The sequence below is a fragment of the Pseudoxanthomonas sp. genome (genome assembly GCF_027498035.1).
GTDB lineage: Bacteria > Pseudomonadota > Gammaproteobacteria > Xanthomonadales > Xanthomonadaceae > Pseudoxanthomonas_A.
On sequence record NZ_CP114978.1, the window covers coordinates 1,437,724 to 1,551,954 of the forward strand.

Genomic DNA, 114,231 nt, shown 5'->3' on the forward strand with positions numbered 1-114,231 from the left:
TCCGATCAAGAAGGGCAAATCGGCCTGGGTGGTCGATTCCAACTACATGCCGACCGATCGCTGGACCCTGGGCGGGTCGTACCAGTACGACGCCAAGAACAGCCGTGCCGACCTGATCAGCTTCCGTTCGCGCTACATGATCGGCGGCGATGGCGTGATCAACCTGACCTACCGCTATCGCCGCGACGTCCTCAAGCAGGCCGACTTTTCCTTCCTGTATCCGATCACCCCGGTCTGGAGCGTGGTCGGCCGCTATTACTACTCGTTCCAGGACAAGAAAACCCTGGAAGCTATCGCCGGCGTGCAGTGGGACAGCTGCTGCCTGGCCGTTCGTCTGGTCGGCCGCCATTACGTGCGAAATCTCGAAGGTGACCAGGACAACCAGATCCAGGTCGAATTTGTCTTGAAGGGCCTTGCATCGCTAGGCCAGAACACCGACAAAAACCTGCGCCGTAGTATCCTCGGGTATTACCGAGACGACCTTTACCTGGTCCCTCCCAGTGTCGCCACGCCGGATACCGACGACGACAACGACGACACCAGCTCCGATTCGTTCTGAAGACTCCCATGACCATTCGATCCCTTTTTGCCGCCGGCCTGCTGGCCGCTTCCACCATTGCCGCGCCGCTGCATGCGCAGAATGCCCAGCCACTGGACGGCATCGCCGCCGTGGTCAACGAGGATGTGGTCCTGCAGAGCGAGCTGAATCGCGCCGTGGCCAACGTCAACGCCCAGTACGCCAGCAATCCCGGCCAGCTGCCGCCGCCTGACGTCCTGCGCCGGCAGGTGCTGGAGCGCCTGGTCCTGGTCAAACTGCAGGTGGGCCGCGCCACCGACAACGGCATCCGCGTCACCGACGACGAGGTCAACAATGCCGTGGCCAGCGTGGCCCAGCAGAACAACACCACCGTCGATGGCCTGCGGCAGCGCCTGGCCGCCGAGGGCCTGTCCTTCGATGAATTCCGCAACTCGCTCAAGGACGAGATCACCGTTCAGCGCCTGCGCCAGAGCTACGGCCAGAGCCGCATCCGCGTCAGCGAGGCAGAGGTCGACGCCGCGCTGAAGGCCCAGGCCACCAGCGGCGTCCAGTACCACCTGGCCCATATCCTGATCGGCCTGCCCGAGGGCGCCACCGCCGACCAGATCGCGACCGCGCAGAAGAAGGTCGAAGGCGTGAAGGGCCTGCTGGACCGCAACGAGATGGATTTCGCCGCTGCCGCGGTGCGCTATTCGGACAGCCCGAATGCGCTGGAAGGCGGCGACCTGGGCTGGCGCAGCGCCGATGAAATTCCGGTCGCGTTCGTCGACACGCTCAAGGGCATGCAGGCCGGCCAGGTGGTTGGCCCGATCCGTGGCCCGAGCGGCTTCCAGCTGCTCAAGCTGGTGGAAACCCGTGACGCCTCACAAGCGCCGACCCAGATGGCGACCGAATTCCACGCCCGCCATATCCTGGTGCGGATCACCGCGGTGCAGGATGCCACCGCCGCCAAGGCCAAGATCGACACCCTGCGCGCCCGCATCGCCGGCGGCGCCGATTTCGCGACCCTGGCCAAGGAGTCGTCCGAGGACGCCAACACCAAGAACGATGGTGGCGAACTGGGCTGGTTCACCGCCGACCAGTTCGGCCCGGACTTCGGCCAGCGCCTGACCGCGCTGCAGGATGGCCAGGTCAGCGAGCCGTTCCGCACCGAAGCGGGCTGGCATATCGTTCAGCGCGAAGGCACCCGCCAGACCGACGTGACCGACCAGAACAAGCGCGCCCAGGTGCGTGACACCATCGGCCGCCGCAAGCTGGAAGAGGAATACAACCGCTACCTGCTGGAGCTGCGCGGCGAAGCCTATGTCAGCTTCCGCACCGGCGACGCTGCGATCGACAGCGCCACCCCGGACACGATGATGAGCGCCCCGGGCGCCGCCGAAGAAGCCGCCAAGGCTGGCAACAAGCATCGCGACAGCAGCGAGCCCATGCCGGGTTCGGCTGCGACCAACGACCGCCTGTAAACCGCGCCCATGACGCCCGTCCTCGCACTGGTCCCTGGCGAACCGGCGGGGATCGGGCCGGAGCTCTGCGTCCGCCTGGTGCAGGCGCTGCGTGAGGATTGCCGCCTGGTCGCCTTCGGCGACCCGGACACCTTGCAGGCCGCCGCTGCTGCGCTCGGCCTGCCGCTCCAGCTACTCGATGCCGATGCGGTCGCCACGCAAGCTGGCGACCTGCCGCTGATCCCCGTCCCCAACGCGGTGCCCGCGCACTTCGGCGTCACCGATCGGCGCAATGCGCCAGCGGTGATTGCCGCGCTGACGCTAGCCGCAGATGGCTGCATCGCCGGTCGCTTCGCCGGCGTGGTCACCGGCCCGGTGCACAAGGCCGTGATCAACGAAGGCGGCATTGCCTACACCGGCACCACCGAACTGCTGGCCCGGCATGCCGGCCGCGAGGTGGTGATGATGCTGGCCAACGACATCGTCCGGGTTGCCCTGGTCACCACCCACCTGCCCCTGCGTGCCGTCCCCGACGCGATCACGCCGCATGCCCTGCGCCACGCTGTCACGACCACCGCGGCCGCGCTGCAGCGCGACTTCGGCATCGCAAGCCCGCGCCTCTGCGTCCTCGGCCTGAATCCGCACGCGGGCGAAGATGGGCACATGGGCCGCGAGGAGCTGGACCTCATCATTCCCGTCCTCGACGTCCTGCGCACCGAAGGCCACGACCTGATCGGGCCACTGCCTGCCGATACCGCGTTCCTGCCGGACAAGCTGACCGGTTTCGACGCGGTGCTGGCGATGTATCACGACCAGGGCCTGCCGGTGCTCAAGTACAGCGGCTTCGAACAGGCCGTGAACCTGACCCTGGGCCTGCCGTACCCGCGCGTCGCCGTCGACCACGGCACTGCGCTGCCGCTGGCTGGCAAAGGCGTCGCCGATCCCTCCAGCCTGTTTGCCGCGGTGCGCACCTGCGCGGCGATGGCCGCGCACCGTGGAGAGCGCAGCTTGCTGCGCTGAGGTCTTTCCGGCTATCGGCCAGGAAGGTCGCCGAGCAAGCTCGGCGCTACACTGTCGCGATGACTGCTTCCCCCAACTTCAACGCGCCAGCCAAGAAATCGCTCGGCCAGCATTTCCTCCACGAACGCCACTACATCGACAGCATCGTGCGCGCCGTGGACCCCAAGCCCGATGACAGGCTGGTGGAAATCGGCCCCGGCCAGGGCGCGATCACCTTCCCGCTGCTGCGCCGTCATGGCGCCCTGACCGCAATCGAATTCGACCGCGACCTGATCGCGCCACTCACCGAGGCGGCCAAGGGCGTAGGCGAACTGACCATCATCCATCGCGACGTGCTGTCGGTGGATTTCACCGAACTGGCGGCCGGTGGAAAGCTGCGCCTGGTCGGCAACCTGCCCTACAACCTGTCCTCGCCGATCCTGTTCCACGCGCTGGACCACGCCGCGGCGATCACCGACATGCACTTCATGCTGCAGAAGGAAGTCGTCGACCGCATGGCCGCCGGCCCCGGCAGCAAGGTCTACGGCCGCCTGAGCGTGATGCTGCAGGCCTACTGCGATGTCACCCCCTTGTTCGTGGTGCCGCCGGGCGCGTTCCGGCCACCGCCGAAGGTCGATTCGGCCGTGGTCCGCATGGTGCCCAAGGACCCGTCACGCATCGACGTGCGCGACCCGCAGCGCCTGACAGCCGTGGTCCGCGCCGCCTTCGGCCAGCGCCGCAAGACCCTGCGCAACGCGCTGTCCAGCGTGTGCGATACCGACATGATCGAGGCCGCCGGCATCCGCCCCGATGCGCGCGCCGAACAGGTCGATGTGGCCGACTTCATCGCGCTGGCGAACCTGCCCTACGGCGATGCGGTCGAACAGCCCTGAGCCTTTGAAATACACTGTCACCCATGAGCACCACCGATTACGCCATCGATGTCGATGTCGCCACCCGTTTCCTGGAAGAGCGTTCCGAGCCGGATAGCGGCCAGTACGTCTTCGCCTACACCATCGTGATCCACAACCGCGGCACCCAGCCCGCGCGCCTGGTCGCGCGCCATTGGGTGATCACCGACGGCAACGGCAAGGTGGAAGAAGTCAACGGCGACGGCGTCGTCGGCGAGCAGCCGCGGCTGCGTCCCGGCGAGCAGTTCAAGTACACCTCCGGCGCGGTGCTGGAAACCGATCACGGCACCATGGCCGGCAGTTACGACATGGTCGCCGACGACGGCACGTTCTTCGATGCACCGATCGCGCCCTTCGCGCTGTCCGTGCCGCGCACCCTGCACTGATCCATGGCGGTCTGGGCCATTGGCGACCTGCAGGGCTGTTACGACGCCACCGCACGGCTGCTGGAAAAACTGAACTTCGACCCCGCGCGTGACCGCGTGTGGTTCTGTGGCGACCTGGTCAACCGTGGTGGCCAGTCGCTGGAAACCCTGCGCCTGGTGTATTCGCTGCGCGAGAGCTGCGAGGTGGTCCTGGGCAACCACGACCTGTCGCTGCTGGCAATCGGCGCACGCACCGAAGCCGAACAGCGCAAGGTCAATCCGGACCTGGCCCGCGTGGTCCAGGCCGAAGACCGCGACACCCTGCTGGAGTGGCTGCGCCACCGCGAACTGGTGCATGTGGACCGCGAACTGGGCTGGATGATGCTGCACGCCGGCCTGGCGCCGCGCTGGACCTGCACGCTGGCCGAAGGCTACGCACGCGAAGTGGAAGCGCAGCTGCGCGGCCCGAACTTCGGCAAGCTCATGCGCAGCATGTATGGCGACAAGCCCAACTGGTCGACCGGCTTGAACGGCCCGGACCGCTGGCGCGCCATCATCAACGTGCTCACCCGCATGCGCTACTGCACCCCGCGCGGACGCATCGCCGTGGAAGAAAAAGGCACGCCCGGCACCCAGCTGCAGGGCCTGTATCCGTGGTTCGACGTGCCCGGCCGCGAGATGCGCGAGCTCAAGATCGTCTGCGGACACTGGTCCACGCTGGGCCTGATGATCGGCCACGGCGTGCATGCCATCGACACCGGCGCGGTCTGGGGCGGCAAGCTCACCGCGCTGCAGCTGGACACCGATGAGTTGCGCCTGGTGCAGGTCCCCGGCCGCGACGCCGAGGCCATCGCCGCCTCGCAACCGCGTCGCGCCTGATGGCTCAGCCCTTGCGGGCGTAGTCCACGAACGCGAACGCGAACGCATGCCGCGCATCGGCGGCATGTGCTTCACGCGCAGTGATCGTCCAGTCGTCCGCATTGAACGCCGGGAAGAACGCATCCGCGTTGGCGACCTCAGTCTCGACATGGGTCAGGTGCAGCACATCGGCCTGTGCCAGCAGCAGCGCGTAGAGCTCACCACCGCCGATCACGCACAGTTCGTCGGCAGCCTGCGCTTGGCCCTGCCGCACGGCTTCATCGAAGGACGCCACCGCGACCATCCCTTCGAACGGCACCACGCCGCTGCGGGTCAGCACCAGGTTCAAACGCCCGGGCAGCGCGCGGCCCAGCGACTGCGCCGTCTTGCGCCCCATCAGCACCGGCTTGCCCAGCGTCAGCGCCTTGAAATGCCTGAAATCGTCCGGAAGGTGCCAGGGCATGGCGTTGCCACGACCGATGGCGCGGTTGCTGTCGAGCGCAGCGATCAAGGAAATTTTCATCGTGGCCATTGCTCGTCGTTCCCGCGCAGGCGCGAATCCATGCCATGAAACCCACCGCTGCAGGCAAGCAGCCCAGCATGGCCTGCAAGCGTGCGCGCATGGATCCGCGCCTGCGCGGGAATGACAGGATTCACACCGCCACCGGCGCCTTGATCGCAGGCGCGGGATCGTAGCCGTGGATCTGGATATCGTCGAAGGTGAAGGCGAACAGGTCGGTCACCTCCGGATTCAGGTGCAGCATCGGCAATGCGCGCGGTTCGCGTGAGAGCTGTTCGCGCGCTTGCTCGAAGTGGTTCGAATACAGGTGCGCATCGCCCAGCGTATGTACGAAATCACCCACGCCCAACCCGGTCGCCTGGGCCACCATATGGGTCAGCAGTGCATAGCTGGCGATGTTGAACGGCACGCCCAGAAAGATGTCGCCGCTGCGCTGGTAGAGCTGGCAGCTGAGCTTTCCGTCGACCACGTAGAACTGGAACAGGCTGTGGCACGGCATCAGCGCCATCTGCGGCAGCTGCGCCACGTTCCAGGCACTGATCACTAGTCGGCGCGAATCCGGGTTGCGCTTGATCTCTTCGACCAGCCATTGCATCTGGTCGATGGTCTGGCCGTTGGCACCTTCCCAGCTGCGCCACTGCTTGCCGTAGACCGGGCCGAGGTTGCCGTCGGCATCGGCCCATTCATCCCAGATCCCGACCTTGTTGTCCTTGAGGTAGGCGATGTTAGTGTCGCCTTTCAGGAACCACAGCAGCTCGTGGATGATCGAGCGCAGGTGCAGCTTCTTGGTGGTGACCAGCGGGAAGCCCTCGTTCAGATCGAACCGCATCTGCCAGCCGAACACGCTGCGCGTGCCGGTGCCGGTGCGATCGGACTTCTCGGCGCCCTGCTCCAGCACATGGCGCAGCAACTCCAGGTATTGACGCATCAGCGGGCCTCGGCAGAGGTAGTGGCGGCCGGCAACACCGGCTGCAGGACGGGGGCGCGGCGTGAGAGCCACAGCAGGAACAAGCCCAGCGCCACCAGCGGCAGGCTGAGCAGCTGGCCCATGGTCACCCAACCGAACGCCAGGTAGCCCAGTTGCGCATCGGGCACGCGGACCAGCTCGACCAGGAAGCGCGACAAGCCATACAGCAGCGCGAACAGGCCGGACACGGCGTAGCGCGCACGCGGCTTCATCGAGAACACCCACAACGCCACGAACATCACCAGGCCTTCCAGCAGCGCTTCATACAGCTGCGAAGGATGGCGGGCGTACTGATTGAGCGCACCGGCGGCGTACTGGGCCTGCAGCTGCGCCTGGTCCAGGTGCAGCTTGATCACGTCCGGATCGGTGCCGGGAAACACCACGCCCCAGCTGCTGCCGGTGTGCTTGCCCCACAGCTCGCCGTTGACGAAATTGGCCAGCCGGCCCAGGCCGAGCCCGGCCGGTACCAGCGGCGCGACGAAATCCATCGTGTCGAAGAAATGCAGGCGGTGCTTGCGCGACCACAGCCACGACGCCACCAGCACGCCCAGCAGGCCGCCATGGAAGCTCATGCCGCCTTCCCACACCTTGAACACCTTCAGCGGGCTGTCCAGGTATACCGGCAGGTCGTAGAACAGGATGTAGCCCAGCCGCCCGCCCAGGACCACGCCCAGCATGGCGTAGAAGGCCAGGTCGGAGAAATGCTCCAGGTTCACGCCCGGCAGGCGCCCGGCCAGGATCCGCCTGCGGCCCAGGCCCCAGGCGGCGAAAAAGGACAGCGCGTAGGCGATGCCGTACCAGTGCACGTCGACCGGGCCGATCGAAAAGGCGATGGGGTCGAACTGGTCCAGAAAGATCATGCGTCACAAAGCTTGCAGCGAAACAGCCGCCATTCTGCCGCACCCGGGCCGGCACCGCATGATCGGTGGCGCAACAGTCCGCCCTGTAGAGCGGAGCTTGCTCCGCTGGGGCCTTCCTCATGCATCGAACCAGGAGCAGCGGAGCAAGCTCCGCTCTACAGGAATACTCAGCCCAGGATCTGCGGCAGGTCCGGCAGTTCGTTCTGACCAGCCTCACCTGGAACGGCGGGAAATGCGCGCGCCAGCAGCGCCGACGCTGCCCGGACCCCGGCGATCACCGCCGCCTCGGGCTGGCCCTCGCGCATGCCCGCCTCAACCTGCATGCACACCGCCTGCCACGCCTCCGCGGTGACGTGCGGCTCCAGGCCGCGGTCGGCGACGATCTCGATCTGGTGGTCGGCCAGCAGCAGGTAGATCAGCACGCCGTTGTTGGCTTCGGTATCCCAGGTCCGCAGCCGGGCGAAGGCCGCCCGCGCGGCGGTACGCGCGTCGATGCCGGTGCGGATCGCGCCCAGGTCGAGCCCGGATTCGACCGCGAACATGACTTCCCCGCGATGCAGCCGCTCGCCTTCGGCAATGACCGCGGCAATGCGCTGCAGGCACGCCTGCGGGAACAGCCGGTGCGCGGACGGTGCGAACAGGTGACGGAGCCAGCGCATCACCAGCTCCCCGAGGCGCCACCGCCTCCCGAAGACCCGCCACCACCACCCCAGCCGCCAGCTCCGCCGCCGAAGCCACCACCGCCCCCACCAAACCCGCCGCCGCCCCAGCCGCCGCCGAAACCGCCAAATCCGCCGGGTCCGGCAAAGCGCCCACCGGCGCCGCCGAACAGGCCCATCAACAAGCCGACGATACCGGCCAGGCCGCCAACCAGCAGCAGCGAGGACAGCAGCCAAGCCACGCCGCCGCCGACCAGGCCGCCTGCCACCGCACGGACCGGCTTGGGCAGCCAGCGCAACACGGTGCGGACGAAACTGGCCGCGACCAGCCCGAACACCAAGCCGAAGATCCAGCCATCGCCGCCCTGGCGGCGCTCGGTCTGGTGCGTGCTCTGCGGCGCAGGCAGCGCCTCGCCGTCAACCAGCTTGACCAGCACTGCCGTGGCATCGACCAGGCCGCCGCCGTAATCGTTCTGGCGGAAGTGCGGCGCCATGTATTCCTGGATGACCCGATTGGCGACCGCATCGGGGATCGCACCTTCCAGCCCGTAACCCGGCTGGATGCGGACCCGGCGGTCGTCCTTGGCCACCACGATCAGCACCGCGTCGTCCACGCCCTTGCGACCCAGCTTCCACTGGTCGAACACGCGCTGGGTGTACTGCTCGATGGCCTCGGGCTGGGTGCTGGGCACCATCAGGATCTGCAGCTGGGCGCCTTTGCGCTGCTGCAGATCCAGCGCCTGCTGGCGCAGCTGGCTGGCTAGGCCAGCATCGAGCGTGCCGGTGGTGTCGATCACCGGCGAATCCAGCGCCGGGATCGCCGCGTCCTGCTGTGCCAGTGCCGGCAGCGCCAGCAGGCACAGCAGCAGCGCTCCAAGGCGCAGCAGGGCTTTCATCTCGGCGCGACCAGCTTGCCGCTTACTGGGCCGGCGTAGAGGAAGGCGGGGTCTGCGGCTGGGCCGGCGTGGACTGGGGTGCGGCGGCCGGCGGCTGGCTGAAGTCCACGGTCGGCGCCTGCGAGATCTGCGCTTCGTTGGCGACCGAGAAATTGGGCTTCTCCTTGGCACCGGTGACCTTGGCGGTCAACGCCTGCGGGAACTGGCGGATGTAGGTGTTGTAGTCCTGCACCGACTGGATGTAGCGGCCGCGGGCCACGGTGATGCGGTTCTCGGTGCCTTCCAGCTGCGCCTGCAGGTCGCGGAAGTTCTGGTCGGACTTCAGCGTCGGGTAGTTCTCGCTGACCGCCAGCAGGCGGCCAATCGAGCTGCCCAGCGCCTTCTGCGCCTCGGAAAACTGCTCCAGCGACGCCGCATCATCGGCATTGACCTGGATCTGGCCGACCCTGGAGCGCGCCTCGGTGACCTCGGTCAGCACCTGGCGCTCCTGCTGGGCGAAGCCCTGCACGGTGCGCACCAGGTTGGGAATCAGGTCGGCGCGGCGCTGGTACTGGTTGAGCACTTCGGACCAGCCGGCCTTCACCGCCTGGTCCTTCTGCTGGATGGTGTTGTAGCCACAACCGGCCAGCAGCGCGAAGACCGCGAGCAACAACGAGGAACGGATGAGGTTGCGCATGGCGTGCCATCTCCTGGGCTGGTAAGGGGCGCGGCCGCCGCAGGGCGGCCACATCGCGCGCACTATGAACAGGCGCGCATGAAGAAGCCGTTGTGTCGTTTCAGAACTCGCCGGCACCCTGGACGTGGTGTCGCGCCGCCCGGCGACGCATCAGCAGGTTCAGGATTTCCACCAACGCCGAGAAGCCCATTGCGAAGTACACGTAGGCCTTGGGCACGTGGATCTCCACGCCATCGAGCACCAGCACCACGCCGACCAGCACGATGAAGGCCAGCGCCAGCATCTTGACCGTCGGGTTGGCATCGATGAAGCGGCCCAGCGGGTTGGCCGCCAGCAGCATCACCGCCACGGCCAGCATGATCGCCGCGACCATGATCGGGATGTCCTTGGCGAAACCCACCGCGGTGATCACCGAATCCAGCGAGAACACGATGTCGATGATCGCGATCTGCAGGATCACCAGGCCGAACACCGAGGACACCTTGGTGGTGGTGGGGTCTTCGTCCTCACCGCCACTGACCAGTTCCCTGATCTCCATGATGCCCTTCACCACCAGGAACACGCCGCCCACGATCAGGATCAGGTCGCGGATGGAGATGCCCATGCCGGCCACGGTGAACAGGTCGTTGCTCATGCGCGACAGGTAGGCCAGCGACACCAGTAGCGCGATGCGGGTGATGCAGGCGACCGCGATGCCCAGCTTGCGCGCGCCGGGACGCTGCGCCTCGGGCAGGCGGCTGACGGCGATGGAAATGAACACCAGGTTGTCGATGCCCAGCACGATCTCCAGTGTGCTGAGCGTCAACAACGTCAGCCAGGCATTGGGATCGGCGAGGAATTCAAGATTCATGCGGGGGGATGTGTCCTAGAGCGAAGGGGAAAACAGAAAGAGGTACAGCCGCGGGCCCAGGATCAAGCCCCAGCACGCCAGCACGTTGAGCAGCATCATCAGCACCGCGGCCGAGCCCATGTCCTTGGCCCGTCCGGCCAGCTCATGGAATTCGGCGCCGTAGCGCTCGATCACCGCTTCCACCGCCGAATTGAGCAGTTCCATGCCCAGCACCAGCAGCAACGAGCCGACCAGCAATGCGCGCTGCACGCCATCGGCGCCCAGCCACAGGCCGACCGGCGCCAGGATCACGCAGAGCACCGCTTCCAGGCGGAACGAGGATTCATGCATCCAGGCCGCGCACAAGCCCTGCCAGGACCACTTGGCGGCTTTCAGCAGGCGCGCCGGGCCGCGCGGCGCATGTCCGTAGGTATCGGCCACGGTCAGCCCCTGGCCCGGTACGAAGTCGCCGGCGGGCAGATCCGGTCAGTGCGGAAATCAGGGGACATGGGGTGATTCGGTGGGATGAAGGCGTGTGATTTTGCCACACCCGGTACAAGGGCCGATTTGCCCGCTGCAGCGTGGGCTGATTCACTGGCAGTCTCAATCGAAGCCGGGAGGCATGTAATGGCGTTGGAATTTCGTTGTGGTTTGGCATCACTGCTCGTGGCCGCGCTCGCGGGCTGCGCACAGGCACCGGTGGCATCAGTGCCACCGGCCGCGCAGGTCACCCAGCCCGTAACCGTTGCGCCGGAAGTCGCCAGCGGCGCGGTGTCCAATGCCGCGTGGGCCAGGGACATGGATGATTTCGCCACCCAGGATGCGGCCAACCCGCCTCCACGCGATGCCGTGCTCTTCATCGGCAGCTCGTCGATCCGCAAATGGACTTCGCTGGCCCAGGACTTTGCGGGAACCCCCGTCATCAACCGCGGGTTCGGCGGTTCGGAAGTCCGCGACAGCACCTATTACGCCGACCGGATCGTGGTGCCGTACAAGCCACGAGAGGTGGTCTTCTACGCAGGCGACAACGACCTCAACAGCGGACGCAGCGTGCAACAGGTGGTGGATGACACCTTCGCCTTCATCGCCCGCGTGCGTCATGACCTGCCCGGCGTGCCGTTCGTGTACATCTCGATCAAGCCCAGCCCGTCGCGCGTGGAGCTGCTGCCCAAGATCCGCCAAGTCAACGCACAGATTGCCCAGCGCGCGGCGCAGCTGCAGGACGTGCATTACGTGGACGTGCTCACACCGATGCTGACTCCCGATGGCCAGCTGCGGCCGGAGCTGTTCCAAGCCGACATGCTGCACATGAAGCCCGAAGGCTACGCACTGTGGACGCGACTGCTGAAGCCCTACGTGGTCTCGAAGCCGCACTGACCAAATGTATGTAGCGCGTAGCTTGCTGCGCTGCCCTTCGGACGGATCATCGGGACGGCCCCAGCGGAGCAAGCTCCGCTCTACAGGAAGCCAAGCGTCCAGCTGACACACACTCCGCTCCCTGTAGAGCGTAGCTTGCTGCGCTTGCCCTTCGGACGGACCATCGAGACAACAGCGCGTAGCCCGGGTAAGGCCAGCAGGCCGCACCCGGGGAGTTTTCCCGGCGGGGCCTGCCCCGGGTGCGCTGCGCTTACCCGGGCTACGGATGCACTCGCGGTCAGTCGCGGAAGATCGCCGTCCCGCGACTGCCGTCGGCGGCGATCCATCCGCGGTACATGCCCGAGGTGTTGAACGGCAGTGCGATGTTGCCCTGTGCGTCGACGGCGATCGCACCGCCGTCGCCGCCCAGCGCCGGCACCGCCGCCATCACGACCGTGTTGGCGGCCTCCTGCAGCGAAGCGCCGCCGTAGGCCATGCGCGCGGCGATGTCGTGCGCCACGGCGCAGCGGATGAAGAACTCGCCCCAGCCGGTCCCCGACACCGCGACCCGGTCATCGGCCCAGTTGCCCGCACCGATCAGCGGCGAATCGCCCACGCGGCCGTAACGCTTGTTGGTCATGCCACCAGTGGACGTGGCAGCAGCCAGGTGCCCGTGCGTATCCAGCGCGACCGCACCGACCGTGCCGAAGTAGGCCCCTTTGAGCGACTCGGCCTGCTCGCGTTCGCGCAGCTGTTCCTGCAGCAGCTGCGCATGGCGGGTATCGGTATCGAACCAGTCGTTGTCCACGCGCATGATGTCATCGCGCGTGTCGGCGAAGCGCTCGGCGCCCTCGCCGATCAGCAGCACATGCGGCGAATGCTCCATCACCGCACGCGCCAGCTGCACCGGATTGCGTACGGTGCGCACACCGGCCACGGCACCGGCGCGCCGGGTGTGGCCCTCCATCAGCGAGGCATCCAGTTCGTGCGTGCCTTCGGCGGTGTAGACCGCGCCCTTGCCGGCGTTGAAGCGTGGCGATTCCTCCAGCACCACCACCGCAGCCTGCACTGCATCCAGCGCGCTGCCACCGGCCGCCAGCACCTGCCCACCGGCATCCAGTGCGGCCTGCAGATCGGCATGAATAGCTGCGGCATCACCAGCCGACAGCTGGTCACGCTCGATCACGCCGGCGCCGCCGTGGATGGCAAGGACAAAGGCAGAAGCAGGCTTGGACACGAGCATCGACCGCAGGCGCGTTGAAGAGGCGCGCAGCATAGCGATTCAATCCGGCAGGCGTTGCCGCGCGACAGCGCCTCGGGTCAGGGAGCGAACCGCACCGTCGCGGTGGTGCCCTGCCCCAGCACGCTGTCCAGCTCGACCTTCCAGCCGAAGCGCTGGCACAGGCGATGGACGATGGACAGGCCCAGGCCGGTGCTGTGCTGGCGTGATTCATCGGCGCGATAGAACGGCTCGAATGCGCGATGCATCGCGTCGGCGCTCATGCCGATGCCGCTGTCGTGCACCACCAGCTGGTCACTATCCACCGTGATGTCGATGCGGCCTTCGTCGGTATAGCTGCAGGCGTTGCGCAGCAGGTTGCTGACCACGACGTGCATCACCCGCGGCGGCGCGTGCAGGCGTGGCTTGGCGTTGCACACCACGTTGAGGTCCACCGGTTTGCCGATCAGCAGGTCGCGCGCGCTTTCAGCTTCGTCCAGGACGATCTCGGCCAGGTCGAAATCCTCGCTCTGCGGCTCGATGTCGGCCTCGCGCGCCAGGATCAGGAATGCATCGATCACCGCCTCCATCTCGCGACTGGAGCGTTGGATGCGTTGCAGCGAGCGCACCGCGCGCGGCGGCAGGTCGCTGGCCAGGGCCATGTCGCTGGCCACCCGGATCACGGTCAGCGGCGTGCGCAGTTCGTGGCTGGCATCGCGGGTGAAGTCGCGCTCGCGCGCGACCTGCATGGCCACGCGCTGGGACAGGCCGTGCAGCGCCTCGGCCAGTTGCCGGGCTTCGCCCTGGACCTCCTTGGGCAAGCGGTCTGGCGCCAGCCCTGACGTGTCCGGCTCGCGTGGGTCCCACTGCGCCACCTGGCGCGCCAGCCACGAGACCGGCGACACCAGGCGATGGAAGACCCGATAGGTGATGTACGAAGCGCCATACAGCGCCGCCAGGCACAGCAGCAACGGCAGCGCACCGGACCAGAAGAACAACCGCTCGGCCTGCCGCCCCTGCCAGACCAGCGACAGCCGGCCCGGTGCGCGGTCTTCGACCAGCACCAGTTCGTGGCCCACGGTGTGCGTGCCTGGCGCCAGGCCACGCAATTCTTCGGGCAGGCTCAGTTCGGACTGCCCGCGCAGCACCAGGTAACCGCGCAGGTTATGGGTATTGGGGGGAGGCTGCGCCGCCGAGGTGGCGTACAGGTCCCAGTAGTGGACTGCTTCTTCCTCGAGCATCGCCTGCACCAGGCCGTGCTTGATCACGGTCGAGACAACGAGCACCGTCGCGATCACCGCAAGGCTGGCCAAGGCCACCCTCAGGATGACGGCGATGCGGATGCTCCTTGGAAGTCCTTGCGGCACGTCTGCGTCAGGAAGTTGGCAAGCCCGTGTCGCGTGCGCCTCGCGGCGCGCGCGGCTCAGGCGATATCGGCAACGCGATAGCCGGCGCTTTGCACGGTGTGCAGCAGGGGCTTTTCGAATGGCTTGTCGATCACCTTGCGCAGGTTATACAGGTGGCTGCGCAGGGTGTCTGAATCCGGCAGGCCATTGCCCCAGATTTCGCGCTCGATCTCCTGGCGGGTGACCACCCGCGGCGACTCGCGCATCAGGATGGTCAACAGGCGCAGGCCGATCGGCGAAAGCATCAGCTCGGTGCCGCCGCGGGTGACGCGCATGCTCACCGGGTCCAGCACCAGGTCGGCGACCTTCAGCACTTCCGAACCCACCTGGCGGCGTTCGCGACGGATCAGCGCGCGCAGGCGCGCTTCAAGCTCCTGGATGGCGAAGGGCTTGGTGAGGTAGTCATCGGCACCGGTGCCCAGGCCGCTGAGCTTGTCGTCCAGCGTGTCGCGGGCGGTCAGCATCAGCACCGGCGTGGACTTGCGCGCTTCGCTGCGCAGGCGGCGACAGACTTCCAGCCCATCCATGCGTGGCAGCATCAGGTCCAGCACCAGCACGTCGTAGCTGTTCTCGGTGGCGAGACGATAACCATCCAGGCCATCGGACGCGTAATCGACCTCGAAACCCTTGCCCTCCAGGTATTCGCCGATCATTTCGGAGATGTTGCGGTTGTCCTCGACAACCAGCACCAGCCCCGCGGTTTCCTGTGCATGCCGCATGTTTGCGATCTCCGAAAACGCTAAAACTTCAGGTTTGTGAAGCTATCCATCGAACGGTGCACGATGCGTGAAGGCGCCCGTGTTCATGAAGAAGCGGGAGGCTCACAGCCCTAGACTCGCGCCTTTCCTTCCGCGAGTGCGCGCCATGCTTGACCGTGTCCTGCCCATCCTGATGCTGGTGGGTTCCAACATCTTCATGACCTTTGCCTGGTACGGACATCTCAAGCACAAGACCGCCCCGCTGCTGATCACCATCCTGGCCAGCTGGGGCATCGCGTTCTTCGAGTACAGCCTGCAGGTACCCGCCAACCGCATGGGCAGCGCGGTGTATTCGGTGGTCCAGCTCAAGACCATCCAGGAAGTGATCACGCTGGTGATCTTCGCCGGGTTCTCGGCGTGGTTCCTGGGGCAGCCACTGAAATGGAACCATTACGCGGCATTCGCGTTGATCGTGGGCGCCTCGTTCCTGATGTTCTACGAGCCAGGCGCCAAGCCCGCGGGCTGATGCCACGCCGGGACCTACCCTAGATCCGCACCCGCCCCAGCAGGATGTCGCGGAACATCACCCAGTCGCCCATCAGCGAATACAGCGGATGCTTGAACGTCGCCGGCCGGTTCTTCTCGAAGAAAAAGTGCCCCACCCACGCCAATCCGTAGCCACAGACCAACGCGGCCACCGCAAAACCCCAGCGCCCGGTCCACAGTGCCGCGACCAGCAGGCACAACACGCCGCAGCTGCCCAGGAAATGCAGGCGCCGCGAGGTGCGGTTGCTGTGTTCGCGCAGATAGAACGGATAGAACTCGTGGAAGCTGGCGAAACGGCGCATGGCGGCAACCAAGGGCGGCGGTGGCGAAGTCTCCCGCCACGGCGCGCGCGTGGTCACGCTGCGCTGCAGTGAGGCCTCAGCTGGCGCGCGGGGCGAACATGATCACCGCCATCCCGCACAGGCACAGTCCCGCGCCCAGCAGATCCCAGCGTGTGGGCCGCACGCCGTCCACGGCCCACAGCCAGCCCAGCGCCACGGCGATATAGACGCCGCCATACGCGGCATAGACGCGCCCGGAAGCCGCCGGATGCAGGGTCAGCAACCACGCGAACAACGCCAGGCTGGCCGCAGCCGGCAGCAGCAGCCATGGACTGCCATCGCGGCGCAGCCACAGCCACGGCAGGTAGCAGCCGGTGATCTCGGCCAGTGCGGTGGCCAGGAACAGCAGCAGCGTAGTCATGCGTTGCCGTCGCGTTCGGCCTGCTTGGCGCGTGCCCACAGCGCTTCCTGCGCCTCCAGGCCCAGCGCGCGCATCGTGCTGCCGTCAGCATCGGCCATCGCTTCCATCGCACGGAAGCGGCGTTCGAACTTCGCATTGGCATGGCGCAGCGCGCCGCCTGCATCGACCTGCGCCTGGCGCGCCAGGTTGATGCACACGAACAGCAGGTCCCCGATCTCGTCCTGCAGGCGCGCAGCGCGCAGCGGATCTTCGTCCGAACGGGCCAGCTCGACTTCGACCTCGGCGATCTCCTCGTGCAGCTTGGCGATCACCGGCGCCGGGCCGGGCCAGTCGAAACCGGTCCTGGCCGCGCGCGACTGCAGTTTCGCGGCACGTTGCCACTCGGGCATGCCACGCGAAATGCCGGCGAGCGCGGAAGTGTCGGTGTGGCCCTTGTCGGCGCGCTCCTGGCGCTTGATCGCATCCCAGTTCTCCAGGACTTCCCTGGCGTTTCCGGCCTGCGCCTGGGCGAAGATGTGGGGATGCCGGCGCACCATCTTGTCGTTGATCGCACGGGCCACATCGTCGAAACCGAATGCGCCCTGTTCCGAGGCCATCTGCGCATGGAACACCACCTGCAGCAGCAGGTCGCCGAGTTCGTCCTTCAAGTCATCCAGGTCGCCGCGATCGATCGCGTCGGCAACCTCGTAGGCCTCTTCGATGGTGTACGGGGCGATGGTCGAAAAGTCCTGCTCCAGGTCCCAGGGGCAGCCGCCATCGGGATTGCGCAACTGGGCCATGATGGACAGCAGGCGGCCTATCTCCGTATCGGGCGTGGTCACTGCATCACCTCGTTGCGATGTGGAAAGGTTCCGAAGGCAACCTGACCGCGCAGGAGCGCGGGCATCGCCCGCTCCTACGCATGCGCCAGGAGCCAGTCGCGCCACGGCAGCGCCGGATCGCCCAGCGCCATGAAGTCGCCATTGAGCAGGCTGTCACGCCGGTTGTAGCGGAATGCGCGGCCATCCGGGGCCAGCAGCACCCCGCCGGCAGCCTCCAGGATGCACTGGCCGGCGGCGGTATCCCACTCGCTGGTTGGACCGAAGCGTGGATACACGTCCAGCGATCCTTCGGCGATGTGGCAGAACTTCAGCGACGAGCCCAGCGGCACCGCTTCGGCACCGGGCAACTGCTCCAGCACCGCGGTCGTGCGCGGGTCGCGGTGCGAGCGGCTGGCCGCCACCTTGAGCGGCATCGACGCAGGCTTGCGGGTGCGCAGCTCGCGATCATTCTCGCCATCGCGGCGCAAGGCACCGCGACCGGCCTCGGCGTGCCAGATGGTGCCGGTCACCGGCGCCATGATCACGCCGAACACCGGCTGGTGGCCTTCGATCAACGCGATGTTCACGGTGAACTCGCCATTGCGCTTGACGAACTCGCGGGTGCCATCCAGCGGATCGACCAACCAGTAGGCGTGCCAGTCCTGGCGGGTAGCCCAGGGGATGCTGGCGCCCTCTTCGCTCAGCAGCGGCAGCTCGGGCGTGAGCCGATGCAGGCCATCGGCGATGATGCGGTGCGCAGCCAGGTCGGCGCGCGTCAGCGGACTATTGTCGGCCTTGTGTTCAACCGCGAAATCCTCGGCATAGACCTGCATGATGGCCGCCGAGGCATCGCGTGCAATGGCAATGACGGCCTCGTGCAGGTCCGCGGTGATGCGGCTCATGCCTGACCAGCCAACCACTCGCGGGCGATGAACAGCGCCGCCAGCGAACGTCCCTCCGAGAAGTCCTCGCGCAACATCAACTGGTCCAGTGCATCAAGCTTCCACGGCACGACTTCAAGCTCCTCGGGTTCGTCGCCTGGCAGGCGCTCGGGATAGAGATCGCGCGCCACCACCAGCCATGACTGGTGGCTCATGTAGGTGGGCGCGAGGGTCATGGCACGCAGCACATCCAGCTGCCGGGCGCCGAAGCCGGCCTCCTCCTTGAGTTCGCGGTTGGCCGATTCGATCGGCGTTTCCCCTGCATCCATGCGGCCCTTGACCAGGCCCAGCTCGTAGCGGTGCATGCCGGCGGCGTACTCGCGCACCAGCAGCACCGTTTCGTTGTCGATCATCGGCACCACCACCACCGCGCCGTGGCCACGGCCGACCTGGCGTTCGAACTGGCGGCGTTCGCCGTTGGAGAACTCCAGGTCCAGCCGTTCCATGCGCAACGGTCCGATCTGCTGCTCGGTGACGCCGTGGATGATGGGCAGCTTGCGACTCATGCGCGAGGCCTGCTGCCGTGGGTGGCAGTGGTCGATATCATGGGCGCATGCAGGAAGATCATCAGCCGCGAATGCTAGCAGAGCATGGCCACGATTCGGCACCGCTTTGCAGCAGACCTCGATGCCTCGACGCTGCACCGCCACACGCTGCCTGCGCCCATTCCCGTCCTGAAAGGAACCCCCCATGCGCCTGACCCGCGTCCATGTCGATGCGCCGCTCGCTGTCGGCGCACAGGTTGCACTGCCCGAGGACGCCGCCACGCACCTGTCCCGCGTGCTGCGCCTGCGCGAGGGCGACGCTTGCGTGCTGTTCAACGGCGACGGTCATGACTACGACGCGCAGCTGGCCAGCATCGGCAAGCGCGAAGTGCTGGCACGGATTTCCGGCGCACGCGTGGTCGACAACGAGTCGCCATTGCACATCACCCTGCTGCAGGGCATCGCCCGCGGCGAGAAGATGGACCTGATCCTGCAGAAAGCCACCGAGCTGGGCGTGGCCGCCGTGCTGCCGGTGGATTCGGAACGCTCGGAAGTAAAGCTGTCCGGCGAGCGCCTGCACAAGCGGCTATCGCACTGGCGCGGCGTGGTGGTGGCGGCCTGCGAGCAGTCCGGCCGTGCGCGCATTCCGGATGTCGCCGAACCTCAGGCATTGCTGGCCGCCGCATCGGCATTGCCGGCTGACGCACTGGGCCTGTTGCTGGACCCGCAGGGCCTGCACGCACTGAAGTCACTGTCCCCGCCCGCGTCGGCCCGGGTGGTGATCGCCATCGGTCCGGAAGGTGGCTGGTCGCCGCGCGACCGCCAGGCCTTGGAAACCCATGGCTTCCAGGGCCTGCGCCTGGGACCGCGCGTGCTGCGTACCGAAACCGCGGGCCTGGCCGCTATCGCCGCAGTGCAGGCGCAACTCGGCGACCTGTAAACAGCCGGACCCGGCCACTCCTACGAGAGGTCATGCGCGTTCCAGCACATCCTCGTTCAACGCAACCAGAACCGAACGCGGATAGCAGCTACCGCCACTGCGACAACTCTTCGGCGGTGATCTTGCCGTCGTGGTTCTTGTCGACCAGGCGGAATTCGCTGGACAGCGCATGGTTTTCCGGCACCTCGTCGCGGGTGATGACGCCATCGCCGTTCTTGTCCAACTGCTCCACGGTGACCTTGTAATCCGACGCGTTGGCCAGCGTGTTTTCCTGGCCCCAGTTGACCGTGACCGGTCCCTGCGGGGTCTGCACCGTCACGGTCTTGAAGCCCTGCGGAGGCAGCTCGGAGGTCAGCGTATTGGAGGCCGATGCCGGTGGCGGCGCCACGGTCTCGGCGGACTGCGTTGGCATGCTCGACTGCGCGTGGGTAACACCTGCCAGCATCAACAGGCCCGGCAACACACCGGAACGGAGCAGCGTCTTCATGCAGCAGGTCTCACCCAGGGGAATCTGCCGATGACCCTCGCATCGCGGCCGCGAATGAGGCGTGAACCCATCCGGCAAGCACGGATCACGCCCCGGCAGACGCAAGACTCAGGCCGGCTGGGCGATGGCCTCGGCGACCAGGCGCTCGATCATTTCCAGATCCGGCAGCAGCGCGGCTTCGTCACCCAGCAGCACGCGCATCTGCACGCCTTCGGGCAGCGATTCCTCGCTGGCATCAGCCAGCAGGCCATCGCGCGGCACCGTAATCAAGCGCGGGAACGAACGCGTCATCAGGCCGATGTACGGCATCGTCCCGCTGCCAGAGAGCGTCTTGAGCACCACGATCTTGCTGTTCGCGGTGACCGGCTCGTGGCCGAAGCCACCCAGGTCGACCATCGAGAACAAGGGCACCTGCCATCCCTGCCACTCGATCTTCCCGGGCATCCAGTGCGGTGTATCGGCGACCGGCTGCACCGGCACGCGCGACAGCAGCTCCGCCACGGTCGCGTTGGGAAGCAGGACGCGCTCGTCGCCAACCTGGACCAGGAAGCCGCGTATTTCGTCGTTTGAACGTGCCATGGCCCTAGCCTCCAATATGTTCGATCAGGCGCAAGGCCAGGTCTTCCGGCGAGGCGGTGGTGCCGCCCTTCCGTTCCAGTTCCTTGGCCGCGGCCCAGTCATAGCAGCCGTGCAGGGATTGCCCACTCACCAACGCACCGCGCGCGGCCAGCATCAACGCAGGCTCGGCCAGCGCGGCATCGGCGCCGCTCAGGAGCAGCACGGCAGTCCTGCCGGGCGGGAGCGCCGCCAGCAGGGCCAGCACATCGGTGCTGCCTTCTGCAAAAACCACCATGCCGCCATTGCCTGCCTCGGCAGCGACATCGTCAGGCACCACATAGACGTAGCCCGCGCGCGCCGCCATGCCAACACGCGCCAGCACCACTGGCAGCGGCGACACGCGCTGGATCTGCTTGGTCAGGTTGTCATAGCGACCACCGTCCAGGCGCAGGTGCACCAGCACCGGCAACTCCAACGATACCGGCAGTCCGGCCAGCACGCGGCGGACCGCATCGGGCCCGCCGATCCCGGCGAACAGCAGGGCCGCGCCAGGCACCTTGCTGCCTGTGGCATCGGGATCGGCCACCTCGGCTTCGGGAAGCTCCAGCGATTCCAGTTCCAGCGTCAGGCCGCCGAAACCCGGCGGCAGTGGCGGCGGGGCCATCGGCTCGCCACGCACCGGCGTCACCACCTCGAAATCCTCCACCAGCGACAGGTGCTGGAACGAGGAAGTCGCCGATGCATCCGACGCCGCGGGGACCGCGGCCAATGGAGGAATCGTCTCAGCGACGGCGGCAGATGCGTCATCGGCCGAATCCCCGACCGGCACGATGTCGTCCACCAGCGCAAGACGTGCAGGCGCCGGCGGCGGCGTCCAGCTTTCGGCATCGATCGAGAACGCACCCTCGGGCTGCGGTTCCATGTCTTCCCCGGCCACCGACGGCGCGGCGCCGAAGACATGCTGGTCCGGCAACGAGGCCGACTGGACCACGGCCTCGTCCAGATGCAGGTCAAGCGCGGCATCGTCCACGAGCGCCGGTGCCTGCGGGCGACCGGGTTCCGGTGACTGCGGCAGTTCAATCTCCGCGCCCGGCGGCAGTACGTTGCGATGTCCATGCAGCTTGGCGGCCAGGTGGCGCGCCCAGCGTTGTGCATCCCAGCCTTCGCGCGAAGACGCCAGGTCGGCTTCGTCGTAGATCACGACCAGGCCGGGATCGCCGAGGACTGGATCCAACCGCGCCAGCGCCTCCTCGATGGCCGGCTCCAGCGCCACCAGCACCGCGTGCGGCGCACTGGCGGCGAGTGCATGGACATCCAGCACATTGGGATCGTCCTCCAACGCGATCTGCGCACCGGCGCCGACCAGGGCGCCACGCAGCTGCTCGCGCGCGATGCCCGGCCGTGCCAGCAGCGCAACGCGCGGTGCACCGGGGTCACCGGAATCAATCGCGGACACGGGCAATCCCCAGCAGGTCGTAAACATTGCGCATCAGGTCAAGCTCCTGGTAGGGCTTGCCCATGTAGCGCTGCACCCCGATCTCCAGCGCGCGCTGGCGGTGCTTGTCGCCGGTACGCGAGGTAATCATCACAATCGGCACGTCGGCAAAACGTGGATCGGCCTTCATCGCGGTGGCCAGCTCGTAGCCATCCATGCGCGGCATTTCGATATCCAGCAGCATCAGGTCGGGGACGCGTTCTTCCAGGCGCTCCAGTGCTTCGACGCCGTCACGCGCGGTGCTCACCTCGAAGTTGTGGCGTTCCAGCACGCGGCCAGTGACCTTGCGCATGGTCAGCGAATCGTCCACCACCATCACCAGCGGCACGTGGCGCGGTTCGACCACTGCGGCGGCGGTGTTGGCCAGCGCCGGCTGGGCGATGTAGCGACGCACCAGCGGGGCGGCATCCAGGATGACGACCACGCTGCCATCGCCGGTGATCGTGGCGCCGTAGATGCCAGGGATTGAACCGATCTGCGGACCGACCGGCTTGACCACGATCTCGCGGTTGCCCAGCACCTGGTCCACGGCCACGGCGGCACGCAGTTCGCCGGCGCGGATCAGCAGCAGCGGGACCACCGACTGGCCTTCGGCCTTGGTCACGTCCTGGCCGACCAGCGTGCCCAGGTCGTGCAGCGCGTAGTCCTCGTCGGCATACACGTACACGGCGCCGGCCGCTTCGAAGCGCTCGCGACTGATCCGGCCGATGCCAGACACCGCAGCGACTGGCACGGCGAACTGGGTCTCGCCGCTGCGCACGAACACGGCCTGGGTCACCGCCAGGGTCTGCGGCAGGCGCAGGGTGAACGTCGTGCCCTGGCCCCGCGCAGAGGTGATTTCCAGCGACCCGCCAAGCTGGCGCACTTCGTTGTGGACCACGTCCATGCCGACGCCGCGGCCAGCCACCTGGCTGACCTCTTCGTAGGTGGAGAAACCCGGCTCCAGGATCAGGCGCTCCAGGTCGACCTGGCCCAGCTCGGCGCCGGGCTGCAGCATGCCGCGCTGCTCGGCGCGGCGGCGGATCGCGGCATGGTCGATGCCGGCGCCGTCGTCGGCCACCTGCAGCACCATTTCCGAACCTTCGCGACGCAACACCACGCGGACCACGCCCTCTTCCGGCTTGCCCGCCTCGCGACGGGCCCGCGGGCTTTCCAGGCCGTGGGCGACGGCGTTGCGCAGCAGGTGTTCCAGCGGCGCGGTCATGCGCTCCAGCACGTTGCGGTCCAGCTCGCCGTGCGCACCTTCCAGTTGCAGCTGTGCCTGCTTGCCGGTGTCGCTGGCGGCCTGGCGCAGCACCCGGCGCAGGCGCGGCACGCTGCCTTCGAACGGCACCATGCGCGCGCGCATCAGGCCATCCTGCAGTTCGGAACTGACCCGCGACTGCTGGCCCAGCAGGCCATCGTTCTGGCGGGCCAGCTCGTCCAGCACCGTCTGCAGGCCACTGATGTCGGCGGCCGATTCGCCCAGCGCGCGGCTGAGCTGCTGCAGGGTGGAAAAGCGGTCCAGCTCGAGCGGGTCGAACGCGGTGTCGCGGGTGTCCTGCTCGCGCTGGTAGCGGGCGACGATCTGGGCCTCGGTTTCCAGATCCAGGCGGCGCAGCTGGTCGTGCAGACGCGTGTTGGTGCGGTCCAGCTCGGCCATCGCCGAGCGGAAGGCGCCCATCTGTTGTTCCAGGCGGGCGCGGTAGATCGCCACTTCGCCGGCCTGGTTGACCAACTGGTCGAGCAGGTCGGCACGGACGCGGACCTGCTCCTGGCTGGTGCCGAGCGAGGAGTGTTCCTCATCGCCCGCCACCTGCATGTCGATCGGGGCCGACAGCGGTGCCAGCTGCGCAATCGGCTGTGGCACCACGACCGCCGCGACCGTGGCCGGTGCCACGAACACTGGGGCCGACGGCTGCGTGGGTTCGACGTCCAATGTGGGCGTGTCGCTTGCAGCGGACCCGGTCGAAACCGGGACCTCGAACGACACCGGCGCCGCTTCCACCGGCGTCACCTCGTCACTGAATGCCATCGCCTCAGGCGCATCGGCTTCGGTGGTGTCGTGCGCTGGCGCCGTGAGTGCGGCATCCAGCGCCGCCAGCAGTTCCTCGTCCAGGAATTCACCGGACGAGGGCTCCGAAACCTCGGAAAGCGAATCCGACTCCGCGACGAACGCGAACTCCGATTCGTCCGTCTCCGCCGAATGCCCGGACACCGGCAGCACGCTGAGCTCGTCGCCCTCCGCCAGCGGATCGGCAGCCACCAGTTCCGCCGATTCGGTATCGCCATCACCTGGCGCGACTGTCTCCAGCGGCGCGCCATCGGTTTCGAAGGCCGCTTCGGACGGCGGAACCAGCGCGATGCCGCCCAGCTGGCCCGCGTGATCGGCCGATGCATCGGAAGCCTGGCCGCCTGTCGTTGCGATGGTCTCGCCACGGGCGCGGGCGTCGAATTCGGCCACCAGCTCCGGTTGCGGCGTTGCCAGGTAGTAGGCAGCGGTGCGCGCCAACATGCCGTGCAGCACGTCGAAGCCGCGCTCCAGCAGGCCGATCACGCCGCGATCCACCTCGGCACGGTGTTCTGCCACCTGCTCCAGCAGCGATTCGATGGCATGGCCCAGGTCACCGATGGCATCAACGCCGGCCATGCGCGCGCCGCCCTTGATGGTATGCAGGTCGCGCTGCAGGCCGATCACCAGGTTGCGGTCATCCGGCGCCTCGCGCAGGCGCGCCAGCAGCCCGTCGGAGTGGTCGAGCAGATCGTTGCCTTCCTCCACGAAGATGTCGACCAGGTCGCGATCGACCTGGCTGAAGTCCAGCATGTGCTCGGCCATGGCCGGGGCTTCCGTCGGTACGTGGTCGGGAGGCAGGTCCACGCCACCATCCTGTGCGGATGGCTGGACCGGCTCCGCCTCGGGGGCGACGGGTTCGGGGAAGGTCACTTCGGACGCCGCGTCGGCAACCGTTGGGACGTCATCGGCCTGCGGCGCGGGCACCGCGGCATCGACCGGCGCGGCAGCGTCTTCGACGTCGGCATCGCCGTCATCGGACCCAACCGGCGCGTCGTCGGATACCACCATCGCCACGTCTGCGTCTGCGTCTGCGTCATCGAACGGCACCAGCGTTTCAACCGGTTGCGCATCGGCTTCCGATGCCTGGGCTTCGATCGCATTCGTATCGGCGTCGACATCGGCAGCGGCGGCCAGTGGCACCGCGTCGGCGTCGATGGATTCCACCTCGATGCCAGCGTCGTGCGTGGCATGGACTTCCTGCGCATCTGTTCCAGGCAGACCATCGCCCGTTGCGTCCGACGCCTGCTCGGAGCTGTCCGCCAGCAGGTCCGAGGCCACTGGTTCACCCAGCGTGATCGACGCATCCGTGCCAGGTGCGGCCGATTCGGACCACTTGGGCGTTGCCCGGTATTCGAGCTGGAGGTCGAACCAGGACGTGCTTCCGTCTTCCGGCAGGGCCGGTACGCCAGCTGCGTCCAACCCAACATCCGCAGTCGCTTCGACAGGCGCCTCGGGTGCCGGCTGGCCGTCGATGAAACGCGACAGGTCCATGGCACCGGTGAGCTCGACGCCGGGCACGAGATCCGGCGCAAAGTCACCCGTCGGCAGCTGGCCGGTGTAGGTGTTCTGGTTGCGATCGTCGACCACGGTGGAGACCAGCCGCGCGATGTGCGGCAGGTCGTCACACAACGCCCCCAGCTGCGCGCGCAACTCGGAGAACAACGGGATGCGCGGCTGCTCCGCCTGCAGGGCGGCGATGACGTTGCGGATCGCCGCGGAAGCCGCGGCCAGGGTCGCGATACCCGTCGCATCGGTCTGCGCGCCATTGGCCATCAGGCGCTTGACGTACTGCTCGGCGCGGCCGGTGACCTCGGTGATCTCCGGTACGTCCGCCATGGCAAACGCGCCATTCATGGTGTGGAACGCGCGCAGCAGCGGATCGGTCGCCATGGCGGTACCGGCAGCCAGCGCCGGTTCCAGCCAGGCATCGACGGTCTGCAGGTGGTTGCCGACCTCGGTTTCGAGGATCTCGCGCAGCACGCTGTCCACCGAAGCTGGCGTACCGGCAAGATCGGGCACGAAGGCCGGCGCGACCGAACCCGCGTCGGATTCGACCGGTTCGTCGGCGACCTGGGCCGACGGGCCAGGCGGACTGTAGTGGGCTTCCTCACCGGCAGCCAGGCGCTCGGCCAGGGCTTCGACACCTTCCAGGTCGGCCTGTACCCCTGCGCGGCCGCGCAGGGCCGCGTTGAGCAAGGGCAACGTTCCGGTCGCCTGTTCCAGCAGCGTCACCACGGCAGGCGTGGCCGGACGCGTGCCGTCCAGGACGCGGTTGAGCATGTTCTCGATCTTCCACGCGAACTCGCCCAACTGGCGCGCGCCGACCAGGCGGCCACTGCCCTTGAGCGTGTGGAAGACGCGACGGATCGGCCGCAGCCGGTCCAGGTTTTCCAGATTCGACGTCCACGCGGGCAGCATCTCGCGCAGGTTGTCGATCTCCTCGTCGAATTCCTCCAGGAACACGTCGCGGATCTCATCGTCGATGTCGTTGCCGCTGAGGTCGAAACCCGCGGCCAGCGTCTGGCCGCCGGCATTGCCAGGCGCCACGCGATCAGCTGCGTCCTCGACAACCGGGACCTGCGCCGCCTCGACCGTGACAGGCATGGCGACGTCTTCCGACAGCTCGGACGTCCACGCAGGCTGCGCGAACGCGGCCTCGATCAACGCCGCATCGTCGCCCTGGACGTCACCGAACTCGCTGGCAACCGGATCGAATGCACCTGCGGCTTCCGGCGCCGCGACGAACGCAGGCAACACGGGGCCACGTTCAATGGCCAGGCCCGCGTCGGCCACGGGACCATCGACGGCGTGCGTGGAATCGGACTCGAACGCCAGGGGCGCGGCCGCCGTCGGCACCGCGAACGCATCCTGGTCCGGCAACACGCCCTCTTCCGTCGCCGAAGGCAGCGGCCAATAGCGCAGCGCCTCCAGGCTGGAGCGGGTGATGCCAAGGATTTCGCCGCGATTGGGGCGGTGCTCGCGCAGCGCTTCCAGGTAGTACTCCAGGCTGGCCATGGCATCGGCCAGCGTGTCCAGTTGTGCGCCACCCGGGACGCGGCGGCGACCGATCAGCTCGGTGACGATGTAGCGGCGCACGCCTTCCACGTAGTCGGCGGGTTCGGCCAGTTCAAGCATCTGCAGCGCGCCGCCGACTTCGCCCAGCAGGCGCGGCATGCCGTGCAGCTGCGCGTGGTCCCAGCCTGTTTCGATGAAGGCAACGAACTGCTGGCGCGCTTCGGCGAAATTGCGGATGGCCTCGCCAGCCAGCGCCTCGAGCGTGAGCTGCGCATCGGTCGCCTGCATGTCGGGCGAGTGCGCATCGCCCAGGTGGGTCACCTGGTCGTCGAGCGAGGCATCCACATATAGCAGTGCCCCTGCGATATCCAGCAGCGTGCCCTCATCCGGCGCACGGCGGCCATCGACCAGTTCGGACAGCGAGTCGCGCTGCTGCAGCACCACGTTGCGCGCCAGGCCCAGGCCCATCATGCCCAGGGTGTCGCCGATGCTGCCCAGCTGGGCCACCTGCGGCGCCAGGCCAGCGATGGCCTCGTTGGTACGCAACTGCAGATCCAGTGCATCCTTGACCTGCATCAACTCTTCCTTGACCGCGCCACCCACCGTATCGAGCAACGCGCGATTGCGGCCGCTGATGCTGCTGCGGGCATGTTCGACTTCGGCCGGGCTGGGAGATGCGTCCTGCAGGTCGAATGCGTTGCGCAGGTCATCCAGCGCCGGATGCGCCTCGGTCGTCTGCGCCACCTGGTAAAGCAACTGGCGGGTCGGCTCCTGGCCGAGCACGGCTCCAGGCACCACGCCCTGCTTGATCTGACGGACCGCGCGCAGCACGCCGACAAAGCCCTGGTGCAGCGCGGGCGTCGGCGCCAGCGCGCCATCGCGCAGCGCTTCGGCCACGTTCACGGCGACCCACAGCATGCGCCGGGCGGCGGTGTGTTCGGCCAGGCGCTGCAACGGCATCAAGGCCGAGGCCAGTGCAGTGGCATCGAGCGGCGCGCCATCTTCCGGCCATGCGGCCAGCACCCGGTCCAGATGCTCGTGCGCCTGGGCCACGCGGGTATCGCGGGTGCCACCGGGCATCGGCTCGATCGCCGGCACTTCCTGCGGCAGCGGACGGTCCAGGTCGGGCGCGAACAGCACGCTCTCGCTCAGGCCGGCTTCGCCACGCGCGGCGCGGATGTCGTTGAGCAGCGGCAGCAGCACGATCGGGATATCGCGATGGCCGCTCTGCAGCCGCTCCAGGTAATCGGGCAGCAGCACGGTGCCGCGCATCAGCGTGGCGCAGGCTTCGTTGGCATCGCCCACCTGTCCGTCCTGCAGCGCCTGGGCGAGCTTTTCCAGCTCCTCGGCGACCATGGCCGGTGCGTACAGCTCGACCATGTGCAGCGTGCCCTGCACCTGGTGCAGGTAGCCCACGCACACCTGCATGCGCGCGGCATCGGCCGGGTTGTCGGCAAAGGTTTCGATTTCGTCGCGGACCAGGCGCAGGGTCTGGTCCAGCTCCGGCTTGACCCAGCCGAGCACGGCGTGGCTCATCGCCTCGCGCAGGGCACTCATGCGCGGCCCCGCAAGCGGGTGTCAGCCGTGTTGTCGCTGATGCACTTCATCCGTGTCGTTCCTCAGCCCGGCAGCTTGAAGTCGGCCACCGAACGGCGCAGGTCCGAAGCCAGCTGCGTCAGGTGTCCAATCGATTCGGCCGTCTGCCCCGCACCCTGCGAGGTCTGCGAGGTGATGCGCTGGATCACGCCCATCGTCTGGGTGATGTCCAACGCCGCGGTCGACTGCTGCTGGGCGGCGGTCGAGATGTTCTTGATGAGTTCGTTCAAGTCGCTGGACACGCGCTCGATCTCGCCCAAGGCGGTACCGGCATCCTCGGCCAGGCGTGCGCCGGACACCACTTCGGAGGTGGTCTGCTCCATCGAGCTGACTGCCTCGTTGGTGTCGGCCTGGATGGCCTGGACCAGCGATTCGATGCGCCGGGTCGCACCGGACGTGCGTTCTGCCAGGCGCTGCACTTCGTCGGCCACCACGGCAAAACCGCGACCAGCCTCGCCGGCCGAGGCCGCCTGCACCGCAGCGTTAAGCGCCAGGATGTTGGTCTGCTCGGAAATGTCGTTGATCAGTTCCACCACCGAGCCGATTTCCTGCGAGGACTCGCCCAGGCGCTTGATGCGCTTGGAGGTTTCCTGGATCTGGTCGCGGATCTGGTCCATGCCGCGGATGGTTTCACGCACCACGCCGGCACCTTCGGTCGCGATCAGCACCGAGCGCTGCGCCACTTCGGCCGAATCGGTGGAGTTGCGCGAGACTTCCTCGATGCTGACCGCGATCTCGTTGATGCGGTCCGAGGCGGTAGTGATCTGTTCGGCCTGGTGGTTGGCCGCTTCGGCCAGCTGCAGCGCGGTGGCCTGGGTTTCCTGGGTCGAAGCCGCCACCTGCACCGAGGTGTCGTTGATCGTGGTCACCAGGTTGCGCAGTTCGTCCACGGCATAGTTGATGGCGTCTGCGATGGCGCCTGTCATGTCCTCGGTGACCGAGGCCTTGACCGTCAGGTCGCCTTCACCCAACGAACTGATTTCGTCCAGCAACCGCATGATCGCCTGCTGGTTGCGGCTGTTGTATTCCACCTGGGTCTGGTAGCGGCTTTCCTGCTCGCGGCGGCTGCCGGCGTACAGGCTGTACAGCAGGGCGACCAGCGAGATGACCAGCAGCACGCCGCCGACGATGGTGTACCAGAGGTTCGGGAACAGGCGCGTATCGCGCACCGAACCAAACGCGGAGAAGGCGTTGAACAGCGCCTTGCTGTCGTCGAGCATCTTGCCCGAGCCATCGGTGATGGCAGCGGAGGCCGACTGCGCGGCAAACAGGTTGCGCGAGCTGCTCAGGATGGCATCCAGGTCACGCTTCATCCCGGTCCACAGGGTCTGCGATTGCTCCAGCGTCTGCAGCGCCGCGGGCGCCCGCAGCGGGGTGATGCCCAGCTCTTCGTTGCCGCTGCGCAGGCCTTCGAGGACCTGGCCGAACACCAGTGCATCGCGGGCCAGCGCATCGCCGGCCATGGCCGCGGTGCTGCCGCCGGCGCGCATTTCAGTCACGTTGCGGGCCATGCGCCCGGCGACCACCACTTCCTGCAGGGCGCTGTAGACCTGCGAGGCCGGCGCGCCGCTGGCGGACATGGCGCGCACGACTTCGTTGAGCTGCGCCTGCAGCTGCGGCACCTGTGCGCCGAAGCGATTGGCGTTGCCGGACAGGGCCAGCACGGCCGGCTCCGCGGTCACGATCTGGTTGGCACTGGCATCCAGCGGTTTCCAGGTGGTCAGCAGCTTGTCCAGCGCGCCCTTCACGCCCGGCTCCTGGCCGAAGCGCGACTGCAGCGTGGTGATGTTCTGGTTGATGCGCTCGCGCGTGGCCTTGAAGGCGGTGTAGGCCTTGGCGTTACCGCCGACCGCTTCGTTGCCCTGGTTGGCCAGCTGCTGCGACAGCACCTGCAGGTCGGCCGCGCCAGTGCCTGCGCTCGACAGGCGGCTGCCTTGGTAAGTCGACATGGCCGTGTTGGCCGCCACGACCAGGAACGACACGATCAACAGGATCGCCCAGAACGTGGTTCCCATGCCGCCGATCCTGGCCTTGGGAGTTTCCGCCGCAGTACTCATTCCTAATACCCCTGGAAAAATGCATCAATGAACACCGATCGTGGCTTCCCCAGCCTCGCGATCGTCGGCAGTGCGCGTTACTGCGCGGCGTGCCTGAACTCCGGCGTGCGCGCCAGCAACGACAGCGCGAACACCCCCCATTCCTGCCCATCGCTGGCAAAGGCCTGCGACACGAAATGCCCGAACCGGCCGTCGGCCAGCGCGCCCGGTTCGGTCGCCTGGCCGGTGTCGAAACTGCGCTGGCCGTACAACTCGTCGATGGTCAGCGCCACGTCGCCGCCGGCCTGGCGCACCACCAGCACGCGCTGGCCTTCATGCAGCACGGTGCGTTCGCCCTGCAGGAACTGCTTCAGGTCGATCACCGGGAACAGGTTGCCGCGCAGGTTGCCCACGCCCAGCAGCCAGGGCTGCGCGCCCGGCACCGGCGTGACCGGCGGGATCGGCACGATTTCCACGACTTCGTCGAAGCTGGACACCAGCCGGCGCGAGCCGATGCGGTAGGCCACGCCACGCCACTGGTCGGCGTTGGCATTCACTTCCGGCAGGACCACGGCATGGGCCAGGCTGCGGCGCTCGTAGTCGGCCAGGATGTCGAACGGGGTGCGGATCATGCCTGCGCCTCCAGGTGGCCGTGGCAGGCGCCGCGTCGCGCGGCGGATCGGGTGAGGGAAGCGGCATCCATGACGTTTCCCCTTGCTCAGGCAGCCACGTGGGTACGGATGGCGTCGAGCAGTTCCTCACGCGTGAATGGCTTGGTGAGGTACTGCTGGGAGCCGACGATGCGGCCACGCGCCTTGTCGAACAGGCCATCCTTGGAGGACAGCATGATCACCGGCGTGGTCTTGAAGACCTGGTTGTTCTTGATCAGCGCGCAGGTCTGATATCCATCCAGGCGCGGCATCATGATGTCCACGAAGATGATCTGTGGCTGCTGGTCGGCAATCTTGGCCAGCGCCTCGAATCCATCCGTCGCGGTCACGACGTCGCACCCCTCGCGCTTGAGCAGGGTTTCGGCCGTGCGCCGGATGGTCTTCGAATCATCGATCACCATCACCCGCAGGCCGCCGAAACTGCCGGCCTGGCTGTCATTGTCTGTCATCGCAGATCTTTCCCCTTGCGCGCGGCACTTCATGGATGGCGCCGCTGCGAAGCGCTCTATATCCCATCCGGCGGCGCAGCCTGTCAAGACGGCGCATCGGGTTCAGCACGCTGTGTGACGCGTATTGCAGAACGAAGGCCATTCGCCGCCTGTTACCATCGCCTGCCGATTGCCTCCCCCTGCACCGAATCATGAGCGCCGACGTCATCGTGGTGATGGACCCCATCGGGTCGATCAAGATCGCCAAAGACACTACTTTCGCCATGCTGCTGGAAGCCCAGCGCCGCGGCCACCGCCTGCATTACGTAGTGCCAGGCGGGCTGTCGCTGCGCGATGGCGCCGCCGTCGCCCGGGTCGCGCCGCTGACCGTGGCCGACGACAAGGCCGGCTGGTACACCCTGGGCGCGGAATCCGAGTTCAGCTTCGGCCCGGGCCAGGTGGTGCTGATGCGCAAGGACCCGCCGGTCGACGCCGAATACATCTACGACACCCAGGTGCTGGATGTGGCCCAGAACGCCGGCGCGCTGGTGGTCAACAACCCACAGGGACTGCGCGACTACAACGAGAAGCTGGCCGCGCTGCTGTTCCCGCAGTGCTGCCCGCCGACCCGGGTCAGCCGCAACGCGGCCGAACTCAAGGCCTTCGTCCTGGAACACGGCCAGGCCGTGCTCAAGCCGCTGGACGGCATGGGCGGGCGTTCGATCTTCCGCACCGGCACCGGCGATCCCAACCTCAACGTGATCCTGGAAACCCTGACCGACGGCAACCGCAAGCTGGCCCTGGCGCAGAAGTTCATCCCGGACATCAGCGCCGGCGACAAGCGCGTGCTGCTGGTCGACGGGCAGGTGATCGACTACTGCCTGGCGCGCATCCCGCAGGGCGACGAATTCCGCGGCAACCTGGCGGCCGGTGGCCGCGGCGAAGGCAGGCCCATCAGCGAACGCGATCGCTGGATCGCCCAGCAGGTCGCGCCGACCATGAAGGCCCACGGCATGCTGTTCGTCGGCCTGGACGTGATCGGCGACTACCTGACCGAAGTCAACGTCACCAGTCCCACCTGCGTGCGCGAGCTGGATGCACAGTTCGGCCTCAATATCGCCGGCCTGCTGTTCGATGCCATCGAGCGCAGGCTCGCAGCCTGAGCGCGCATCCCGCAGTCGAAGTGAAGTGCATTGGCTGCCAGCAGCGCGCAGCTGGCATCGCATCGCGCACGTCAGGCCATCAGGTCGCGGAGAAGCGCGCCCAACGCAACCTGGATGACGCGCACTAATCATGTCCGCGCAGCTGACCAGTCCCCGGATCGACGAAAACGCACGGCTGGGCGCGACCCTGGCGCTGTCGCTGCTGGTGCACGGCATCGTGCTGCTGGGACTGGGCTTTGCCCTGGATGACGACGCGCCGGTGATCCCGACGCTGGACGTGATCCTCAGCCAGACCAGCACGCCGCTCACACCCAAGCAGGCCGATTTCCTGGCTGCGGCCAACCAGCAGGGCGGCGGCGATCGCGACAAGTCGCAGCGCCCGCGCGAGGCCCAGGCCGGCTGGGTGCCGCAAGCCGAGGCCGGCGTGGCGCCGGAACCACTGCGCGCCCAGTCGCCCAACGCCGCACCACCGCCGCAAGCGCGGGTGATCACCACGCGGGATTCGGATCAGGCCGTGCCACCGCAGGAAGCCCGGCCGCAACCCGACCAGCCCGACCTGCCCCATGGCGAACAGAAGATCGAGCACGACATGGAGATGGCGCGGCTGGCCGCCGAGATCCACCTGCGCTCGGACCTGTACGCCAAGCGCCCCAAGCGCAAGTTCGTCTCGGCCAGCACCCGCGAATACGTCTGGGCCAACTATCTGCGCGCCTGGGTGGACCGTGCCGAGCGGGTCGGCAACCTCAACTACCCGGATGAAGCGCGCCGCAGGCGGCTCAGCGGACAGGTCGTGATTTCGGTGGCCGTGCGCCGCGATGGCAGCATCGAGCAGAGCAGCATCATCCAGTCCAGCGGCGTGCCGCTGCTGGATTCCACTGCCCTGCGCATCGTCACCCTGTCAGCGCCGTTCCCGCCGCTGCCGCCGAACGAAGAAAACATCGACGTCCTGCATGTCACCCGCACCTGGGTGTTCCTGCCTGGTGGGGAAGTCCGCGACCAGTAGGAGCGGCCCATGGCCGCGAAAGGCCGTACCGGTAATGCCCCTCGCGACCATGGGCCGCTCCTACGTGGCCTGCTTGGCCGCCCGCGCCGCCTGCTGCTCTTCCAGGGTCAAGGCAACGTTGTTGCGCAGATAGGCCGGCTCGACCAGCTCCGGCGCCGTGCGATCCCCGCGGGCATAAGCCGCCACAGCCAGCGTCGCCACATCGGCGGCATGCGGCAATGCCGCGAGCATCCACTGCCATCAGCCGGTCGCCGAACCGCGCCGCCAGCACGCCCTCGGCAGCACTGAAACCGGTGCCGACCGCATGCCAGCCGCCCAGCGTGTCCGCGAGTTGCACCACGTCGGGCGAGCCGACGATTTCGACATCCAGCGCGTCCAGCACATCGCCGTTGCGACGGAAACAGGCTGCATAGACTTCGCCCATCCGCGCATCGATCGCGGCAACCACCTTGCCTGCACCGGACGGCGCGCGCAGTACCAATGCCTGCAGGGTCGACACCGCCAGCAGCGGCCGATCCAGCGCCAGCGCCAGGCCCTGCCCCAGCGCGATCGCCAGCCGCACGCCAGTGAACGCACCCGGCCCGCGACCCACCGCAATCGCATCGAGTTGCGACTTGGCCACACCCGCTTCGTCCAGCAGCGCCTGCGCCCATGGCAGCGACAGCTCGGCATGGCGACGCGGCGCGATCTCGAAGCGCTCGCTCACCCGCCCATCGACGTGCAGGGCCACGGAACAGGCTTCGGTGGAGGTTTCAAACGCGAGCAGGCGCATGCGGTGGGCACGGAAGTCAAAACAGGCGCCATTTTGCCCCTTCCATGCGCCCGCCGAAACGCGCGCGTGACTTCTCCAATCGCGATGATCTGTAGGAGCAACTGTCTGTCTGCTCGACGCGTTTACCCCCTCTCCCCCATTTGTGGGGGAGAGGGGGCAAATCAGCGCGACGTAGTCTGGTAGGACATATCCGCCCCGCTCAAACGACAACGGGCCGCCCGAAGGCGACCCGCGTCGAACAACCGCTCAAGCCCGAAGGCTTGCGGCTTACTTCACCAGCTTGGCGATGGCCGCGCCCAGGTCGCCCGGCGAACGGACGGTGACAACGCCGGCCGCTTCCATCGCGGCGAACTTGCCTTCGGCCGTGCCCTTGCCACCCGATGCGATCGCACCCGCGTGGCCCATGCGCTTTCCAGCCGGGGCCGAGGCGCCGGCGATGAAGCCGACGACCGGCTTCTTGACGTACTGCTTGATGTACTCGGCACCAGCTTCCTCGGCGTCGCCACCGATTTCGCCGACCATGATGATGCCTTCGGTCTGCGGGTCTTCGTTGAACAGCTTGAGGCAGTCGACGAAGTTCAGGCCGTTGATCGGGTCGCCGCCGATGCCGATGCAGGTGGACTGGCCCAGGCCGACTTCGGTGGTCTGCTTGACCGCTTCATAGGTCAGGGTGCCCGAACGCGACACGATGCCGATCTTGCCCGGCTTGTGGATGTGGCCCGGCATGATGCCGATCTTGCACTCGCCCGGGGTGATCACGCCGGGGCAGTTCGGCCCGATCAGCACGGTGTCCGGATGCGAACGGGTCAGCACGTTCTTGACGCGCAGCATGTCCAGCACCGGGATGCCCTCGGTGATGCAGACGATGACCTTGATGCCGGCTGCGGCCGCTTCCAGGATCGCGTCGGCCGCGTACGGCGGCGGCACGTAGATCACCGACGCATCGGCGCCGGTAGCTCTGCACGGCTTCGGCCACGGTGTTGAAGACCGGCAGGTCGATGTGGGTTGTGCCGCCCTTGCCCGGGGTGACGCCGCCGACGACCTTGGTGCCGTACTCGACCATCTGGGTGGCGTGGAAGGTGCCCTGCTGGCCGGTGAAGCCCTGCACGATCACCTTGGTTTCTTTATTGATCAAAACGGACATTTCGTTGAGTCCTTCGTAATTTTATTGGGCCGGCTTCGGATGCCCGGGCATCGGTCTGACGCCGATGTCCGCGTTGCATGCCACCAGAACCCCATCACGTCGCTGTGCGACGTGCCCGCCCCTTGACTCAAGGGGCAAAACGGAGCGCTGCCAGCATCCCTCTACCGTGGACGGTTAGGCGGCGGCTTTGACCGCTTCAACGACCTTCTTGGCACCGTCGTTGATGTTGTCGGCCGGGATGATGGCCATGCCGCTGTCGCGCAGCAGCTGCTTGCCTTCTTCCACGTTGGTGCCTTCCAGGCGGACGACCACCGGGACCTTGACGCCCACTTCCTTGACCGCGGCAATGATGCCTTCGGCAATCATGTCGCAGCGGACGATGCCGCCGAAGATGTTGACGAAGATGCCTTCGACCTTGTCCGAGGACAGGATCAGCTTAAACGCCTCGATCACGCGCTGCTTGTTGGCGCCGCCGCCCACATCCAGGAAGTTCGCCGGCTCGCCGCCGTTGAGCTTGATCACGTCCATGGTGGCCATGGCCAGGCCGGCGCCGTTGACCATGCAGCCGATGTTGCCGTCCATGGTGACGTAGTTGATGTCCAGCTCCGAAGCGGTCACTTCGGTTTCGTCTTCCTGGGTCTTGTCGCGCAGGGCGACCAGTTCCTTGTGGCGGAAGCCGGCGTTGTCGTCGCTCTCGAACTTGCCGTCCAGCGCGTACAGGTTGCCGTCGTCCAGGATCGCCAGCGGGTTGATTTCAACCAGCGCCAGGTCCTTTTCGTTGAACAGGCGGTACAGGTTGACCATGATGCTGGCGAGCTGGCCGGCCTGCTTGGCGGTCAGGCCGAGCTTGAAGCCGAAATCGCGACCGTGGTAACCCTGCACGCCTTCGACGAAATCGACGTTGAGCGAATGGATCAGCTCCGGGGTTTCAGCAGCGACCTGCTCGATCTCCACGCCGCCTTCCGACGAGGCGATGTAGGTGATGGTCTTGGTGCCACGGTCGACCAGCACCGACAGGTACAGTTCCTTGACGATCTCGCCGGCGGTGGTCACCAGCACCAGGTTGATCGGCAGCTCGACGCCGGCGGTCTGGTAGGTGGCCATCTTGGTGCCGAGCAGCTTGGCGGCGATCGCCTTCACGTCATCGGTGGTCTTGCAGAACTTGACGCCGCCGGCCTTGCCGCGGCCACCGGCGTGGATCTGCGCCTTGACCATCCAGGGGCCTGCGCCCAGCGACTTGGCGGCTTCGACCGCCTCGTCCGGCGTGGCGGCGACTTTACCTGCCGGGACCGGGATGCCGTATTCGGCAAGCAGTTGTTTTGCCTGATATTCGTGGAAATTCATGCGTCACCGTATTAATAAGGTCAGTACGCATCGCGCGCCGGGGCACGTCCCACGATCGGGGACAGCCGGGTGCCGATGGGCCGCGCATTGTCACCCAAGGGTGTGTTGCGACGCAAAACCACCAGTTTCCGGAGCGCCCCCTATACTTCCATTCGTTCCATCCAGTGGAAGGATTCCCCCAGCTTGAGCACCGTGCCCGCAAAGACGCCCGTCCTGGCATTGGTCTCCGAACCGCGCCGCGAACTGTATTTCCTGGCCCTGTACCGCGTCCTGGAAGCCGGCATCCTGGCCGGACTGCTGTTCAGCCCGCTGTCCGATGTCCTGAGCGCCGGCGCGATCAATTCCCCGGCGCTGGCCACGGCCGTCACCGTGTTCTACCTGGTGTTCTCGCTGGCGATGCTGCTCTTTGGCCGCAGCGAGAACCGGCTGCTGCGGATCGTGATCGGTGGCGCCTGCGTGGATCTGACGGTCGCCAGCCTAATCACGTACGCCTTGCCGGACGCGGCGCCAGGCGTGGCGATGCTGCTGCTGTTCAACGTCGCAGCCGCCTGCACCCTGCTACCGCTGCGCTGGGGCGTCGGCGTGGCGGCGACGGCCACGCTCGCGCACTTCATCGAGTACCTGGTCGCCGTGTTGGCAAACAACGGACCGCCGCGCCCGGTTGCCGAAGTCGTCATGTTCTGCGTCAGCTACCTGGCCGTTGGCCTGCTGGCAGTCCAGGTCGGCCTGCGCGCCCGGCGCAGCCAGCAGCTGGCTGACGCACGCGGCGTCGAAGTCGCCAATCTGGTCGAAGTCAATGAACTGATCATCCGGCGCATGCGCACCGGCGTGCTGGTGGTGGACCTGGACGGCCGCATCCGGCTGTCCAACGAGGCCGCCACCGGCCTGCTGGGCGAAGCGGCCGGGACCGATGGCGGCGCACTACTGCAGGGCATCGCCCCTGAACTCGCCCGTCGCCTGCAGCGCTGGCGCAATGGCTGGCAGAACGACGAAACACCGCTGACCCTGACCCCGGACCAACCCGACATCCAGCCGCGTTTCGCCCGGCTGCTAGCCGGCAGTGAGCTGTCGCTGATCTTCCTGGATGACGCCACGGTCGTATCCCGCCGCGCCGAATCGCTGACGCTTGCGGCGCTGGGCCGCTTTTCGGCCAGCCTGGCCCACGAGATCCGCAATCCACTGGCCGCGATCAACTACGCGGTCCAGCTGCTGGAAGAATCGCGTGAATTCAATCCCAGCGACCGCCACCTGCTGGGCATCATCCACCAGCAATGCCAGCGCACCAACGGCATCGTCGAAAGCGTGCTGGGACTTGCGCGACGCGAACGCGCCACCCCCGAACACACCGACCTGAACGTGTTCGCGCGCCAGTTCGTCGACGACTACCAGCAATCGATGCCGATCGAGACCGACAGCCTGGAGGCAGTCACAGGCAACCGCCAGGTCACCGCCATGATCGACCCACGCCACCTGCACCAGGTCGTGACGGTATTGGTGCACAACGCCCTGAACTACGGACGCCTGCCGGGCGAACCTGCCCGCATCCGCCTGCGCGTGTTCCAGCTGGACCAGCGGGCGATGATCGACATCCTGGACCGCGGCCCGGGCATTCCCGCGGCCGTGGCCGCACAACTCTTCCGGCCCTTCTTCACCACCTCCGAGCACGGCACCGGCCTGGGCCTGTACATCGCCCGCGAGCTGTGCCGCGCCAACCAGGCGACGCTGGAATATGTCGCCGTGCCCGGCGGCGGTAGTTGTTTCCGGATTGCGATGCCCGGCCCCAACAGCCTACTGACTGCGTAGAAGCGACCGTCCCCTCGACACTGCAGGGCGCTCCCTCTCCCCCGCATGCGGGGGAGAGGGTCGGGGTGAGGGGGATGAGCGGTGATGACCATGCTCACGACGGTGATCGACATCCAAAGTCGATTGCATTGTTGGCATCGAGCGGAAAGCCCCCTCATCTGCCCTTCGGGCATCTTCTCCCCCGCTTGCGGGAGGGGAGAAGGAACAAAGCCAGATGCAACCCCGGCAAAGCCCCCACCGACCCAGCCCGCAGACACGTAGCCCGGGTAAGGCCGCAGGCCGCATCCGGGGCGGCGACCTCTGGAAAGCCCCCATCCAACCCACGGCCCTATTCAAACGATGTCGATCGGACACCCCGCTCGATGAGGCATCGATGTCGAGGCCTTTTCGTCAGCCCCACCCTCCCCCTTGCACCTGTTCAGCAGTTAGACTGGATCGCACGCAATGCGAGACCATGATGAGCGACCCCCGTAGCGCCCTGATCGTCGATGACGAACGTGACATTCGTGAGCTGCTGACCCTGACCCTGGGACGCATGGGTCTACGGATCGACGCCGCCGCCAACCTTGGCGAAGCACGCGAACTCCTGTCCAGGAACAGCTACGACCTGTGCTTCACCGACATGCGCCTGCCTGACGGCAACGGCATCGAACTGGTCAGCGAGATTTCCAGGAATTTCCCCAAGACGCCGGTGGCGATGATCACCGCCTTCGGCAACGTTGAACTGGCGGTCGAGGCCCTGAAGGCCGGCGCCTTCGACTTCGTCAGCAAGCCGGTGGATCTGAACGTCCTGCGCGGCCTGGTCCGCAATGCCCTGCAGTTGAACGACACCGAGCGCCCAGCACCGACGCCCGCCCCGGTCCAGCACGCCATGCGCCTGCTCGGGGACTCGCGCGTGATGGCCGAACTGCGCCAGACCATCGCCAAGGTGGCCCGCAGCCAGGCCCCCGTGTACATCCTGGGCGAATCGGGCGTGGGCAAGGAACTGGTCGCCCGCACCATCCACGAACAGGGCGGTCGCGCCAACGGGCCTTTCATCCCGGTCAACTGCGGCGCGATTCCGGCAGAACTGATGGAAAGCGAGTTCTTCGGCCACAAGAAGGGCAGCTTCACCGGCGCGCATGCCGACAAGATCGGCCTGTTCCAGGCCGCCAGTGGCGGCACCCTGTTCCTGGACGAAGTCGCCGAACTGCCACTGTCCATGCAGGTCAAGCTGCTGCGCGCCATCCAGGAAAAAGCCGTCCGCCCGGTCGGCGCCTCCGGCGAAATCCAGGTGGACGTGCGCATCCTGTCGGCCACCCACAAGGACCTGGGCGAACTGGCCCACGATGGCCGCTTCCGCCACGACCTGTACTACCGCATCAACGTGATCGAACTGCGCGTGCCGCCCCTGCGCGAGCGCACCGGCGACCTGCCCCAGCTGACCCAGGCCATCCTCACACGCCTGGCCGCGACCCATGACCGCGCAGCCCCCCTGCTGTCGCCGGTGGCCCTGGACGCGCTGGGCCAGTACCCGTTCCCCGGCAACGTGCGCGAACTGGAAAACATCCTGGAACGCGCCATGGCCATGGCCGACGAGGATGCCATCGACGCCGGCGACCTACGCCTGCCACAGATCGAACGTCGCACCCCTGCCGCACCCGCGCCCCAGGCAGCGTCACAGGACTACGACCCGTTCCGCTCCAGCCCCGCGCCGTTCGGCCAGCCAGCCGCACCCGTCGCGCACGAGCCACCCGCCAGCGAAAGCGATGCCCCGCTGCCGTCCTATATCGAACAGATGGAACGCGCCGCGATCCACAAGGCGCTCGAAGACAACCGCTGGAACAAGACCAAGGCCGCCGCGCAGCTGGGCATTACCTTCCGCGCCCTGCGCTACAAACTGAAGAAGCTCGGAATCGAGTAGGACGGGGCTCGACCCGCCCACTCACCGCACCAACGGAATGCCGCACCCGCGACCTCCCACACACCCCGCTTCGGCGGGGTGTGCCATTTGGGGGTGGCTTCGATTCACGGGCATTGGGAAGCGAACGTGCCGCAATGGCGGTCAAGACCCGCCTTACCTGGTCGCGGCGCACTTCCCAGGGCGTCATCCCCACACATGACGGCAACCGTGCACCAGCACACACTTGGCCTTTGCCATCCGTCATTCGGCCCCGAAACTGACAGCCAACGTCACCTAGTGACGCAGATCGTCAGGCCCTCGCGACACTCGATAAACACCCCGCGATGAACGACAGATATTTGGCGCTGTACGAAACCTGACCGAATTGATCAGGTTGGCACGCTTCCTGCTGAACACTCACCGCACGTGGGTTTCCACGGCACCCACGGTCCGCGTCAGTCCGGGGGCGCGGGGGAGACAGTGCCCCCAAGCAATACCATCCAGCCAATCCACCCAAGGAATTACTTCATGAAGAAGAACATGCAGGGCGGTTTCACCCTCATCGAACTGATGATCGTGGTCGCCATCATCGCCATCCTGGCGGCCATCGCGCTGCCGGCGTATCAGGACTACACCATTCGCTCCAAGGTTTCTGAGGCACTGGTGATGGCCGATGCGGCCAAGCTTGCTGTCACCGAAACTGCTGCAAGCCAAGGGGTCGTAGCTACCGAAGTAGCTGACAATGATGCGGCTGGCTATACCAGCAATGAGACCAAGTATGTCGCCTCGATTGAGATCGAGGATGGCGTAATTACCGTCACCACCCAGGATACCGGCGCAACCACCGCCCCCGTTCTGTTGATGACCCCCACCCAGGCAACCACTGATGTACCAGTCCAGTGGGTTTGCTCACTTTCAGCTGGCGATCCCAAGTACGTTCCGGCTAGCTGCCGCACTGCTGCGACACCCTAATACCGCAGGACTGTAGGGCGGGTCTCGACCCGCCACGCACGGACCCACTGGAGCGCTACTATTGCGGCCTCCCACAAACCCCGCTTCGGCGGGGTTTGTTGTTTTGAGCGACTTCGATCCATGGGCATTGAGGATGACGGGGCCCAATGGCCGGTCAAGACCCGCCCTACACCACCGCCGTCTTCGGCTGCTTGCTGATATCTTTCCCGCGAGCAAATCGAGGCCGTGACGGCCACCGGGGAATGCATCATGAATACGATGGCCGCCAACAGCGCCAATCTTGTCGGCATCACCGGCATTGCCCGTCGCCTGGTCATAGATGGGACCATGGAGGAGGCCGTCGCCCGCACGGCCATGGCAGAAGCCACCCAGGCCAAGATCCCGCTGGCCCAGTGGATCCAGGAGAAAAAATTGGTCGCGCCCGCCGGATTGGCCGCCGCAAATGCCATCGAATTCGGCATACCGTTGATGGATGTTGGCGTCTTCGATGCGTCCCAGAACGCGCTCAAGCTGGTCAGCGAAGAGCTACTGCAGAAGCACCAGGTCCTGCCGCTGTTCAAACGCGGCAACAAACTCTATGTAGGCGTCTCCGATCCGACCAGAATGCAGGCCCTGGACGAGATTAAATTCCACACCAACCTGGTGGTGGAGCCGATCCTGGTACCGGACGACCAGCTCAAGCGCACCCTGGAGGCCTGGCGTAATGCCTCCGATTCGCTGGGTGCGCTCGGCGGGGACGAGGAAGGCCTGGATAACCTCGATACGGCCAGCGGCGACGAGGACGGCACTGACAGCGGCGTGGATGCCAAGGGCGACGACACCCCGGTGGTGAAGTTCGTCAACAAGGTGCTGGTGGATGCGATCCGCCGCGGCGCCTCGGACATCCATTTCGAACCCTACGAAACCGACTACCGTGTGCGCCTGCGCATCGACGGCATCCTGAAACATGTCGCCAAGGCGCCGCACAAACTCAACCAGCGCATCGCCGCGCGCCTGAAGGTGATGTCGCAGCTGGATATCGCCGAGAAGCGCGTGCCACAGGACGGACGCATCAAGCTCAACCTGTCCAAGACCCGCCAGATCGACTTCCGCGTCAGCACCCTGCCGACCCTGTTCGGCGAAAAGGTCGTGCTGCGTATCCTCGATGGCAGCGCCGCCAAACTCGGCATCGACAAACTGGGCTACGAGCCGGACCAGCAGAAACTCTTCCTGGAGGCCATCCACAAGCCGTACGGCATGGTCCTGGTGACCGGCCCGACCGGCTCGGGCAAGACCGTATCGCTGTATACGGCGCTGGGCATTTTGAACGACGAGACCCGCAATATTTCCACCGCCGAGGACCCTGTCGAAATCCGCCTGCCGGGCGTCAACCAGGTCCAGCAGAACACCAAGCGCGGCATGACCTTCGCTGCCGCGCTGCGTAGCTTCCTGCGCCAGGACCCGGACATCATCATGGTCGGCGAAATTCGCGACCTGGAAACCGCGGAGATCGCGATCAAGGCCGCGCAGACCGGCCACATGGTGCTGTCCACACTGCACACCAATGACGCACCGCAGACCATCGCACGCCTGATGAACATGGGCATCGCGCCGTACAACATCACCAGCTCGGTGACGCTGGTGATCGCCCAGCGCCTGGCCCGACGGCTGTGCCCACGCTGCAAGAAGCCGCATGACATTCCGCCGCACGCGCTGCTGGCGGAAGGCTTCACCCAGGCGGAACTCGATGCAGGCTTCACCCTCTACGAGGCCGTTGGCTGCGACGAGTGCACCGAGGGCTACAAGGGGCGTGTCGGCATCTACCAGGTGATGCCGATGACCGATGAGATCAGCAGCATCGTGCTGGAAGGCGGTGGCGCCATCCAGATTGCCGAGGCCGCCCAGCGCTCAAACATCCGCGACCTGCGCCAGTCGGCGCTTTGGAAAGCCAAGCAGGGCATGACCAGCCTGGCCGAGATCAACCGCGTCACCAAGGATTGACCGCCGGAACAATGCTATTGGGGAATGGCTTTACTCATCTCCCCTGCTTGTGCGGATAAGCAGACTGCTATGCCCCTCTCCCCGCATGTGGGAGAGAGGGGTGACAGGCTGCGATTGTTTTGCCGGCCGAACCCGCTACCATGCGGGGGGTGAGCTACCCGGCATGGGGATGCCGGCAACTGGGGAACCAACATGGCCGTAACCCGTTCAGCCGCCCGGAAATCCGCCCCGGTCGCGCGCAACACCAAACAGCTGGTCACCTTTGTCTGGCAAGGCACGGACAAGCGCGGCATCAAGATGCAGGGCGAACAGGAAGCGCGCAACGCCAACCTGCTGCGTGCCGAGTTGCGGACCAAGGGCATCACGCCGACAGTCCTCAAGCCCAAGCCCAAGCCGCTGTTTGGCGCAGCCGGCAAACCGATCAAGCCTGGTGACATTGCCTTCTTCAGTCGCCAGATGGCGACGATGATGAAGTCCGGCGTCCCCATCGTGACGTCCCTGGAAATCATCGGCAGCGGCCATAAGAACCCGCGCATGAAGAAGATGCTGGAAGGCATCCGGGCCGATATCGAGGGCGGCTCCTCACTCTCTGAAGCCATCAGCAAATATCCCGTCCAGTTCGACGAGCTGTACCGCAACCTGGTGCGTGCAGGCGAAGGCGCAGGCGTGCTTGAGACGGTGCTGGATACCATTGCGAACTACAAGGAAAACACCGAAGCACTCAAGGGCAAGATCAAGAAGGCATTGTTCTACCCGGCAATGACCATCGCGGTTGCTCTGATCGTCAGCGCGATCCTGCTGATTTTCGTGGTGCCGCAGTTCCAGGCTGTTTTCACCAGCTTTGGCGCAGACCTTCCCGCCTTCACCAAGATGATCATCGCGGCGTCGGATTTCGCCATTTCCTATTGGTGGCTCGCGGCCATCATCCTGATCGGCGGCGGCATCGCCTTTGTCATGGCGTTCAAGCGGTCTTTGGCGTTCCAGCATTTCCTGGACCGCGTCATCCTCAAGGTGCCGGTCATCGGCCAGATCATGCACAACAGTGCAATCGCACGCTTCTCACGCACGCTGGCCGTGACCTTCAAGGCGGGCGTTCCACTGGTCGAGGCCTTGGACACGATTTCCGGCGCCACCGGAAGCACGGTCTACGAGAAGGCCGTGCTGCGCATCCGCGATGACGTGTCGGTCGGCTACCCGGTCAACATGGCGATGAAGCAGACCAGCCTGTTCCCGCATATGGTGGTCCAGATGACCGCCATCGGCGAAGAGGCTGGCGCGCTGGACACGATGCTGTTCAAGGTCGCCGAGTACTACGAGCAGGAAGTCGACAATGCCGTGGACGCGCTGAGCAGCCTGATCGAACCGATGATCATGGTGGTGCTGGGCGTGCTGGTCGGCGGCATGGTCATCGGCATGTACCTGCCGATCTTCAAACTCGGCGCGGTGGTCGGCTGAGCGATGGCATTTCTTGATCAACACCCCGGACTGGGGTATCCGGTCGCGGCCGCGCTTGGCCTGATGGTCGGCAGCTTCCTCAACGTGGTGATCCTGCGGCTGCCGCGCCGACTGGAGTGGCAGTGGCGACAGGATGCCAACGAGATCCTGGAGCAGCCGGACCTCTACGATCCACCCCCTCCCGGAATCGTGGTTGAGCCCTCGCACTGCCCGCATTGCAAGCACAAGCTGTCGTGGTTCGAGAACATTCCGCTGTTCAGCTGGCTGGCCCTGCGCGGTAAATGCCGGCATTGCCATACACCGATCTCGATCCAGTACCCGGCTGTCGAGTTGCTGGTCGGATTGCTGGCACTGGCCAGCGTCTGGCGCTTCGGCTTCGGCTGGCAGGGCTTCGGCGCGGCGCTATTGAGCTGCTTCCTGGTGGCGCTGTCAGGCATCGACCTGCGCACCCGGCTGTTGCCCGACACGCTGACGCTGCCACTGATGTGGCTTGGCCTGATCGCCAGCCTGGAACATCTCTACATACAACCAAAGCCCGCCCTGTTGGGTGCGATTGCCGGCTATGTCTCGCTCTGGTCGGTGTGGTGGCTGTTCAAGCAACTGACCGGCAAGGAAGGCATGGGCCACGGCGACTTCAAACTGCTGGCGGCCATCGGCGCCTGGACCGGCTTGGCCGGTATCCTGCCGACGATCCTTTTCTCATCCCTGGTCGGCGCCATCATCGGCACCATCTGGCTGGTCGCCAAGGGCCGGGATCGCTCGACCCAGATTCCGTTCGGCCCTTACCTGGCGATTGCCGGCTGGATCGTGTTCTTCTGGGGCAACGAGATCATCGAAGGCTATATGCGGATGTCAGGGCTGCATTGATTCCGCCCCTGACCTCAGCCCACATCAGGCCAGAATGGACAAACAAGAACGCCGGCTTTCGCCGGCGTTCTTGCATCTGACGCTGCAGGAAGCAATCAGCCTTCCCACTGCCCCAGTGCGGCCAGGCCGTTTTCGCGGGCGCGGTCGAACACGATCGACTGAGCCTTAGCGAAATTGCCGACCAGATCCTTGGACCAATGCGCCAGCGCTGCCTGCTGCATGGCGCGGCCGTAAGAGAAGCTCAGCGGCCACGGCAGGTTGCCCAGGCGGTTCATGGCATCCAGGTGCGCGGTGGAATCGCGGTCGGACTGGCCACCGGACAGGAACACGATGCCCGGCAGGATCGCCGGCACGGTGCTCTTCAGGCACATCACGGTGGATTCGGCCACTTCATCGACGTCCACCTGATCCTCGCAGCTCTTGCCCGGCACGATCATCGATGCCTTGAGGATGGTGCCTTCCAGCAGGACGTTCTGCTCGTACAGAGCGCCGAACAGCGAGCGCAGGGTCGCCTCGGTCACTTCATAGCAGGTCTGGATGTCGTGGTCGCCGTCCATCAGCACTTCCGGCTCGACCATCGGCACGATGCCCTGCTCCTGGCACAGCGCGGCGTAGCGGGCCAGCGCGTGGGCGTTGGCTTCGATGCAGGTGCCAGACGGAATGTCTTCGCCGATGTTGATGACCGCACGCCACTTGGCGAAGCGCGCGCCCAGCGTGTAGTACTCCTTCAGGCGGTCGCGCAGGCCGTCCAGGCCTTCGGTCACCAGCTCGCCCGGGCACCCAGCCAGCGGATGCGCGCCTGTGTCGACCTTGATGCCCGGGATCATGCCCTGGCTGGCCATGTACTTGGCGAACGGCACGCCGTCCTTGGTCTTCTGACGGATGGTCTCGTCGTACAGGATGGCGCCGGACACGTGCTCGCTCAGCTTCGGCGTGGTCAGCAGCAGCTCGCGGTAGCGGCGACGGTTTTCCTCGGTGTTCTCGATACCGACGCCAGCGAAACGCTTGGCGATGGTGCTCGAAGATTCGTCGATGGCGATGATGCCCTTACCGGGGGCAACCATGGCCTGTGCGGTTTCGGCGAGCTGTTCGATGCTCATGCGGATCCTGTAGCGGGACGGTGGGGACGGGAATTATAGCCACCCCATCCGTTAGCTCCGACTCACAACCGCCCATGCAAGCGCTTACATGCCATCAAGCGGAGCGACCAATCATCTTTGGCTTGGTCTCCCGCCAGGAACCTGCCGTCGTTCCCGCGTCCGCGGGAACCCAGAGCCTTTAGCTCTCAAAGGCTCAACGTCACTGGATCCCCCGCCTATGCGGGGATGACGGCATTGAAGGCTCAACGCGTCGCTGGATCCCCTCCCCGCCTTCGCGGGGGCAGGCTCTTCGGGGATGACGGCATTTCCAGCAGTCCCTACAACTCGCCGAGCCCGCTTGCGCGACCGTCTTCGCCCACTTCCAGCAGGCGCAGGGTGTTGGTGGCGCCATGCATTTCCATGTGCTCGCCGCTGGTGAACACGACTTTGTCGCCCGCCTTCAGGCGGCTGGTCTGGACCAGGTGCAGGATGCTGGCGCGCGCTGCCTCGCGCGGCACCATGCCACGGCTGTCGAAGGCGACCGGCGTGACGCCGCGCATCAGCGCCATACGTCGGCGCGCACCGTCATCGCGCGAGAACGCATACACCGGCACCGACGAACGGAACCGCGACAGGAAGTTCGCCGTTCCGCCCGACTCAGTCAGTGCGACCACGCCGCCCAGGCCGATGTGCTCGGACAGGAACATCGTGGCCATCGCGATGGCGTGGTCGGCGCGCTGCAGGTTGCGCTGGGCGGCCTCGAAATCGGTGTCCATCTTGAACGAGCGCTCGGCGCCGACGCAGATCCGCGCCATCGCCTCCACCGCGCGCACCGGGTAATGGCCCGCCGCGGTTTCGCCCGACAGCATCACCGCATCGGTGCCGTCGATCACGGCGTTGGCCACGTCCATGACCTCGGCACGCGTAGGCAGCGGGCTGTCGACCATCGACTGCAGCATCTGGGTGGCGGTAATGACCACTTTGTTCTGCTCGATGGCCTCGCGGATGATCCGCTTCTGCAGGCCGGGCAGCTCGGCATCGCCAACCTCCACACCCAGGTCGCCGCGCGCAACCATGACCACGTCGCTGGCGCCGACCACTTCCTTGAGATTGGTAATGGCCTCGGAACGTTCGACCTTGGAGACGATGTGCGCCTGGCTGCCATGCTTGCGGGCGCTGGCACGGGCTTCTTCCATGTCCGCGGCATTGCGGCAGAAGGACACGGCGATGAAGTCCACGCCGATGTCCGCGGCCACGGCGATCAGATCATGGTCATGCGGGGTCAGCGCACCCAGCGACAGGCCACCACCCTGCTTGTTCAGGCCCTTGCGGTCGCTCAGCGCGGCCTCGTTGAGCACCTCGGTGATGATGCGCTGGCCCTGAACTTCAACCACGCGCAGCTGCATCATGCCGTCGTCCAGCAGCAGCGTATCGCCCGGGGCGACATCACCCGGCAGGCCCAGGTAGCTGACGCCAACCTGGGTTTCGTCGCCCGGAGGCGCGTTTTCATCGGCGACCAGATCGAAGCGCGCACCGGCCTTCAGATACACCTTGCCGGCCGCGAAACGCTCGATGCGGATCTTCGGTCCGGGCAGGTCGGCGAGGATGCCGACCTCGGCACCCACCTTGGCAGCGGCGGCGCGCACGGCTTCGGCGCGCTCGCGCTGGCCGTCAGGCGAACCGTGCGAGAAGTTGAGTCGCACCACGTTGACGCCGGCGCGGATGAGGTCTTCCAGCACCCCGGGCGCGTCGGTCGCCGGGCCCAACGTGGCAAGGATTTTGGTACGGCGCTGATGTGTGCTGGTCATGGTTTTCTCCTGAGCTGCAAACGCTACCACAGGCATTGCGGTGGTCCGTTTGTGCAGTGCAACCAAGGCATGAACCCGGCAGGAAAAATTGCAGCAAAATCAACCCAAGCGATTGTACTTAAAGGAATTTTCAGGAAATCAAAGTCAACCCTGGATCGACCAAACTGGTATTTTCTTGGTATTGAGTTGCGCAATTGGCCTGTACCGTGCGGGCCAATGGCTCAGGCGAAACAGGCCTCGAGTTCGGCCGGCGTTTGCACGATGGCGCCCGCCCCTGCCGTGGTCAGCTCCTCGCGGTCGCCAAACCCCCAGAGCACCCCGACACAGCGCATCTGGTGATGCACGGCGCCTTCGATATCCATGCGGCGGTCGCCGATCATCACGCACGCCTCCGCCGACAGGGACAACCGGCGCAGTGCTTCGGCGATGAGATCGGACTTGAAGCGACGCTGGCCGTCATCGCTGGCGCCAACAATCTCCTCGAAGCTCGTCCCGAACGGCAGGTTCGCCAGGATCTGGCGCGCCGAACGTTCGTTCTTGGAGGTCACCACCGCCAGGCGGTGGCCGGCGGCTTTCAACGTGGCGATCAGCTCGGGAATGCCGGTATACACGGTCAGTTCGGTCCAGCCCAGCGTGTCGTAACGCTGGCGGTACAGCGCCAGCGCCTGGGCAACCTGCGCTTCCTCGCCGAAGACCGACTGGAAGCTGTCGCGCATCGGTGGCCCGATCCACGGCCGCAGCGATGCCGCGTCCGGGACCGGCTGCTGCATCGACGCGAACACATGCTGGATGCCGTTGATGATGCCCGGCTCCGAATCAATCAGCGTGCCATCCAGGTCGAAGAACAGCGTGGGTTTGCCGCTCACGAACCGCGCGCCTCCAGCGCGGCCACGGCCGGCAGGGTCTTGCCTTCCAGGAATTCCAGGAACGCACCGCCGCCGGTGGAGATGTAGCTGACCTCGCTGGCGATGTCGTACTTGTCCACCGCCGCCAGGGTGTCACCGCCACCGGCGATGGAGAATGCCGGGGAAGCGGCGATCGCACGCGCCAGGGTCTCGGTGCCCTTGCCGAAGGCGTCGAATTCGAACACGCCGACCGGACCATTCCAGACCACGGTGCCGGCCTTGGCGATCAGCTCGCTGTAGGCGGCGGCCGTGTCCGGGCCGATGTCCAGGATCAGATCGTCGGCATCCACGGCGTCGACCTGCTTCACCGTCGCTGCGGCATCGGGCAGGAACTGCTTGGCCACCACCACGTCGGTGGGCAGCGGAATCTCGGCGCCGCGCGCCTTGGCGTCGGCGACGATCTTGCGCGCGGTATCCAGCAGGTCCGGTTCGCACAGCGACTTGCCCACGCTGTAGCCGGCGGCGGAAATGAAGGTGTTGGCGATGCCGCCACCGACGATCAGCTGGTCGACCTTGCCCACCAGGCTGGACAGCAGCTCCAGCTTGGTCGAGACCTTGCTGCCGGCGACGATGGCCAGCAGCGGGCGTGCCGGCGCGGCCAGCGCCTTGTCCAGTGCATCCAGTTCGGCCATCAGCAGCGGGCCACCGGCCGCAATGGGGGCGAACCTGATCACGCCGTGCGTGGAGGCCTGCGCGCGGTGCGCGGTACCGAAGGCATCCATGACGAACACATCGCACAGCGCGGCGTACTTTTGGGCCAGCGCCTCGTCATCCTTGCCCTCGCCCAGGTTCATGCGGCAGTTTTCCAGCAGCACGATCTGGCCCGGCTCGACCTGTACGCCATCGACCCAGTCGCGTACCAGCGGCACCGGCACGTGCAGCAGTTCGGACAGGCGCTTGGCCACCGGCGCCAGCGAATTTTCCTCGCTCCAGCTGCCTTCCTTCGGGCGCCCCAGGTGCGAGGTGACCATCACCGCCGCGCCCTGCGCAAGCGCGGCCTTCAGGGTTGGCAATGACGCGGTGATGCGCTGCTCGGAGGTGATCCTGCCGTCATCGATCGGCACGTTCAGATCCTGTCGGATCAGCACGCGCTTGCCGGAAAGGTCGAGGTCGGTCATGCGGATGATGGTCATGGGGGCTTGAGCTCGTGAAAAGTCAGGAGGAAAGGAAAGTAGCGTCGGACACCGGACGCCGCGGAAATGTTGCCGTGGCAGGTCGCGCAGCACGGCAGGAGGAAGCATTGGCTGGCATGCAGGCCGCCGTGCGCTGGCCCGCGCCATCGCACGGGGCCGCACCGATCCGGGGATCGCAGTGCATCAACGACCGCATCGGCGGCCGGCAAGGCGGCAAACGTTCACGCAGAGGCGGGGCATGCGGCTTCCGTGGTGAAAACGGGCCCTTATTGTCCGGGCTTCATGTCCATGCGGCAAACCCGGAAGTGGCTGCACGTCAGGTTGAAGGTCCGTCAGGCGGTTGTTTCGCGCGCAACAAGCTGACCGCGAACCCACCGACCACCAGGGCGCCGATGACCAGCAACGCCCAGAGCAGCAGTTTTTTCCAGTCGGGCTTCTCGGCCACCGGCTGCAGCGCGGCTTCACCCTGCAGGGGTTGCGCCGTCGCTGCGAGTTCGGCCAACGCGGGCTGCCATTGCGCCCCACGGTCCTGGCGCAGGGCCGCGATCATCGGCTGCAGCGGCGCATCCGAACGCCGTGCATTGGCGCTGCCCGCGGCCAGCGCATACAGCGGCGTGCCCTGGGCCAGGAACACGATGACCTCGGGCCGGTAATCCAGGCGCAGCTGCGGCGCCGTGGCCGCCTTGCCCGCGCTCGGCAGCAGGCGCCAGTAACGATCCCGCGTGGTCACCGACAGTCGCTGCGGCGCCGAGCGTTGCGCGGCGCCGCCCACCTGGTACGCCAACCATGGGCCTGCACGCTGCACCCACGGCGCGTCGGAGGCATCGCGACTCTGCACGATCCATTCGACCGCCTCGTTGCCGCCGGACACCACGTCCACCTGCGCCACCGGGAAGCGGCCTGGCGAAGTGAATTCGAAACCGCGCTCCAGCGCCTTGCCGTCCAGCAGCACCGACTGCCACGGCTGCGCCGCAACCGGCGCCGCGACTTCGGCCTGGACGCTTTGCAACACTGGCACGCTGCCCGACACCGGCACGATCCGCAGGTAATGCGCGCTGGATGGCAACGCGATGCGTCGCTGGCTCAGGCGCTGCCGGCCGTTGTCCAGGTCGACCACGGTGACGCGCGGGTCGATCAGGAACCAGTCGCGCAGGTCATCGCTGCCTTCCAGGCGCAACTCCGCCTGCAGCTGCGGTTGCGCCTGCCATTCCAGCCATACCGCCTGGACCGGCGATTTCAGGGCGCTGGCATCCAGCAACCAGCCACCGGCGCGGGCGGCCTGCGTCGCACCTTCCGGCAGGCGGGTTTCCACCCGGGTCACCGCACCTTGTGCGTCGCGTTGCGCGATCAGCTGCAGGTCGCCGGACTGGCCCGCAGGACGCGCAGGCAGCTGGAACAGCGGCAGGCCCACGCGCTGTGGCGGCATGGCCAAAGGCGAGTCGGCCGCCATCAACGCGGCCGGTAGCGGCTGGCCTTGCGCATTGCGGGGCACAACATCGGCCAGCACCGGGGATTGCGCGGTGCGATAGACCGCATCGGACAACGTGACCCGGTAGGCACCGGCATCGGCGGTCGACAACTGCATCGGCCACTGCTGCACATAGTTGTCGCCGGAACCCGCGGCGGCGGCGGCCAGAGGCACCAGCAACATCAGGAACATCGCCTTCATCCCTGCACCTCCGCAGCCTGCTCGCCATCACGCGGCGGCGCCGGCGCGAAATACCCGACCAGCGTGCACAGCAATCCATAGGCGATGAACGAACCGATGCCCAGCAGGTTGCCCAGGTGCTGCCGGTCGACCAGCACCAGCTTGGCCAGTACCAGACCCATCAGCAGCGCACCACTGAGCCAGAGTCCACGCTGTCCACGCCGCGAACCGAACACCCAGGCGATCACGCCCAGCACGCTCCACACTACGGTCAGGCTGGTCTGCGCCACGCTGGTCCACAGCAGCTGCGCATTCCACGGCACCTGTCCCCAGTGATGGACCGAGTGCAGCGTTGAGCTGGTGATCAACACCATGCCCGCCACGGCCATCAGGAAGATGCGCCGCCGCTGCAGACCCGCTGGCACATTGGCGTGCCATAGCCAGCGCGCGAGCAGGGCCAGCACCGCAAGCTGACTCAGCTCGCCCGGATTGAGCAGCGGCAACCACGGCAACGGCGCGGCGCCAAGGCTGTCACCCAGCGCCACCAGCCAGCCCAGCAACAGCACCACGAACACCGTGGCCTGCATGCCCGGGCGGCACGCATCGAGCGCATCGCCACGCGGCCAGGCCAACCACGACCAACGCAGCAACGACACTGCCGCCAACGCCAGCCATGGCCAGGCCAGCAAGGCGAACACCCAGCCTCCCGCCAGCTGCGCATGGTCGGCAAGCCAGCTGCCAGCCATCGACAACATCAACGGCCAGACCAGCAGCCACACGAACTGCGCGCCCTGCGCACCAGGGCCTTCGGCCCCGCGCAGGCACCACAGCGCGCGCGTCCCCAGCGCCGCGAACACCCCCCAGGCCACCGCGCCACCGCCAGCAAAAGGCTGCGCATGTACGGCCATCTGCCAGCCTGCCACCGGCATGGCCAGGACGAATGCCAGCATCACCGTCCACAACAGCGCGACGGCCGGCCGGATGCGATGCACCTCGGCTGCCAGCCAGGCCGTGACGGCAAGCAGGACCAGCACCAGATCCGGCTGATCGGGGAGCGCGGCAAAGCGCTGGATTTCGGTCAATCCAGCACCACTCCACCAAGCCAGCGCCCACAGGTAGGCGATCGCAGCCAACGCTTTGGTCTTGCCTGCCTGCAGCATCCAGGCGCTGGCAAACCCGGCAAGCGCGATCAGCAGCGCGCTCATGAAGGCCGGATTGGCGACCGCAGTGAGGTCGTGCGTGCCGCCTTCGATCCCCAATGCAAAGCTGATCGCCGCGGCACACTGCAGCAGCACACCACTGGCCAGCGGCAGCCGGCGCTGCTGGCGCAGGCCCAGCCAGACCAGCCCTGCCCCTTCGAGCGCGAACACGCTTGCCGTGGCTTTCGCGGACAGCGCCAGCGGGACAGCGAGCGTCGCGAAACCGGCAGCCAGCAACGCGTGGGCACGCCCCAACAGCGCGGTGCGGGCATCACGCAGCAACCATGCGGCAAGGCCGGCGTAGATCACGGCGAGCGCCAATGCACACAGCGCCAACTGCATGCCATCGCCGCGCAGCAGGCCCGCCTGCAGCGAGAACGCCACCAGCGGCGTGCCGAACAGCAGGCTTCCGTCGATCACGCGCGTCTGGGTGTCGCCGTGCCGCGCATGCAACACCGGAATCAGCAGATAGAAAGCAAAGAACAGCAGCAGGAACGGCTCGGTGCTGGCGAACTTGTCCGGCTGGTAATCCAGCACGCCCCAGATCGTGCCGATGCCAAAGGTGAAGACAAACCCGAGCAGGTTCAGCACCCGCCAGGAACGCACCCACGCAATCGCAAACACGCCCGCGTTGAGCAGCGCGTAGTACGAGAACAACGCGACGTGGTTGCCGCTGCCGGTAGACAGCCAGATCGGCGCGAGGAACCCGGCGAGCGTGCCCAGCACGGCCAACGTGCGCGATTCCTGCAGCACCGCAAGCACGCACATGCCAGCAATCAGCACCAAGCTGATTCCGAACGCCGCGCCTGCCGGCATCAGGCCGGAAATCTTGAATGCCGCGAACACCGTCAGCAGCAGCACGCCAATCGTGCCGCCCTGCAACGCAAGCGCGAATCCCGGGCGCGCCGCACGCTGCCGCCACCCAAACACCAGGCCCGCCAACGCTGCCGCCGCAATGCCCGCATAACGCAGCTCGATCGGCATGCGGAACCAGCCCTGATCACCGGCGTATTTGAGCAGTGCCGCGACACCGGCCAGCAGCACCAGCATGCCGACCTTCACCGGCACGTTGCCTTCGGTGAACCAGCGCTTGGCCGCCGCCAGCAGTTGGGTGATGGGGTCCGGGCGAGAAGGCGTCTTGGCCACCGGTGCGGGCGTCGGCACCTCGGGGCGCTCCGGGATCGGTGGCGGTGTGCGCTCGACGGCTTCCGGCCGCAGATAAGCGGGCCTGGGCGCAACGGGCTCCGCATCGACCGGTGTTGCAGGACGGTCCACTTCTGGCGCTGGCGTAGTCGCGGGCGCGGCACGCTCGGCTTCCGCTGTCGCCCCCCAAGGCGAGCCCTGCCTTGCCGGCCTGGCCATGGCAAACATGTCCAGTTCCAGCTGCGCCACGCGTCGGCGCAGGCTGCTGATCGAAACCAGCGCCACGATCAGCAGCACGGGAATCGCCAGCAGCACCAGTCCCAGCAGCACGAAGAACGCTTCCATTGCCTCACTCCCTGAAGACGCGGACGACAACGCCTGCGTCCATGCAGCGCATGCTACCGAACTCCCCGTCCGAACGGCCGGCATCCGGCAACCAGCCGCCACCGGCGCACCGATGCAGCCATCGCAGCGCCCGGCCAGACACAAAAAAAGCCCCGCATCGCGGGGCTTTTCCTGATCCATCAAGACACCGCGATCAGTCGCGATAGCCGCTCTCGTTGGCGCTATTGATGATCCAGACCAGATTGGCCCCACTGTCGAAGCCACCCTTGCTGTCGAAAATCAAACGACCCCAGCCCTTGTAAACGTACTCGGTCCGCGAAGTGCCCGAGCCATGGAAAAACGGAATCCAGGCCTTGCCGGTCACATAGCTGCCCTGGTCGGTCGGCTGCCCCACGATGTCGGTCACCTGACGGACCGGCATGCCGATCTTGAGTTGATTGAACTTGCTGCCCGGTGCCAGCTTGCCAACGATCTCGCCTTCCCAGTCGTTGACACCCTTGACCTTCTCGCCATAACCCTCTTCAGCGTCGGAGGCCTTGATCACTTCGCCCTGGTCATTCATCCAGGCCGGACGGCCGCCCTGCTTGGCTTTGCCTTCGGCAGGCGCATCTTCACCCTGCTGGGTTGCATCTTCCTTCTTTTTCTTGAAGGGCCAGCCAGCCGCATGCGACGGCGCAGCAATACACATTGAAACGGTCAGCGCAGTGGCAGCCAGCCACAGTGATTTGTTCTGCATTGCGTGTTCTCCTTGAACGACGATCCCCGCTTCCATCTGTCCCCGCCAGCGTCGGGGTCCGCAGGCACGTAGCCCGACTATACCGCCGCAATGCGGATTTTTTTAGTCCCTGGCACACAGCGCATGGCCTGCGCAGCGCAAAGAGAAAGGGCGCCTGAAAGGCGCCCCCTGGCTTGCAACAGGTGTGACGGCTTACTTCGCAGCCACCACGCGCACCATTTCCAGGCACTTGTTGGAGTAGCCCCATTCGTTGTCGTACCAGGACACCAACTTGACGAAGGTGGAGTCCAGGGCGATGCCGGCACCGGCGTCGAACACCGAGGTACGGGTTTCGCCGCGGAAATCGGTGGCGACGACCTTGTCTTCGGTATAGCCCAGGATGCCCTTCAGCGCGCCTTCGCTCTGGGCCTTCATCTCGGCGCAGATTTCTTCGTAGGTGGCCGGCTTTTCCAGCTCGCAGGTCAGGTCAACCACCGAGACGTCCGAGGTCGGCACGCGCAGGCTCATGCCGGTCAGCTTCTTGTTCAATTCCGGAATCACCACGCCGACAGCCTTGGCCGCGCCGGTGGAGGACGGAATGATGTTCTCCAGGATGCCGCGGCCGCCGCGCCAGTCCTTGTTGGACGGGCCATCGACGGTCTTCTGCGTGGCGGTAGCCGCATGCACGGTGGTCATCAGGCCGCGCTTGATGCCCCACTTGTCATGGACGACCTTGGCCAACGGGGCCAGGCAGTTGGTGGTGCACGAGGCGTTGGAGATGATCGCCTCGCCGTTGTAGGTCTTGTCGTTGACGCCGAACACGAACATCGGCGTGTCGTCCTTGGACGGGGCCGACAGGATGACCTTCTTGGCGCCTGCATCCAGGTGCTTCTGCGCGCCAGCCTTGTCCAGGAAGATGCCGGTGGATTCGATGACGACTTCGGCGCCGACCTCGTCCCACTTCAGCGCGGCCGGATCGCGCTCGGCGGTCAGGCGGATCTTCTTGCCGTTGACGATCAGGGTGGTGCCTTCGACCGACACGGTGCCGTCGAAGCGGCCATGCACCGAGTCGTACTGCAGCATGTAGGCCAGGTAATCCGGTTCCAGCAGGTCGTTGATGGCGACGATCTCGATGTCGCCGTCGAAATTCTGCACCGCCGAACGCAGTACGTTGCGACCGATGCGGCCGAAGCCGTTGATGCCTACCTTGATGCTCATTACAGGGGAACTCCTGAAAGGCCGCTTGCACGCGCGGCACAGCGTTGAAGGGGCCGGCATTCTAGCAGCGTGGCCCGTTTGCGCCGGGTCACGACCGACAGGCGCCGGACCTGAATGCGTCTACCGCGCGGTGATCCCGCACAGCTCCCTTGCTGGGGCCTTCGCCGGCCCGCCTTGATCCGGATCAAGGCACGCCGGCCGTGCGCTGCACAGACTGCGCGCACTTTCCCACGCAGGACATACCGACATGCGCTTGATCGCCCTTCCGCTCGCCACCGCCCTTGCCCTGGGCGCGGTCGCCTTTCCCTCCCATGCGCAGGCCCGCGGTGACTGGGCACTGGGCCTGGGCATCCACCAGGTCAATCCGAAGTCAGACAACGGTGCGCTCGCTGGCGGCACGTTGCCGCTGGAGATCGGTAGCGACACCAAGCCGACGGTCAGCCTGGAGTACTTCGTCGCCGACAACCTTGGGCTGGAACTGCTGGCCGCCTGGCCGTTCGAGCACGACATCAACATCCAGGGGCTGGGCAAGGTCGGCACCACCAAGCACCTGCCGCCCACGTTGACCCTGCAGTACCACTTCAACAGCGCCGGGCGCGTGTCGCCGTTCGTAGGCGCGGGCCTGAACTACACGACCTTCTTCAGCGAGAAGACCACCGGTGCGTTGGCCGGCAGCGACCTGAAGCTCGGCGACTCCTGGGGGCTGGCCGCGCACGTGGGCGTGGATTTCGCGCTGAACGCGCGCAGCGCCCTGCGCGTGGATGCACGCTGGATGGACATCGACAGCAGCGTGCATCTCGATGGCGCCGACCTGGGCACCGCCCACATCGATCCGCTGACCTATGGCGTGGCCTGGGTGTTGAAGTTCTGACCCCGGTCGCGGCAGCGCGGCGCGCGGTCTGGCACACTCGGGGCCAAGGGAATGCGAGGCTGTGTTGCCGCCAGGACAGGCGGCGCTCTCCAGCGCGGTGCGCGTGTTCCCAGGAACTCGTCACCAACCCCGGGGAAACCATGCACATCCGTCCGCTCCACTACCTTGCCGCGCTTGCACTGGCCTGCTGCGCCCCCTCCGCCTTCGCCCAGGCCGCCGGTCACCACACCCTGGGCGCGGGCCTGTACGGCATTGCGCCCAAATCCGATGCAGGCACCATCCTGGCCGGCACCACGCCGCTGGAGGTCGATAACGGCTTCGGCGCTTCGCTGACCTGGGAATACTTCGTCGGCGAGAACTGGGGCCTGGAGACCGCGCTCAACCTGGCCGGCAAGCAGGACATCACCGTGGATGGCCGCAAGGCCGGCAGCTTCGTCGCACTGCCGCCGACCTTCACCGTGCAATACCACTTCAACGGCAGCGGCAACGTCTCGCCGTTCGTGGGCCTGGGCTTGAACTACGCCACCTACTTCAGCGAAAGCGGCGACGGCGTGCTGGCCGGCACCGACCTGAAACTCAAGGACTCCTTCGGCCTGACCGCCCACGCCGGCATCGACTTCGCCGTGGGCGAAAGCAGCGCGATCCGCGTGGACGTACGCTGGATCCAGATGCAGCCGGATATCGAGCTGTTCGACAGCAAGGTCGGCTCGCTGGACATCGATCCGCTGTTCTATGGCGTGTCCTACGTGAAGTACTTCTGAGGCTTGCCTCCACCGCAGGCGCGCAGCCATCGGCAATGACATCGAAGCGCCCGGATGCCGGGCGTATCATCCGGGCCCGTCCTGGTTGCCAAGGTTGATTGCTTTGAATCGTTCCATCGTGCGGCCGCTCGCCGCGCTGCTTGCCCTGGCGCTGTCCGGCGCCCCGTCCCTGGCACTGGCCTGGGGGCAAGACCGGCCACATGCTGGTGGCCGAACTGGCCGAATCCGACCTCACCCCCGCTGCCCGCAGGCAGATCGATGCACTGCTGGCCACCGAACCGGGCGCCACCCTGCCCGGCATCGCCAGCTGGGCAGATGAGCTGCGCAAGAACGACGCCGACCTGGGCAAGCGCACGGCCAAGTGGCACTACGTCAATCTCGGTGAATCCGATTGCCACTACGACCCGCCACGCGACTGCCGCAACGGCGACTGCGAAGTGGAAGCCCTGAAGGCGCAGACCGCGATCCTGGCCGACCGCACGCTGCCGGCCGCACAGCGGCTGCAGGCGCTCAAGTTCGTCGTGCACCTGGTCGGTGACATGCACCAGCCGCTGCACTCGGGTTACGCCAGCGACAAGGGCGGCAACGACGTGCAGGTGAACATCGACGGCCGTGGCAGCAACCTGCATTCGCTGTGGGACAGCGGACTGCTGCGCCACACCGGGCTGGATGACGGTGCGCTGCTGGCGAAGATCCAGGCGCTGCCCCGGCCGGATGCCGGCGCGGGCGCGACTTCGCCGCCAGATCCGGCGCCGTGGGCCGAAGCCTCGTGCCGCATCGCGCTGTCGCCAGGCTTGTATCCAGCCAGCGCGAAGATCGACCAGGCCTATTTCGAGACGTGGACGCCGGTGGCCGAGCAGCAGTTGCGGTTGGCAGGCGTGCGTTTGGCGTCGGTGTTGAATGCGGCGTTGGGAGCGCGCTGAGGCATTTCCTTTTTTTGAAGCAGGGCTTTCGCGGCACTTCGTGCCACGACCTACTTTCTTTGCTTGTGCAAAGAAAGCCAGGCAAATAAAGCACACTCCGGGCGGCACGCCCTCGCGTTGCGAGGGTTCGCTACGTGGCGAGGGATTTTTGGAAGGGACATCCATGTCCCTTCCAAAAACGCCGCACATCCTTGTGCGGCGCCCTGCGGGTCTTGTCCCTGCCCCCTTCGCCGTGCCTTACGGAGGATTTCAGGGCACAAGCAAGAGCAGCATCCTGCGTGATGCCGATTTTTCTTTTGTTGTTGCTCCGCTCTTGGTCTTCAGCGCCTTCAAAGCGAGCCGAGCACCGCAGGCGGAAATGGCCGAAGAGGCGCGGGTGTTTGAGCGAAGCGAGTTCCCGCGCCGTGCCGTTTCCGGCGAGGAGCACAGGGCACCGATGCGCAGCATCGGCGAGTGTTTTCAATCCCCTCTTGGGGACAGGCACTGGCGGTTTTGCTTCCTTTTGCCAAGACAAAAGGAAGACGCGCCGCGTAGCGGTGCGGAAGCTCTGCTTCAAGAAAACAACCAACCAGACTCAAACCAGACTCAACGCCCATCGCACAATCTCCCCACCCTGCATCGCCCCCGACTGCCGGCCCAGCTCGCGGCCGTGCAGGAACACTGCCATCGTCGGGATGCTGCGAATCCCGAACCGCGCCCCAAGCGCTGGCTGTGCATCCGTATCCACTTTGGCCAGGCGCAGGCGCGGTTCCAGCTGCGCGGCAGCAGCCTCGAAATGCGGGGCCATCATCTTGCACGGCCCGCACCAAGGCGCCCAGAAATCCACCAGCAGCGGCAGGTCGCTGTCACGCGCATGGATGTCGAACGTGGTCGCATCCAATGCCACCGGATGCCCGCTGAACAGCGCCTCGTGGCAACGGCCGCAGGTGGGCACCTCGCGCAGGCGTTCGGCAGGCACGCGGTTGCGCGCGTGGCAATGCGGGCAGGCGATCAGCAGGGGCTCGCTCATGCGCCAGCCTCGAAACTCTTGTCGCCACGCAGCACGTGGCCAGCATCATCTTTCACGGTGACCTGCACGTCGATTCCCTCGCGCACGCTCTGGGTCACCAGGCAGAAGTCCTCGAAGGTATCGAGCACGCGCTCCAAGTGCTGGTAGTCGGCGTTGGCACCGGGCAGATGCAACGTCGCCTGCACGGTGGGGATCCGCCAACGGCCTTCGGCATTGCGCACCGGGATCGCGGTGATCGATGCGCGCAGCTTGCCCGGCGTGTTCTTGTGCTTGCGCAGGGCGAACAGCAGGCTGGCCGACAGGCAATTGGCGATGCCGGCCAGCAGCAGGCGCGCGGGATTGGGGCCGCCGTCGTGCCCCAGCGGCGAGGCTTCATCGGACAGCACGTCAGGCACGTCCAGGCCTTCGAAATGGATGCGGAACGCGAAGTCCTCCTCCTGTTCCAGCACAACGGTGATCGGGTCTTCGATGGTCATGGCACACCTGGAATCTCGCAGAAGACCTCACAGCCTACGCCGCTCGGCAGGTGCCGGCATCCACGGACATTCGTACAAGACAGTCCCGCCCCAGCCGCTAGGATGAGGCGGTTATGCTGACGCGGGCCGCCCTGCCAGACCGGATCGCCATGCCGAAAAAATCCGCCGCCAGCCGACTTCGCCTGCGCGTGCTGCTCACACCCGACATCGCGCTTGGACCAGGCAAGGCCGAACTGCTCGAACGCGTGCAGGACACCGGCTCCATTTCCGCGGCCGGGCGGCAGATGGGCATGAGCTACAAGCGCGCCTGGGACCTGGTCGATGCGATGAACCGGGTATTCGACGAGCCCGTGGTCCTGGCCAGCAAGGGTGGAAGCGGCGGTGGCGGCGCGGTGCTGACGCCCTTCGGCACGCGGGTCCTGGCAAGGTATCGGCGCATCGAACAAACGTGCGCCGAAGCCGCAGCAGCAGACCTGAGGTGGTTGAGCGCACATTGCGCCTCGCCCTGACCTGTCCCCTGCCCCGGCATGGACCTGAAACATTCGGTATATCCTTGTGAATATATCGGGAGCCCTGATGAAGCCCTTCCCTGCCCTGTTGATCGCCGCCCTTTGGTCGCTGCCCGCGCTCTCGGCGCTGGCCCAGACAAACGACGCACCGACAACGGTTTCGCTCGACGCTGCGGCCCTGCGCGATCTACCCCGTCAGCGCGCGCAGATGAACGTGCACGGCCAGTCACTGGACTGCACCGGCGTCTCGCTCACCGACCTGCTGCAGCACGCCGGCGCCATGCCCACCACGCCGCTGCGCGGCCCGGCACTGGCCCGCGTGGTCGACGTGCAGGCAACAGACGGCTATCGGGTCGTGTTCTCGCTGGGCGAACTGGAAGCCGGGCTCGGCAAAACCCAGGTCATCCTGGCCGACCAGTGCCAGGGCAAGCCACTGGACGCGCATGAAGGCCCGCTGCGCCTGATCGTGCCCGGCGACGGCCGACCGGCGCGTTCGGTCCGACAGGTCACCCGCATCACCGTGCGCTCGCCCTGAGCGGACGCCACGCTTCGCCGCTGTATCTCATCCGACTTGAGGGAGCCCTTCCGATGACACGTTTCGCTTCGCGCCTGCTGCGCACCGGCGTCCTGCTGCTCGCCGCCGTGGCCACGTTCGCGGCCCAGGCGGCCGATACCACGCCAGTCACCGTGTTCGCCGCCGCCAGCCTCAAGGAATCGATGGACGAGGCCGCCGCGCTGTACCAGCAGACCACCGGCACCCCGGTCAGCGTGTCCTACGCCGCCAGTTCCACCCTGGCCAAGCAGATCGAACAGGGTGCGCCGGCCGATGTCTTCATCTCGGCCGACCTGCAGTGGATGGACTACCTGCAGGAACGCAAGTTGATCGATACCGCCACGCGCCGCAGCCTGCTCGGCAACACCCTGGTCCTGGTGGCACCAAAGTCCAGCACGGCCAAGATCAACGTCACCCAGCCGGGCGCGCTGCTGCAGGCGCTGGGCGATGAGCGCTTGGCCGTGGGCCAGGTCAGCAGCGTACCGGCCGGCAAGTACGCCAAGGCCGCACTGGAATCGCTGAAGCTGTGGGACGGCGTGCAGGGCAAGCTGGCCGAATCGGACAGCGTGCGCTCGGCGCTGTTGCTGGTGTCGCGCGGCGAGTCGCCGCTGGGCATCGTCTACGGTTCCGACGCCGCCGCCGACCCGGGTGTGCGCGTGGTCGATACCTTCCCCGAAAGTAGCCATCCAGCCATCGTCTATCCGGTGGCCAGCCTGACCGCTGGCCCATCGCCGTCGCGTGCGGCCTTCGTCACCTGGCTGGGCACGGCGCCGGCCAGGGCGATCTTCGAAAAGCGCGGCTTTACGGTCCTGAAGTAAGACCCGCCCAGGACCCGGCGTGTTCGATTTCTCGCCCGACGAACTGGTCGCCATCCGCCTGAGCGTCAAGGTTGCGGCGGTCGCGGCGATGGCCAGCCTGCCGCCGGCCATCGCCGTGGCGTGGCTGCTGGCGCGCAAGCGCTTCTACGGCCGCACGCTGCTCGATGCCGTGATCCACCTGCCGCTGGTGCTGCCGCCGGTGGTGGTCGGCTATGCATTGCTGGTGACCATGGGCACGCGCGGTGCGGTCGGCGGCTGGCTGCTGGAACACTTCGGCATCCGTTTCGCGTTCCGCTGGACGGGCGCCGCGTTGGCCTGTGCGGTGATGGGCTTCCCGCTGATGGTGCGCGCGATCCGCCTGTCGATCGAACAGGTGGACCGCCGCCTGGAGCATGCCGCCGCCACCCTGGGCGCGCCGCCGTGGAAGGTGTTCCTGACCGTCACCCTGCCGCTGGCCTGGCCGGGCCTGATGGCGGGCGCGGTGCTGGCCTTCGCCAAGGCGTTGGGGGAGTTCGGCGCCACCATCACCTTCGTCTCCAACATCCCCGGCCAGACCCAGACCATCTCCGCCGCCATCTACGGCCTGCTGCAGGTGCCCAATGCCGAAGGCGGCATCTGGCGGCTGGCCGCGGTGTCGCTATGCATTTCACTGGGCGCGCTGGTGTTGTCCGAATGGCTGGTGCGCCGCCAGCGCGGCCACGAGACCGAGGTGCTGTGATGCTGGAACTCGACGTCCAGCTGCAGCGCGGAGGCTTCAACCGCAGCGTGCGTATCGCCAGCGATGCACGCGTGCTCGCATTGACCGGCCCGTCCGGTGCCGGCAAGACCAGCGTGCTCAACGCAATTTCAGGATTACTGCGTCCGCAGTCGGGCCGCATCACGGTGGATGGGCGGGTCCTGTTCGACAGCAGCCAGCGCATCGACCTGCCGGTGCACCGCCGCCGCATCGGCTATGTCTTCCAGGATGCGCGGCTGTTCCCGCACATGGATGTACAGCGCAACCTGCGCTACGGCAACCACGCCAGGACAGGTGCGCAGCAGTTCGGTTTCGATGCGGTGGTGGAACTGCTGGGCATCGCCCCACTGCTGCAGCGTCGCCCGCGCAACCTATCCGGCGGCGAGGCCCAGCGCGTGGCGATCGGACGCGCCCTGCTCTCGCAACCCGCACTACTCCTGCTGGACGAACCGCTGTCCGCACTGGATGCCAAGCGACGCGGCGAGCTGATTCCCTACTTGCGCCGGGTCTGCACCGAAACCGGCTTGCCGATGCTCTACGTCAGCCACCAGCCCGACGAAGTGCAGCAATTGGCCGATGCGGTGCACGTGCTGGACTGAATCGGCACCAATGAACGTGGCACTGGGCGCGTCACTGCTCCACTGACGCGCGTCCCCAACGCAGTGAGCCTGTATGGCAACGCGCCGGAAGACCGCCCCAATGCCGTCGCCCGGGTAAGCGCAGCGCACCCGGAGGCGAGCGTTCCCAGGAACGTTCGAGCACTCCGGCAACGCCACTCCGGGTGCGCTGCGCTTACCCGGGCGACGTCGTCCCGCAGCGTCGCGATCTAGTGCCCACCCATGCCAGCCCGCTCCACGTGCACCCGCCCCTGCTCTACCTGGAAGGTGAAGGCATACAGCAGTGTCACCGGAACCGGCTCGACACGCTGCGCGCCATCGCAGCTTTCATTGTCGGCAGGTGGCTTGTCCGCGGCGAAATGGCAGACCGCGGCCGGTTCGAAATGCCACTGCTGCACCTTGGCCAGCGTGGCCTGCAACAGGTCCGCGTTTTCCGGCTGGCCGCCAGCATTGCAGTCGCCTCGGTCGTTGAGCAGTTCGGCGCGCTGCACGCCGCCGGCCGCATTGACGATGACCCGCGCGCAGACCGTGGTCGGCGCCAGCGCCTGCCGCGGCGAATCGGCTGGCAGCTCAGGATTGCCTGCGTCCAGCGGCTGCGGCATGCGGAAGACTTCCGTCGGCTTCAGCTCGTAGCGCGCCACGCTGGCCTCCCCACCGTCGCCAGACTCAGGCATCAGCATGCGCTGGTCGACGTTGGTATTGCGAGTGAGGTCGTCCTGCGGCGGGGGCGACGGATGCGTCGCGCAAGCAGCCAATGAAAGCCACGCAGCGGAAACGACGATGCGTCCACGAGTCTTCCGCATCACAGCGCATCAATCGGCTGGGCGGCAACTTCCCTCTTCGCGTCCGAGGTCATCGCACCCTTGATCGCGGGCACAACATCCGATGGCGATGCGTCATCGTGGCCGGCGGGCGGATCCATGTCGAAATCAATCGGAATCCGCATCCGCCCAGCGACCGGTTTCCCATGTTCCATCGCCGGAATGAACTTCCATTTGCGCACCGCTCCCAGCGACACCTCATCGAAGACGCCGACGGGATTGGATTTTTCGATGAAGGCGTCCGTGACTGCGCCAGTCGCGTCGAAACTGGCAATCACCACGACCTTACCGGTGATTCGCTCATGTGCCGCTTCAGCCGGATAGCGCGGTGGCGGACGATCTTCGCCATAGGGAAGTTCCGCATCCCGCACCGATTCGTCAACAGTGGATGCTGTCAGCGTCGCAGCCACAGGAGCCTTGGCGGGCTGTTCGATTGCAACACGATCCGCGTCCACGCTAGCAAGGGCTGCGCTCGCAGCATCCGGCTTCACCGCCGGCTGCTGCGCCCATGCCGCGTAACCACCGCCTGCAAACAATGTCAGCAACAGCACACCGGAAAGACCGGTCTGCCAACGACGGGGGCTCGGGCGTTTCAACATGGCGATGCGCTCCTTGATCGGATGGGTGTGCCAGTGGCATCCCACTGGCAAGGCAAAGTTGTCGAGCTGGGTCTTGAGCATTGCCTGCGCGTAGCTGCGTCGTGCCCGCGGATGGCGCGCCAGCACGCGTGCGTCGCAGGCCAGCTCCTGATCCTGCCGGTAACGCGCCACGGCCAGGTGCAGCAACGGATTGAACCAGTACATGCAACGCAACAACGCCACCAGCGCATTGCATGGAAGATCGCCGCGCACGATGTGCTGTCGCTCGTGGGCCACGACCAGCGCACGCTCATGCGCGTCGTAGCGCGTGAGGAAATCAGCCGGCAGCACGATCCGCGGACGAATCAAGCCGGTGACGGCAGGCAGGCCCGCGCTGCTTGCTGCCACACGCAAACCGTGCAGGCGAATGCGCAGCGGCCCGAGGCGGTGCAGGAAACGCTGCTGCTGCCACAGTTGCAACGCAGCCACCGCCAAAAACCCAGCGCCCCACACGGCGACCAGCAGCATCAACCAGGGCACGGTGGACTCCGCCGAAACCAGGGGCATGCGCTGCAGCGGTTCCACCATCGCAACGTGCTGCATCAACGCAACCGGTTGAACCGGCGCCGGCAGCAGCATCGCAACCAGCGCCACTGGCACCAGCCACCACAGCGCATACGCCGCTCCCGCGCCGAAGGCCGCACGCATCGGCCGGCGCAGCAACAACACCGCGGCCAGCGCAGCGCTGCTGGCCAACGTGGTTTCGATCAGCAACGCGATCAGCTCACGGTTCATCGTCCAACTCCTGTACCAGACGCTTGAGGTCGGCGATGTCCCGCGCCGAAAGTTTTCCACGCTCGCTGAAATGCGCCACCAGCGGTGCGACACGACCGCCGAAGACGCGCTCCAGCAGCCCTTCGCTTTGCTGCTGTACCCAGGCCTGGCGGGTCAGCACCGGCGAGTAGAGATAACGGCGCCCTTCCTTCACTGCCTGGATCGCGCCCTTGTTGAGCAAGCGGTTGAGCAAGGTCTTGATGGTGGGCTCGGCCCAGTCGTTGCGCCTGGCGAGCGCAGCGACCACTTCGTCCGCGCCTTGTGGACTGCGGTCCCACAGGACTTCCATCACGATTGCCTCGGCTTCACTGATCGCCATTTCGTTTACGCCTGTAATTTTTATTGAAATTACGCTCGTAATCGGAAAGCTGTCAAGTGCCCTCCCGTAGAATTTTCAGGACTGCCCAAGGCCACCTTGGACAGTCGGCAAGATCCAGAAAAGCGAAGAGCCGGACAGGCCGGCTCTTCGCATCACGCAGGGATCAGGACAAACCCTGGATCAGAAGCGCCATTCCAGGCTGGCCGTGCTGTTGCGCGGCGCGCCGTAGTAGCCGATCTGGTACAGGCTGCCGATGTACTTCTTGTCGGCGATGTTGTTGACGTTGACGCGCAGGCTCAGGTCTTTAGTGATGTTCCAGCCGACGAACGCGTTGAACACGGCATACGCATCCTGGTGCACGGTGTAGCCGCTGTAGCTGTCCGGACCGGACGTCGTGCCCGCCTGCCAGCGGGCGCTCACGCCATAGGACAGCGCCGTATAGCTGGGCAGGCGCGCACTCAGTGCCAGCGTGGTGCTGTTGCGCGCCACCCACGGGAAGGTGTCATCGCCATCATCGCCATCCATCTTCAGGTGCGTATAACCCAACACAACGTCGAGGTTGTCGGTGACCTTGCCCGTGACTTCCAGCTCAACACCGCGGGACTGCGCATTCACCGGCTCGTAGTAATAGTTGCCGCTGGCCGGATCCAGGCCACGATAGGTCGCCAGGCCATCCTGCTTGGCATCGAAGACCGCCAGCGTGGTCAGCAGACGCTGATTCAGCCAGTTGGCCTTGACGCCGACCTCGTAATTCCGGCCCTTGGTCGGCTCCAGATAGGCCTTGTTGATGTCCTGCTGGTCCTGCGGCTGGTAGATGTCCGAGTAGCTGGCGTAGGCCAGCACGTCATCGGTGAAGTCCCAGGTGACGCCGGCATAGGGACTGGTGTGGCTGTCTTCCTGGGTGAACAGCTCTCCGGAGGTCTGTCCGTCGCGCTGGAAGGACGTGTAGTTGAAACCGACGATGGTCTTCAGGCGGTCGGTCAGCGACAGCCGGGTGACGCCGTAGGCGCGCTTGATGCGCTGATTCAAGGTATCAGGCGTAGTGCGATCGCCCCAGACGGGTTCGGCGACCGCGTTGCCAGCGTAGGGGAAGCCAGGCAGCAGGCCAAACGAAGGGTCGGAGAAATCAACGGGGTTATAGGTGGTGCCGCCATGGCTCTGCGACAGGCTGAAGCCCAGCATGGCTTCCTGGTCGCGACCGAACAACGAATAGGTACCGTTGAGCTCAGCGCTGCCCAGGTTGGCCGTGGTCTTGTCCTGGCCTTTGTACGGATAGCCATATAGGCCAAGGCCCGTTGCCGGGTCGATGCCCGCCGGGATGCCGGCATCGGCGTCCGCGATAGTGTAGGCAAAGAACAACTGGTCATCGCCCGTGCTGCGGCGGTAGTTGTAGGCCACTTTCAGGCGCCAGTCGTCGCCGAGCTGATAGGTGTACTCCAGGAAGCCGGTCTGGTTGTTGGTGTTCCAGTAGGTCCAGTCCTGGGTCGTGGAGGCACTGCGGTTCCAGCCGATCTGGCTGCCGTCGGTGCTGTTGAACGTCAGCGCTCCCCACATGTTGCCGGTGCTGTTGGCCTGCTGGTACGAGTAGCCCGCCGTCAGCGTGCCGTTTTCCCCGATCTGGCCGTCGACCACGCCGTAGAACGAGGTGCGCTCCTTGTCGTAGTCGCGCAGGTAGGAACCACCATCTTCATGCGCGGCCACCACGCGCACCGCCCAGGTGCCATCGGTGGTGATGGGCGAGGAATAATCCACCTGCTCGCGCTTGGTGCCCCAGGAGCCGTAGCTGATGGCGACCGAACCTTCTTCCTCGTTGGTCGGGCGCTTGCGCACGTAGTTGATGGTGCCGGCCGCGTTGCCCACGCCGGTCAGCAGGCCGTTGGCGCCACGAATCACCTCGATCTTGTCGTAGGCGAACGAGTCCATCGCGCCGGTGACGATGCCCCAGCCGTTGGGCAGGCCGATGCCGTCGATCTGGGTGTTGACGATCTCGAAGCCGCGCGACAGGTAGTTGGTGCGGTTGGTTTCCCATTCCTCCACCTGGATGCCGGGCGACAGGCGCAGCGCGTCGTTGAGGTTGTTGGCGCCGAAGTTGTCCATCTGCTCGCGGCTGACCACGCTGATCGACTGCGGCGTGTCCTTGATGGCCAGGTCGAGATTGGTGGCGCCGCTGCTGACGCGCTCGGCGCGCTGGGCCACGACCAGCACCTTGTCCAGATCCTTCGCGTCCGCGTCCGTGGTCGCTGCATCCGCCCCTTGCGCGTAGGCCTGCATCGACGGCAGCAGCGCCATGGCCAACAGGGAAACAGCGGGCAAGGACCGCCGGCGGATGGAGGCAATGCGGATCGAAGCGACAGAACGGGTCATGGCGATGTCCATTGAAGGCGGCAGGCGGCATCCGGCCTGGTTCCAATGGGTCGGACACGGCGAAAATGTGGGCGGCGTGGAGCAGACCTCCGCCCTGCTGCGCAGGACGAAGGTTTGACGGCCGGCCCCGGGTCAGGCATCCATCGCGACACGCCGGGACAATGCGCATTGTAATGGGAATGATTCGCGTTATCCACAGATTCGTAAAAATTTCCTGAATTTTTCGTTGTTTAGCCGACCTGCCCTGTCGCCCGGCTTTCTAGGCCTCCGGGCTGCCATCGCGCCCGGAGCGCGCGCTATCGCGACGGGAGTCGCCTTTGCCCGCATCAGTTCCCGTGCCATCTTGGCTGCCCTGATCGGCCACCGGATCGACAACCCGTGCGCGAAACCCTCCACGATCTCGACGAAGCCATCGACCTGATCCTCCGCTGCATTCCCGGCGCGTTGCGGGTCGCCGCGCCGCTGGGCATCGGCAAGCCGCACCGGCTGCTCAATGCGCTGTACGACCGGGTCGAACACGATCCCGCACGGCCCTTGCAGCTCTATACCGCGCTGTCGCTGGACCCGCCCGCGCCCAAGGGCGATGGACTGGAAGCGCGCTTCTTCAAGCCGTTCGCCGCGCGCCACTTCGGGCGGGATTTCCCGGCGTTGCGCTACGTGCAGGCACTCAAGGGCAACCGGTTGCCGCCACATATCCAGGTCGAAGAGTTCTACATGCAGTCCGGCGCGCTGCTGCACTCGGCGCAGATGCAGCGCAGCTACGTCAGCCTCAACTACACGCACGCCGCCGATGGCGTGGCCCAGCGTGCGCCCAATGTGATCGTGCAGAAGGTCGCACGCGATCCGCAGGCCGCCCCCGGCGCACCGGTGCGATTCTCGTTGTCGTGCAACAACGACACCACCCAGGACACGCTGGATGCAATCGCCCGGCGTGGCTTGCCGCGGCCGCTGCTGGTGGCCGAAGTCGACCCGCACCTGCCCTGGATGGGCGGCACGGCGACGGTAGCCGAAGACTTCTTCGACCTGGTGATCGACCCGCCGCCGGCCTATCCCGCGCTGTTCGGCCTGCCGCGCCAGCCGGTCAGCGATGCCGATTACGCCATCGGCCTGTATGCCAGCGCACTGGTGCGCGACGGCGGCACGTTGCAGATCGGCATCGGCACCCTGGCCGATGCCCTGAGCCATGCGCTGGTGCTGCGCCATACCGACAACGCCACCTACCGGCGCGTGCTGCACGCGCTGGACCCGGAGCTGGTCCATCACCCGGCAGTGATCGAAAGCGGCGGCATGGCGCCCTTCTCCATCGGCCTGTACGGCTGCAGCGAGATGCTCAACGAAGGCTTCCGCCTGCTGGTCCAGCAAGGCGTCATCAAGCGCCGTGTCCTCGATGATCTGCCGCTGATGCAGCGCATCGCCGATGGCAGCGCAAGCGAAGCTGACCAGGCCCGCCTGCAGGATGAAGGCGAATACCTGCATGGCGCGTTCTACCTGGGCTCGCCGGAGTTCTACGACTGGCTGCGCAACCTGGACCACGACCAGCGCCGCGCCATCGGCATGCGTCGGATCAGCGAGATCAACCAGCTCTACGGCGGCAACGAAGCACTGGAACGCCTGCAGCGCGTGGGCTCGCGCTTCTTCAACAGCTGCATGATGGCCACCGCATTGGGCGCGGCAGTGTCTGATGGCCTGGAAGACGGGCGGATCGTGTCCGGCGTCGGCGGCCAGCACGACTTCGTCAGCATGGCCCATGCGCTGGACGATGCGCGCAGCGTGCTGATGCTGCGCAGCTGGCGCGGCACGCCTGCACAGGCCGCGTCCAACATCCGCTGGAACTACGGCCACACCACCATCCCGCGACACCTGCGCGATGTGTTCGTGGACGAATACGGCATCGCCGACCTGCGTGCGCAGACCGACGAGGACTGCGTGATCGCCATGTGCGGCATCACCGATGCACGCTTTTCCAACGCGCTGCTGACGCAGGCGAAGGCCGCCGGAAAACTGCGCGCCGACTTCAACGCGCCGGCCGAATGGCAGCGCAACACGCCAGAGCAACTGGCGGCCACGCTGGCGCCGTTCCGCCGCGATGGCACCTTGCCCGACTATCCGTTGGGCAGCGACTTCACCGATACCGAGCGGCAACTGGTCACCGCATTGAGCTGGCTCAAGGAGCACACCGCGACGCCTGGCGGCAAGCTGCGCACGGTGGCCGGTGCGGTGTTCTCCCGCACGCCTGATGCTGCGATCGCGCTGACGCGGATGGACCTGTCGCAACCGCGCGGACCGGGCCAATTCCTCATGGCCCGGCTGCTGCGGCTGGCGTTGGCGAAGACGCAAGAACCATAGAGCGGAGCTTGCTCCGCTGGGGTTCTCCCTTAAGTCTGGCCGGAGGGCAGCGGAGCAAGTTCCGCTCTACAAAACATGCTGTCCAGCAGGACGGGCGCGTCGCGCAGGCTGGCCCCAGACAGTCAGGGCTTGCCGTCGGCCGTTGCCGCAGTGGAAAGGATGATCTCCGCCAGGTGCCCGTAATCACCGTCGAAATGGTGTCCGCCAGTCAACGCCTGCACACGCAGATGGCCGGCCGGCACCTTGCTGCAGACCTCGTCGTCGTCACCTTCGCCGTAGATGCAGAAATTCCGGTCCGCCTTGAGCTTGAGGATCTCCGGCATGGTCGGCACGCCGTCGGCGATGTCGTCGGACATCCAGTTGGTCAGGTGGAACTCGAACGCGGCATTGCCGCTCAGCGCCAGGTACACCGACTGCGCCACCTGTTCCCGGGTATCGCTGGCCAGCCGGTTGACCGCGAATGGCAGCACGTCGGCACCCTGCGAATAACCGATCAGGATCACCTTCGACTTGCGCCAGTGCGGGCCGTAATAGCGCAGGATGCGGTCCAGGTCAGTGGCCAGGCCTTCCGGCGTGCGCTTCTTCCAGAAGTAACGCAGCGAGTCGAAGCCCACCACCGGAATGCCCTTGGCGGCCACGGCGGCGGCCACTTCCTGGTCCAGCCCGGCCCAACCGCCATCACCACTGAGCAGCACCGCGTAGGTGTCGCTCATCGTGGTCCCCGTGGCAGGCACTTCATTCAAGGGCAACCCGGCCAGGTCCTGCGGCGGCGCGGGCGTCACGGTCACCGTCTGCCCCTTGGCCAACATGTGCGAAGCAGCGGTCAGCGCCGCGTGGCGCACGCTGGCCTCATCCCGCGCCGTGGTCAGCTGCACGAACGACGCGCCCTTGGTCCGCGCCACGAACGCCTTGGCATCGAAGCCCGCCGCCTTGCCGCCCGTGGCCAGCGCCACCCACGGAACATGCAGCGTCGGCGCGGGCTGCAGCACGGTGACCGCGCCCTTGGCCGGCAACGCATCGAAGATGTTGCCCTTGCCCTCGCAGGGCACCCGGCCCAGGTCCAGGTGCGGGGTGAAATCGACCGTCAACGCCCCGGAAAACACGCCGGCATCGCCCTGCGCGGCCATCGCGTAGGCCACGGCGGCACCGCTGCCCTCGCCCACCAGCAGCGGCGGGTGATAACCGGGCAGCTGCGCGTAGCCCTGCAGGTAGTGCGAGAGGTTTTCCAGGTCGCCATCGGGGAACACGCAGCCCTTGCCATCACCGGTGAACTGCCTGCGCATCTGCGGCGTGTCGATGCCGGCGACGAACGCGCCGCCCTGCGCCAGCGCACGCGCATCGGCATCGGCCGCCGCATTCCAGCCCTGCTCGCCGGAGAGCAACAGCACGACCTGCCGCAGCGGTCCTTGCGGACGATACAGTGCCACGTCACGGAAATTGCCGTGCGAAACGCGCTCGGCCTTGGCGACGGTCTGCGCCTGCAGCGGCAGCGCGCAGGCCAGCAACAACAGACAGCTCAGACGACGGATCATTTACCGATGACTCCCTTGTAACCGCCGCTGATGAGCGCGGCGACATCACCCAGGACCAGCAGCGGGGTCATGCCCCCGGGAGCGGCCAGGTAGCGCGCTTCCCACTGCGGATCGAATTTTTCCTTGAAGGCACGCAGCCCGCGGAAATTGTAGAAATGCTCGCCGTGCGAAAATAACAGCCGGCCGATGCGGTGCCAGCGCGGCGCCAGCGCATGCCCGGCCATGCCCGACAACGGTGCCATCCCCAGGCCGAAACGCGCATAGCCATCCTGGGCGAAATGCAGCATCAGCTTGGAGAACAGGAAATCCATGGTGCCGTTGGGCATCTCGTCCACGTGCCGCATCAGGTCGATGCTGGCTTCCTGTTTCGTATCGGAGGTCAGCAGCGTGGCGAAGGCCAGGACCCTGCCTTCGCGCCGCGCCACGGCCACTGGATTGCGGGACACATAGTCATCGTCGAAGGCACCGACCGAAAAGCGTTTTTCCGCCGTGTGGTGCCTGGACAGCCATGCGTCGGACACCGCACGCAGTTCGCCCAGCAGCGCCGGCACGTCGGCCGTGTCGATCAGCGCGAACTCCAGGCCTTCCCGCTCGCAGCGATTGACGCCGTTGCGCAGGTTGCTGCGGCGCTTGCCCTGCAGCGTGAAGCCCTCCAGCGGCACCCAGGCGTATTCGCCCAGCTTCAGCAGGCGCAGGCCTGCATCCAGGTACAGCGGCAGCGCGTCCGGACGCACCTGGTAGAAGCAGCCACGCGCGCCGGACTCCTTGGCGCGTTCCAGGAAACGCCATACCAGTTCGCCCCAGTCCTGGCGCGAACCCACCGGATCGGACAATGCGATCCAGGACTTGCCCTGGCGGCCAAACATCACGAAGGCCTTGTCGTTTTCCGAAAACAGCAGGGGCTTGTCGCCGGTCAACGCCAACCCCGCGTCGGCCGAATCCTGCTGGCGGATGACGATATCGGCGCGAACAAGCTCGTCGTCGCTCGGCAATGGCAGTGGCGGCGCCGGCGGATGCAGCAGCTGGCGCAGCGCCAGGGCCAGGGCCAGGATCGACACGCCGACCATCGCCCGCAGCGAGCGCGGCGCATGGGCATCGAACTCGAACTGCCACCACAGCTGGTTGCCGTAATCGACATCGCGATAGGCAAAGAACAGCAATGCGGTCACCGCCACGCAGGTCACCAGCATCGCCAGCAACCAGCCCCCGCTGAACGGCACCGCCAGCAGCGAGGCCTTGCGATTGAACTGACGGCGCGACAGCAGCAGCACCACCAGCAGTGAGCCCAGGACCAGCGACTCCACCACCGCCAGGCCCTTGGGCAGCGCCAGCACCAGCGCCACCAGCGTGATCACCAGCGCCGCCCACCACGCCGCATCCAGCCGACGCAGCAGCGCGCGCGCCACGAACAACAGCGCCACGCCGGCGATGGAACTCAGGAAATGCGCGGCTTCCACCAGACCCAGCGGCACATGCATGGCCAGCAGTTCGGTCGCACGCTCGGTCGCCGGGGTCACGCCCGACACCAGCAGCATCACCGCGACCACGGCGGCGAACGCGGCCAGCAGGCGCGGCGCCATACCGGCCATGGCGCGGGCGACCGGCGCGGCCGGGCTGCGGCCGACTTCGTGCACGGCCAGGACCAGCATCGCCAGCAGCAAGGGCAACACGTAATAGACCAGGCGATACAGCACCAGCGCGCCGGCCAGCGACGCCGATGGCACATGGGTGCCCAGCGCCAGCAGCATCACCGCCTCGAACACACCCAGGCCACCGGGTACGTGGCTGATCACGCCCAGCACCATCGCCGCGGCATAGAAGCCGACGAACGCGGGAAACCCGATCGCGCCCTGCGGCAGCAGCCACCACAGCACCGCCGCCGAAGCCGCGATGTCCACCACCGACACGCCCAGCTGCTGCCAGGCCAACGATGGCGACGGCAGCCGGATACGCACCGGCCCCGCCGCGAATTCGCCCTTGCGGCATGCCCACATCAGCGCAGCGGCAGCCAGCAGCGCCACCGCGCAGATCCATTGCAGCGCCCACACCGGCACATGCGCCAGCGACGCCAGCGCGCTGGCGTCCATCAGCACGCCCACCGCGCCAACCACGCTGATGCCCAGGCCGAAGGCCAGCGCATTGAAGGCGATCGCACGCGAGATCAATCCCGCTTCCACGCCCGCAGCCCCGTACAGGCGCAGGCGCACCGCGCCACCGGTGAACACACCCAGGCCGATCATGTTGCTCAGCGCATAGGCAATGAAAGCGGTCTTGGCGACCACCCGGTACGGCACGCGCGCGCCGGCATAGCGCAGCGCCGATGCGTCATAGAGGGTGAGCGAAAAGAAACTGACCGCAGTGGCCAGCAGTGCCATGCCCAGTTTCCAGCCCTCGATGCCACGCGCCGCCGCCAGCACGCCGTCGTAGGTCACCTGGCGCGACAGGTCAGCGAAGGCCTCGACCACCAGCCCAGCCACCACCAGGGCCGCCAGGGCCAACAGCCAAGGGCGTGCCCGTTGCAGGCGCGGCAGCCAGGTGTCCACGAAGGCACCGAAGGCGCGCAACTGCGAAAGCTTCATACGACGTCCATGCGGGGTTGAAGAGCGAAGGCGCGCATGATGCGCGCCCGGCTTGACCGGCCGCAAGCCGCGCAGGTACTGCATGCCGCCATCGCTGGTCAGCCACCAGCAGGGCTTCGCAACGCAGGCAGCGTTTTTGTGTAGGGCGGAGCTTGCTCTGCCCTACAAGCTGCCAGGCATTGCGATGACCGATGCCCGTCAAAGAAAAAGCCGGGCAATGCCCGGCTTTTTCAATCCACCAGAGGTGGCCGCAGGCCTCAGGCCTGGATCACGCCCTGCGCCGCTTCCACCACGTGGTCGGCGGTGAAGCCGAAGAACGGGAACAGCTTCTCGGCAGGCGCCGATTCGCCGAAGCCTCTCATGCCGACGATGGCGCCGTCCAGGCCCACGTACTTGAACCAGAAGTCGGTCGTGCCCGCTTCCACCGCCACCCGCGCCCGCACCGAACGCGGCAGCACCGATTCCCGGTAGCCCTCGTCCTGGCGGTCGAACACGTTGGTGCATGGCATCGAGACCAGGCGGGTCGGGATGCCGGCCGCCTGCAGCTTGTCGCGCGCCTCCGACGCAATGCCCACTTCCGAACCGGTGGCGATCAGGATCAGCTTGGGCGTCCCGCCCTCGGCCTCGGCCAGCACGTAACCGCCGCGGTAGATGCCCTCGACGCCGGCCTTGTCGCGCGGCTGGTGCTTGAGGTTCTGGCGGCTGAAGATCAGGCAGCTCGGGCCGTCCTGGCGGGTGATGGCCGCGCTCCAGCTGGCGGCGGTCTCGACCGCATCGCACGGGCGCCACACATCGTTGTGCGGGATGTAGCGCAGCGAGGCGATCTGCTCGATCGGCTGGTGGGTCGGGCCGTCTTCGCCCAGGCCGATGGAATCATGCGTGTACACGTGGATGACGTGGCTGCCCATCAGCGCGCTCATGCGCAGCGCGTTGCGCGCGTAGTCGCTGAAGGTCAGGAAGGTGGCGTCGAACGGAATGAAGCCGCCGTGCTGGGCCACGCCATTGGCAATGGCGCTCATGCCGAATTCGCGCACACCGTAATGGACGTAGTTCGCGCCCGGATCGTCGCCCACCGCAGTGACGCTGTGCTTCCACATGGTCAGGTTGGACGGTGCCAGGTCGGCGGAACCGCCGAGCAGCTCCGGCAGCAGCGCGGCGAAGGTTTCGATGGCGTTCTGCGAAGCCTTGCGCGAGGCGATTTCCAGGCCCTGTTCCTGCAGCTTGGCCACGTAGGCATCGGCCTGGATCGCGAAATCCTCCGGCAGCTCGGCGTGCGAGCGACGCACCAGTTCGGCCGACTCGGCCGGGAACTGCCTGGCGTACTTGTCGAACAGCTGTTCCCACTCACCCTGGCGGAAGCTGCCGGTGCCGTTGGCGCGCCAGCCGTCGTAGATCTGCGCCGGGATCTCGAAGGCCGGGTACGGCCAGTCCAGCGCCTTGCGGGTGGCTTCCACTTCATCCTTGCCCAACGGCGAACCATGACTGGACTCCTTGCCCGCCTTGGCCGGCGAACCAAAACCAATCGTGGTCCTGCAGGCGATCAGGGTCGGGCGGTCGCTGATCTCCAGCGCATCGTCGATGGCGGCCTTGATGGCCTCCGGGTCGTGGCCGTCGATCGGGCCGATGGTGTGCCAGCCGTAGGCGCGGAAGCGCGCCGGGGTGTCGTCGGTGAACCAGCCCTCGGTCTCGCCGTCGATGGAGATCTTGTTGTCGTCCCAGAACGCGACCAGCTTGCCCAGGCCCAGGGTGCCGGCCAGCGAGGCGGCTTCATGGGAGATGCCTTCCATCATGCAGCCGTCGCCCATGAACACCCAGGTGCGGTGATCCACGACCTGGTACTCGGGGCGGTTGTAGCGCTGGGCCAGCAGTTTTTCCGACAGGGCGAAGCCCACCGCGTTGGCAAAGCCCTGCCCCAGCGGACCGGTGGTGGTCTCCACGCCGGGGGTGATGTGGCTTTCCGGGTGGCCCGGGGTCTTGGAGTGCAGCTGGCGGAAGTTCTTGAGTTCTTCGATCGGCAGGTCGTAGCCGGTCAGGTGCAGCAGCGCGTACTGCAGCATCGAGCCGTGGCCGTTGGACAGCACGAAGCGGTCGCGGTTGAACCACTTCGGATTATTCGGGTTGTGGCGGAGATAGTCGTTCCACAACACTTCGGCGATGTCGGCCATGCCCATGGGCATGCCGGGATGACCGGAGTTGGCGGCCTGGACCGCATCGGCGGCGAGGAAACGGATGGCGTTGGCAAGCTGACGGCGGGTCGGTGCGGACATGTCGGCGATGAGGGCAAGAGACGGCGCGCTTCACGCCGGGAACCCCCATTGTCCCATCCCTAGCCGTTCCGGTCACATCAACGTTCGCATCGCCCGGGTCAGGCGGTGACCACGTCCGGGTCCGGCTCGTCCTGCTCACCCTTGGCCACCAGGGTGGCCAGGACCAGGTCGCCGGTGGTGTTCAGCGTGGTCCGGCACATGTCCAGGAAACGGTCCACGCCCAGGATGATGCCGATGCCTTCCGGCGGCACCCCGACCATGCCACAGATCAACGCCACCACCGGCAGCGAGCCGGCCGGCACGCCAGCGGTGCCGATGCCACCCAGGATGCAGACGAACATCACCGTCAGCTGCTGGGTCAGTGACAGGTCGACGCCGAAGAACTGGGCCAGGAACAGCACCGTCACGCCCTCGAACAGCGCCGTGCCGTTCTGGTTGGCGGTGGCGCCCACGGTCAGCACGAAACGCGAGACCTTGCGCGGCAGGCGCAGGTTGTCTTCGGCCACGCGCAGCGAGGTCGGCAGGGTGGCATTGCTGGATGCGGTGGAGAACGACAGCACCATCACTTCGCGCACCGCGGCGAACCACTTCAGCGGCGACCAGCCGGCCCATTTCAGCAGCGCCGAATAGACCACGAACATGTGCAGCGCCAGCGCCAGCACCACCACGCCCACGTAGGCGCCGAGTTTGATCAGCAGGTCCCAGCCGAACAGCGCGGCCAGGTTGAACATGAAGCAGAACACCGCATACGGCGCCAGCTTGATCACCAGGGTGATCAGGGTCATGGAGATTTCGAACAGGCCTTCGACCGCATTGCGGAACACCGCGGTCTTCTCGCTGCGCGCCAGGACCACGCCCACGCCGATCATCAGCGCGAAGAACATCACGCCCATGATCTGGTCGTCGGCCGCTGCAGTGACCACGTTGGACGGCACGATCGACAGCAGCATGTCCGCCCCACCCGGCGCGGCCTTGCCCTTGCTGATGATCGCCTCGGCACGGTCGGCGCCGGCAGCCAGCATCTGCTGGGCGGTCGCCGGATCGGTACCGGCGCCGGGCTTGAGCAGGTTGACCAGCACCAGGCCCAGGACCACGGCGATGCCCGAGGCGAGGATCGTGTAGCCCAGGGTTTTCCAGCCGATCCGGCCGAGTGAGCGCACGTCGCCCATTTCCGAAATGCCCACCACCAGCGCCGAGAACAGCAGCGGCAGCACCAGCATGAAGATCAGCCGCAGGAAGATGGTGCCGGCCGGCTGGGTCAGGTGCGAGGTGATCCAGGTCACCCACGCGGCGTCGGCGCCGACGGTGCTGTGCACCACCAGGCCCAGCACCAGGCCCAGCACGAATCCGATCACCATCTTCCAGTGCAAGGGCAGCTTGGACTTGCCGGAAGATGCGTCGGTCATGCGGGAATCCTGCTGCTGCGTAAAGAAGCGCCGGAGCTTAGCAAAGGCGTTGGCCCACATCGGCCGCAACCGGACCAGCCCGCGCGATACGCGGGCTGCATGACGGAAAAGTAAGGTTCAGCGCTCCGGATACAACGGCGGCAGCGGGTTTTGCCCGGCTTCCGGCGCACGTCTGCCGATCCAGGATGGGCCGGCCGCGAATGCCTCGCGCAACGCATTGCGCGCCTGGGTGCCATCGCCATCGGCCCAGCGCGCACGGCGCAAGCCATCGACCGCGCGACGCTGCACCGGATCGGCCAGCCTGGCCGCCACCGCATCCAGGTCGCGGGTGGGTGGGGGTGCCATCCCGACCAGCACTTCGCCCACTTCATCCAGCGTGCCGGTTTCCAGCGCGCGACGCAGATCCGGCAGGCCGTAGCGGGGGCGCTGCGCGGGGGCGGCAGGCAGGCCCGGCGCCACGCGTGCCGCCGGAAGCGCGGTGGTGCGACGCGGGCGCAGCACCATCCAGCCCAGGGTCAGCAACCACAACAGTGCAAACCCGCAGGCGATGAGCATCCACAGGCGCGGATCGCGCGAGCCCCAAGCGCCCACATTGCCGGCGCTTGCGGTGGCCACCGAGGTATCCGTCAGGCCTGCGTCGGTGGTGTTGTCCGGCGTGACCGCGGGCGCCGGCTTGGGCAGCGTGGCGTCGGCGAAATTGCCCGAACCGGCAGCCACGTCCAGTTGCATGTCTGGCAGTGCGGCCGTGCGCGGCTGGTCGGCCTTGACGTCCCACCAGTCCATCTTGAGGCCCGGCAGCGTCAGCTTTCCGGCGCCGCTGGGCACCAGCGAATACTGGCGGGTGACTTTCACCACCGGTGTGGCGCCGTCGAAGCTTTCGGTGTATTCGGCCGGCTCGGCGAACACCTGCGCACCATCCACGGCGGGCGTGGGCAGGTCCGGCAGCTGCGCACGGGTCGCGCCACGCGCGATGGCTTCGACCACGAAGCTGCTGGCTTGCCCGGCCTTGGGCGCGCGCGGCGCGGTGGCATAGCGCAGGCGCAGGTCGGCCAGCGGCAACCATGGCTGCGGCGCGTTGTCCGGCTGGGCCTGCACGTGCAGGGTCTGCACCTGGCCGACCGCACTGAGTTCGCTGCGTTGGCCCATGCCGAGCATGCTGTCGAAGAACCCACCGCCGCCCGCGCCACGCCCGGAGAAGCGCGCCGCCGGCAGGCTCAAGGTGCCACTGCGGTCGGGCACCAGCAGGAAGCGGCGTTCGACCACGCTGTAGCGGCGGCCGTTGACCTCGCGCGTGGACTGCACGTCATCGCCCACCCGCTGCAGCGAAATGCCCTGCGGCGGGTCCAAGTCCAGCTGCCCGGACACCAGCGGCACCGCGTAGAACAGGCGCAGGGTGACGCCGACGGTCTGCTGCACGTACGGGGTCAGGTCGTCGACTTCGGTTTCGATATAGGCGTTGCTGCTGCCCGGCTGCGCGGCCGGTGCCTCGGTCACGCGCAGGCCCAGGATTGGCGTGCGCTGGCCCTGGATGTCCAGCGCAGGGATGCTCAACTCACCGGTGCGGCGCGGCTGCAGGGTGATGGCCAAGGTGACGCTGCGGCTGACCCGGCCGTTGACCATTTCCATCTGCCGGCTGCTGGAGGTATCGATCACGTCGAAGTCCTGCTGCAGCGGCGCCAAATCAGGCTGGCTGATCTCCTGGTCGCTTTCGATGCTCAGCACCACCGGCTGGCCGATGGCCGTGCGCGAGCGATCCAGCCAGGCGCGCGTGGCCGCCAGTGCCGGCGTGGCGCTGGCCAGCAGCAGCAACAGCGCCAGCAGCGCCACCGTCGCGCGCAGGACCGTGGTGCCGCGCTGGGCCTGCATGGAAGCGTCGGCTCGCATCATTCTCCGTCCCTCTGGCGTCGCTGGTATTCGAGTTGGAACTTGGCCTTCAACAGGCCACCCGGATCATCGGGCACGCGCCGCAGCCAGGCCTCGGTGGCCTGCCTGCGCTCACGCTCGTCGGCCGTTTCCGCCTTGCCCTGCGCCTGCCCGGCCTTGGCCGGGTCTTCACCCTGCCCGCCCTGCTGCATGGCCTGCTGGATCTTCTGGCGTTGGGCGGCGTCGGCGGCCTGTTGGTCCTTCTGCTGTTCGGCTGCGGACTTGGGCGGGTCCTGCTTGGCGTCGGAAGGCTTGCCCTGCCCCGCCTGTTCCGCACCCTTCGACGGATCGTCCTTGCCGGGGGAATCCTGATCCTTGGATGGCTGCGACTTGTCCTGCTGACCCTGCTGACCCGGGTCCTGCGGCTTGTCGCCCTGCTGGCCACCATCCTGCTGCGGGTTCTGGCCGCCTTGCTTCGGATCCTGCTGGTCCTTGCCTTTCTCGCCGCCCTGGCCACCCTGCCCGCCCGGTGGCTGCTGCTTGCGCGCCGCTTCCACCGCGGCGCGGTTGGCGACGGCGTCTTCCATGCCGGGCTGTTGCTTCAAGGCAGCGTCGTAGGCAGCAATGGCTTCGTCGTACTTGCCTTGCTTGGCCAGCGCATTGCCCTGGTTGTAGAGGCCATCGGCACTGTCGATGCCGTTGAACTGCGCCTGGGCCGCGGCGAAGTCGCCCTTGCGATACGCCTGCGCCCCCTGCTCGATGCGCTGCTGCACCTTCTGGTCGGCACGGGTCCACCAGTCAGCCGCCTGCGCCGGTTGCGCCATCGGCAGCACCACGCACAACGCGATCGCCGCCAGCACCCCGCCACGGCGGAACGCGAACAGGCACAGCAGCATCAATAGCGGCAGCAACCAGTAGCCCTGGTCGCGCCAGGCCGTACCTTTCTCGCCACGGGCCGCATGCCCATCTTCGGATTGCGGGTCCAGAACACCGAGCGCTTTCAGATCCGCATCGCCGACACCCAGCGGCTGGTACGTGCCACCACCGGCCGCAGCCAGGCGTTGCAGTGACCCGGCATCCAACTGGGCCCGATCGATCTGGCCGCGCGTATCGCGGTAGGCCGCACCCGCTGCCGTGCCCAGCCCCAACGTCGAAACATAGAAGCCTGCGCTGGCAGCCCGGCTTGCGGCGCCATCGGCGCTGTCGTCGGCATGGTCGGTGACCAGCAGGACCTGTCCCCGATCGAACCCGGCCTGGCGCATCAGCGACTGCGACAGGGCGATGGCCTTACCCGCATCGCTGCCCGCCACCGGCATGATCCCGGGCTCCAGCGCATCCAGGAACAACGCCACGTTGGCCGCGTCATCGGTCAGTGGCGCCACGGTGAAGGCTTCGCCGGCATAGGTCACCAGCCCGACCTGGCCACCGCTGCGTTCGCGCAACAGGGTGGCCAGCTTGGCCCGGACCTGCAGCAGGCGCGAAGGCGGCAGGTCGTTGGCACTGATGCTGTCGGACAGGTCCAGCGCGATCACCAGCGGCGCGCGGGTCTGCCACAGGGGTTGTTCTTCCTGGCGCCAGCTCGGACCAGCCAAGGCCAGCGTACCCAGGATCCAGGCGGCGATGCTGCCGAACAGCGCCAGGCGCTGGCGACGCCCGCCACCAACCTGCAGGTGCGCCAGCAAGTGCGCATCCACCAGGCTACGCCAGGCGTTGGCGCGGCGCTGGCTGAGCTTCCACAACCACCACAGCACCGGCACGGCCAACAGCGCCAACCACCACCACGGCCGCAGGAAATGGAACTCCTTCAGCGCGGTCAGGAACCACTGCCAGCCGCCGCGACTCATGCGCGCAGCCCCCGCCAGCCCAACGCCAGCAGGCCACAGCCCAGGGCAAGCGCCAGCGGCAGCGGATACCGCTCGATCCGCGGCTGGACCGCACGGCCCGGATGCGCGATCGGTTCAATCTTGTCCAGCTCCGAATAGATGCCCACCAGCTCGGTGGTATCGCGGGCGCGGAAGAAGCGTCCGCCGGTGGTGTCGGCAATCGTGCGCAGGACATCCTCGTCGATATCGTCCTGGCCCTGCATCGGCAGGCGCATGCCGAACACCGACATGCCGTTGCCGCTGCCACCGAAGGCGATGGTGTGGATGCGCACGCCTTCGTTCTTCGCCAGTTCGGCCGCCTTCACCGGGTCGAGCGCGCCCGTGGTGTTGACGCCATCGGTGAGCAGGATCAGCACGCGCTGGTCGGCTGGCTGCTTGCTCAATCGCTTGACTGCCAGGCCGATGGCGTCGCCGATGGCGGTCTCGCGCCCGGCCAACCCACTGACCGTGTCCCGCAGTTGGTCGCGGACCGAATCGCGATCCAGGGTCAGCGGCGCCACCGCATAGGCGCGGTTGCCGAACACCAGCAGGCCCACCCGATCGCCGATGCGGCGATCCAGGAAATCAGCCAGCACCGCCTTGGCCGCGGTCAGGCGGTCGACCGGACGCCCGCCCAGCTCCATGTCCGGTTCGCGCATGCTGCCGGACAGGTCCACCGCCAGCATCAGGTCGCGCCCGGCCTGCGGTGGCGTCACCGCGTCGCCCAGTTGCTGCGGTCGCGCCGCCGCCAGGCACAGCAGCAGCCAGGCCAGTGCAGCCAGCCAGTTCACGTGGAAGCGGCGCACCGCCGTGCCCGTGGTCGCAATGCCATCCAGCCGTTCGCCATAAGGCACCCGCAATGCGGGTGATTGGCTACGGACCGCAGGCGCCAGCCAGGCAACCATCCACGGCAACGGCAGCGCGGCCCACATCCATGGCCAGGCAAAGCCGCCGAACAGCAATCGGAATTCCTGCAGCCACTGCGCGGCAAGGCTCACCGCCGGCCCTCCATCAGCTGCACGAAGCGGCCACGGGCAAGCTCGCGCAGCCGTTCGAGCTGGCCCGGATCGACCCGCGGGCGGAACCCACCGTCTTTGAGCAACTGGCCCACGCCCTCGCTGAACTCCCGGCCCTGCTTGCCATCGAGAAACCGCAGCCAGGCATCACCCTGCAGCCGATCGGCGGCGGAATCGACACGGCGCGCGGCGCGGCGCAGCAGTTCGGACGCCGCCGCCACCTGGGCCGGTGGCGCCAGTGCCGACGTGCAGGCCTGCTCGAACAGCATCACCAGGCGCCGACGACGCCGGCGCTTCCACAGCAACCACGCCACGGGAATGGCAAACACCACCAGCACGGCCAGCAGCACCAGCCACCAGCCAGGTGCCGGCGGCCACCAGCTCGGCGCGGGCGGCACATGCACGTCCCGCAGGACCAGCGGCGATGACGCAGCGCCGATCATGCGGTCGCCGGCGCGGGCGCGCGCCCCAGCAGCGGCAGCCAGGCATCGCTGGCTGCATCGGCGCGCAAGGCATAGGTGCGCACGCCACGGGCTGGCAGACGCTCCAGCGCTGCATGCAGCGGCTGCACGAACTCGCGCCCCCAGCGTTGGCGCTGGCTGGCGTTGCCCAGGTCCAGTTCCACCCGGTGGTCGCCGGACTGGAACGGCAGCGTGGTCCTGGGCGGCGTCTGTTCCAGCGCATCGGTCAGCATCAAGACGATCACTTCATGATGCCCGGCCAGGGAAGGCCAGCGCACCTCCGGCACGGCTGCGACACTGCGCGGATCGGCCAGCACCACCAGGCGCGAACCCGGGCGCAGCACACGCTGGGCGTGTTCCAGTGCCGATGCCAATCCCAGGTCATCGTCGGGCCGGTCGGAATACCAGCGCATCAATCCGTCCAGGGCCCGCAGCGCACCGCGCGTTCCCGAGGCCGGCGGCACCGGCGGCTCGCGCCCGGCGCCGCGCAGGACCGAAATCCGGTCCCCATCACGCACCGCGGCCCACGCTGCCAGCGCACCGGCGCGCGCGGCCTGCACTGATTTGAAACGCACGCGCGTGCCGAAATACAGCGCAGGCGCGGTGTCGGCCACGATCAATGTCAGCCGCTCGCGTTCGGCCTGGAAGAGCTTGGTGTGCGGCTTGCCGCTACGCGCGGTCAGGCGCCAGTCGATATGGCGCGCGTCGTCGCCGGCCACGTATTCGCGTGACTCGGCGTATTCCATCCCACGGCCGCGCAACGGTGAAGCCGCGGGGCCGGTCAGGTGATGGCTGCCACGCCGCGCTGCAGGCCGGCGCTGGGCAAGCGCCCGCAGCTGGATCAACTCGGCTAGCGTCGGCCGCAACCCATCGCCCTCGGCTGGCGGCTGCAATATCGCGGGAGAGGTGGATGCCATCGCGATCCGGTTTCAGGCGTGCGGCCGCAGGCACGCGCCAACCGGATGCAACCGGGGCGCCATGCAGGCAACAGGGCAAGAGGAGGACGACACGCGCGACACCGTCTGCAGAGTGCGCGCCATCAAGGCAGCGGGACGCGTTCGATCAGGGCCTCGACCAGGCGCGCGCCATCCCAGCCCTCGGCCGTGGCCTCGTAGCTGGGCAGGACACGATGGCGCAGCACGTCCGGCGCCACCGCGCGCACGTCTTCCGGCGTCACGTAATCGCGCCCGGCCAGCCAGGCACTCGCGCGCGCGCAACGCTCCAGCGCGATGGAGCCACGCGGACTTGCGCCCCACGCAATCCGTCGTGCCAGCTGCGCGTCATAGCGCGCGGCATCGCGCGAGGCCAGCACCAGTTCAACCAGATAGCGCTCTAGCGCTGGCGCCATGTGCAGGTCGAGAACCTGACGGCGGGCAGCGAACACGTCGTCCAGCGACAGCCTGGACAGCTGCTCGGGCACCGGCGCCAGCGCATCGCGCGCGCGGTCACGGGCGATGCGCAGGATCTCGGTTTCCGCGGACGCTTCGGGATAACCGATCTTGACGTGCATCAGGAAGCGGTCCAGTTGCGCTTCCGGCAGCGGGAAGGTGCCCTCCTGCTCGATCGGATTCTGGGTGGCCATGACCAGGAACAACGGTGGCAGCGGATAGGTATGCCGGCCGACCGTCACCTGGCGCTCGCCCATCGCTTCCAGCAGCGCCGACTGGACCTTGGCCGGCGCGCGATTGATTTCGTCAGCCAGCAGGATCGGGTGGAAGATCGGCCCGGCCTGGAATTCGAAGCGCCCATCCTGCGGACGCCAGACTTCGGTCCCGGTCAGGTCGGCCGGCAGCAGGTCCGGGGTGAACTGCACACGCGCGAAATCCGCTTCCATCCGCGCCGCCAACGCCCGGATCGCCATGGTCTTGGCCAGGCCCGGCGCGCCCTCCACCAGCAGATGGCCATCGGCCAACAGCGCGATCAGCAGGCGATCAACCAGGGCTTGCTGGCCCACGATCGTCTCGGACAGCGAGGTGCGCAGCGCAATGAACGCATCATGCAAGCGGCTGTCCGATGGCGCCTGTGGCGCAGACGATGCAGGAGAACGGACTTCGGGGGAGGATTCCATCTTGTATCTCACGGTCAGGGCCAGCGCGGATTCGACCAGCGCAGGTCTGTGGGGTTCCGCCCTTCACCTTAACCCGAGTCCCGCGTTCAGCGAAGGCTTCGTTTTCGCAGGCCCACAGCAGATCCCATCGCATGATCTCCCCAGTAGTACGCATGCAAACGAGAAACGGAGCCCTGAGGCTCCGTTTTTCTTCATGCCTGTTCGGCGTAGAACTACTGGCGAACCGCGATCACCTTCGGCGTCACGAAGATCAACAGTTCGGCCTTGTTCTTCTGCTTACCCTGCTTCTTGAACAGGTTGCCAAGGAATGGAATATCACCCAGGAACGGCACCTTGGACACCGACTCATTGTCGGTGAACTCGTAAACACCACCGATCACGACCGTCTGGCCATCCTCAACCAGAACCGCGGTATTGATCTCGCGGCGGTTCAGCGTGGGCACCGTGCCGTAACCTTCAAGCTCGATGTAATCGGCAACATCGTCCTTCTTCACAAACATGTTGAGGAACACGCGGCCGTCGTGGGTAATGGTCGGCGTGACCTTCAACTCCAACAACGCCTCCTTGAACTGCACATTAGGAGTTGCCGCCGTGCCCGAGGTACCGCCGGTGATGGTGACGTAACCGATCTCGGTACCTTGCTTGATGTCGCCCTCACGCTGGTTGGCAGTGATGATGCGGGGATTGGAGATCACCTCGCCACGCCCCTCTTCCTGCAAGGCAGACAACTCAAGGTCCAGGTTGAAATTCGCGCCCAACAGGGTGTAGGCCAGGCTCGGCGCACCGGAGCCAGTGGTGGCGCCATCGGTAAAGGAGCCCGCCGGCAGGCTGACGTTCAAGCCCCGGGTTGCAGCAGTCCCGCCGCCCGTCGCACTGCTACCGATCGTCGCCACGTTGCCATCGCTGTAAGTGTGCGTCCCACCGATGCCAAACTTCGCGCCCAGGTCACGTGCAAATGTGTCGGTCGCCACCACGATGCGCGCTTCGATCAGCACCTGGTCCACCGGACGGTCGATCACGCTGATCAGCTCGCGCATCGACGCGACCTTCTTCGGGATGTCGCTGATCATCAAGGTGTTGGTGCGCTCGTCTGCAACCAGGCGACCACGCGAGGACAGGAATCCATTTTCCTGGTTCCCGTTACCGCCACCACCACCGCCACCACTCTGGCCACCGATGCCCTTGGCCTCGGTCAGCGCCTTGTAGATTTCGGTCGCGCTGTGATAGTTGATCTGCACGTAGTCGGTGATCAGATCCTCGCGATTCTCGATCGCGATCCTGGCGTCTTCCTTGTCCTGCTCGAACTTGGCCAGTTCAGGCTGCGGTGCAACCCAGACCACGCTGCCGTCACGACGTTTGTCCAGCCCCTTGGCGCGCAGGACGATATCCAATGCCTGGTCCCACGGCACGTTGACCAGGCGCAGCGTGACACTGCCCTGCACCGTATCGGAGGCGACGATGTTGAGGTTCGACTCTTCGGCAATCAGCTGCAGGACCGTGCGTACCGGCACGTCCTGGAAATTGAACGTCACCGGCTTGCCCGAGTAGGGCTTGGCACCGGCTGCGGTCAACTGCGAAGCACCGGCAACCTGGGTCGATGCGGCTCCGACCGCTGATTTCCCAGCCTTCGGACTGATCTCGACCACGTACTGGTCTTCGGTCTGATAGGCCAGCGACTCGACCAGGCCGTGCGTATCCAGCACCAACTGCGAGCCGCGGCCCGATGCATGCGCGTCGATGCGCTGGACCGGAGTGGCAAAATCCACCACGTTGATCGGCTTCTGCAGCGAGGCGGGCATGCCCGCGTTTGCCAGGTCGACGATGACCTTGCCGTTTTCCGTCCGCAGGTCCGGAGAGGCGCCCTTTCGATCGAACTTGAGGATCAGTCGACCCGAGCCATCATCCGCACGCCGGAAGTCGATATCCGAAACCTGGACCTGACTGGCTTGTACAGCAGGCGCAGCGACCGAAGCCGGCGCGGCGACAACCGGCGCCACGCCAGCCACGGCTGCAATCGCCAGGACCAGTGCACACAGCCGATGGGTGGCCACGCGCCGCAGGGGTCGCAGGCCATGAGCGTTGGAAGCGATCATCTTGTATCCCCTAATCATTGGTCTAACGTCACAGCAGCTGGGCGCTCCAGCCAGCCACCGGCACCATCGGGCACCAGCTCAACAAGGTCGACACGGTTCTCCTGGACGTCGGTGATACGCCCATCGCTCTGGCCCATGTAGGCCCCCGCCGACACGCGGTAGGTCACCTTGTCAGGCGCCATCACCAGACCCACCAGACCGGAACCGCTTCCGATCGTCCCCACCATCTTCAAGCTGTCCAACGGGTACTGTTCAAGCGTTTCCTTGCGGCGATTCGGGTCCGGCCGCAGGCCACTGGAATCGGAGGTACCCCAGGCGGTGCTGAAGGGGTCGCGCAATCCCTGCGCTGCATATTCGAAGGTCTCGAACTGCTGCATCACCGGCAACGGCTCCAGCGGCGGCGCTGGACGCGCCCGCACGTTGGCTACCCAATCCTGGAGATTGGGCGCGTCGCCCGGCGTACTGGTGATGCCGCGGGTGCACCCTGCGACAGTCAGAACTGCCGTCACGACGACCATGCAGCGCAGCCGCGAGGAGGTGGAGGAGGAGGAAACCCGGCTCATCGCTGGCCTCCCTTGCCCTTGGACGGAGTACCCGCAGCTGCCTTTTCCTGCGCTGCGGTCTCTTCCTCGTCCATATAGCGATAAGTCTTGACCGTTCCGGACAGTTCAAGGCTGCCATTGCTCGTGATGCCGGTCTTACTGTTCACCGGCTGCAGCGAGATGTCGTGCATGGTCAGGATCACCACGCGCGGCAGTGAAGCCACGCCACTGACGAACGCGCCGAACTGGTGATAGCTGCCGACCATCCGCAGCGCGATCGGCGTTTCCACGTAGAACTCCTTGGGAGACTCCGCGCCAGGCTGGAACAGCTCGTTGGCCAGGCCGCTGGACAGCGCCGTCTGCGAGATATCCACGATCAGGTCGGGCATTTCGGTCTTGCTGGGCAGCTGGCGCAGCATCTGCTGCAGCACCTGCTCCATCTGCGCAAGCTGCTGCTTGAGGGGCGCCAGATTCGAGGCACGTCCTGCTTTCTGCTCGAACTCGGTACGCAGCGTCGACTCCTGACCCTCGAGACCTTCAAGCTCCTCACCCTGCCCCCGGAACACCAGCAGGTAAGCCAGGATCAGGATGAAGGCACCGATCAGGACACAGAACCCGATCTTGTAGTTCTGGGGCCAGCTACCGATGTTGTTGAAATCCAGCTCGTTGAGCTTGACTTTCCGTTGACTCATGACGCCGGGCTCCCTTGCGTCTGGGCTGGTGCTGCCGGCACCACTGCCGGGCTCGTCGCTGCAGGTGCCGCAGCGGGCGTTGCCGCAGGCGACACGGACGGATCAACCATCGGCGTACCCGGGTCCACGGGCGTGGCCAGCTCCACCTTCAGCGTGAACATGTAGGGAAGCGCGCGGCCCGGAGTCTGCACAGTGCCGGCTTTGTCCTTGTCATCGCTCTTGGCCTCGATGATCGAAAGCACAGGCTTGGTCATCCACCCCGAACCTTCAAGGTTGCGCATGTAGGTACTGACCCGTGCATTCGACTGCGAACGCCCGCTCAGCGTCAGCACGCTGCCATCCTGCTTGATACTGGAAAGCACCACGCCATCGGGAATCGTGCGAACCAGCGAGTCGAACAGATGCACCATCTGCGAGCGATTGGCTTGGAGCTCCTCGATGACCTTCTTGCGCGCCAGCAGGCGGTCCTTCTGCTTGTCGAGCGCGTCGATCTCCTTGATCTGTGCATCGACCTTGACGATCTCGCCCCGAAGGAAGGCATTGCGGTCATTCTGGCCGTCGATCTGGCCGTTGTAATAGAACCAGATGAAGAGCGCGAGCACGGCAGCAATGGCAGCAGCCATGCCCAACATGCCGTAGAACTCTTTCTGGCGCTGCGCGCGACGTTCCGCGCGCCACGGGAGAAGATTGATTTTCGCCATCAGTCGAAGCTCCGCAGGGCCAGGCCGGTCGCGATCATCAGCGCCGGGGCATCCTGGGCCAATGCATGTGCCTGGACCTTCGGCCCCAGCGTCATTTGCGCCAGCGGATTGGCCACGATCGTGGGCACGCCCAGCTGCTCCTCAACCATTTCCGGAAGACCGGACAGGGCCGCACAACCACCGGCCAGCACGATCTGATCAACCCGGTTGAATTCGCTGCCGGCATAGAAGAACTGCAGCAGGCGGCTGATCTGCTGGACCGTGGCTTCCTTGAAGGGTTCCAGAACCTCGACTTCATAGCTTTCCGGCAGGCCACCCTGGCGCTTGGCCATGCCGGCTTCCTCGTAGGTCAGGCCATAGCGGCGCATGACCTCGTCGGTGAGCTGCTTGCCACCGAAGACCTGCTCGCGGCTGTAGAGGCTGCGCCCGCTGCGGATCACGTTGAGCGTGGTCATGGTGGCGCCAATGTCCACCAGCGCGACCACGCCGTCGTGCGGCACCGGCAGTTCGCCGGCCAGCAGGGCGAACGCGTTCTCGACCGCGAAGGCCTCCACGTCCATGACCTTGGCGGTCAAGCCACCCAACTCCAGTGCGGACTGGCGCAGCTCGACGTTCTCCGAGCGTGATGCCGCAAGCAACACCTGGACCATTTCCGGGTTGCTCGGCAGCGGCCCGAGCACCTCGAAATCCAGGTTCACTTCTTCAATGGGATACGGGATGTAGTTGACCGCTTCGAGTTCGATCTGGGCTTCCAGCTCGTTTTCGTCCAGGTCGGCGGGCATGGGAATGATCTTGGTGATCACCGCCGAGCCAGCGACCGCCGCAGCCGCGTTCTTCGCCTTGGTGCCGGCGCGGGTCACGGCGCGACGGATGGCCTCGCCAACCGCTTCGACCTCGACAATGTTCTTTTCCACCACCGCATTGGGCGGCAGCGGTTCCACCGCGTAGTGCTCCACGCGGAAACGGTTGCCGATACGCGTCAGCTGCAGAAGCTTGACCGCAGTCGAACTGATATCCACGCCGATGAGCGTAGATTGGCTTTTCGGGATGAGCCCCACGGTGTATCCCCTTCCGAACCGGCAGAACTGTTTTGGACTGGTTCAGCCCAGTCTCACATTAATGATGAATTTTTCACAACTTGCAAGCCCTTGAGCACCAACCGCAAAGGGTTGCCGCATTCCCATAAGGATGTCGCCCAAGTGTTTGTTTCCCCCAAGGAAGCAGACCCCCACTTCCGGATGCATCTATACTCCCGTGCCACGAATTGTGCAATCGGAAGCCTCCCTGATGTCCCGTTTCCGCCGCCTGCTCCGCTGGGCGATTGGCTTGTGTTTGGTTGGCGCCTTGGCAGGCGCGGTGATTCTAGGCTTCTTCTATTACTCCATTTCGTCGAAGCTGCCTTCGATCCAGTCGCTGCGCGATGTGCAGCTGCAGGAGCCGATGTATGTCTATGCCAATGACGGCAAGCTGATCGGCATGTTCGGCGAGACGCGCCGGTATCCGGTCGACATTTTGGAGGTCCCCAAGGATGTCCAGCACGCCTTCGTGGCAGCCGAGGACTCAAATTTCTATACGCACGGCGGCATTGATCCCACCGGCATCTCGCGCGCGGTCTGGCAGACGCTGACCAAGGATGGCCGCGTGGCCGGCGGCAGCACGATCACCCAGCAGGTGGCGCGCCAGTTCTTCCTGAGCAACGAGTACAGCTACACCCGCAAGCTGGCCGAAATGATGCTGGCCATGCGGATCGAAGGCATGCTCAGCAAGGACCAGATCCTGGAGCTGTACCTCAACAAGAGCTTCTTCGGAAACCGCTCGTACGGTATCGCCGCCGCGTCGGAGTTCTATTACGGCAAGCCACTCAAGGACCTGAGCCTGGGCGAAGCGGCCACGCTGGTCAGCTCGCTGAAGTTTCCTTCCAGCGGCAATCCGATCAGCAACCCCGAGCGCAACCACCAGCGCAGCGTGTACGTGATCCAGCGCATGCTGGAAGACAAATACATCACCCAGGCCCAGGCCGATCAGGCCAAGGCCGAAGTACCACACGCCGCGCCGCATGAGCGGCCGATCGATGTCTATGCGCCCTACATCGCCGAGATGGTGCGCCAGGAAATGGTCTCCAAGTTCGGCGGCGACGTGCTGGACAAGGGCTACCACGTCACCACCACGATCGACCCGCTGCTGCAGCCTGCAGCTGACAAGGCCGTACGCGACGGCCTGGCGACCTACGATCACCGCCATGGCTGGCGCGGGGCGGAAAAGCACTTCGATGTGACTTCCGACGCCGATGCCGAGTCCCTGGCCGCGCACTTGGCCGGCATCGTTTCCGAAGGCGGGCTGGACCCGGTCATCGTCGCCAGCACCTCCGGCGACAGCGCCACCGTCATTACCCGCAATGCCGGACAGATCATCCTGAATGCCTCGGCCAGCAAATGGACTGGCCGCACGCCGGGCAAGCTGCTGGAACGTGGCGACCTGGTCCGCGTCGGCGCCGAGCGCAAGGATGCGGGCAATGACAAAAAGCCGGCAGATCCCGAAACCAGGCCCGAGTACGCCTACACCCTGGACCAGCTGCCGCAGGCGCAGTCGGCCCTGGTATCGCTGGATGCCAACAACGGCGCGATCCGCGCCCTGGTCGGCGGCTTCAGCTTTGCCGCCAACAAGTTCAACCGCGCCACCCAGGCGCGACGCCAGCCAGGTTCGAGCTTCAAACCGTTCCTGTATTCGGCCGCGTTTGAAAAGGGCTTCAACCCGCTGTCGATCGTCCTGGATGCACCCGTCGTGTTCCGCGACCGCCGCGGCCATGTCTGGCGTCCGGGCAATGACGACGGCAAGTTCAAGGGGCCGATGCGCCTGCGCGAGGCCCTGGTGCAGTCGAGGAACCTGGTGTCGGTGCGCCTGCTCGATGCCATCGGCGTGGATTTCGCCCGCAAGTACATCAGCCAGTTCGGCTTCAACGAGGCCGAGCTGCCCCCCAACCTGTCCATGTCGCTGGGTTCGGCATCCCTGACGCCACTCTCGATGGCGCGCGGTTATGCGGCCCTGGCCAACGGTGGCTCGCTGGTGACACCGTGGCTGATCGATGAGGTCAAGGACCGCGAGGGCAAAGTCGTCTTCAAGGAGAATCCCGCGACCGCCTGCCGCGCCTGCGGCCGCCATGGCGCCAACGCCCAGGCGCCGAGTCAGGTCGTCGACGGATTCAATTTCGGCCCGGCGCAGGATCCGCAGGCCAAGGCCACGCCGATCGCCACCTCCAAGCCTGATCCGGCCCAGGACGCGCAGCCCGCCCCGGGCACCAACGTGGCACCGCGCGCGATCGACGAACGCACCTCGTACCAGATGGTGTCGATGATGCGCGACGTGGTCCGCCGCGGCACCGGCACCGCCGCCAACGTGCTCGGTCGGGAAGACACCGCGGGCAAGACCGGCTCGACCAACGACCACCGCGATGCGTGGTTCTCGGGATTTGCCGGCCCATACGTGACCACCGTGTGGGTGGGCAAGGACAACTTCCGCTCGCTCGGCTACCGCGAGTACGGCGGCAAGGCCGCGCTGCCGATCTGGATCGACTACATGCGCGTGGCCTTGAAAGACAAGCCGATCACGCCCAACGACCCGCCAGAAGGCATGGTCGAGGTCAGCAAGAACGGCGCGACCGAGTGGATCAAGGTCGAAGACCTGGATCGCATGCAGGGTGACGACACGCTGCAGGATGAGAGCGCCACCGACGAGGCCGCGTTCGACATCTTCTGATGTCGAACCTCCGCGTGCCGTTGCAACGGCACGCGGCGGGATCTGGCTGTAGAGTCCGGTGGTCCCTTCAACCGGGAGGCCCGCCATGCACCACGCCCGCCAGCACCCCCAGATCCAGGCTGCCGAACGCCGGCGGCGGATCGCCCATGAGGCCGCCCGCCTGATCGCCGAAAGCGGCATCCACGATTACCAGCTGGCCAAGCGCAAAGCAGCCAGCCGGCTGGGCATCCACGATGATGCCAGCCTGCCGCGCAACCAAGACATCGAAGAGGCCCTGCGCCAGCACCAACGCCTGTTCGCGGGCCCAGCCCATGCCGACCTGCTACGCAGCCGGCGCGAAGCCGCGTTGCAGGCGATGACGTTCTTTTCGGGCTTTTCGCCGCGACTGGTCGGCCCGGTGCTGGACGGCACAGCCGATGCCCGGTCGCCGGTCCAGCTGCACCTGCACAGCGATGACGAAGAAGCCGTGGCCCGATTCCTGGAAGACCATCGCATCCCCGCGGACGCGCGCGTGCACCGGCTACGCATGGACCGCGAGCGCAGCGCCGATGTCACCGTGTGGGGCTTTGTCGCCGACGGGATGAATTTCGACCTGGTCGTGCTGCCGCATATGGCCCTGCGCCAGGCGCCACTTTCGCCAGTGGACGAACAACCGATGGCACGGGCCTCGACCTCGCAGCTGGCCACGCTGCTGGCCGGCACCTAGGGCTGGCAGCCCTGCCCGCCCGGCAAAGCTATACTTGTCGGCTTCCCAGATTCCCCAAGCGCCCGTGCGGGCGCCACCGCCATGTCCGAAGTCTCCAGCGAATCTGCGCGTCGCCGCACCTTCGCCATCATTTCCCATCCCGACGCCGGCAAGACCACCCTGACCGAAAAGCTGCTGCTGTTCGGCGGTGCGATCCAGATGGCCGGCTCGGTCAAGGGCCGCAAGGCCGCGCGCCACGCGACCTCGGACTGGATGGCGCTGGAAAAGGAGCGCGGCATCTCGGTCACCTCCTCGGTGATGCAATTCCCGTACGAAGGCAAGATCGTCAACCTGCTCGACACGCCGGGCCACGCCGACTTCGGCGAGGACACCTATCGCGTGCTGACCGCAGTCGACTCGGCGCTGATGGTCATCGACGTGGCCAAGGGCGTGGAGGAGCGCACCATCAAGCTGATGGAGGTCTGCCGCCTGCGCGACACGCCGATCATGACCTTCATCAACAAGCTCGACCGCGAGGGCAAGGACCCGATCGAGTTGCTGGATGAAGTGGAAACCGTGCTCGGCATCCAGTGCGCGCCGGTGACCTGGCCGATCGGCATGGGCCAGCGCCTGAAGGGCGTGGTCCACCTGATCACCGGCGAAGTGCACCTGTACGAGCCGGGCCGCAACTTCACCCGCCAGGATTCGACCATCTTCGCTTCGCTGGACGAGCCTGGCCTGGAAGCCAAGATCGGCAAGGGGATGCTAGCCAGCCTGCGTGACGAACTGGAGCTGGTGCAGGGCGCAAGCAACCCCTTCGACCTGGAAGCCTACCGCGCCGGCAAGCAGACCCCAGTGTTCTTCGGTTCGGGCGTGAACAACTTCGGGGTGCAGCCGCTGCTGGATTTCTTCGTCGAACACGCGCCACCGCCGCAGGTCCACGCCACCACCGGCCGCGACGTGCTGCCCTCCGAACCAAAACTGTCGGGCTTCGTATTCAAGATCCAGGCGAACATGGACCCGCAGCACCGCGACCGCGTGGCGTTCATGCGCGTGTGCTCGGGCAGGTTCAGCGCCGGGATGAAGGCCTTCCATGTGCGCACCGGCAAGGAACACAAGCTGGCCAACGCGCTGACCTTCATGGCGTCCGACCGCGAGATCGCGGCCGAAGCCTGGCCGGGCGATGTGATCGGCATTCACAACCACGGCACGATCTCCATCGGCGACACCTTCACCGAAGGTGAATCGCTCAGCTTCACCGGCATTCCGAATTTCGCGCCGGAGCTGTTCCGCCGTGCGCGGCTGCGCGATCCGCTCAAACTCAAGCAGCTGCAGAAGGGCCTGGCCCAGCTATCCGAGGAAGGCGCTACCCAGTTCTTCCGCCCACTGATGAGCAACGACCTGATCCTGGGCGCGGTCGGCGTGCTGCAGTTCGAAGTGGTGGCCTACCGCCTGAAGGACGAATACGGCGTGGATGCGAGCTTCGAGCCGGTGGCCGTGACCACGGCGCGCTGGATCGAATGCAGCAACGCCAGGAAGCTGGAAGAATTCCGCGAGAAGAACGCGACCAACCTGAGCATCGACGCGGCCGGCGAGCTGGTGTACCTGGCCCCGACCCGGGTGAACCTGCAGCTGGCACAGGAACGCGCGCCAGACGTGATCTTCCGCGCAACCCGCGAACACGCCCACAGCACGCTGGCCGACTGACCCGCGACACGCACCCCAAACTGAATATCGCGTAGGTGCGAGGCAGCATTCTGGCCATGCCCACCGCGAAGATGAGAATGGACTGCGATAAAGTCAGGCCATGGCCCTACAGGCACATCCCGAAACCAACCTGCGCGACGAACTCGCCAGCGCGTTGACCCATGGGCTGGGCGCGGTGGCGGCCCTGGCCGGCGGCGCGGTGCTGATCACGCTGGCCGCGCTGTATGGCGACGGCTGGCAGCTGGGCACGGCGATCGTCTTCAGCTCCACCCTGCTGCTGCTCTACGTGGCGTCCACGCTGTATCACGCCATCCAGCATCCGATGGCCAAGGCCCGGCTGCAGGTCTTCGACCATTGCGCGATCTACCTGCTGATCGCCGGCACCTATACGCCGATCCTGCTGATCGGGCTGCGCGGTCCGTGGGGCTGGGGCATGTTTGCCGCGGTGTGGGCGATTGCCCTGTTCGGCGTGGTGTTCAAGCTGTTTTTTACCGGCCGTTTCAGGCTGCTTTCGACCGGGTTGTACCTGGCGATGGGCTGGCTGGTCGTGGTCGCGATCGAACCCCTGTTGAAGTCGGTCGACAACTTCACCCTGGGCTGGCTGCTGGCTGGCGGCCTGTTCTACACCCTGGGCACCTACTTCTACCAACGCGATTCGGTGCGCTATTTCCACGCGATCTGGCATCTGTTCGTGCTGGCCGGCAGCGTCTGCCACTTCGTCGCGGTGACCGGCCAGGTGCTGGTACCGCGCCTGCATCACGTCGCCTGACTGCAAACGCATTGCGTCAAGGCAAACTGAACGCCAGTTCGCGTTTTCGCAGGGCGTGAACACCCGGGCTGCAGATAGTGGCCCGCATGAATGCCAATCCTGCACCGTCGCGCAGCCTCGCACGCACCCACCCGATCCTGACTGTACTGGGCATCCTGGCAGTGTTGATCGTGCTGCTGATCATCTTCTGGGACTGGAACTGGTTCAAAGGGCCGGTCGAACGCGCGGTGCAAGCCAAGACCGGTCGCGCCTTCCATATCGATGGCGACCTGGACGTCGACCTGGGCCGCATCACCACGGTGCGTGTCGATGGCCTGCGCCTGGCCAACGCCGATTGGGCGATCAAGACCGCGCCGGAGATGGCCAGGGTGCAGCGGCTGGAAATCGATGTCGCGCTCGGTCAGCTGATCTTCCACCGCAGCCTGCATCTGCCGGCGATCCGCATCACCCAACCGGTGGTGGAACTGGAAGCGCGCACCGCCCAGCAGGGCGGCGGCAACTGGATCCTGCAAGGCCAGACGCCGACAGACGCACAGGATGCAGGCATGACGCCGACCTTCGGCACGGTGATCGTCGACGACGCCCGCCTGCATTATCTGGATCGGCCCAACAAGACCGACCTGCGCATTGAAGCCAGCAGCGGCAAGCCCGACGCGCAGTACGGGGCGCCCCCCATCGACCTGACCGGCACCGGTCGCTGGGGCGCGAATGCCTTCACGCTGGGCGGCCGTATCCAGTCGCCGCTGGACCTGGCTGAAAGCCAGCGCCCGTATCGCATCGACCTCCACGCCGCAGCCGGCGCGACCAAAGCGCGCGCACGCGGCACGCTGGTCGATCCACTGCATCTTGGCGGCTTCGAGCTGCGCATGGCGCTGTCCGGCCAGGACCTGGCTGACCTGTATCCACTGATTGGCGTGGCCATTCCGCAGTCACCGCCATACGCCTTCGACGGCACCCTGACCCGGACCGGCAATACCTGGCATTACGACCGCTTCACCGGCAAGGTCGGCGACAGCGACCTGGGTGGATCGACTGCGGTGACCGTCGGTGGCCAGCGTTTGAAGCTGGAAGCGGACCTGACCTCAAAACGCCTGGATTTCGACGACCTGGCCGGCTTTATTGGCGCGCCGTCGAAGGGCGGCGCAGGCGAAACCCGCAACGCGGCGCAGACTGCCCAAGCCACAAAACTGGCCGCCAATCCGCGCGTGCTGCCGCAGGATCCCTACGATCTGTCCAAGCTTCGTTCGATGGATGCCGACGTGCGCTGGAAAGCCAGGCGCATCAATGCACCGAAGCTGCCCATCGACGATATGGACGCGCACCTGACCCTGACCGATGGCCTGCTGCAGCTGCAGCCACTGAACTTCGGCGTGGCCGGAGGTAACGTTCGCTCGCAGATCCGCATGGACGCGCGCAACCCCACCATCCGCACCCGCGCCGACATCGCGGTACGCCAGCTCAACCTGGGCCAGCTGTTCCCCGACGCCAAGCTCACCGAAGGTGCGGTCGGGCGCATCGGTGGTGACATCAGGATCAGCACGTCCGGTAACTCCATCGCCGCCATGGCTGGCAATGCCAACGGCGACATCGGTGTCGGCATGGGCAAGGGCCACATCCCGCAACTGCTGGTCGAGCTGGCGGGCCTGGATGTCATGCAGTCGCTGGGCTATCTGTTCGACCGCGACAAACAGGTGCCGATCCGCTGCGCCTTCGCCGATTTCGAGGTGAAGGATGGACTGATGCAGGCCCGCAGCATGGCCTTCGACACCACCGATACCATCGTGCTGGGCAGCGGCGACATCAATCTGAAGAACGAAGCGCTGAACCTGGAGCTCAAACCACGACCGAAGGACCGCAGCCTCCTGAGCTTCCGCACGCCACTGGAGATCGGCGGCACGTTCAAGGATCCCTCGTTCCACCCGAACCTGGCCAAACTGGGCCTGCGCGGCGCGATTGCGGTGGTGTTGGCCACCATCGCCCCGCCCGCCGCACTGCTGGCAACCATTGAGCCAGGCGGTGGCAAGGACAGCGACTGCGGCGGCAAGTACGCCAAGTAGAGGGCGCTGCTAGGAAGCGATGTAGCGCTGCAGCGCGTCCAGGTCCGCCTGCTGTTCCTCGATCACCGCTTTGACCAGGTCGCCAATCGAGATCACACCGATCACCCGCCCTTCCTCCACCACGGGTAGATGACGGAACCGGCGCCGGGTCATGACCTCCATGCAGTGCGCGACGGTCTGCTGCGGCTCGACCGTCACTACCTGCGAGGTCATGATCTGGTCGGCCCGGGTGTTGTGCGAGGACCGCTCCAGCAGCACGACCTTCCGCGCGTAATCGCGCTCGGACAGGATCCCCACCAGGACTTCGCCGCGCATCACCAGCACCGCGCCGACGCTGTGCCGGTCCATCTTGCGGACCGCATCGAACACCGGTTGATCCGGTTCCACTGCGATGACTTCAGCGGGCTTGCCTTCCAGCAACTGCTTCACTGTGCGCATGGGACGCTCCGGCAGTATCGGTTGTCCCGGAGGATACGCCTTCCCGCGCCGGCATCCACTGCTGGACCAGGTACAGCGGCCGCTGTTTGGCCTCCTCGTACAGCCGGCCCAGGTATTCGCCGATCAATCCGAGCGCAACCAATTGCGTGCCCCCCAGGAACAGCACCACCGTCATCATGCTGGGCCAGCCGGCGACCGGATCGCCATGGACCAGTGCACGCACGATGATCACGACCCCGTAAACGAACGCCAGCGCCGCCACCAGCAGGCCGAGGTAGGTGGCCGCGCGCAGCGGCGCCGTCGAAAAACTGGTGATGCCCTCCAGCGCGAAATTCCACAATTTCCACGCACCGAAATTGCTGCGCCCGGCAATCCGTGATTCGCGATGGTAGGGAATGGACAGCTGGTCGTAGCCCACCCAGCCGAACAGCCCTTTCATGAAGCGATGGCGCTCGCGCAGCTGCCTCAACGCCAGCAGCGCGCGTGGCGAGAGCAGGCGAAAATCCCCGGTGTCGGCCGGGATCGGTGTCTTGGACAAGCGCCCGATCACCCGATAGAAGCCGTGCGCGGTGGCGCGCTTGAGCCAGCCCTCGCCTTCACGCAGGACGCGGGTGCCATAGACGTTGTCGTGACCGGCACGCCAGGCCGAGACGAATTGCGGAATCAACTCCGGCGGATCCTGGCCATCGGCGTCCAGGATCAGCACTGCGCTGTCTTCGGCCACCAGGTCCAGGCCTGCGGTCAGCGCGGCTTCCTTGCCGAAGTTGCGCGACAGCCGCAGCAGCTCGACCCCCGCATCGGACGCGGCCAGGCGCTGCATCACTTCCCAGGTCTGGTCCGTGCTGCCATCGTCGATGTAGAGCACGCGGCTGGCCACCGAATCCAGGCGGTCGAGCACGCTGCGGATGCGGGGATGCAGGCGTGGCAATGCATCCTCTTCATTGCGCGCGGCAATCACCACGGTCAGGCGCTCTTCGGCCATCGATTACTCCAGGGTCTGCAGGTAGCCGGCGCCACCGATCTGGCGCACCTGGCGCTGGATCCAGCTGGCGCGTCGGGCGACGTAAGGCCCGGGGCGAGCGGCACTATAGCTGCGTGGCGCCGGCAGCACCGCGGCCAGGCGCGCGGCCTGGTCAGCGCTCAGGTGCGCGGCATCGACGCCCCAGAACGTCCGCGACGCCGCCTGCGCCCCGTACACGCCATCACCAAATTCGGCGATGTTGGCGTAGACCTCCAGGATCCGCTGTTTGGGCCAGAACAGCTCGATCAGCACCGTGTACCAGGCCTCGATGCCCTTGCGCACATAGCTGCGCCCGGACCACAGGAACAGGTTCTTGGCCACCTGCTGGCTGATGGTGCTGGCGCCACGCACACGTCCGCCACGCGCGTTGTGGGCACGCGCCTTCTCGATGGCCTGCAGGTCGAAGCCCGAGTGCGTGGCAAAGCGCTGGTCCTCGGCGGCCACGATCGACAGCGGCAGCGCCGGTGCGATCTGGTCGAAGTCGCGCCACTGATAGGTGGGATGGAAGCCCCACTGCCCTGCGCCCCAGGCCTCGAACTGGCGCGCCACCATGAAGGCCGACAGCGGCGGGTCGACAAAGCGCAGCGCCACCACCTGCAGTGCCGTCCCGGCCGCGACCAACAATGGCAGCGCCAACAACCAGCGCAGCCAGCGACGACGGGGCGAAAGGACGGGCATGGCGTCGATGACGGAAATCCTTGGCAGGCCGTGCGATTGGCGGCAAATGTTACCCGTTCACCGGCACCCGCCCGCGGCCACCACGGCACCCCGCGCTTGGAAACCCACGCGCGCGCCCACACATCAGGCGCCTCGATGGGCCTGCGTGGCCCGCATTTTGGACATCTCCCGTGAACCCGACTCCGCCCTTCGCCGATCTGCGCACCCGATTCCTGCTGCCGGAGGCCGGCGTGCGCGGCGTCAGCGTGCACCTGCGCAAGGCCTGGGCCGACCTGTGCGAGCCGAGCGATTACCCGCCCAACGCGCGCGAGCTGCTGGGCCAGGCCGTGGCCGCATCGGCGCTGTTCACCGGCCATGTGAAGATCGACGGGCGCCTGTCGGTGCAGCTTCGCAGTAGCGTCGGCCTGCGCACGCTGTTTGCCGAATGCACCGCTGCCGGCACCGTCCGCGGCATCGTCCAGCTGTTGGAGGGCGAAGACGCCCCGCGCGACCTGTCCGCACTCGGGGGTGACGCCCTGCTGGCCATCACCATCGAGAATCCCGGCCTGGACCCGCGCGAGCCCCAGCGTTACCAGAGCCTGGTCGAACTGAGCGCCTCGACGCTGGACGCGGCCTTCCAGGATTACTTCCTGCAGTCCGAGCAGCTGCCGACCCGCCTGCTGCTGGCCGCCGATGGCGATCAGATCGCCGGGATCATGCTGCAGAAGTTGCCCGGTGACGAAGGCGATTCCGACGGTTGGCAGCGTGCCGGCATGCTGTTCGACACCCTGGGGCGCGACGAGCTGCTGAACACGCCGCAGGACGAGCTGCTGCACCGCCTGTTCCACCAGGAAGACGTGTCCCTCCTCGACACCCAGCCCCTGCGATTTGGCTGCTCATGCTCGCGCGAACGCGTGGAAAGCATGTTGGCCTCCCTGGGTCGCGAAGAAGCCATGGCCGCCGCTGACAGTGGCCAGGCCGAGATCCGCTGCGAGTTCTGCGGCCGCAGCTACCACTTCAGTCCGGAAGAGATCTCCAGGTTGTTCGATGGCGCGCCGTTGATGGCCAGTGGATCGGAACGACTTCAGTGATTTGCTGACGAGCGGCACGGTTTCCCCAGCCCTGCAACTTGTTAAATAAACATAAATCCAGTATCTTTCGGGTTCCATCACGCGACCGGAACTTTCTCCCGTCTGCGTCAGTCAGAACCGAACCATGCGCCTGCGTCCCCGCCGATCGCTGATGACCCTGCTGCTCGCTGTTTCCATAGCGAGCACGGGCGCGTTCGCGCAGTCCAGGAGCACCCTGGGCACGACCATGTTGCCGGTATGGAACAGCAACGGGCAGGTGGAAGGCGCACTCATCCTGGAACCGACCAGCCAAGCCGCCACCGGCGCCCGCTGGCGGATAGGCCGCAACACGCTGAGTGCGGCCTTCGGACTGGATTCCGGCGAGTCGCTCGGCCTGCTCTGCAACAACCGCAGCGGGATCGGCAACAGCATCACCAGCCTGATCACCGCATGCAATGTCGCAATGCTGGACGACGACACCTCGCCCGGCAGCAGCCAGCGCTTCGACGCCGAAGCCACCCTCAGCCGTCCAGGCGGCAAGGTCGGCCTGAGCCTCGGCAGCGGCCATGACCTCCTGCCCGCCTGGATGCTCCCTGGCAGCGCTGGCCCTTCGGCCGGACGATTCGAGCAGAACGATCTGGCCGTGTTCGGCCAGAAGAACATCGGCCGCGAAGGCTTCGTCACCATTGGTGGCACGGTCGCGCACGCGCGCCTGGTGCCAGCTTCCGAGCTGACCAACATTCCTGACCAGTGGAACAGCCGCAGCCTCAGCGTTGGTGGCGGCTACGGCTCTTTCAGCGGCAGCATCGTCGGCCGCGTGGTCGATGCCCCGGGCCAGCCCGGCAAGTGGGAAGGCCTGGGCGTCGGCCTGACCTGGCACACCCCCTGGAGCGGCCAGCTCACGGTGGGCGCCGAAAACATCGTCACCAGCGGCAAGAATCCCTTCTCGCCCAACGCACCGATGACGGACGACGGCACCGTGCCGTATGTCCGGTACGAACAGGACCTTTAACGCCCCCGCGCGCACTTGCTGGCGCCCGATGGTGCTTGGCCCACTTCGATCACCAATCCATGGCCTCGCGCGGATAGCGCGCCACTCAACCCTCTGCCTATGCAAGAAAGGCACCGGCGGATGACCGCGCGGCGCCCTTCTTCGTTTCAGTACGTTGTGTGCGGCTTATTCCAGGCGCAGTTCCGCGTCACCCGAGAAGGTTTCGAGCTTGATCTCGCCTTCGCCGTTGCCATAGCGGGTATCCAGCGAACGGCCAGGGCCGTGCTCCGGGCGCTCGATCGTGGCATTGGGCGCCTTGAGGTCCCCGCTGAAGGTTTCGGCTGTCACGTGCGCCGATAGGTCACGCGGCAAGGTCAGCACCACGCCACCACTGACACTGGACAACGAGACCTTGCCGTTGCGGGCCAGCCCAGTCGCCACGCGCGTGCGGCCGCTGACGCTATTGGTCGACAGCTCGCGCAGGCGCTCGTCCTTGACCGCGACGTTGATGTCGCCGGACACGGTCTCCACCTCGACTTCCCCATTGAGACGGCCACGCAGGATGACGCTGCCGCTGACGGTCTGGATGTCGACTTCGCCGCTGTTGGCCGTGGCAGTCACGTCACCACTGACGCTGTTGATCGACAGCTCGCGCGGCGCAGCGGCCACGACCACCGAACCACTGACGCTTTCGATGGAGAGTTCGTCTGGCGCCACGCCGGAGACATCCACGTCGGCCGACACTGCATGCAGATCCAGCGATGCGCGGACCGGCACCATCAACTGCAGGTCGGTCGGACCGGAAGACTTGCCGCCCCAGCCGCCGCCCTTCGGGTAGCGCACCTTGATCTGCAGGTCGTCGCCATCGCCTTCGACCTCCAGCTTCTCCACGCCATCACCCAGCGTGCCGCGGATCTGCACCTCCGACCGGTCCCAGGCACGCACCTGGATGCGGCCCTTGATGTTCTCCACTTCCACCTTGCCACGCGGGTCGAGCGGACGGGTCTGGTCGATGGGCGTGGCCGCCTGGGCCGACAGGGCCATCAGCAGCAACGGAACGGCGGCAAGGATCGTGCGCATGATGGGTTCTCTCAGCTCAGGACGGCCTGGCGGGTCAACGCCAGGCGACGGTCGTAGGTGTAACGCAGTGTCTGCAGCAGTTGGCGCGAGCGGGGATCACGGTCGATCGCCTCCAGGATCTGGGCGGCACTCTGGTCCAGATCCTGGACGGCAGGCGCCAGCGCAACCGGCATCGTGCCGCGGCTCTGCATCCGCTCCAGCGCGATCTGGTAGCTGCGCGTCATGCGCACGGCCTCGGCTCGCAACGGCGCGTGGGTGGGTGCCGTGGTCGGCTGCGGCGCATCCAGCATCGGCGTCATGCGCATGCCCAGCACCGCGATCACCGCCACGGCCGCAGCCATGGCCCATGACTGCCAGTGCGAAGGCCGCTGTCTGGCCGTGCGGAGCGGCGAGACCTGCGGCACGCGCGGTTCCAACTGTGCGGCGATGCCAGGCCACAGGTCGCTTTCGGGCGTGACCTCCTGGCGCAGGCCGCGCAGGCCGCGCAGGGCGAACCGCAGGTCATCATCGTTGTGTTCGTTCATTGGTGTGCCTCCAAACGGGTGCGCAGCAACTGGCGTGCGCGGTGCAGCTGTGCTTTCGAACTTCCGACCGCCATGCCCAGCGAGACGGAAATTTCTTCGTGTTTCCAACCTTCCACGTCATGCAGGACCAGCACGGCGCGGGCGCGCGGCGGCAAGGTCGCAACGGCGCGCTCCAGGTCCATGCCCAGTGCCGGTCCGTGGGCACGCGGGTCGATCATCGCCACGTCGTCGTTATCAGCCTCGTCTTCCCAACGTGGACCGGCGCGGCGACTGCGCAGTTCCATCAGCGCGGTGTTCACGGCCATCCGGTGTAACCAGGTCGACAGCGCGCTTTCGAACCGGAACTCCGGCAGCGCGCGCCAGACCCGGACGAAGGTTTCCTGGGTCAGGTCCTCGGCGCGGGCGCCATGGGCACCGACCAGGCGCACGATCACACCATGGACCCGGCCCACGTGCCGCCGGTAAAGCTGTTCGAACGCGCTGGTGTCGCCACTGGCGGCCGAACGCGCCGCTGCGACGTCCGCATCAGCGGCGTCTTCACCTGGAGAGTCGATGGGTGCCGTCATGGCCGAGGTCAGCATGCCAAGTGAGATGCACACCACGGCGGGAAGGTTTAAAGCCGCGCAGGTCAGTTGGGGATGAGCGCGGCGATCACGTGGTTGACGTAATCCTCGAACTCTTCGTGCTGCATCCGCGGTTGGTGCAGCTGCAACGACAGCTGCAGGAAGCCCACGTAGGCCGCATAGGCCAGGCGGGCACGATGCTGGGCGTCGGTACGCCCCAGTCCAGCCTGACGGAACGAGGCGACCAGGTATTCCATGCGCCGCTGCGATACCCGCGCAATCACCGGCTGCACGGCCGGGTGGTCCAGCGCCTTGAGCAGCTCGCTATAGATGATGTGTGACTTGGCCTCGTGTGCGACCAGCAAGAACAGCTGGCGCAGGCGCAGGCGCGGGTCCGGCACGACCTCGAGGCTGCCGAAGACGCTTTCCTGCTCGACCGTCTCCCAGCGCTCCAATGCGGCCTGCAGCAGCGCATCGCGCGACGGGAAATGCCAGTAGAAGCTGCCCTTGGTGACGCCAAGGCGGCGCGCAAGCGGTTCGACCGCGACCGCAGCGATGCCCTGCTCGGCGACCATGTCCAGTGCCGCCTGCGCCCAATCATCGGCGCTCAGACGGGGCGCACGGGTGGAGGACGTCGGCCTGGCATTCGCTGCTGAGGTGTTCATCGCCGCATTTAACCATACGGCACAGAACGTAGCAGTATGTTTGCTGCGTTGCAGCACAAACTCTTTCCCGATCAAACGCTTGTATGGATTGACGCGACTTTGAGGGCAGGCCCATACTTCTGCGTATGGTCACTCTTCCGCACGCAGATCCCGCGCCCCAAGCCTCGCCCGACACGGTGCGCCTGACCGGCGCCTGCGGCACTGGGCTGCAGGCCAGCACGTTCCTGCCTCCGGCGGGAACGTCGCATGGACTGCCGACGCTTCTCTATACGCATGGCTTTGGCCAGACCCGCGGCGCCTGGACCAGGAGCGGATTGACCCTGGCCAACCATGGTTATGCGGGACTGGCCTACGACGCGCGTGGCCACGGCGATTCGCAGCGCAACGCGTACGACCAGCCCTACGATGCCGAACAGTTCATCGATGACTTGATCATCGTGGCCGGTGAGCAGCCCGAGCCACCTGTCCTGATCGGCGCATCGATGGGCGGCCTGTTCGGCCTGATCGCCGAATCGCGCTGGCCGGGGCTGTTTTCGGCACTGGTCCTGGTGGACATCACCCCACATTGGGAACAGGCCGGCTTGTCGAAGGTACTGGCGTTCGCCACCGCCTTCCCGACCGGCTTCGAATCGCCCGAGCAGGCCGCCGAACTGGTCGCCAGCTACCTGCCCAATCGCCCACGCCGCTCCGCGCAGGAGCTGGCCCCGTTGCTGCACGAAAGCGAGGACGGCCGCTGGCGCTGGCATTGGGACATGCGCCTGGTCGACGATCTGGTGCGCGACAGCGCGCAGCACCAGGACGACATCGCACAGGCTGCGCGCAACGTCCGCTGCCCGGTCCTGCTGGTCAGCGGCGGCCGCAGCGAGATGGTGTCCGAAGACAACATCCGCACGTTCCAGAAACTGGTTCCGCATGCGCAGCACGTGCAACTTCCGCGCGCTGGGCACATGCTGGCCGGTGACGACAACGACGCATTCACCGGCGCGGTGCTCGACTACCTGGGCACGCTGACGCGCACCCGGCACACCCGCTTCTTCAACAACGATTTCGATTCCGCTTCCGGAGCACGCCCATGAGCATCCTCGTTCCGTTCCTCGTTGTGCTGCTGGCAGGCGGTGTTGCCGCCTATCACCGCATGCGCCTGGCCACCTGGGCCGCGATCAGTGCCTGCGCGCTGGTCGCCTGCTGGCTGCTGGGCGCCAACGCCACTGCCTGCGTGGTTGCCGCGGTCATCGTCGCCGCCATCACCCTGCCACTGCTGCTCCCGCCGGTGCGCAAGGCATTGATCACCGCACCGATGATGAAGTTCTTCCGCAAGGTGCTGCCACCGCTGTCGCAGACCGAGCGCATCGCCCTGGAAACCGGTTCGGTCGGTTTCGAAGGCGAACTGTTCACCGGCGACCCGGACTGGCAGAAGCTGCTCAACTATCCCAAGCCGCAGCTCACCGCCGAGGAACAGGCCTTCATCGATGGCCCGGTCGAAGAACTGTGCACGATGATCAACGACTGGGACATCACCCACGTGCGCGCCGACCTGCCGCCGGAAGTGTGGGACTTCGTCAAGCAAAACAAGTTCTTCGGCATGATCATTCCGAAGGAGTTCGGCGGCCTGGGCTTCTCCGCGCTGATGCACCACAAGGTGATCCAGAAGATCTCCTCCGTTTCCTCCGTCGCCAGCTCCACGGTCGGCGTGCCCAACTCGCTGGGCCCGGGTGAACTGCTGGTCCATTACGGCACCCAGGAACAGAAGGACTACTACCTGCCGCGCCTGGCCGCCGGCCTGGAAGTGCCCTGCTTCGGCCTGACCGGTCCATTTGCTGGTTCCGACGCCACGTCGATTCCCGACTACGGCATCGTCTGCAAGGGCGAGTGGAACGGCGCCAACGTGCTGGGCGTCAAGCTGACCTTCGACAAGCGCTACATCACCCTGGCGCCGGTCGCCACGCTGATCGGCCTAGCCTTCCGCATGTACGACCCGGAAGGTCTGATCGGCGACACCAAGGACATCGGCATCACCCTGGCGCTGCTGCCGCGCGAAACCCCGGGCGTGGACATCGGCCGTCGTCATTTCCCGCTGAACTCGCCGTTCCAGAACGGCCCGATCCACGGCAAGGAAGTCTTCATCCCGCTGAGCCAGCTGATCGGTGGCGCGGACCTGGCCGGCAAGGGCTGGAACATGCTCAACGAGTGCCTGGCCGTGGGTCGCTCGATCACCCTGCCCTCCACCGCTTCGGGTGGTGCCAAGTTCGGCGCGGTGGTCACGGGCACCTATGCCCGCATCCGCAAGCAGTTCGGCCTGTCGATCGGTCGTTTCGAGGGTGTGGAAGAAGCCTTGGCCCGCATCGGCGGCAAGGCCTATGCGATCAGCGCGCTGGCCCAGGCCACCGCCGCCGCCGTGGACCGTGGCGATGTGCCATCGGTGCCATCGGCCATCGCCAAGTACCACTGCACCAACCTGGGCCGCGAAGTCGTGTCCGACGTGATGGACGTGGTCGGCGGCAAGGGCATCATCCTGGGGCCGAAGAACTTCGCCGGCCGCTCCTGGCAGGCCGCGCCGATCGGCATCACGGTCGAGGGCGCCAACATCATGACCCGCAGCCTGCTGATCTTCGGCCAGGGCGCGATCCTGTGCCATCCGTGGGTGATGAAAGAAATGAAGGCCGCGCAGGACCCCGATCACGCCGCCGGCCTGGAAGCCTTCGACCGTAGTCTGTTCGGGCATATCGGCTTCGGCATTTCCAACGCCGTGCGTTCGTTCTGGTTCGGCCTGACCGCCGCGCGCATCGGCGCCGCACCGGGCGATGCCTACACCAAGCGCTTCTTCCGCAAGCTGGACCGTTACTCGGCCAACCTGGCACTGATGGCCGACGTGTCCATGCTGATGCTGGGTGGCAAGCTGAAGTTCAAGGAATCGCTGTCCGGCCGTCTGGGCGATGTGCTGAGCCACATCTACATGACCAGCGCGATGCTCAAGCGCTACCACGACGACGGCGCGCCGCAGGCCGAGCAGCCACTGTTGGCCTGGGCCTTCCACCACAGCGTGCATGAGATCGAACTGGCCCTGTCGGCCGCACTGCGTAACTTCCCGATCCGCCCGGTGGGTTGGGTGATGTGGGCGCTGATCTTCCCGTGGGGCCGTCGTGCCGAAGCACCGGGCGATCGCCTGGGCCATCGCGTCGCCGCCCTGCTGATGGCGCCCAACGCCGCGCGCGACCAACTGGCCGGCGGCGTGTTCCTGACGCCCTGCGAGAACAATCCCGGTGGCCGCATCGCGAGCTACCTGGCCAAGGCCGTGGCGGCCGAGCCGGTGGAACGCAAGTTCATCAAGGCCCTCAAGACCAAGGGCATCGAGGCGCTGGACTTCACCTCGCAGCTGGATGAGGCCGTCCGCGAAGGCGTGCTGACGATTGAAGAACGCGCCCAGCTGGAAGAGCTGCGTGCGATCACCATGGACACCATCAGCGTGGACGACTTCGATACCGAAGAGCTGCGCTCTGCCGGCTACCGTCCGCAGACGGAACCCGGCCTGTCGCGCGAGGCCGCGTAAACGCCCCCCTCGCACCTTTGATTGACCCTGCGACGGCGGACTTCGGTCCGCCGTCGCCTTATCTGGAGCCCGTACATGGCCGCCTCGATCCTGTCGCTCTATCGCCGCATGCAGCGCTGGCCCGCCGGCGGCTGGCTTTTTTCACGAGCCGTGTGCTTCAAGGCGCCCTACTTCGGCAGCATCTCGCCACGCATCACGGTGCTGGAAGCTGGCCGCTGCGAAGCGCGCATCGCGCACCGCCGCCGCATCACCAACCATATCGGCACCGTGCACGCGATCGCCCTGTGCAACCTGGCTGAACTCACCGCCGGCCTGATGACCGACGCCAGCCTGCCCGCATCGATGCGCTGGATCCCCAAAGGCATGCAGGTGCGCTATCTCGCCAAGGCAGTCGGCCCACAGCACGCGGTCGCCACGCCTGCGATTCCGATCCGCGAATCGACCGAGGGCTACGCCTTGCCGGTTGAGGTAGCCATCCACGACCAGCAAGGAACACAGGTCTTCATCGCGAACGTGGAGATGTGGGTTTCCCCTAAACCGCCACGCTGAAGCGCCTGGCGGCGAGCAACCTCAACCTGCCAGTGCGATGCAGGCCAATGCCAGCGCCGCAGGCAGCGCTTGGATCCACAGGATGCGGCGGCTGACCGTCGCCGCACCGTAGGCTCCGGCCACCACGACGCAGCCCAGGAAGAACGCCACGACGCGCCAGTCGTGCAGCAGCAGCGCGCTCCAGAGCAGGCCCGCAGCGAGGAAACCGTTGTAGAGCCCCTGGTTGGCGGCCAGCACGCGCGTGGTCTCGGCCTTCTCCGGCGACATGCGGAAGGTCTTCAGGCCCTGCGGCCTGGTCCACAGCACCATCTCAAGCACCAGGAACCACAGGTGCAGCGCGGCGACCAGGACGGTCAGGACGAGGGCTGCGGTCAACATCAGGGCGATCCATGCGGGATTGAACAGGCACGCAGTGTGCACCCCTCCACCGGCAGGCCGCCAGCGCCGAATCAGGCAGGTGGCAGCGGGCGCTCGGCCGGCAGCTTCTTAGCCTCGCGCAGCAGGCGGAACGCACTGACGGTCATGCCCGAGGCCACCACCAGCCCGGCGCCGAACACGACATGCGAGCCGAACGCCGACAGCAGCTTGTGCAGCCAAACGAAACTCAGATCGCTGCCTCGGTAGATCACCGTGTCGATCGCCGCGCCGGCCTTGTAGCGCCACTCGCGCGGCACGCGGGTATAGATCGTCTCGCGCGCCGGCTTGGCCAGGGAGAACTCGCTGGCGCGTGTGACCACCTGCACGATCGCCACCATCATCGGCAGCGGCGACGCGGCTAGGATCGCATAGCCCAGGATGATGGCCGCGCCCGGGATCAGCAGTGCTGGCGCGATGCCGTAGCGTGTGAGCAGCACACGCGTGAGCAGAAGCTGCACCAGCAAGGTCAGGCCGTTGACCGCCAGATCGATGCCAGAGAAATAGCGAGTGCTCTCGTCAGCGGTGGTGAAGGCGGCGCGCGCGATGGCAGCCTGCTCGTTGTAGAGCAGCGTGCCGACGCCCACGCCCAGCATCACCATCACCGCCAGCCAGCGCAGTAGCGGCTCGCGCGCGATCAGCTTCAGGCCGCCGAGGATGTCGCCGCCCATCGGCACTTCGCCGCTGGCTAGCTTGCGGGTCCGCTCGCGCTGCACGGCCCACAGCCGCAACCGATAGATGCAGACCACGCACATGACCAGGAAACCAGCCGAAACCAGCATCAGGTTGGCGATACCGATCCGGTCCACGAGCAGCCGCGTCAGCAGCGGTCCAGCCAACGCGCCCAGCGTGCCCGCCGCGCCGATATAGCCGTAGTTGGCGCGCGCCTCGGCATCGCTGAAGACATCGGCCATGAAACTCCAGAACACTGCAACCGCGAACAGGTTGAATACGGTGATCCACAGGATGAAAGCCATGCCGCGTCCTGGCACGCCGCTGTCGAACATGACGTAGAACCCCAACAACGTAACGATGAAGAATCCGTATACCGTCGGCAAAAACACCCGCCGCGGGAAGCGGCTCACCAGCGCGCCATAGACCGGCTGCAGCGCCAGCATGATCAGGAACACGCAGGTGAAGATCACCTGCAGCGTGAATTCCTTGAGCGGCAGGCCGTGCCCGGCGAAGAAGGCGATCATCCCCGGCGGGAAGATCGCGCCGATGTCGTTGGATGAGGACATCGCCTCGCGCACCGGTCGCAGGATGTAATAGCCGCTGAGCAGACAGAAGAAATACAGGAACGCCCAGATCAGCGGCGGAGAGGCGCCCAGTGCGTCGCGGAACCTGCCAATCATGTGGGGATTGCGGGTGACCTGATTCATCGCGCTGCCAACAACGTGTGCTGCGAAAACGCCATGTGCGCAAGCTCGAAAGTCATCACGCGCGCACGGTATCCGATGCACTGCAACATCGCCAGCACACCAGTAGCATGACTGCGTGCCGAATCAGTCTTGCTGCATGCCCTGCGGCCGCGTGGCCAGCCACACGCCAGACGCGGCGCAGGCAAAGCCGGCCGCCTTGAGCCAGGTCAGGTGCTCGCCCAGGGTGAAATGACCGAAGACCGCCGTCACCGGCGGCATCAGGAAGAACAGCGCCGCCACCTGCGTGGCCGCACCGCGCCGGATCAGCAGGAACAGCAGCGCGAACCCGCCGACCGAGTTCACCACCACCAACCAGGCCAGCGGCCAGTAGAAGTCGAAGCTGTTGTCGAAGCGGAAGCCTTCGCCGAGTGCGAACGGCAGCAGCACCAGCGCCGCCGCGCCGTTCTGGACTGTCAGCGCCAGCCGCATGTCCAGGTGGGCAGCGTGTCGCTTCTGGTAAAGCGTGCCGGCAGTGATCCCGAGCAGGCCCAGCATCAGCATGCCCCAGGCCGCCAAGGGCGTGGCGCCGTCGACCCGGTCTGCCACCACCAGCACCACGCCCAGCACCCCCAGCGCCATGCCAATCCAGCGCCGCAGTCCGAGTCGTTCGCTGCCATCCAGCGTGGCCACCAGTGCCACCAGCAACGGCATCGCCCCGATCACCAGCGCCGACACCCCGGCGTTGGCGCCCATCTGGAACGCCACATAGACCGAGCCAAAGTGCAACGCCAGCATCAGCACGCCCGTGACCGCGCTGTGCAGCAGCTCCCCACGGCTGCAGCGCGGCGCCCGCGCCAACAGCGACATCACGCCGAAGACCAATGCGGCAATCCCGAAGCGCAACGCCAGCGATGTCAATGGCGCCGCGTGTGCCACCACCAGCTTGCCGACGATATAGCCCGTGCACCAGATCAGGACGAAGCTGATGCCCAACAGCGCGTCGCCGCCGGGGCGTGGGATGGAAGCAGTGTGATTGGGCATCAGCCAGATGATCGCCCAGCCAGTCACCGGAGGTCATTACCGCTTTGGTCTGGCAGGACCGCATTGCGGGGTGATCGAAAGCAACCGCACACGCGACGTGGCATCCGGTCTTGAGCACACGCTCCGAACACAGCGAGCATCATTTCCCGTATTCAGAAAAGCCGGAAAATTCCTGCAGGATGAACAAGATGC

Annotated in this window: 98 protein-coding genes and 4 pseudogenes (1 of these 102 only partly in view); 36 read left to right on the forward strand and 66 right to left on the reverse strand. The window is 66.3% G+C overall.

Annotation, left to right across the window (positions count from 1 at the left end; all coding sequences use genetic code 11):
- The 6 genes in view from lptD to O8I58_RS06335 are tightly spaced (at most 59 nt apart) and all read left to right on the forward strand, a layout consistent with a single transcriptional unit that may run on beyond the window.
- Window positions 1-559: the end of an LPS assembly protein LptD gene (lptD, locus tag O8I58_RS06310; RefSeq protein WP_298321550.1), read on the forward strand. 1,844 nt of this gene lie to the left of the window's left edge; only the last 559 of its 2,403 coding nucleotides appear in the window; the start codon falls outside the window, past its left edge; the stop codon is at window positions 557-559.
- An 8-nt stretch (window positions 560-567) separates the two neighbouring features.
- Entirely contained in the window at window positions 568-2,001 is a 1,434-nt protein-coding gene (locus O8I58_RS06315) for a peptidylprolyl isomerase (protein WP_298321551.1), read from the forward strand.
- Window positions 2,002-2,010: 9 nt separating this feature from the next.
- Window positions 2,011-3,000 carry a 4-hydroxythreonine-4-phosphate dehydrogenase PdxA gene (gene pdxA / locus O8I58_RS06320; protein ID WP_298321552.1) on the forward strand — a complete coding sequence of 330 codons (990 nt, stop codon included), beginning with the start codon at window positions 2,011-2,013 and terminating at the stop codon, window positions 2,998-3,000.
- A gap of 59 nt (window positions 3,001-3,059) precedes the next feature.
- Window positions 3,060-3,872 carry a 16S rRNA (adenine(1518)-N(6)/adenine(1519)-N(6))-dimethyltransferase RsmA gene (gene rsmA / locus O8I58_RS06325; protein ID WP_298321553.1) on the forward strand — a complete coding sequence of 271 codons (813 nt, stop codon included), beginning with the start codon at window positions 3,060-3,062 and terminating at the stop codon, window positions 3,870-3,872.
- A 23-nt stretch (window positions 3,873-3,895) separates the two neighbouring features.
- A complete protein-coding gene (gene apaG / locus O8I58_RS06330) occupies window positions 3,896-4,276 on the forward strand; it encodes a Co2+/Mg2+ efflux facilitator ApaG/CorD (protein ID WP_298321554.1) in 381 nt (126 codons plus the stop codon).
- Window positions 4,277-4,279: 3 nt separating this feature from the next.
- Window positions 4,280-5,134 (forward strand): symmetrical bis(5'-nucleosyl)-tetraphosphatase, encoded by an 855-nt coding sequence (locus O8I58_RS06335; protein WP_298321555.1) that lies wholly within the window; start codon window positions 4,280-4,282, stop codon window positions 5,132-5,134.
- A 4-nt stretch (window positions 5,135-5,138) separates the two neighbouring features.
- Here O8I58_RS06335 and O8I58_RS06340 read toward each other — a convergent pair whose 3' ends face one another.
- The 8 genes from O8I58_RS06340 to O8I58_RS06375 form a co-directional block, all read right to left on the reverse strand.
- On the reverse strand, window positions 5,139-5,636 hold the full coding sequence (locus tag O8I58_RS06340) for a dihydrofolate reductase (RefSeq protein ID WP_298321556.1): 498 nt from the start codon (window positions 5,634-5,636) through the stop codon (window positions 5,139-5,141).
- A 130-nt stretch (window positions 5,637-5,766) separates the two neighbouring features.
- A complete protein-coding gene (locus O8I58_RS06345; RefSeq protein ID WP_298321557.1) occupies window positions 5,767-6,561 on the reverse strand; it encodes a thymidylate synthase in 795 nt (264 codons plus the stop codon).
- Complete coding sequence (lgt, locus tag O8I58_RS06350) at window positions 6,561-7,460, reverse strand: prolipoprotein diacylglyceryl transferase (protein ID WP_298321558.1); 900 nt, start codon at window positions 7,458-7,460, stop codon at window positions 6,561-6,563. The genes O8I58_RS06345 and lgt overlap by 1 nt, the downstream gene beginning before the upstream one ends.
- Before the next feature lie 167 nt (window positions 7,461-7,627).
- Window positions 7,628-8,119: a TPM domain-containing protein gene (locus O8I58_RS06355; RefSeq protein WP_298321559.1), complete on the reverse strand. Its 492-nt coding sequence runs from the start codon at window positions 8,117-8,119 to the stop codon at window positions 7,628-7,630.
- Window positions 8,119-9,015 carry a TPM domain-containing protein gene (locus O8I58_RS06360; protein ID WP_298321560.1) on the reverse strand — a complete coding sequence of 299 codons (897 nt, stop codon included), beginning with the start codon at window positions 9,013-9,015 and terminating at the stop codon, window positions 8,119-8,121. Before O8I58_RS06360 ends, O8I58_RS06355 begins: the two co-directional genes overlap by 1 nt.
- Window positions 9,016-9,037: 22 nt before the next feature.
- Window positions 9,038-9,691, reverse strand: a complete 654-nt coding sequence (locus O8I58_RS06365; protein ID WP_298321561.1) for a LemA family protein — start codon at window positions 9,689-9,691, stop codon at window positions 9,038-9,040.
- Between the two features lie 100 nt (window positions 9,692-9,791).
- Window positions 9,792-10,541: a TerC family protein gene (locus O8I58_RS06370; RefSeq protein ID WP_298321562.1), complete on the reverse strand. Its 750-nt coding sequence runs from the start codon at window positions 10,539-10,541 to the stop codon at window positions 9,792-9,794.
- A gap of 15 nt (window positions 10,542-10,556) precedes the next feature.
- Window positions 10,557-10,961 carry a diacylglycerol kinase gene (locus O8I58_RS06375; protein ID WP_298321563.1) on the reverse strand — a complete coding sequence of 135 codons (405 nt, stop codon included), beginning with the start codon at window positions 10,959-10,961 and terminating at the stop codon, window positions 10,557-10,559.
- Window positions 10,962-11,171: 210 nt separating this feature from the next.
- Between O8I58_RS06375 and O8I58_RS06380 the strand changes: the two genes are divergently transcribed.
- A complete protein-coding gene (locus O8I58_RS06380) occupies window positions 11,172-11,897 on the forward strand; it encodes an SGNH/GDSL hydrolase family protein (protein WP_298321564.1) in 726 nt (241 codons plus the stop codon).
- A 277-nt stretch (window positions 11,898-12,174) separates the two neighbouring features.
- Here O8I58_RS06380 and O8I58_RS06385 read toward each other — a convergent pair whose 3' ends face one another.
- The 3 genes from O8I58_RS06385 to O8I58_RS06395 all read right to left on the reverse strand — a co-directional run bounded on the left by O8I58_RS06385 (window position 12,175) and on the right by O8I58_RS06395 (window position 15,220).
- Window positions 12,175-13,119, reverse strand: coding sequence for an isoaspartyl peptidase/L-asparaginase family protein (locus O8I58_RS06385; protein ID WP_298321565.1), 945 nt, complete (start codon window positions 13,117-13,119; stop codon window positions 12,175-12,177).
- 77 nt (window positions 13,120-13,196) lie between these two features.
- Window positions 13,197-14,462 (reverse strand): sensor histidine kinase, encoded by a 1,266-nt coding sequence (locus O8I58_RS06390; RefSeq protein ID WP_298321566.1) that lies wholly within the window; start codon window positions 14,460-14,462, stop codon window positions 13,197-13,199.
- Window positions 14,463-14,518: 56 nt separating this feature from the next.
- On the reverse strand, window positions 14,519-15,220 hold the full coding sequence (locus tag O8I58_RS06395) for a response regulator transcription factor (protein WP_298321567.1): 702 nt from the start codon (window positions 15,218-15,220) through the stop codon (window positions 14,519-14,521).
- A 145-nt stretch (window positions 15,221-15,365) separates the two neighbouring features.
- Between O8I58_RS06395 and O8I58_RS06400 the strand changes: the two genes are divergently transcribed.
- Window positions 15,366-15,725: a DMT family protein gene (locus tag O8I58_RS06400; RefSeq protein WP_093139676.1), complete on the forward strand. Its 360-nt coding sequence runs from the start codon at window positions 15,366-15,368 to the stop codon at window positions 15,723-15,725.
- 19 nt (window positions 15,726-15,744) lie between these two features.
- Here O8I58_RS06400 and O8I58_RS06405 read toward each other — a convergent pair whose 3' ends face one another.
- The 5 genes from O8I58_RS06405 to nudE form a co-directional block, all read right to left on the reverse strand.
- A complete protein-coding gene (locus tag O8I58_RS06405; protein WP_298321568.1) occupies window positions 15,745-16,047 on the reverse strand; it encodes an Mpo1-like protein in 303 nt (100 codons plus the stop codon).
- A gap of 76 nt (window positions 16,048-16,123) precedes the next feature.
- Complete coding sequence (locus tag O8I58_RS06410; RefSeq protein WP_298321569.1) at window positions 16,124-16,447, reverse strand: YnfA family protein; 324 nt, start codon at window positions 16,445-16,447, stop codon at window positions 16,124-16,126.
- On the reverse strand, window positions 16,444-17,226 hold the full coding sequence (gene mazG, locus O8I58_RS06415; RefSeq protein WP_298322800.1) for a nucleoside triphosphate pyrophosphohydrolase: 783 nt from the start codon (window positions 17,224-17,226) through the stop codon (window positions 16,444-16,446). Before mazG ends, O8I58_RS06410 begins: the two co-directional genes overlap by 4 nt.
- A 116-nt stretch (window positions 17,227-17,342) precedes the next feature.
- Entirely contained in the window at window positions 17,343-18,149 is an 807-nt protein-coding gene (gene cysQ / locus O8I58_RS06420) for a 3'(2'),5'-bisphosphate nucleotidase CysQ (protein ID WP_298321570.1), read from the reverse strand.
- A complete protein-coding gene (gene nudE, locus O8I58_RS06425; protein ID WP_298321571.1) occupies window positions 18,146-18,694 on the reverse strand; it encodes an ADP compounds hydrolase NudE in 549 nt (182 codons plus the stop codon). Before nudE ends, cysQ begins: the two co-directional genes overlap by 4 nt.
- 184 nt (window positions 18,695-18,878) lie before the next feature.
- Here nudE and O8I58_RS06430 point away from each other — a divergent pair, with 184 nt between their 5' ends.
- Window positions 18,879-19,613: a 16S rRNA (uracil(1498)-N(3))-methyltransferase gene (locus O8I58_RS06430; protein ID WP_298321572.1), complete on the forward strand. Its 735-nt coding sequence runs from the start codon at window positions 18,879-18,881 to the stop codon at window positions 19,611-19,613.
- An 88-nt stretch (window positions 19,614-19,701) separates the two neighbouring features.
- On the opposite strand, the gene O8I58_RS06435 is transcribed toward O8I58_RS06430, so the two are convergent.
- From O8I58_RS06435 to pilG, 7 genes are all read right to left on the reverse strand, one after another.
- The gene (locus tag O8I58_RS06435; RefSeq protein ID WP_298321573.1) at window positions 19,702-20,100 is read right to left on the reverse strand and encodes an EF-hand domain-containing protein; all 399 of its coding nucleotides are present in this window, start codon (window positions 20,098-20,100) and stop codon (window positions 19,702-19,704) included.
- A gap of 108 nt (window positions 20,101-20,208) precedes the next feature.
- On the reverse strand, window positions 20,209-20,679 hold the full coding sequence (locus tag O8I58_RS06440) for a chemotaxis protein CheW (protein WP_298321574.1): 471 nt from the start codon (window positions 20,677-20,679) through the stop codon (window positions 20,209-20,211).
- 4 nt (window positions 20,680-20,683) lie between these two features.
- The gene (locus O8I58_RS06445; RefSeq protein ID WP_298321575.1) at window positions 20,684-22,114 is read right to left on the reverse strand and encodes a chemotaxis protein CheB; all 1,431 of its coding nucleotides are present in this window, start codon (window positions 22,112-22,114) and stop codon (window positions 20,684-20,686) included.
- Window positions 22,101-28,778: an Hpt domain-containing protein gene (locus O8I58_RS06450; RefSeq protein ID WP_298321576.1), complete on the reverse strand. Its 6,678-nt coding sequence runs from the start codon at window positions 28,776-28,778 to the stop codon at window positions 22,101-22,103. Before O8I58_RS06450 ends, O8I58_RS06445 begins: the two co-directional genes overlap by 14 nt.
- 62 nt (window positions 28,779-28,840) lie before the next feature.
- Window positions 28,841-30,874, reverse strand: a complete 2,034-nt coding sequence (locus O8I58_RS06455; protein ID WP_298321577.1) for a methyl-accepting chemotaxis protein — start codon at window positions 30,872-30,874, stop codon at window positions 28,841-28,843.
- A 77-nt stretch (window positions 30,875-30,951) separates the two neighbouring features.
- A complete protein-coding gene (locus O8I58_RS06460) occupies window positions 30,952-31,482 on the reverse strand; it encodes a chemotaxis protein CheW (RefSeq protein ID WP_298322803.1) in 531 nt (176 codons plus the stop codon).
- Window positions 31,483-31,571: 89 nt separating this feature from the next.
- Entirely contained in the window at window positions 31,572-31,973 is a 402-nt protein-coding gene (gene pilG / locus O8I58_RS06465; RefSeq protein ID WP_298321578.1) for a twitching motility response regulator PilG, read from the reverse strand.
- Window positions 31,974-32,164: 191 nt separating this feature from the next.
- Between pilG and gshB the strand changes: the two genes are divergently transcribed.
- Complete coding sequence (gene gshB, locus O8I58_RS06470; RefSeq protein ID WP_298321579.1) at window positions 32,165-33,115, forward strand: glutathione synthase; 951 nt, start codon at window positions 32,165-32,167, stop codon at window positions 33,113-33,115.
- Window positions 33,116-33,245: 130 nt separating this feature from the next.
- Window positions 33,246-34,118: an energy transducer TonB gene (locus O8I58_RS06475; RefSeq protein ID WP_298321580.1), complete on the forward strand. Its 873-nt coding sequence runs from the start codon at window positions 33,246-33,248 to the stop codon at window positions 34,116-34,118.
- Window positions 34,119-34,178: 60 nt separating this feature from the next.
- On the opposite strand, the pseudogene tsaB reads toward O8I58_RS06475, so the two are convergent.
- The 3 genes and pseudogenes from tsaB to sucC all read right to left on the reverse strand — a co-directional run bounded on the left by tsaB (window position 34,179) and on the right by sucC (window position 37,378).
- Window positions 34,179-34,890 (reverse strand): annotated as a pseudogene (gene tsaB, locus O8I58_RS06480) (tRNA (adenosine(37)-N6)-threonylcarbamoyltransferase complex dimerization subunit type 1 TsaB).
- 267 nt (window positions 34,891-35,157) lie between these two features.
- Window positions 35,158-36,034: pseudogene (gene sucD, locus O8I58_RS06485) on the reverse strand (succinate--CoA ligase subunit alpha).
- Between the two features lie 174 nt (window positions 36,035-36,208).
- Complete coding sequence (gene sucC / locus O8I58_RS06490) at window positions 36,209-37,378, reverse strand: ADP-forming succinate--CoA ligase subunit beta (protein WP_298321581.1); 1,170 nt, start codon at window positions 37,376-37,378, stop codon at window positions 36,209-36,211.
- A 183-nt stretch (window positions 37,379-37,561) separates the two neighbouring features.
- Here sucC and O8I58_RS06495 point away from each other — a divergent pair, with 183 nt between their 5' ends.
- The 6 genes from O8I58_RS06495 to O8I58_RS06520 all read left to right on the forward strand — a co-directional run bounded on the left by O8I58_RS06495 (window position 37,562) and on the right by O8I58_RS06520 (window position 46,337).
- Window positions 37,562-39,181, forward strand: coding sequence for a sensor histidine kinase (locus O8I58_RS06495; RefSeq protein ID WP_298321582.1), 1,620 nt, complete (start codon window positions 37,562-37,564; stop codon window positions 39,179-39,181).
- A gap of 457 nt (window positions 39,182-39,638) precedes the next feature.
- Window positions 39,639-41,084, forward strand: a complete 1,446-nt coding sequence (locus O8I58_RS06500) for a sigma-54-dependent transcriptional regulator (protein WP_298321583.1) — start codon at window positions 39,639-39,641, stop codon at window positions 41,082-41,084.
- A gap of 507 nt (window positions 41,085-41,591) precedes the next feature.
- Complete coding sequence (locus tag O8I58_RS06505; protein WP_298321584.1) at window positions 41,592-42,035, forward strand: pilin; 444 nt, start codon at window positions 41,592-41,594, stop codon at window positions 42,033-42,035.
- A 249-nt stretch (window positions 42,036-42,284) separates the two neighbouring features.
- Entirely contained in the window at window positions 42,285-44,015 is a 1,731-nt protein-coding gene (gene pilB / locus O8I58_RS06510; RefSeq protein WP_298321585.1) for a type IV-A pilus assembly ATPase PilB, read from the forward strand.
- A gap of 192 nt (window positions 44,016-44,207) precedes the next feature.
- Window positions 44,208-45,470: a type II secretion system F family protein gene (locus O8I58_RS06515; protein WP_298321586.1), complete on the forward strand. Its 1,263-nt coding sequence runs from the start codon at window positions 44,208-44,210 to the stop codon at window positions 45,468-45,470.
- Between the two features lie 3 nt (window positions 45,471-45,473).
- Window positions 45,474-46,337, forward strand: coding sequence for a prepilin peptidase (locus tag O8I58_RS06520; protein WP_298321587.1), 864 nt, complete (start codon window positions 45,474-45,476; stop codon window positions 46,335-46,337).
- A 95-nt stretch (window positions 46,338-46,432) separates the two neighbouring features.
- On the opposite strand, the gene O8I58_RS06525 is transcribed toward O8I58_RS06520, so the two are convergent.
- The 8 genes from O8I58_RS06525 to gap all read right to left on the reverse strand — a co-directional run bounded on the left by O8I58_RS06525 (window position 46,433) and on the right by gap (window position 57,530).
- The gene (locus O8I58_RS06525) at window positions 46,433-47,437 is read right to left on the reverse strand and encodes a class I fructose-bisphosphate aldolase (RefSeq protein WP_298321588.1); all 1,005 of its coding nucleotides are present in this window, start codon (window positions 47,435-47,437) and stop codon (window positions 46,433-46,435) included.
- Window positions 47,438-47,754: 317 nt separating this feature from the next.
- Window positions 47,755-49,224: a pyruvate kinase gene (gene pyk / locus O8I58_RS06530; protein ID WP_298321589.1), complete on the reverse strand. Its 1,470-nt coding sequence runs from the start codon at window positions 49,222-49,224 to the stop codon at window positions 47,755-47,757.
- 221 nt (window positions 49,225-49,445) lie between these two features.
- A complete protein-coding gene (locus O8I58_RS06535; protein ID WP_298321590.1) occupies window positions 49,446-50,090 on the reverse strand; it encodes an HAD family hydrolase in 645 nt (214 codons plus the stop codon).
- Entirely contained in the window at window positions 50,087-51,262 is a 1,176-nt protein-coding gene (locus O8I58_RS06540; RefSeq protein WP_298321591.1) for a phosphoglycerate kinase, read from the reverse strand. Before O8I58_RS06540 ends, O8I58_RS06535 begins: the two co-directional genes overlap by 4 nt.
- Window positions 51,263-51,578: 316 nt before the next feature.
- Window positions 51,579-52,931 carry a DUF3999 domain-containing protein gene (locus O8I58_RS06545; RefSeq protein WP_298321592.1) on the reverse strand — a complete coding sequence of 451 codons (1,353 nt, stop codon included), beginning with the start codon at window positions 52,929-52,931 and terminating at the stop codon, window positions 51,579-51,581.
- The gene (locus tag O8I58_RS06550) at window positions 52,928-55,597 is read right to left on the reverse strand and encodes a DUF2339 domain-containing protein (protein WP_298322806.1); all 2,670 of its coding nucleotides are present in this window, start codon (window positions 55,595-55,597) and stop codon (window positions 52,928-52,930) included. The genes O8I58_RS06545 and O8I58_RS06550 overlap by 4 nt, the downstream gene beginning before the upstream one ends.
- Before the next feature lie 193 nt (window positions 55,598-55,790).
- Window positions 55,791-56,159, reverse strand: a complete 369-nt coding sequence (locus O8I58_RS06555; protein WP_298322809.1) for a hypothetical protein — start codon at window positions 56,157-56,159, stop codon at window positions 55,791-55,793.
- Between the two features lie 366 nt (window positions 56,160-56,525).
- Window positions 56,526-57,530 (reverse strand): type I glyceraldehyde-3-phosphate dehydrogenase, encoded by a 1,005-nt coding sequence (gap, locus tag O8I58_RS06560; protein ID WP_298321593.1) that lies wholly within the window; start codon window positions 57,528-57,530, stop codon window positions 56,526-56,528.
- Between the two features lie 247 nt (window positions 57,531-57,777).
- Here gap and O8I58_RS06565 point away from each other — a divergent pair, with 247 nt between their 5' ends.
- The 3 genes and pseudogenes from O8I58_RS06565 to O8I58_RS06575 all read left to right on the forward strand — a co-directional run bounded on the left by O8I58_RS06565 (window position 57,778) and on the right by O8I58_RS06575 (window position 60,085).
- Window positions 57,778-58,401, forward strand: coding sequence for an OmpW/AlkL family protein (locus O8I58_RS06565; protein ID WP_298321594.1), 624 nt, complete (start codon window positions 57,778-57,780; stop codon window positions 58,399-58,401).
- A 140-nt stretch (window positions 58,402-58,541) separates the two neighbouring features.
- Window positions 58,542-59,162 carry an OmpW/AlkL family protein gene (locus tag O8I58_RS06570; protein WP_298321595.1) on the forward strand — a complete coding sequence of 207 codons (621 nt, stop codon included), beginning with the start codon at window positions 58,542-58,544 and terminating at the stop codon, window positions 59,160-59,162.
- Window positions 59,163-59,307: 145 nt separating this feature from the next.
- Window positions 59,308-60,085, forward strand: a pseudogene (locus tag O8I58_RS06575) (S1/P1 nuclease).
- A 130-nt stretch (window positions 60,086-60,215) separates the two neighbouring features.
- Here the strand turns inward: O8I58_RS06575 and O8I58_RS06580 are convergent.
- Genes O8I58_RS06580 through O8I58_RS06590 form a run of 3 tightly spaced genes read right to left on the reverse strand, consistent with a single transcriptional unit; the run spans window position 60,216 to window position 61,570 of the window.
- Window positions 60,216-60,641, reverse strand: coding sequence for a hypothetical protein (locus O8I58_RS06580; protein ID WP_298321597.1), 426 nt, complete (start codon window positions 60,639-60,641; stop codon window positions 60,216-60,218).
- A gap of 18 nt (window positions 60,642-60,659) precedes the next feature.
- Window positions 60,660-61,094 carry a thioredoxin TrxC gene (gene trxC / locus O8I58_RS06585; RefSeq protein ID WP_298321598.1) on the reverse strand — a complete coding sequence of 145 codons (435 nt, stop codon included), beginning with the start codon at window positions 61,092-61,094 and terminating at the stop codon, window positions 60,660-60,662.
- Complete coding sequence (locus O8I58_RS06590; RefSeq protein WP_298321599.1) at window positions 61,091-61,570, reverse strand: OsmC family protein; 480 nt, start codon at window positions 61,568-61,570, stop codon at window positions 61,091-61,093. Before O8I58_RS06590 ends, trxC begins: the two co-directional genes overlap by 4 nt.
- A 149-nt stretch (window positions 61,571-61,719) precedes the next feature.
- Here O8I58_RS06590 and O8I58_RS06595 point away from each other — a divergent pair, with 149 nt between their 5' ends.
- The 5 genes from O8I58_RS06595 (at window position 61,720) to modC (ending at window position 64,785) form a co-directional block, all read left to right on the forward strand.
- A complete protein-coding gene (locus tag O8I58_RS06595) occupies window positions 61,720-62,079 on the forward strand; it encodes a winged helix-turn-helix domain-containing protein (RefSeq protein WP_298321600.1) in 360 nt (119 codons plus the stop codon).
- Between the two features lie 67 nt (window positions 62,080-62,146).
- Window positions 62,147-62,614, forward strand: coding sequence for a molybdopterin-dependent oxidoreductase (locus O8I58_RS06600; RefSeq protein WP_298321601.1), 468 nt, complete (start codon window positions 62,147-62,149; stop codon window positions 62,612-62,614).
- 53 nt (window positions 62,615-62,667) lie between these two features.
- A complete protein-coding gene (gene modA, locus O8I58_RS06605; protein ID WP_298321602.1) occupies window positions 62,668-63,450 on the forward strand; it encodes a molybdate ABC transporter substrate-binding protein in 783 nt (260 codons plus the stop codon).
- 19 nt (window positions 63,451-63,469) lie between these two features.
- Window positions 63,470-64,168: a molybdate ABC transporter permease subunit gene (gene modB, locus O8I58_RS06610; protein ID WP_298321603.1), complete on the forward strand. Its 699-nt coding sequence runs from the start codon at window positions 63,470-63,472 to the stop codon at window positions 64,166-64,168.
- Complete coding sequence (gene modC / locus O8I58_RS06615; protein WP_298321604.1) at window positions 64,168-64,785, forward strand: molybdenum ABC transporter ATP-binding protein; 618 nt, start codon at window positions 64,168-64,170, stop codon at window positions 64,783-64,785. Before modB ends, modC begins: the two co-directional genes overlap by 1 nt.
- A 227-nt stretch (window positions 64,786-65,012) precedes the next feature.
- Here modC and O8I58_RS06620 read toward each other — a convergent pair whose 3' ends face one another.
- From O8I58_RS06620 to O8I58_RS06635, 4 genes are all read right to left on the reverse strand, one after another.
- The gene (locus O8I58_RS06620; protein WP_298321605.1) at window positions 65,013-65,606 is read right to left on the reverse strand and encodes a hypothetical protein; all 594 of its coding nucleotides are present in this window, start codon (window positions 65,604-65,606) and stop codon (window positions 65,013-65,015) included.
- Window positions 65,606-66,997, reverse strand: a complete 1,392-nt coding sequence (locus tag O8I58_RS06625; RefSeq protein ID WP_298321606.1) for a TonB family protein — start codon at window positions 66,995-66,997, stop codon at window positions 65,606-65,608. The genes O8I58_RS06620 and O8I58_RS06625 overlap by 1 nt, the downstream gene beginning before the upstream one ends.
- Window positions 66,987-67,355 carry a BlaI/MecI/CopY family transcriptional regulator gene (locus O8I58_RS06630; protein WP_298321607.1) on the reverse strand — a complete coding sequence of 123 codons (369 nt, stop codon included), beginning with the start codon at window positions 67,353-67,355 and terminating at the stop codon, window positions 66,987-66,989. The genes O8I58_RS06625 and O8I58_RS06630 overlap by 11 nt, the downstream gene beginning before the upstream one ends.
- Window positions 67,356-67,535: 180 nt before the next feature.
- Window positions 67,536-69,719, reverse strand: a complete 2,184-nt coding sequence (locus tag O8I58_RS06635) for a TonB-dependent siderophore receptor (protein WP_298321608.1) — start codon at window positions 69,717-69,719, stop codon at window positions 67,536-67,538.
- Window positions 69,720-70,097: 378 nt separating this feature from the next.
- On the opposite strand from O8I58_RS06635, the gene O8I58_RS06640 reads away from it, so the two are divergent.
- The gene (locus O8I58_RS06640; RefSeq protein ID WP_298321609.1) at window positions 70,098-72,065 is read left to right on the forward strand and encodes an acetyl-CoA hydrolase/transferase C-terminal domain-containing protein; all 1,968 of its coding nucleotides are present in this window, start codon (window positions 70,098-70,100) and stop codon (window positions 72,063-72,065) included.
- Window positions 72,066-72,187: 122 nt separating this feature from the next.
- Here the strand turns inward: O8I58_RS06640 and O8I58_RS06645 are convergent, their stop codons facing one another.
- The 15 genes from O8I58_RS06645 to O8I58_RS06715 form a co-directional block, all read right to left on the reverse strand.
- A complete protein-coding gene (locus O8I58_RS06645; protein ID WP_298321610.1) occupies window positions 72,188-73,597 on the reverse strand; it encodes a virulence factor family protein in 1,410 nt (469 codons plus the stop codon).
- The gene (gene mprF, locus O8I58_RS06650; RefSeq protein ID WP_298321611.1) at window positions 73,594-76,176 is read right to left on the reverse strand and encodes a bifunctional lysylphosphatidylglycerol flippase/synthetase MprF; all 2,583 of its coding nucleotides are present in this window, start codon (window positions 76,174-76,176) and stop codon (window positions 73,594-73,596) included. The genes O8I58_RS06645 and mprF overlap by 4 nt, the downstream gene beginning before the upstream one ends.
- Window positions 76,177-76,433: 257 nt before the next feature.
- Window positions 76,434-78,443, reverse strand: a complete 2,010-nt coding sequence (gene tkt, locus O8I58_RS06655) for a transketolase (RefSeq protein ID WP_298321613.1) — start codon at window positions 78,441-78,443, stop codon at window positions 76,434-76,436.
- A 98-nt stretch (window positions 78,444-78,541) separates the two neighbouring features.
- Window positions 78,542-79,849 carry a dicarboxylate/amino acid:cation symporter gene (locus O8I58_RS06660; protein ID WP_298321615.1) on the reverse strand — a complete coding sequence of 436 codons (1,308 nt, stop codon included), beginning with the start codon at window positions 79,847-79,849 and terminating at the stop codon, window positions 78,542-78,544.
- Between the two features lie 117 nt (window positions 79,850-79,966).
- A complete protein-coding gene (locus O8I58_RS06665) occupies window positions 79,967-81,733 on the reverse strand; it encodes a BatD family protein (RefSeq protein WP_298321617.1) in 1,767 nt (588 codons plus the stop codon).
- Window positions 81,733-83,556 carry a vWA domain-containing protein gene (locus tag O8I58_RS06670; protein ID WP_298321619.1) on the reverse strand — a complete coding sequence of 608 codons (1,824 nt, stop codon included), beginning with the start codon at window positions 83,554-83,556 and terminating at the stop codon, window positions 81,733-81,735. The genes O8I58_RS06665 and O8I58_RS06670 overlap by 1 nt, the downstream gene beginning before the upstream one ends.
- Window positions 83,553-84,506: a vWA domain-containing protein gene (locus O8I58_RS06675; RefSeq protein ID WP_298322811.1), complete on the reverse strand. Its 954-nt coding sequence runs from the start codon at window positions 84,504-84,506 to the stop codon at window positions 83,553-83,555. The genes O8I58_RS06670 and O8I58_RS06675 overlap by 4 nt, the downstream gene beginning before the upstream one ends.
- A gap of 62 nt (window positions 84,507-84,568) precedes the next feature.
- Complete coding sequence (locus O8I58_RS06680) at window positions 84,569-85,033, reverse strand: DUF4381 domain-containing protein (protein ID WP_298321621.1); 465 nt, start codon at window positions 85,031-85,033, stop codon at window positions 84,569-84,571.
- Window positions 85,030-85,968, reverse strand: coding sequence for a DUF58 domain-containing protein (locus O8I58_RS06685; protein WP_298321623.1), 939 nt, complete (start codon window positions 85,966-85,968; stop codon window positions 85,030-85,032). Before O8I58_RS06685 ends, O8I58_RS06680 begins: the two co-directional genes overlap by 4 nt.
- Before the next feature lie 122 nt (window positions 85,969-86,090).
- Window positions 86,091-87,119, reverse strand: coding sequence for an AAA family ATPase (locus O8I58_RS06690; protein WP_298321625.1), 1,029 nt, complete (start codon window positions 87,117-87,119; stop codon window positions 86,091-86,093).
- 212 nt (window positions 87,120-87,331) lie between these two features.
- Window positions 87,332-89,212, reverse strand: coding sequence for a type IV pilus secretin PilQ (locus tag O8I58_RS06695; RefSeq protein ID WP_298321627.1), 1,881 nt, complete (start codon window positions 89,210-89,212; stop codon window positions 87,332-87,334).
- A 14-nt stretch (window positions 89,213-89,226) separates the two neighbouring features.
- The gene (locus O8I58_RS06700; protein ID WP_298322813.1) at window positions 89,227-89,730 is read right to left on the reverse strand and encodes a pilus assembly protein PilP; all 504 of its coding nucleotides are present in this window, start codon (window positions 89,728-89,730) and stop codon (window positions 89,227-89,229) included.
- Window positions 89,731-89,771: 41 nt separating this feature from the next.
- Window positions 89,772-90,446 carry a type IV pilus inner membrane component PilO gene (gene pilO / locus O8I58_RS06705; RefSeq protein WP_298321632.1) on the reverse strand — a complete coding sequence of 225 codons (675 nt, stop codon included), beginning with the start codon at window positions 90,444-90,446 and terminating at the stop codon, window positions 89,772-89,774.
- The gene (locus O8I58_RS06710; protein ID WP_298321634.1) at window positions 90,443-91,147 is read right to left on the reverse strand and encodes a PilN domain-containing protein; all 705 of its coding nucleotides are present in this window, start codon (window positions 91,145-91,147) and stop codon (window positions 90,443-90,445) included. Before O8I58_RS06710 ends, pilO begins: the two co-directional genes overlap by 4 nt.
- Window positions 91,147-92,205: a pilus assembly protein PilM gene (locus O8I58_RS06715; RefSeq protein WP_298321636.1), complete on the reverse strand. Its 1,059-nt coding sequence runs from the start codon at window positions 92,203-92,205 to the stop codon at window positions 91,147-91,149. Before O8I58_RS06715 ends, O8I58_RS06710 begins: the two co-directional genes overlap by 1 nt.
- A gap of 229 nt (window positions 92,206-92,434) precedes the next feature.
- Between O8I58_RS06715 and O8I58_RS06720 the strand changes: the two genes are divergently transcribed.
- The 5 genes from O8I58_RS06720 to O8I58_RS06740 all read left to right on the forward strand — a co-directional run bounded on the left by O8I58_RS06720 (window position 92,435) and on the right by O8I58_RS06740 (window position 100,118).
- The gene (locus O8I58_RS06720) at window positions 92,435-94,900 is read left to right on the forward strand and encodes a penicillin-binding protein 1A (RefSeq protein WP_298321638.1); all 2,466 of its coding nucleotides are present in this window, start codon (window positions 92,435-92,437) and stop codon (window positions 94,898-94,900) included.
- 85 nt (window positions 94,901-94,985) lie between these two features.
- A complete protein-coding gene (locus O8I58_RS06725) occupies window positions 94,986-95,606 on the forward strand; it encodes a hypothetical protein (protein ID WP_298321639.1) in 621 nt (206 codons plus the stop codon).
- A gap of 81 nt (window positions 95,607-95,687) precedes the next feature.
- On the forward strand, window positions 95,688-97,292 hold the full coding sequence (locus O8I58_RS06730) for a peptide chain release factor 3 (protein ID WP_298321640.1): 1,605 nt from the start codon (window positions 95,688-95,690) through the stop codon (window positions 97,290-97,292).
- 100 nt (window positions 97,293-97,392) lie between these two features.
- Entirely contained in the window at window positions 97,393-98,061 is a 669-nt protein-coding gene (locus tag O8I58_RS06735; RefSeq protein ID WP_298321641.1) for a PAQR family membrane homeostasis protein TrhA, read from the forward strand.
- Window positions 98,062-98,147: 86 nt separating this feature from the next.
- Window positions 98,148-100,118, forward strand: a complete 1,971-nt coding sequence (locus O8I58_RS06740; RefSeq protein ID WP_298321642.1) for an AsmA family protein — start codon at window positions 98,148-98,150, stop codon at window positions 100,116-100,118.
- 9 nt (window positions 100,119-100,127) lie between these two features.
- Here O8I58_RS06740 and O8I58_RS06745 read toward each other — a convergent pair whose 3' ends face one another.
- From O8I58_RS06745 to mtgA, 3 genes are read right to left on the reverse strand one after another with little or no spacing between them, the layout of a single operon-like run.
- On the reverse strand, window positions 100,128-100,556 hold the full coding sequence (locus O8I58_RS06745) for a CBS domain-containing protein (protein WP_298321643.1): 429 nt from the start codon (window positions 100,554-100,556) through the stop codon (window positions 100,128-100,130).
- Window positions 100,516-101,538, reverse strand: coding sequence for a glycosyltransferase family 2 protein (locus O8I58_RS06750; RefSeq protein WP_298321645.1), 1,023 nt, complete (start codon window positions 101,536-101,538; stop codon window positions 100,516-100,518). The genes O8I58_RS06745 and O8I58_RS06750 overlap by 41 nt, the downstream gene beginning before the upstream one ends.
- Before the next feature lie 3 nt (window positions 101,539-101,541).
- Window positions 101,542-102,255 (reverse strand): monofunctional biosynthetic peptidoglycan transglycosylase, encoded by a 714-nt coding sequence (mtgA, locus tag O8I58_RS06755; RefSeq protein ID WP_298321647.1) that lies wholly within the window; start codon window positions 102,253-102,255, stop codon window positions 101,542-101,544.
- A 197-nt stretch (window positions 102,256-102,452) separates the two neighbouring features.
- On the opposite strand from mtgA, the pseudogene O8I58_RS06760 reads away from it, so the two are divergent.
- A pseudogene (locus O8I58_RS06760) lies at window positions 102,453-103,253 on the forward strand (Hsp33 family molecular chaperone HslO); the annotation flags it as partial.
- A 196-nt stretch (window positions 103,254-103,449) separates the two neighbouring features.
- On the forward strand, window positions 103,450-104,316 hold the full coding sequence (locus tag O8I58_RS06765; protein ID WP_298321651.1) for an XOO1806 family protein: 867 nt from the start codon (window positions 103,450-103,452) through the stop codon (window positions 104,314-104,316).
- 165 nt (window positions 104,317-104,481) lie between these two features.
- Here the strand turns inward: O8I58_RS06765 and O8I58_RS06770 are convergent, their stop codons facing one another.
- From O8I58_RS06770 to O8I58_RS06785, 4 genes are all read right to left on the reverse strand, one after another.
- Window positions 104,482-105,375: a DUF4097 family beta strand repeat-containing protein gene (locus O8I58_RS06770; protein ID WP_298321653.1), complete on the reverse strand. Its 894-nt coding sequence runs from the start codon at window positions 105,373-105,375 to the stop codon at window positions 104,482-104,484.
- Window positions 105,376-105,386: 11 nt separating this feature from the next.
- Complete coding sequence (locus O8I58_RS06775; RefSeq protein ID WP_298321655.1) at window positions 105,387-105,899, reverse strand: hypothetical protein; 513 nt, start codon at window positions 105,897-105,899, stop codon at window positions 105,387-105,389.
- The gene (locus tag O8I58_RS06780; RefSeq protein WP_298321657.1) at window positions 105,896-106,465 is read right to left on the reverse strand and encodes an RNA polymerase sigma factor; all 570 of its coding nucleotides are present in this window, start codon (window positions 106,463-106,465) and stop codon (window positions 105,896-105,898) included. The genes O8I58_RS06775 and O8I58_RS06780 overlap by 4 nt, the downstream gene beginning before the upstream one ends.
- A gap of 62 nt (window positions 106,466-106,527) precedes the next feature.
- Window positions 106,528-107,127: a TetR/AcrR family transcriptional regulator gene (locus tag O8I58_RS06785; protein WP_298321659.1), complete on the reverse strand. Its 600-nt coding sequence runs from the start codon at window positions 107,125-107,127 to the stop codon at window positions 106,528-106,530.
- A 125-nt stretch (window positions 107,128-107,252) separates the two neighbouring features.
- Here O8I58_RS06785 and O8I58_RS06790 point away from each other — a divergent pair, with 125 nt between their 5' ends.
- The 3 genes from O8I58_RS06790 (at window position 107,253) to O8I58_RS06800 (ending at window position 111,223) form a co-directional block, all read left to right on the forward strand.
- Window positions 107,253-108,203: an alpha/beta fold hydrolase gene (locus O8I58_RS06790; protein WP_298321661.1), complete on the forward strand. Its 951-nt coding sequence runs from the start codon at window positions 107,253-107,255 to the stop codon at window positions 108,201-108,203.
- Window positions 108,200-110,674 carry an acyl-CoA dehydrogenase gene (locus O8I58_RS06795; RefSeq protein ID WP_298321663.1) on the forward strand — a complete coding sequence of 825 codons (2,475 nt, stop codon included), beginning with the start codon at window positions 108,200-108,202 and terminating at the stop codon, window positions 110,672-110,674. Before O8I58_RS06790 ends, O8I58_RS06795 begins: the two co-directional genes overlap by 4 nt.
- A gap of 75 nt (window positions 110,675-110,749) precedes the next feature.
- A complete protein-coding gene (locus tag O8I58_RS06800) occupies window positions 110,750-111,223 on the forward strand; it encodes a hotdog fold domain-containing protein (protein WP_298321665.1) in 474 nt (157 codons plus the stop codon).
- A gap of 21 nt (window positions 111,224-111,244) precedes the next feature.
- Here the strand turns inward: O8I58_RS06800 and O8I58_RS06805 are convergent, their stop codons facing one another.
- From O8I58_RS06805 to O8I58_RS06815, 3 genes are all read right to left on the reverse strand, one after another.
- Window positions 111,245-111,601 carry a DUF1304 domain-containing protein gene (locus tag O8I58_RS06805; RefSeq protein WP_298321667.1) on the reverse strand — a complete coding sequence of 119 codons (357 nt, stop codon included), beginning with the start codon at window positions 111,599-111,601 and terminating at the stop codon, window positions 111,245-111,247.
- A gap of 71 nt (window positions 111,602-111,672) precedes the next feature.
- Window positions 111,673-112,992 (reverse strand): NTP/NDP exchange transporter, encoded by a 1,320-nt coding sequence (locus tag O8I58_RS06810; protein ID WP_298321669.1) that lies wholly within the window; start codon window positions 112,990-112,992, stop codon window positions 111,673-111,675.
- Window positions 112,993-113,142: 150 nt separating this feature from the next.
- Window positions 113,143-114,039: a DMT family transporter gene (locus tag O8I58_RS06815; RefSeq protein ID WP_298321671.1), complete on the reverse strand. Its 897-nt coding sequence runs from the start codon at window positions 114,037-114,039 to the stop codon at window positions 113,143-113,145.
- Window positions 114,040-114,231: the final 192 nt, after the last annotated feature.

What these genes read in the sequence shown, in the direction of transcription:
- O8I58_RS06315 (WP_298321551.1), top strand. Translation starts at nt 568, where the DNA reads ATGACCATTCGATCCCTTTTTGCCGCCGGCCTGCTGGCCGCTTCCACC.
- pdxA (WP_298321552.1), top strand. Translation starts at nt 2,011, where the DNA reads ATGACGCCCGTCCTCGCACTGGTCCCTGGCGAACCGGCGGGGATCGGG.
- rsmA (WP_298321553.1), top strand. Translation starts at nt 3,060, where the DNA reads ATGACTGCTTCCCCCAACTTCAACGCGCCAGCCAAGAAATCGCTCGGC.
- apaG (WP_298321554.1), top strand. Translation starts at nt 3,896, where the DNA reads ATGAGCACCACCGATTACGCCATCGATGTCGATGTCGCCACCCGTTTC.
- O8I58_RS06335 (WP_298321555.1), top strand. Translation starts at nt 4,280, where the DNA reads ATGGCGGTCTGGGCCATTGGCGACCTGCAGGGCTGTTACGACGCCACC.
- O8I58_RS06340 (WP_298321556.1), bottom strand. Translation starts at nt 5,636, where the DNA reads ATGAAAATTTCCTTGATCGCTGCGCTCGACAGCAACCGCGCCATCGGT.
- O8I58_RS06345 (WP_298321557.1), bottom strand. Translation starts at nt 6,561, where the DNA reads ATGCGTCAATACCTGGAGTTGCTGCGCCATGTGCTGGAGCAGGGCGCC.
- lgt (WP_298321558.1), bottom strand. Translation starts at nt 7,460, where the DNA reads ATGATCTTTCTGGACCAGTTCGACCCCATCGCCTTTTCGATCGGCCCG.
- O8I58_RS06355 (WP_298321559.1), bottom strand. Translation starts at nt 8,119, where the DNA reads ATGCGCTGGCTCCGTCACCTGTTCGCACCGTCCGCGCACCGGCTGTTC.
- O8I58_RS06360 (WP_298321560.1), bottom strand. Translation starts at nt 9,015, where the DNA reads ATGAAAGCCCTGCTGCGCCTTGGAGCGCTGCTGCTGTGCCTGCTGGCG.
- O8I58_RS06365 (WP_298321561.1), bottom strand. Translation starts at nt 9,691, where the DNA reads ATGCGCAACCTCATCCGTTCCTCGTTGTTGCTCGCGGTCTTCGCGCTG.
- O8I58_RS06370 (WP_298321562.1), bottom strand. Translation starts at nt 10,541, where the DNA reads ATGAATCTTGAATTCCTCGCCGATCCCAATGCCTGGCTGACGTTGTTG.
- O8I58_RS06385 (WP_298321565.1), bottom strand. Translation starts at nt 13,119, where the DNA reads ATGCTCGTGTCCAAGCCTGCTTCTGCCTTTGTCCTTGCCATCCACGGC.
- O8I58_RS06395 (WP_298321567.1), bottom strand. Translation starts at nt 15,220, where the DNA reads ATGCGGCATGCACAGGAAACCGCGGGGCTGGTGCTGGTTGTCGAGGAC.
- O8I58_RS06400 (WP_093139676.1), top strand. Translation starts at nt 15,366, where the DNA reads ATGCTTGACCGTGTCCTGCCCATCCTGATGCTGGTGGGTTCCAACATC.
- O8I58_RS06405 (WP_298321568.1), bottom strand. Translation starts at nt 16,047, where the DNA reads ATGCGCCGTTTCGCCAGCTTCCACGAGTTCTATCCGTTCTATCTGCGC.
- O8I58_RS06410 (WP_298321569.1), bottom strand. Translation starts at nt 16,447, where the DNA reads ATGACTACGCTGCTGCTGTTCCTGGCCACCGCACTGGCCGAGATCACC.
- mazG (WP_298322800.1), bottom strand. Translation starts at nt 17,226, where the DNA reads ATGGCCCAGTTGCGCAATCCCGATGGCGGCTGCCCCTGGGACCTGGAG.
- cysQ (WP_298321570.1), bottom strand. Translation starts at nt 18,149, where the DNA reads ATGAGCCGCATCACCGCGGACCTGCACGAGGCCGTCATTGCCATTGCA.
- nudE (WP_298321571.1), bottom strand. Translation starts at nt 18,694, where the DNA reads ATGAGTCGCAAGCTGCCCATCATCCACGGCGTCACCGAGCAGCAGATC.
- O8I58_RS06430 (WP_298321572.1), top strand. Translation starts at nt 18,879, where the DNA reads ATGCGCCTGACCCGCGTCCATGTCGATGCGCCGCTCGCTGTCGGCGCA.
- O8I58_RS06435 (WP_298321573.1), bottom strand. Translation starts at nt 20,100, where the DNA reads ATGAAGACGCTGCTCCGTTCCGGTGTGTTGCCGGGCCTGTTGATGCTG.
- O8I58_RS06440 (WP_298321574.1), bottom strand. Translation starts at nt 20,679, where the DNA reads ATGGCACGTTCAAACGACGAAATACGCGGCTTCCTGGTCCAGGTTGGC.
- O8I58_RS06450 (WP_298321576.1), bottom strand. Translation starts at nt 28,778, where the DNA reads ATGAGTGCCCTGCGCGAGGCGATGAGCCACGCCGTGCTCGGCTGGGTC.
- O8I58_RS06455 (WP_298321577.1), bottom strand. Translation starts at nt 30,874, where the DNA reads ATGAGTACTGCGGCGGAAACTCCCAAGGCCAGGATCGGCGGCATGGGA.
- pilG (WP_298321578.1), bottom strand. Translation starts at nt 31,973, where the DNA reads ATGACAGACAATGACAGCCAGGCCGGCAGTTTCGGCGGCCTGCGGGTG.
- gshB (WP_298321579.1), top strand. Translation starts at nt 32,165, where the DNA reads ATGAGCGCCGACGTCATCGTGGTGATGGACCCCATCGGGTCGATCAAG.
- O8I58_RS06475 (WP_298321580.1), top strand. Translation starts at nt 33,246, where the DNA reads ATGTCCGCGCAGCTGACCAGTCCCCGGATCGACGAAAACGCACGGCTG.
- sucC (WP_298321581.1), bottom strand. Translation starts at nt 37,378, where the DNA reads ATGAATTTCCACGAATATCAGGCAAAACAACTGCTTGCCGAATACGGC.
- O8I58_RS06500 (WP_298321583.1), top strand. Translation starts at nt 39,639, where the DNA reads ATGAGCGACCCCCGTAGCGCCCTGATCGTCGATGACGAACGTGACATT.
- O8I58_RS06505 (WP_298321584.1), top strand. Translation starts at nt 41,592, where the DNA reads ATGAAGAAGAACATGCAGGGCGGTTTCACCCTCATCGAACTGATGATC.
- pilB (WP_298321585.1), top strand. Translation starts at nt 42,285, where the DNA reads ATGAATACGATGGCCGCCAACAGCGCCAATCTTGTCGGCATCACCGGC.
- O8I58_RS06515 (WP_298321586.1), top strand. Translation starts at nt 44,208, where the DNA reads ATGGCCGTAACCCGTTCAGCCGCCCGGAAATCCGCCCCGGTCGCGCGC.
- O8I58_RS06520 (WP_298321587.1), top strand. Translation starts at nt 45,474, where the DNA reads ATGGCATTTCTTGATCAACACCCCGGACTGGGGTATCCGGTCGCGGCC.
- O8I58_RS06525 (WP_298321588.1), bottom strand. Translation starts at nt 47,437, where the DNA reads ATGAGCATCGAACAGCTCGCCGAAACCGCACAGGCCATGGTTGCCCCC.
- pyk (WP_298321589.1), bottom strand. Translation starts at nt 49,224, where the DNA reads ATGACCAGCACACATCAGCGCCGTACCAAAATCCTTGCCACGTTGGGC.
- O8I58_RS06540 (WP_298321591.1), bottom strand. Translation starts at nt 51,262, where the DNA reads ATGACCATCATCCGCATGACCGACCTCGACCTTTCCGGCAAGCGCGTG.
- O8I58_RS06545 (WP_298321592.1), bottom strand. Translation starts at nt 52,931, where the DNA reads ATGAAGGCGATGTTCCTGATGTTGCTGGTGCCTCTGGCCGCCGCCGCC.
- O8I58_RS06550 (WP_298322806.1), bottom strand. Translation starts at nt 55,597, where the DNA reads ATGGAAGCGTTCTTCGTGCTGCTGGGACTGGTGCTGCTGGCGATTCCC.
- O8I58_RS06555 (WP_298322809.1), bottom strand. Translation starts at nt 56,159, where the DNA reads ATGAATGACCAGGGCGAAGTGATCAAGGCCTCCGACGCTGAAGAGGGT.
- gap (WP_298321593.1), bottom strand. Translation starts at nt 57,530, where the DNA reads ATGAGCATCAAGGTAGGCATCAACGGCTTCGGCCGCATCGGTCGCAAC.
- O8I58_RS06565 (WP_298321594.1), top strand. Translation starts at nt 57,778, where the DNA reads ATGCGCTTGATCGCCCTTCCGCTCGCCACCGCCCTTGCCCTGGGCGCG.
- O8I58_RS06570 (WP_298321595.1), top strand. Translation starts at nt 58,542, where the DNA reads ATGCACATCCGTCCGCTCCACTACCTTGCCGCGCTTGCACTGGCCTGC.
- trxC (WP_298321598.1), bottom strand. Translation starts at nt 61,094, where the DNA reads ATGAGCGAGCCCCTGCTGATCGCCTGCCCGCATTGCCACGCGCGCAAC.
- O8I58_RS06590 (WP_298321599.1), bottom strand. Translation starts at nt 61,570, where the DNA reads ATGACCATCGAAGACCCGATCACCGTTGTGCTGGAACAGGAGGAGGAC.
- O8I58_RS06595 (WP_298321600.1), top strand. Translation starts at nt 61,720, where the DNA reads ATGCCGAAAAAATCCGCCGCCAGCCGACTTCGCCTGCGCGTGCTGCTC.
- O8I58_RS06600 (WP_298321601.1), top strand. Translation starts at nt 62,147, where the DNA reads ATGAAGCCCTTCCCTGCCCTGTTGATCGCCGCCCTTTGGTCGCTGCCC.
- modA (WP_298321602.1), top strand. Translation starts at nt 62,668, where the DNA reads ATGACACGTTTCGCTTCGCGCCTGCTGCGCACCGGCGTCCTGCTGCTC.
- modC (WP_298321604.1), top strand. Translation starts at nt 64,168, where the DNA reads ATGCTGGAACTCGACGTCCAGCTGCAGCGCGGAGGCTTCAACCGCAGC.
- O8I58_RS06620 (WP_298321605.1), bottom strand. Translation starts at nt 65,606, where the DNA reads ATGCGGAAGACTCGTGGACGCATCGTCGTTTCCGCTGCGTGGCTTTCA.
- O8I58_RS06625 (WP_298321606.1), bottom strand. Translation starts at nt 66,997, where the DNA reads ATGAACCGTGAGCTGATCGCGTTGCTGATCGAAACCACGTTGGCCAGC.
- O8I58_RS06630 (WP_298321607.1), bottom strand. Translation starts at nt 67,355, where the DNA reads ATGGCGATCAGTGAAGCCGAGGCAATCGTGATGGAAGTCCTGTGGGAC.
- O8I58_RS06635 (WP_298321608.1), bottom strand. Translation starts at nt 69,719, where the DNA reads ATGACCCGTTCTGTCGCTTCGATCCGCATTGCCTCCATCCGCCGGCGG.
- O8I58_RS06645 (WP_298321610.1), bottom strand. Translation starts at nt 73,597, where the DNA reads ATGATCCGTCGTCTGAGCTGTCTGTTGTTGCTGGCCTGCGCGCTGCCG.
- mprF (WP_298321611.1), bottom strand. Translation starts at nt 76,176, where the DNA reads ATGAAGCTTTCGCAGTTGCGCGCCTTCGGTGCCTTCGTGGACACCTGG.
- tkt (WP_298321613.1), bottom strand. Translation starts at nt 78,443, where the DNA reads ATGTCCGCACCGACCCGCCGTCAGCTTGCCAACGCCATCCGTTTCCTC.
- O8I58_RS06660 (WP_298321615.1), bottom strand. Translation starts at nt 79,849, where the DNA reads ATGACCGACGCATCTTCCGGCAAGTCCAAGCTGCCCTTGCACTGGAAG.
- O8I58_RS06665 (WP_298321617.1), bottom strand. Translation starts at nt 81,733, where the DNA reads ATGCGAGCCGACGCTTCCATGCAGGCCCAGCGCGGCACCACGGTCCTG.
- O8I58_RS06670 (WP_298321619.1), bottom strand. Translation starts at nt 83,556, where the DNA reads ATGAGTCGCGGCGGCTGGCAGTGGTTCCTGACCGCGCTGAAGGAGTTC.
- O8I58_RS06675 (WP_298322811.1), bottom strand. Translation starts at nt 84,506, where the DNA reads ATGTGGGCCGCGCTGCCGTTGCCGTGGATGGTTGCCTGGCTGGCGCCT.
- O8I58_RS06680 (WP_298321621.1), bottom strand. Translation starts at nt 85,033, where the DNA reads ATGATCGGCGCTGCGTCATCGCCGCTGGTCCTGCGGGACGTGCATGTG.
- O8I58_RS06685 (WP_298321623.1), bottom strand. Translation starts at nt 85,968, where the DNA reads ATGGCATCCACCTCTCCCGCGATATTGCAGCCGCCAGCCGAGGGCGAT.
- O8I58_RS06690 (WP_298321625.1), bottom strand. Translation starts at nt 87,119, where the DNA reads ATGGAATCCTCCCCCGAAGTCCGTTCTCCTGCATCGTCTGCGCCACAG.
- O8I58_RS06695 (WP_298321627.1), bottom strand. Translation starts at nt 89,212, where the DNA reads ATGATCGCTTCCAACGCTCATGGCCTGCGACCCCTGCGGCGCGTGGCC.
- O8I58_RS06700 (WP_298322813.1), bottom strand. Translation starts at nt 89,730, where the DNA reads ATGGTCGTCGTGACGGCAGTTCTGACTGTCGCAGGGTGCACCCGCGGC.
- pilO (WP_298321632.1), bottom strand. Translation starts at nt 90,446, where the DNA reads ATGAGTCAACGGAAAGTCAAGCTCAACGAGCTGGATTTCAACAACATC.
- O8I58_RS06710 (WP_298321634.1), bottom strand. Translation starts at nt 91,147, where the DNA reads ATGGCGAAAATCAATCTTCTCCCGTGGCGCGCGGAACGTCGCGCGCAG.
- O8I58_RS06720 (WP_298321638.1), top strand. Translation starts at nt 92,435, where the DNA reads ATGTCCCGTTTCCGCCGCCTGCTCCGCTGGGCGATTGGCTTGTGTTTG.
- O8I58_RS06725 (WP_298321639.1), top strand. Translation starts at nt 94,986, where the DNA reads ATGCACCACGCCCGCCAGCACCCCCAGATCCAGGCTGCCGAACGCCGG.
- O8I58_RS06730 (WP_298321640.1), top strand. Translation starts at nt 95,688, where the DNA reads ATGTCCGAAGTCTCCAGCGAATCTGCGCGTCGCCGCACCTTCGCCATC.
- O8I58_RS06735 (WP_298321641.1), top strand. Translation starts at nt 97,393, where the DNA reads ATGGCCCTACAGGCACATCCCGAAACCAACCTGCGCGACGAACTCGCC.
- O8I58_RS06740 (WP_298321642.1), top strand. Translation starts at nt 98,148, where the DNA reads ATGAATGCCAATCCTGCACCGTCGCGCAGCCTCGCACGCACCCACCCG.
- O8I58_RS06745 (WP_298321643.1), bottom strand. Translation starts at nt 100,556, where the DNA reads ATGCGCACAGTGAAGCAGTTGCTGGAAGGCAAGCCCGCTGAAGTCATC.
- O8I58_RS06750 (WP_298321645.1), bottom strand. Translation starts at nt 101,538, where the DNA reads ATGGCCGAAGAGCGCCTGACCGTGGTGATTGCCGCGCGCAATGAAGAG.
- mtgA (WP_298321647.1), bottom strand. Translation starts at nt 102,255, where the DNA reads ATGCCCGTCCTTTCGCCCCGTCGTCGCTGGCTGCGCTGGTTGTTGGCG.
- O8I58_RS06765 (WP_298321651.1), top strand. Translation starts at nt 103,450, where the DNA reads ATGCGCCTGCGTCCCCGCCGATCGCTGATGACCCTGCTGCTCGCTGTT.
- O8I58_RS06770 (WP_298321653.1), bottom strand. Translation starts at nt 105,375, where the DNA reads ATGCGCACGATCCTTGCCGCCGTTCCGTTGCTGCTGATGGCCCTGTCG.
- O8I58_RS06775 (WP_298321655.1), bottom strand. Translation starts at nt 105,899, where the DNA reads ATGAACGAACACAACGATGATGACCTGCGGTTCGCCCTGCGCGGCCTG.
- O8I58_RS06780 (WP_298321657.1), bottom strand. Translation starts at nt 106,465, where the DNA reads ATGACGGCACCCATCGACTCTCCAGGTGAAGACGCCGCTGATGCGGAC.
- O8I58_RS06785 (WP_298321659.1), bottom strand. Translation starts at nt 107,127, where the DNA reads ATGAACACCTCAGCAGCGAATGCCAGGCCGACGTCCTCCACCCGTGCG.
- O8I58_RS06790 (WP_298321661.1), top strand. Translation starts at nt 107,253, where the DNA reads ATGGTCACTCTTCCGCACGCAGATCCCGCGCCCCAAGCCTCGCCCGAC.
- O8I58_RS06795 (WP_298321663.1), top strand. Translation starts at nt 108,200, where the DNA reads ATGAGCATCCTCGTTCCGTTCCTCGTTGTGCTGCTGGCAGGCGGTGTT.
- O8I58_RS06800 (WP_298321665.1), top strand. Translation starts at nt 110,750, where the DNA reads ATGGCCGCCTCGATCCTGTCGCTCTATCGCCGCATGCAGCGCTGGCCC.
- O8I58_RS06805 (WP_298321667.1), bottom strand. Translation starts at nt 111,601, where the DNA reads ATGTTGACCGCAGCCCTCGTCCTGACCGTCCTGGTCGCCGCGCTGCAC.
- O8I58_RS06810 (WP_298321669.1), bottom strand. Translation starts at nt 112,992, where the DNA reads ATGATTGGCAGGTTCCGCGACGCACTGGGCGCCTCTCCGCCGCTGATC.
- O8I58_RS06815 (WP_298321671.1), bottom strand. Translation starts at nt 114,039, where the DNA reads ATGCCCAATCACACTGCTTCCATCCCACGCCCCGGCGGCGACGCGCTG.